This is a genomic window from Sphingomonas chungangi (genome assembly GCF_013778325.1).
Lineage (GTDB): Bacteria > Pseudomonadota > Alphaproteobacteria > Sphingomonadales > Sphingomonadaceae > Solisphingomonas > Solisphingomonas chungangi.
On the sequence record NZ_JACEIB010000006.1, the window covers coordinates 166,384 to 278,026 of the forward strand.

Below are 111,643 nucleotides of genomic sequence, written 5' to 3' on the forward strand. Positions count from 1 at the left end.
AGATCGAAGCGATCGAGCAGGCGCATCACGCCGGTGGGCGTCGCCGCCGACATGGTCGGCACAAGGGTGCAGTAGATCAGCGCGAGCGGCAGGTGCGTGCCGTCGATGCCGAAATCGCCCGCCAGGAAAGGAAGGGCGATCATCGCCGCGACCATGCCGACCAGCCCGCTCGCGATGTCCAGCCCGAAGGCAAAGCGGATCGCGTCGCGCGCCGTCGACTCGTCGCCGCGCGCCAGCGCCGGCGCCCCGTAGCGCAGGATCAGCTGCCAGCTCTGGAACTTGGTGATCGCGCCCGCGCCGAGCGCATAGGTGTGCACCAGGGTCAGCATACCGAAGGTGACGGGATCCAGACCGTGGCCCGCCGCGATCAGCGCGATCAGCCCGAGGAGGGCGCCCACCAGCTTGGTGGAGCCCAGATAGCCGGCATTGCGCAGCACGGCGCGGAACACGCCATCCCTGAACCAGTGCCTCATGATTCGCTGTCGGTCTCGTTCAAGCGCCGGGCCATCTGCCGATCCTGTCGGCGTATTTTAACCCGCTGGCAAGCTTCCGCTGCGGCTCGTCGTGCGACGAGCCGAGCCGTCAACGGTTCGCCGCAGTGCCGCATCGGCCTGCCGAAGACTCGACGAAGGTAAACTTCCTTAACGGGAGATGGCGGGTACACACGAATCGGCAAGAGGGATTCGGGGCAAAACCGGTATGCTTAAACGATCGAAGATCGCGTTGTGTTCCATCGCGCTTGCGATGTCCGCGATCGTCTCGTCGCCGGCCGATGCGCAGGGCACGTTCTGGCAGTGCGCGACCTTCGCGCGCATGTTCTCGGGCATCCAGCTTTTCGGCGCGGCCGCCGGCTGGTGGAACCAGGCGGTCGGCAAGTATGGCCGCGGCGATGCGCCCAAGGAAGGCGCGGTGCTGGTGTTCAAGTCGATCGGCTCGATGCGATCGGGCCATGTCGCTACGGTGAGCCAGATCGTCTCCGATCGCATCATCAAGGTCACCCACGCCAACTGGTCGACCCCCGGCAAGGTCGAGAACGACGTCGAGGTGATGGACGTCTCGGCCAACAACGATTGGAGCCGGGTTCGTGTCTGGTTCAAGAGCCTCGGTGGCCTCGGCACCAGCAGCTATCCGGTCTATGGGTTCATCTACAACGGCAAGGGCAAGGCAGCGGCCACCACGACCGCCGAAGCTTCCGCCCCCTCGGCCGATGCGATCCTGAAGGCCGCTGCGGACACCAAGGCGGCCCGCGCCAAGTCCCCGCTCGCCGCGCTGATCGGCTGATTCTTCGATACGCCGGATTGCGTGCCCCCTCCCTTGGAAGGAAGGGGGCGTACCGTCACTTCGACAGGGCCGGGATCAGCGACAGGTAATAGGTGATCGCCGGCGGGATGTTGGAGATCGGCGTGCGCTCGTTCAGCCCGTGGCTGAAATCCTCCGATTCCTTGATGAACACCGGGCTCGCGCCGTAGCTCGGCACGCCGACATGGCGGAACCACATGCTGTCGCTGGCGCCCGACGACTGGCTCGGGAACACCGGGACTCCCGGATAGACCGTGTGGATCGAGGTCTCGATCGCCTGCACGAGATCGGGCCGCAGCGGCGAGGGCGGGGTAGGCACCGATCCCTCGGTGACGTCTTTGAACTGGATCGCCGGTTCGGCGGCGACGCGCTGGAGCTCGGCCATCACCTGCGGGAAGGGGTGGCCGGGGAAGATGCGGCAGTTGATGTTGGCGGTAGCGCGCTGGGGCAGCGCGTTCAGCGCATGGCCGCCGTTGATCATCGTCGCGACGCAGGTGGTGCCGATCCGGCCGACCGTCGCCGGATTGGCGGTGAGCGTCGCGATCGCCTGTTTGTCCTCCGGATTGGCGACGAAGGCGCGCATCGCGGCGCCGATCTCCGGGGCCTCGTATTTCGATTCCTGCGCTAGCTCCTGCCTGGTCAGGTCGTTCAGCTCGGGCTTGAAATGATATTCCCCGATACGGACGAGGCCGGCGGCGAGCTGGTCGATCGCGTTGTCGGCGCGCGGTTCGGACGAGTGGCCGCCGGGATTGGTGACGGTCAGCTCGAAATCGGCATAGGCCTTCTCGGCGCCCGACCAGGTGAAATAGAGCGGCTTGCCGGTCTTCTCGTCGAGCGCGCCGCCGCCACCGTCGATGTTCAGCACCAGTTCGGCGTTGGAGAGCTTGCTGGCGATGAGGCCGCTGGTCTTCATCGTCGTCTCCTCGTCACCGGAGAATTCGATGACGATGGTGCGTTTGGGCTTGTACCCCTCGCGCTTCAGCTCGATCAGCGAGGCGATGGCGAGCGTGCCGTCCAGCTTCATGTCGGTGGCGCCGCGGCCGAAGAGATAGCCGTTCTCGACGATCGGGGTGAAGGGATCTCGCGTCCAGTCCTTGGGATTGGCCTCGACCACGTCCATGTGGCCGGAGATGACGATCGGCTTGAGCGACGGATCGCTGCCGGGCCAGGTGGCGATCAGATAGGCGGTGTCGTCGACCGGGGTGATGGTGACGTCGCTGTCCTTGAAGCCGCCGGCGACCAGTGCGGACTTGTAGAGCGCCGCGACCTCGGGCGTCTTGTTGCCGGGGCCGCGCACGGAGCGCAGGGCGATCGCCTGCTTGGCGAGATCGAGCGCCTGCTTCTCGGCCTGGGGATGGGCGGGAAGGGCGGCGGCGGTGCCCGCCAGCAATGTCGCGATAAGGCTTCCGATCATGGCGTTGCGCATCATGCCCCTGGTCTCCGTGCTGCTACTCCCGAGGCGGCGATGATGGCGGAGGCTGCACGGTCGTGCAACAGTTTCGCCGATGTCCGGAAACAGGACGCCGCCGCCCATTTTGCGCGGCGATTCCAGCGCTCTCCGGGCTAGTCTGATTGGAGGAGGGCAGGGGCCATGACCATCGACAGTCTCGCACGCTCGCTGGCGCGCGCGGTACCCGCGACCAAGCCAGCTCTGCGGGCGGGCTATGCCGCGAGCGAGCGGATGAAGAGCAGCCTCGCGAGCCAATGGCCCTCGCTGATCGGCGCGCGCACCGAGAAGATCACCATCGCCATCACCGCGCACTGCAACCTGCGCTGCCAGGGGTGCAAATATGGCCGCGACTTCATGCCCGGCGCACAGCTGCCGCTGGAGACGGTCCGCGCGCTGCTGGAGGATGCGGCGGCGGCGAAGGTGCCGGCGGTGCGCCTCTATGGCGGCGAGCCGCTGCTGCATCCGGACGTGGTGGAGATGGTGCGGCTGTCCCGCGAACTCGGCGTCGGCTGCTATATGACCACCAATGCGCTGATCCTCGACCGCAAGATCGCAGCGCTGCACGCGGCGGGCCTGCGCAAGGTGACGATCGGCTATTATGGGCAGGAAGGGGCGTTCGACGACTACGTCCAGCGCCCCGGCCGTTTCGATCGTCTGGTCGAAAGCCTGACCAACACGCGCGCGCTGTTCGGGCCGGACCAGCTCGACATCCAGTTCAACTTCCTGCTCAGCCGCCGCTCGGCGACGATCGCGGCGGTCGACGAGATGATCGCCTTCGCCGATCGTTTCCGGGCGAGCGTGCACATCGACGTCGTCCACTACTCGCTGCCCTATTTCCAGGAGGGACCGGAGCGCGAATTGCAGTTCCGCCCCGAGGACAGGCCGGCGGTGGACCGCGTGATCGATCATCTGCTGCGCATCAAGGCGGAGCGGCCCGACCTGCTGACCGAAAGCGCGCCCGCCATCGCCTCCTTCGCCGACTGGGCGCTCAAGCAGGAGGCGATGCGCATCCCGTGCGACGCGCGCAAGCTTCTGTGGGTGGGCGCCGATGGGTCGGTCATGCTCTGCTACGTAACCTTCCCGCTCGGCAACCTGCACGAGAAGAGGCTCAGCGAGATCCTCTACAAGAAACCGCATCACGAGGCGGCGCGGGCGGCGTTCCGGCTCGATTGCCCGAACTGCCATTGCGAGGCGGCCTCGCGGGTGGAGAAGCACGCGCCATCGCTGCGCCTCTATGCGAAGGACGCGGCCGGGCGGCTGGCACGCTGAGCAGGAAATGATCCGCGTCGCGCACCTGCTGCCCAACATGGTGACGGGCGGGCGCGAGCGGATCGTCGCCGATCTCTGCCGGCATGCGGGCATGATCGGCGTGGAGCCGAGCCTGATCCTGTACGATCCGGACGCCGAGGGACGACGGATCGATCCGGGCGACGTGCCGCAGCATGCGCTCGACCGGCATCGGCCGGACTTCGCGGCGGCACTGCGCGACCTGCTGGCGCGCGAGCGGATCGACGTGCTCCACGCGCAGGGCCATATCGCCGCGGCGCTGGCCGCACCGGTGGCGCATGCGGTGCCGATGGTGACGAGCCTGCATGTTGCGCTGGGGAGCGGCTGGCGCTGGGCGCCGGCGATCGCGCGGGGGCTGCGAGCATCGCGGGCGGTGACGGCGGTCTCGGCGGACCTCGCGCGGCGCTTCCGCTGGCTGGCGGGGCTGGATATCGAGGTGGTGTCGCCGGGGATCGACCTTCCCGCTTTCCGCCCAGCCGAGCGGCCCGCGAATCACCTCTTCACGATCGGCATCGCTGCGCGCCTGCATCCGGTCAAGCGCCACCGCGATGCGATTGAGGCGATACGGCTGCTCAAGGCACAAGGCGTGGCGGCGCGCCTGTCGATCGCAGGGCAGGGGCCTCTGGAGACCGATCTGCGCGTGCGGGCGGCGGGATTCGACGTGGAGTTCGTCGGGGACATGGCGGACATGCCGGGCTGGTTCGCCGGGCTCGATGCCTTCCTGCTCTGTTCGGACCATGAAGGCGTGCCGCTGGCCCTGATCGAGGCCTGCGCGAGCGGTTTGCCGTGCATCGCGGCCGCGGTGGGCGGCATCCAGGAAGCCTTCGGCGACGCGATACTGGCGGTGCCCAGGCGGCGGCCAGACGCCGTTGCTGCGGCGGTGCGGCGGCTGGCGACGGATCGAGAATTGCGCGTCGTGCTGGCGCGTAAAGCTATGGAACGGGCCGGCCGCTTCTCGTTGGACGCCATCAATGGGGTTTGGCACAGCATTTACGAGGCTGCGACCCCGGGTGCATTTCTTAAGTCGTGATCTGAACCCCGATGGTCTGCCAGCCATAATAGAGGATCACGAAACTCAGGACGAGAATATTGAACCAACGGGCGCGGATAAAAATAAGAGAGATGTAAAGTATTGGATACAGAACCATCCGGGCGAAGATCGCGATCGTCATCGCATTCGGAAGCCCGTAAGTGACCATCTGGTCCGCTATAAATAGCAGCAGGGATGCGATGAGAGCTCCAAACGACAGCAATCTCGTCCGGTCGTAATATTTAAAGAGATCGACGTGATCGCCGTCGAAATCCGGCAGGACGGATGCGGATGCAAAATACAGCGTCAGGAGCTTTGTGATCTGCAACAGCACATGGCCGACCGTAATCACGGTTTCGCCGCGCATATCCCATGCGCCAAGCCAGACCGTCACGATGACCAGCAAAACGATGAATGCAAGCAGGACCGGTTCTGCCGCCCATTTCGCCCGCCTGCCCGCAAGCAGCAGTTTATGGGCTGCAGCGGCGATTTGTGTCAGCGCAAGGCCGAGAACGACCGAATTCAAAGCGAACGTAAACTCGAACACCCCCACCGCTGCCCTCCCCCGGCGATCGCGTGCGCCAGCCCTGACTCCAGACAATGCCATTTTGCGGCGGAGGGCAAGCTTCGGCGATTATCCGACCGGCCCGAGGTGGAAGACCAGATGAACCCGCGTCATCCCTTACTCCCGTAAAACAAAACCCCTCCCGCGATCGTTCGCGGAAGGGGCTCTGTCGGTTCAGCGTTTCGCCGAACGGCTGAGCGATCAGCTGTTCAGGTAGTCGCCCGCATCCGCGTCGGTGCCGTGGCCGGACATGGCCACATCACCCAGGGGATCGTCGCCGGTGCCGGCGCTCTCGCGGGCCGAGCGCTTGAGCTCCGCATCATGCTCCTCGGCGGCCGAAGACGGCGCCGCGATCGAGACCTCGAAGGCCTTCTGCTGGGCACGGAGCGCCGCATCGCGCGACGAGGCCGCCACGCGCAGGCGGTTCATGCCCGCGCCGGTGCCCGCCGGGATGAGGCGGCCGACGATGACATTCTCCTTGAGCCCGTTCAGGTTGTCGATCTTGCCCTGCACCGAAGCCTCGGTGAGCACGCGGGTCGTCTCCTGGAACGAGGCGGCCGAGATGAAGCTGCGGGTCTGCAGCGACGCCTTGGTGATGCCGAGCAGGATCGGCTTGCCCTCGGCGGGCTGCCGGCCTTCCTCGACCATCTTGCGGTTGACCGCTTCCATGTCCTCCTTCTCGACCTGCTCGCCGGCCAGGAAGGTGGTGTCGCCCGCATTGGTGATCTCGACCTTGAGCAGCATCTGACGAACGATCGTCTCGATGTGCTTGTCGTTGATCTTCACGCCCTGCAGTCGATACACTTCCTGGATTTCCGACACGAGATAGGCCGCGAGCGGCTCGATGCCGAGCACCTCGAGGATGTCGTGCGGATCGGGCGAGCCGCCGATCAGGTTGTCGCCGCGGCGGACGTGGTCGCCCTCCTGCACGTCGATCACCTTCGACTTCGGCACGAGATACTCGACCGGCTCGGAGCCATCATCCGGGCGGATGATGATCTTGCGCTTGGCCTTGTAATCCTTGCCGAATTCGACGCGGCCGGAGATCTTCGCGATGATCGCGTTTTCCTTCGGCTTGCGCGCCTCGAACAGCTCGGCGACGCGCGGCAGACCGCCGGTGATGTCGCGGGTCTTGGCGGCTTCGCGCGACACACGGGCGAGAACCTCGCCCGCCTGCACCTGCTGGCCGTCCTCGACCGAGAGCATCGCGCCCGGCGCCAGCATGTAGCGCGCGGCCTCGCCCGAGCTGTCGTCCAGCAGGGTGAGGCGCGGACGGAGATCCTCCTTCCGCGAGGTGGCGCGATATTCGATCACCACCTTCTGCGCGATGCCTGTCGCTTCGTCGGTCTGCTCGGTGAGCGTCTGGTTCTCGACGAGATCCTGATACTTCACGGTGCCGGCCTTCTCGGTGATCACCGGCATCATGAACGGATCCCACTCCGCCAGACGATCGCCCTTCGAGACGATGTGGCCACCGTCGTAGAGGAGGTGGGCGCCGTAGGGGATACGGTGCGTCGAGAGCTCGCGGCCGTCCATGTCGACGATCGCCAGCTCGGCCGAGCGCGACATCGCGACGCGGCGACCACGCGGATCGACGATCGTCGGCATGTCGCGATACTCGATCTTGCCGTCGGTCGGCGCCTCGAGGTTCGACGTCTCGTTGAGCTGGGCGGCGCCGCCGATGTGGAAGGTCCGCATCGTCAGCTGGGTGCCCGGCTCGCCGATCGACTGGGCGGCGATGACGCCGACCGCCTCGCCGATGTTCACCGGCGTACCGCGCGCGAGGTCACGCCCGTAGCAGGTGGCGCAGACGCCGCCGATCGACTCGCAGACCAGCGGCGAGCGGATCTGCACCGCCTGCGGGGCGACTGCCTCGACCTTGGCGATCATCGGCTCGTCGAGCAGCGTGCCCTCCGGGATGACGACCTCGTTGGTCTTCGGATCGACGATGTCCTCGGCCGTGGTGCGGCCCAGGATACGCTCGCCGAGCGAGGCGATGGTGGCGCCGCCCTGGACGATCGCCTTCATTTCCAGCGACCGCTCGGTGCCGCAATCGATCTCGACGATCACGCAATCCTGCGACACGTCGACGAGGCGGCGGGTCAGGTAGCCCGAGTTCGCCGTCTTGAGCGCCGTGTCGGCAAGACCCTTGCGGGCGCCGTGGGTCGAGTTGAAGTACTCAAGGACGGTCAGGCCTTCCTTGAAGTTCGAGATGATCGGCGTCTCGATGATCTCGCCCGACGGCTTGGCCATGAGGCCGCGCATGCCGGCGAGCTGCTTGATCTGGGCGGCCGAGCCACGGGCACCCGAGTGGGCCATCATGTAGATGGCGTTCATCGGCTTCTCGCGACCCTCGTCGGTCTTCTTGACCGCTTGGATCTCCTTCATCATCTCGGCCGCCACGCGGTCACCGCAGCGCGACCAGGCGTCGATCACCTTGTTGTACTTCTCCTGCTGGGTGATCAGGCCGTCCTGATACTGCTGCTCGTAATCCTTCACGAGCAGCTTGGTTTCCTCGACCAGCGGATCCTTGGCGGCGGGGATGACCATGTCGTCCTTGCCGAAGGAGATGCCGGCCTGGAAGGCGTGGCGGAAGCCCAGCGACATGATCGCGTCGGCGAACAGCACCGTGTCCTTCTGGCCGGTGTGGCGATAGACCTCGTCGATGACGTCGCCGATGTCCTTCTTGGTCAGCACGCGGTTGACCACGTCGAAGGGCACCTTGAACGACTTGGGCAGGCACTCGCCGATCAGCATGCGGCCCGGCGTCGTCTCGTAACGCTTGAGGTAGGTGTTGCCGTCCTCGTCGGTCTGCGGAACGCGGGTCGTGATCTTGGTGTGCAGGGTCACGGCCTTGTTGAACAAAGCCTGGTGGACCTCGGTCATGTTGCCGAGGATCGAGCCCTCGCCCGGCTCGTTCTCCTTGGAGAGCGAGAGGTAATAGAGGCCCAGCACCATGTCCTGCGACGGCACGATGATCGGCTTGCCGTTGGCGGGCGACAGGATGTTGTTGGTCGACATCATCAGCACGCGCGCTTCCAGCTGCGCTTCGAGCGACAGCGGGACGTGCACGGCCATCTGGTCGCCGTCGAAGTCGGCGTTGAAGGCCGAGCAGACCAGCGGGTGCAGCTGGATCGCCTTGCCCTCGATCAGCACGGGCTCGAACGCCTGGATGCCGAGGCGGTGGAGCGTCGGCGCGCGGTTCAGCAGCACCGGATGCTCGCGGATCACCTCGTCGAGGATGTCCCAGACTTCCTTGCGCTCCTTCTCGACCCACTTCTTGGCCTGCTTCAGGGTCATCGAGAGACCCTTGGCATCGAGGCGGGCGTAGATGAACGGCTTGAACAGCTCGAGCGCCATCTTCTTGGGCAGGCCGCACTGGTGCAGCTTGAGCTCCGGACCGGTCACGATCACCGAACGGCCCGAATAGTCGACGCGCTTGCCGAGCAGGTTCTGGCGGAAGCGGCCCTGCTTGCCCTTGAGCATGTCGGACAGCGACTTCAGCGGACGCTTGTTGGCGCCCGTGATCGTGCGGCCGCGACGGCCGTTGTCGAACAGCGCGTCGACCGCCTCCTGCAGCATGCGCTTCTCGTTGCGGACGATGATGTCCGGCGCGCGCAGCTCCATCAGGCGCTTGAGGCGGTTGTTGCGGTTGATCACGCGGCGATACAGATCGTTGAGATCGGACGTCGCGAAGCGGCCGCCGTCGAGCGGCACGAGCGGGCGCAGTTCCGGCGGGATGACCGGAACGACGTCGAGGATCATCCACTCCGGACGGTTGCCGGATTCGAGGAAGCTCTCGACGACCTTGAGGCGCTTGATGATCTTCTTGGGCTTGAGCTCGGACTTGGTGGTGGCCAGCTCCTCGATCAGGGCTTCCTTCTCGCCCTCCAGATCGAGATCCATCAGCATGATCTTGACGGCCTCGGCGCCGATGCCGGCCGAGAAGGCGTCCTCGCCATACTCGTCCTGCGCGGTCAGCAGCTCGTCCTCGGTCAGCAGCTGGTACTTCTCCAGCGGCGTCAGGCCGGGCTCGGTGACAACGTATGCCTCGAAATAGAGGATGCGCTCCAGCTGCTTGAGCTGCATGTCGAGCAGCAGGCCGATGCGCGAGGGCAGGCTCTTCAGGAACCAGATGTGCGCGACCGGGGCGGCCAGCTCGATATGGCCCATCCGCTCGCGGCGGACCTTCGAGACGGTGACCTCGACGCCGCACTTCTCGCAGACGATGCCCTTGTACTTCATCCGCTTGTACTTGCCGCACAGGCACTCGTAATCCTTGATCGGACCGAAGATGCGCGCGCAGAACAGGCCGTCACGCTCGGGCTTGAACGTGCGGTAGTTGATCGTCTCCGGCTTCTTGATCTCGCCGAACGACCAGGAGCGGATGCGCTCGGGCGAGGCGATGCCGATCTTGATCTGATCGAACGTCTCCGGCTTCGCGAGCGGATTGGCGAAATTGGTCATCTCGTTCATGTCATCGTCCTCACGTGGGAGGGTAAATCAAAGTCCGTTCGCCCTGAGGAGGGACTGAGCGAAGGCGAAGGCCCGTCTCGAAGGGCAGCCCCGCGCCTCCGTCCTTCGAGACACCGCTTGGACAAGCTCAGCGGTTCCTCAGGACGAACGGTGTTCTGTGCGTCTTACTCCGCCGCCTCGGCCAGATCGTCGTCCTTGCTCTCGTCGTTGAGCAGTTCGACGTTGAGGCCCAGCGAGCGCATTTCCTTGACGAGCACGTTGAAGCTCTCGGGGATGCCGGCCTCGAACGTGTCGTCGCCCTTGACGATCGCCTCATAGACCTTGGTGCGGCCGACCACGTCGTCGGACTTCACCGTCAGCATCTCCTGCAGCGTGTAGGCGGCGCCATAGGCCTGGAGCGCCCACACCTCCATCTCGCCGAAGCGCTGGCCGCCGAACTGCGCCTTGCCGCCCAGCGGCTGCTGGGTGACGAGCGAGTAAGGCCCGATCGAACGCGCGTGGATCTTGTCGTCGACCAGGTGGTGCAGCTTCAGCATGTAGATGTAGCCCACCGTCACCTTGCGATCGAAGGCGTCGCCGGTGCGGCCGTCATACAGCGTCGACTGGCCCGACGTGTCGACGCCCGCCTTGGTGAGCATCGCCGACACGTCCGCCTCGCGGGCGCCGTCGAACACCGGGGTGGCCATCGGCACGCCGTTCTTCAGCAGCGCCGCCATCTCGACGATCTCTTCGCCCGAGCGGGCATCGATCTCGGCGTGATACTGCTCGCCATAGACGTCCTTCAGCCGATCCACGACCGCCGCGGGCGGGGTGGAGGGCAGGGCGTCCGGGTTCGCCTCGCGCCATGCTTCCAGAGCCTCGTTGATCTGCTTGCCCAGGTTGCGCGAAGCCCAGCCCAGGTGCGTCTCGAAGATCTGGCCGACGTTCATGCGCGACGGCACGCCCAGCGGGTTCAGCACGATGTCGACGTGGGTGCCGTCCTCCAGGAACGGCATGTCCTCGTTCGGCAGGATGCGCGAGATGACGCCCTTGTTGCCGTGACGGCCGGCCATCTTGTCGCCCGGCTGCAGCTTGCGCTTCACCGCGACGAAGACCTTGACCATCTTGAGCACGCCCGGCGGCAGCTCGTCGCCGCGCTGCAGCTTCTCGACGCGATCCTCGTAGCGCTTCTGGAGCACGCCGACGGCATCGTCATACTGCGCCTTCACGGCCTCGAGATCGGCCTGCACCTTGTCGTCGGCGACGGCGAACTTCCACCATTCGCGCTTCTCGACCTCGTGCAGCGTCTCGGTCGTGATCTCGCCGCCCTTCTTGATGCCCTTCGGCGCCGACACGATGGTCTGGCCGGTGAGCATCGGCTGGAGGCGGCTGAACGTCGCGCGGTTGAGGATGGCGCGCTCGTCCTCGCGATCCTTGGCGAGACGGTCGATCTCCTCGCGTTCGATCGCCAGCGCGCGCTCGTCCTTGTCGACGCCGTGGCGGTTGAACACGCGCACGTCGACGACGGTGCCCGAGACGCCCGGCGGCAGGCGGAGCGAGGTGTCGCGCACGTCGCTGGCCTTCTCGCCGAAGATGGCGCGGAGGAGCTTTTCCTCCGGCGTCATCGGCGATTCACCCTTGGGCGTGATCTTGCCGGCGAGGATGTCGCCCGGCTCGATCTCGGCACCGATATAGACGATGCCCGCCTCGTCGAGGTTGCGGAGCGCCTCCTCGCCGACGTTCGGGATGTCGCGGGTGATGTCCTCCGGCCCGAGCTTGGTGTCGCGGGCCATGACCTCGAACTCCTCGATGTGGATCGAGGTGAAGACGTCGTCCTTCACGATCCGCTCGGAGATCAGGATCGAATCCTCGTAGTTGTAGCCGTTCCACGGCATGAACGCGACGAGGACGTTGCGGCCGAGCGCGAGCTCGCCGAACTCGGTGGAGGGGCCGTCGGCGATGATGTCGCCCTTGCGCACCTGATCGCCCACCTTCACCAGCGGGCGCTGGTTGATGCAGGTCGACTGGTTGGAGCGCTGGAACTTCATCAGCGTGTAGATGTCGACGCCCGACTTGCCCGGCTCCACCTCGTCGGTAGCGCGGATCACGATGCGGCCGGCGTCGACCTGGTCGACGATGCCGGTGCGCTTCGCGCCGATCGCGGCGCCCGAGTCACGCGCGACGGTCTCTTCCATGCCGGTGCCGACGAACGGCGCCTCGGCCCGGACGAGCGGCACCGCCTGGCGCTGCATGTTCGAGCCCATCAGTGCGCGGTTGGCGTCGTCATTCTCCAGGAACGGAATGAGCGAGGCGGCGACCGAGACGAGCTGCTTCGGCGACACATCCATCAGCGTGATCTGGTCGCGCTGCGCCATCAGGAACTCGCCGGCCTCGCGGGCCGAGATGAGATCCTCGGCGAAGGTGCCGTCGGCGTTCACTTCGGCGTTGGCCTGCGCGATCGTGTGCTTGGCCTCTTCCATGGCGGAGAGATAGACCACGTCGCTGGTCACCTTGTGATCGATCACCTTGCGGTACGGCGTCTCGATGAAGCCGTACTTGTTGACGCGGCTGAACGACGCGAGCGAGTTGATCAGGCCGATGTTCGGGCCTTCCGGCGTCTCGATCGGGCAGATGCGGCCATAGTGGGTCGGGTGGACGTCGCGGACCTCGAAGCCCGCGCGCTCGCGGGTGAGGCCGCCCGGCCCGAGCGCCGAGACGCGACGCTTGTGCGTCACTTCGGAGAGCGGGTTGGTCTGGTCCATGAACTGCGACAGCTGCGACGAGCCGAAGAACTCGCGCACGGCGGCAACCGCCGGCTTCGCGTTGATCAGGTCGTTCGGCATGACCGTCGACACGTCGACCGACGACATGCGCTCCTTCACGGCGCGCTCCATGCGGAGCAGGCCGACGCGATACTGGTTCTCCAGCAGCTCGCCCACCGAACGCACGCGGCGGTTGCCGAGATTGTCGATGTCGTCGATCTCGCCCTTGCCGTCCTTGAGGTTCACGAGCGTCTTGACGACCTCGAGAATGTCCTCGGTGCGCAGCGTGGTCACCGTGTCCTCGACGTCGAGATCGAGGCGCATGTTGAGCTTCACGCGGCCCACGGCCGAGAGGTCGTAGCGCTCCGGATCGAAGAACAGGCCGGCGAACAGCGCCTCGGCGGTCTCCTTGGTCGGCGGCTCGCCGGGGCGCATGACGCGATAGATCTCGCTGAGCGCATGGTCGCGCTCCTCGACCTTGTCGGCCTTCAGAGTGTTGCGGATCCACGCGCCGGTCGACACGTGATCGATGTCGAGCAGCACGAGATCCTCGATGCCGGTGGCGTCGAGCTTCGCGAGATTCTCCTCGGTGACCTCGTCGCCGGCCTCGATGTAGATCTCGCCGGTCGCCTCGTTGATGAGATCATAGGCCGAATAGCGGCCGAAGATCTCGTCGGTCGGGATGAGCAAAGTCTCGAGGCCGTCCTTGCCGGCCTTGTTGGCGGCGCGGGGCGAAATCTTGGTGCCGGCCGGGAACACGACCTCGCCGGTCTTGGCGTCGATCACGTCGTACATCGGCTTCTGGCCGCGCCAGTTCTCCGGCAGGAAGGGCACCTTCCAGCCGCCTTCGCCGCGCACATAGGTTGCGGTCTTGTAGAAGGTGTTGAGGATCTGCTCGCCGTTAAGGCCCAGCGCATAGAGCAGCGTGGTGACCGGCAGCTTGCGCTTGCGGTCGATGCGGACGTTGACGATGTCCTTGGCGTCGAACTCGAAATCCAGCCACGAGCCGCGATACGGGATCACGCGGGCGGCGAAGAGATACTTGCCCGACGCATGGGTCTTGCCGCGATCGTGATCGAACAGCACGCCCGGCGAACGGTGCATCTGCGAGACGATGACGCGCTCGGTGCCGTTGATGAAGAAGGTGCCGTTCCACGTCATGAGCGGCATGTCGCCCATGTAAACGTCCTGCTCCTTGATATCGAGGACCGAGCGGGTCTCCGTGTCGGGATCGACCTCGAACACGATCAGGCGCAGGGTAACGCGCATCGGCGCGGCGTAGGTGATGCCGCGCTGGCGGCACTCTTCCACGTCATACTTCGGCTCTTCGAGCTCGTAGTTGACGAAATCCAGCTCGGCGGTGCCGGCGAAATCGCGGATCGGGAACACGCTGCGCAGCGTCTTCTCCAGGCCCGAGACATAGCCGATCGAGGGATCGGAGCGCAGGAACTGCTCGTAGCTCTCGCGCTGAACCTCGATCAGGTTCGGCATCTGGATGACTTCGTGGATGTCGCCGAACACCTTGCGGATCCGCTTCTTCGCGGTGCCGATCATCGCCGGGGGGATGGGCTGGGTCGCCATGCCTGGTCTCGTCCTCGCTGTTAATCTCGTCGCGGAGGCGCCTCGCAGCACCCCCTGCAGCCGGGCGCGACTCGGGGAAGTCACGCAAAAAAGTGCGGTCCCGGGCTGTCGGGGCCGCACTGCTGCACTCTTATCCCGCCCGGGTCTTCCATTCGTCGCGGCCCGTTGCGCAAGGCGGGCCGTGTCCCGAAGGCTCTGGCGGACGACCGGACACGCGCAAACAGCGAGCGTACGGTCAGTGATTTTGGATGAGGGAGGTATATAACGCCTGAAATCGAGAAGGGAAGGGGGTGGGCAAAACTTGTCAGTAAGCCCCAAATGGACTAAGCCTGTGGACTAAGTCTGGTGGGATATTGCGGATGAAGACGGTCAACATGCACGACGCGAAGACGCATCTCTCGCGCCTCGTCGATCTGGCGTCGAAGGGAGAGGCCTTTGTTATCGCCAAGGCGGGCAAGCCTATGGTCAAGGTCGTTCCGATCTGCGCGGGAGCGGCGCGGATCGGTTTCCTGGCCGGCAAGATCAAGGTGCCTGACGATTTCGATCACATGGAGAACAAGGAGATCGACGGGCTGTTCGGAGGGATGGGGTGAAGCTCCTGCTTGATACGCATCTGTTGCTCTGGGCGGCGCAGGGTTCGGATCGGCTGGGCGCAGAGGTTCGCGGGTTGATCGAGGACGAGCATAACGATTTGCTGTTCAGCGTCGCGAGCATCTGGGAAATCGTAATCAAGTCCGGCCTTGGTCGTGCGGATTTCGAAGTCGATCCGGTTGCCTTGCGGAGCGGGCTCATCGCGGCGGGATATGGGGAATTGGACGTGCGTGCGACGCATGTTCTGGCAGTGGCCGATCTGCCGTCATTGCACCGCGATCCGTTCGATCGGCTGCTGGTTGCCCAGGCGCTTGGTGAGAATGCCACGCTGGTGACGGCCGATGGAGCGGTCTCCGGCTACCCCGGCAAGATTAAGCTGGTCTGATACGAAAAGGGGCGACCCGTCGCCGGGCCGCCCCTCTCGCTTGGCTCTGAAGCCCGGTGCGCCCGAAGGCGCGCCGGATTACTTCAGCTCGACAGTGGCACCAGCCTCTTCGAGCTGCTTCTTGACCTTCTCGGCCTCGTCCTTGTTCACGCCTTCCTTGACGGCCTTCGGCGCGCCCTCGACCAGGGCCTTCGCCTCGGTCAGGCCCAGGCCGGTGATGGCGCGGACTTCCTTGATGACGTTGATCTTCTTGCCACCGTCGCCGGTGAGGATCACGTCGAACTCGGTCTTCTCTTCGGCGGCCGGGGCGGCGGCGCCACCACCACCCGGGGCGGCAACCGCCACGGCAGCGGCGGCCGAAACGCCCCACTTCTCTTCGAGCAGCTTCGAGAGCTCGGCGGCCTCGAGAACGGTCAGGGCGGACAGGTCGTCAACGAGCTTCTGCAGGTCAGCCATTGTAGGTCTCCAAATGTGGGGCGGCGCCCCAATATGTCTTCGAAATAAGGTCTAGAACGTCTCGGGCCCGAGGGATCAGGCCGCGTCCTTCTCCGCATAGGCCGAGAACACGCGCGCGAGCTGCGCGGCGGGGGCCTGCGTGATCGAGGCGAGCTTCTGCGCGGGGGCCTGGATGAGGCCCACGAGCTTGGCACGCAGCTCGTCGAGCGACGGCAGTTCGGCCAGAGCCTTCACGCCATTCAAGTCGAGGACGGTGCTTCCCATCGCACCACCGACAATTTCGATCTTGTCGTTGGTCTTCGCGAACTCGACGACGGCCTTGGCGGCCGCCACCGGATCCTTGGACGACGAAAGCGCGGTCGGCCCCGTCAGCAGATCGCTGAGCGAGGTGTAGGACGTGCCTTCGGCGGCGATGCGGGCGAGGCGGTTCTTGGCAACCTTGTAGCTGGCGCCAGCATCACGCATCTTCACCCGGAGCGCAGTCGCCTGCGTGACCGAGAGGCCGAGATTGCGGGTGACAACCACCACGCCGCTCTCGGAGAAAGTGCGGTTCAGCTCGGCAACAGCCGCGGACTTCTGATCGCGATCCATGCCAATCTCCACTTCGTACATTCCGGCGGCCCAACGCGGGCAACCGGGGTTCGACCGGGAAGCCTTGCGGGCCTTCCGGCAAACGTCCGTGGGAAATCGTCGACTGGTCGCGCTGGTGCGGGTTCGAAGACCCTTCGCGCGGCAGACCCGGAAGCGCGCCATCGCACGGCATCGTCCGGTAAAACTCTTCCCCGCCTATGCAGCACGATTAAGGGGAAACCCCAGCTGCAGTCTCGGACGGCATCGGGAGGTCTCACGACCTTCCGAAGGGCGCGCTCATAGCGGGGTTGCGCAGAAAGTCAATCGGTGGCGCTAATCGGACATATGCGACAGACTGCGCGCAAGAGGAGCATTTTCATGCTGGCCGATCTCGATCCGAAGATCCGGATTCCCGACGTTCTTGCGGAGTATCTGGAATGGGAGCCGCAGACCACCGAAGAGAAGGCTGCGGGCTTGGTTCTCGCTCTGCATCGCCGATGGTTGAATGGTGCCTTCGAGACCACGATCTCCAACCTGCGCGCGGTCGATATATCCGTCGATGCGTGCGTCGAAGCTTATGTCAGATTGGGCTTGTCCGAAGCTGCCGGATTGGTCGACCGGGCATCTCAGCGGGTAAGCGCGGATTGGGATGATCTGGATGAGCAGTACGAGCAACTAACTCATGGCGGAGGAGAGGCAGATGCGGTCGAAGCTGCCGTCATCCGCTACGCCAAATCCCATTTGCCCGCTTTCTCGGGCGCGGATGCCATTCTGAGACGATGAAGGGCCGGGATCGCACCCGGCCCCTCGATAGGCATCAGATCACGGGCACTTGGTCAGTTGGCCCTTCTTCGGCCCGGAGGCGACGTGGCAGCGGCCCTTGGCGTCCTTGTTGACGGCGGATGCGGCCGGCGCGGCGGCGGCCGGCTTGGCGGCGCACTTGATGAACTTGCCCTTGGCGTCGCGGCAGGGCGCGGCGATCAGGCTGGTGGCCATAAGAGCGGTGATCGACAGAGCGGCGAAGGTGCGGATCATTGTCTTTCTCCCCCACGAAAGCGTGGTGGCCCGATCCGACTCCGATTTGGGGGAAAGGTCAATCCGGGGCGGGGAAGGGTGACCGGAAATTAATGTTCGGGCGCGTGGGACAGTGCGCAAACAAAAAGGGCCGGGATCGCTCCCGGCCCTTCCTGTTTCAGCTGATCGAAGAGATCAGGCCGCGACCTCGGCGGTGTCGACCTTGATGCCGGCGCCCATGGTGGACGAGACGGCGATCTTCTTCACATACTTGCCCTTGGCGCCCAACGGCTTGGCCTTGACCAGCGCGTCGATCAGCGCGTCGAAATTCTCGCGCAGGTCGGCTTCGGAGAACGAAGCCTTACCGAGACCGGCATGGATGATGCCCGCCTTCTCGACACGATATTCGATCTGGCCGCCCTTGGCCGCTTCCACGGCCTTGGCGACGTCCATCGTCACGGTGCCGAGCTTCGGGTTCGGCATCAGGCCCTTGGGGCCCAGCACCTTGCCGAGACGGCCGACGAGGCCCATCATGTCGGGCGTCGCGATGCAGCGCTCGAACTCGATGGTGCCGCCCTGGACGATCTCCAGCAGGTCCTCCGCACCGACGACGTCCGCACCGGCGGCCTTGGCCTCCTCGGCCTTGGCGCCACGGGCGAACACGCCGACGCGCACGGTCTTGCCGGTGCCCTTCGGCAGCGTCACGACGCCGCGGACCATCTGGTCGGCGTGGCGCGGATCGACGCCCAGGTTCACCGCGACCTCGATGGTCTCGTCGAACTTGGAAGTGGCGTTCGCCTTGGCGAGCGCGATGGCTTCGGAGACGCCGTACAGCTTCTCGCGATCGACGGCGGTGGCGAGGCCCTGGGCCTTCTTGGTCAGCTTCTTAGCCTTGAGCATCGGATCAGCCCTCCACCACTTCGAGGCCCATCGCGCGGGCGGAGCCTTCAATCGTCTTCGTGGCCGCTTCGATCGAGGCGGCGTTCAGGTCCTTCATCTTGACCTGGGCGATCTCTTCGAGCTGCGAGCGCTTGATCTTGCCGGCGGACGCCTTGCCCGGGGTCTTGGAACCCGACTTCAGGCCGATCGCCTTCTTGATCAGGAAGGTCGCCGGCGGCGTCTTCGTGATGAAGGAGAAGGAGCGGTCGGCATAGACGGTGATGATCGTCGGGATGGGCATACCCTTCTCGAGGTCGCCCGTCGCGGCGTTGAACGCCTTGCAGAATTCCATGATGTTGACGCCGCGCTGGCCCAGCGCCGGGCCGATCGGCGGCGACGGGTTGGCAGCGCCGGCGGCGACCTGCAGCTTGATGTAACCGGTAATCTTCTTCGCCATTGAAACCTCCTATGGCTTAGCGGTGCTGACGGCCCCGAAGAGCCTCCCGCGGACTTTCCCGGCTTGCGGCCGGAAACCTTGAATTACTTGACCCGCTCGACCTGCTCGAACTCGAGCTCGACCGGCGTGGCGCGGCCGAAGATCGACACGGCGACCTTCACGCGGCTGCGATCGAAATCCAGCTCCTCGACCAGGCCGTTGAACGAGGCGAAGGGGCCTTCGAGCACCTTGACGTTGTCGCCGATGTCGAAATCGACCTTGATCTTCGTCTTGGGCTGGGCGACCGCCTGCTCCTCCTTGGTGTTGAGGATGCGGGCCGCCTCGGCCTCGCTGATCGGCTGCGGCTTGCCGTTGGAGCCGAGGAAGCCCGTCACCTTCGGCGTGTTGCGGACGAGGTGATAGACGTCGTCGTTCATGTGCAGCTTGGCCAGCACATAGCCGGGAAAGAACTTGCGGTCGGACGTGATCTTCTTGCCGCGACGGACCTCGGTGACCTTCTCGGTCGGCACCTCGACGGCCTCGACCAGCTGATCGAGCCCCATGCGGGTGGCGTCGGCGAGGATCTGCTCCCTCACCTTGTTCTCGAAGCCCGAGTAAGCGTGGATGATGTACCAGCGCGACATGTAAATTCCTTAGCCGACGAGCTTGAGCAGTTCTTGCGCGAGGAAGTTGAACGCATTGTCCACCCCCATGAAGAACAAGGCGAGGATCGTCGTCATGACCAGCACCATCACGGCGGTCATGGTCGTCTCCCGGCGGGTCGGCCACGTGACCTTGCTGGTCTCGGTCCGCACCTGCTGGATGAATTCGAGGGCATTGTGGATCATGCCACCGCCCGTCTCGCCCGTCCTCGCCACTTGGCTCACACCTTCTCTCGATGACCTTGGCCATCAACGACACAAGAGGCCGCAGGCACCTATCCTCCGGAGAGGCGGCGCCCTGGCCTCGCTCAATTCCGCTTCCGACCCCCTCGAACTCCGCTCGCCGTCAGGCGATGGCAGGAGTGGAGGGACTCGAACCCCCGGCATTCGGTTTTGGAGACCGACGCTCTACCAGCTGAGCTACACTCCTACGGGTCGGGAGCGGAAGCGGCTCATAGCGGGAGAGGTGATGGCGTGCAAGCGCCTCAATAGACGCGGAGCAGGCGATCCTCGGTCTGGCCGCGCGTGTGAGCGATCTCGGCGGCTTCCTGGGGGCCGACCGGCTGGCCGACCAGCCAGCCCTGGATCTGGCGGCAGCCGAGGCCGCGCATCTTGTCGAACTCGTTGCGCGTCTCGGCACCCTCGGCGATCGTCGCCATGCCGAGCGACTCCGCCATCGCCACGATCGCCTTGACGATCGCCACGCTCTCCGGCCCGTTGCCGGCGGCACCGCGCACGAAGCTGCGATCGATCTTGATCGAGGAGAAACGCGCCTTGCGCAGATAGGCGAGGCTGGACTTGCCGGTGCCGAAATCGTCGAGCGTGATGCGCACGCCTAGCGCCAGGATCTTGTCGACCACGCCGGTCAGGCTGCCGTCGCGGACGAAGACTTCCTCGGCGACCTCCAGCTCCAGCCGCTCTGGCGCGAGGCCGGAGTGGGAGAGGGCGGCGATGATCGTCGCGGGAAGCTGCGGGTCCTTGAGCTGGGCGGCGGCCATGTTGACCGAGACGCGGATATGGTCGGGCCACGTTACCGCATCGCGGCAGGCGGAGTGCATCACCCAGTCGCCGATGCGGCCGATCAGGCGGGCTTCCTCCGCCACCGGGATGAAGACCTCCGGCGAGACGTTGCCGAGCTCGGGGTGGGTCCAGCGCAGGAAGGCCTCGAAGCCGGTGAGGCCGCCCTTCTGCGCCTCGACGATCGGCTGATAGACCAGGCTGAGCTCGCGCCGCTCCAGCGCGTCGCGCAGCGCGATCTCGATGCGGCGCTTGTGCTCGGCCTGGGCGTGGAGCGAAGGCTCGTAGCGGCGATGCACGCCGCGCCCGTCATCCTTGGCGCGGTAGAGCGCGAGGTCTGCGTTGCGCAGCAGCGTCTCGACCACGCGGCCGTCGAGCGGTGCCGTCGCCGATCCCACCGAGCCGCCGATATGCAGCTCGTTGCCCTCGATCTCGAACGGCCGGGAGAGAGTGAGGACGATGCGCTCGGCCAGCACATCGACGCGATCGCGGTCGTTGGCGTCGGGCAGTACGACGGCGAACTCGTCGCCGCCCAGCCGTCCGCAGACGTCGCCGGGCGCCAGCAAGGCAGAGATGCGATTCGCCACCTCGATGAGCAGCTTGTCGCCGATCGGGTGGCCGAGCGTGTCGTTGACCTGCTTGAAGCGATCGAGATCGATCAGCATCAGCGTCGAGCGATTGCCGTTGCGGTGGCTGGCGGCCAGCGCCTCGCCCAGCCGCTCGATAACATGAGCGCGGTTGGCGAGACCGGTGAGCGCGTCGAAGCGGGCCATGCGATCGATCCGCTCGGCCGAGCGATGGCGCTCGGTCGCGTCGGTGCCGACACCCCAGAAGCCGATCAGCGCGCCGCGCTCGTCGCGCCGGGGCGCGGCGGACAGCGACCACCAGCGGCGCTCGCCGCCGACCATCACCGGCACGACCAGATCGCGGAAGCTTTCACGCAGGCGCAGCTTGTCGGCGAGCATGCGGATGCCGGGCGCGACGTCGCCATGATCCCAGCCTTCGCCGGCCAGCACGGCGAGCAGCGACTTGCCCTCCAGCTGGTCGCGGCGCGCGCCGAACAGGCGGGCGAAGCGCGGCGAGACGTCGACCAGGCACTTGGCGGCATCGGTGCGCCACAGCCAGTCGGCGCTGGTATCCTCGAACTCGCGGAGCAGGAGGGAGATCACCTCCTCCTTGCCGGCCAGCGCCTGTTCGGCGGAGATGCGGTGGATCAGCAACCGGGCGTTGGCGATGAAGGTGCCGATCACGGCGAGGGTGAACAACGCCGCCATGCCGGCGAAGACGAAGCGTCCGTCCATCGCCACGTCGGCGACGGCGGCGGTGCCGACGATGGTGATGAAGGCAAGGCCGCCGATCGGCGCCGCAACCAACAGAGCCGTGGCGCAAGCCGCCAAGGCGCCGCCGACGGCGACCAGCGAAAGCGTATAGGGTATCCCGCCCGATGCGGTGAACAGCGCCATGGCGACGGCCCAGCACAGGCCGAGAAAGAAGCCGCCGAGCACGTCCGCATCGCGCCATGGCGCCTGCGGCGGCGGTGCGCGCCAGACACCGAGCAACACCAGCGCTTCGATACCAAGGATCGCCGATCCCCAGGGCAGCAGCGTGTGCCAGCCCAACATCGGATAGCGCAGCGCGCAGACCACCAGCATCGCCAGCAGATTGGCGCCAAGCCACAGCAGACGGCGCCCGCGCATCGCCTCGGCGCGCAGCTCCGCGATCACCGGATAGGCATTTCCCCGGCCCCGGGCGAGCCCGAGCGTATAGGACCAGGACGGGGTGACCCGTTCTGCGGAAGAGGGGGACAAGCTCGACACCCGGAAGGGAATAATGTCGATATCTTACCGTGGGGTAAGCGCCGGTCCGGATTGTCTGTGGGTAAGTCCGAAGTGGAGGAAGTTTCCGTCCTCGCCGAGCAGGTCGGGGAGGGCCGGATCAGGCCGCGATATCGTAGGGCTGGATCTCGCCGGAAAGGTAGAGCGTGCGCGCCTTGGCGCGGCTGAGCTTGCCGGAGGAGGTGCGCGGCAGGGTGCGCGGTGGCACCAGTTCGACCACGCAGTTCATGCCGGTGATCGAGCGGACCTTCTCGCGGATCAGGTCGCGCAGACGGGCGCGCTCGGCCTGGTCCGACGTGCGGCACTGGACGAGGACGGCAGGCGTCTCCTCGCCGCCGGGCGTGGTGATCGCGAAGGCGGCGATGTCGCCGGCCTTGAAGCCGGGCAGCTGCTCGACCGCCCATTCGATGTCCTGCGGCCAGTGGTTGCGGCCGTTGACGATGATCATGTCCTTGGCGCGGCCGACGATGTAGATGTAGCCGTCCGACATGTAGCCCATGTCCCCGGTGTCCAGCCAACCGTCCTTCATGCAGGCTTCTGTGGCTTCGTCGTCGCGGAAATAGCCGACCATGACGGAGCCGCCGGCGCACCACACCTTGCCGATCGCCTTTTCGGGAAGCGGCGTGCCGTCCTCCTCGCGGATCTCGATCTTCATGCCGCGCACCGGCTTGCCGCAATTGACGATCGCGCGGTAGCGCTGCGGCCGGTGGGCGTGGACGTCGCCGCCTGAAAGCTGCGTCTCCTCGACGAGTTCGACGACGATGCCTTCGCCCGGCGGCATCAGCGAGACGGCGAGCGTCGCCTCGGCCAGGCCGTAGCTCGGCGTGAAGGCGTGCGCGTCGAAGCCGGCGGGCGCAAAGGCGTCGACGAAGGCCTGCATCACGTCCGGACGGATCATGTCGGCGCCGTTGCCGGCCAGCCGCCAGCGCGACAGGTCGAAGCGACCCGCGACGTCGGACTGCGAGCCGATGCGGCGCGCGCAGATGTCGTAGCCGAAAGTGGGGGAATAGCTGAGCGTGTTGCCCGTGTTGCGCGTGATCAGGTCCAGCCAGGCGAGCGGGCGGCGCGCGAAGTCCTCGGTCTTGAGGTAATCGGTCGAGACCTGGTTGGCGATCGGCGAGAGCATGCAGCCGACCAGGCCCATGTCGTGATACCAGGGCAGCCACGACACGCAGCGATCACCGTCGGTGATGCTCATGCCATGGCCGTGCGCCGCGAGATTCTCGAGCAGCTGGCGATGGGTGATGACGACACCGTGGGGGAAGCGGGTGGATCCGCTCGAATATTGCAGATAGGCGATGTCGTCGCTGCCCGCCTGGGGCAATGGACCGGCGGGCGCCTTGCGGGCCGTGAAATCCTCGTAGGTGATGCCTTCGACATTGCCGGCTTCGGCCGCGGCGCCTGCCATCGAGGCGAGCTCGGCCGGGTAGATCAGCATCTTCGGATCCGAGCTGGAGAGCTGGACCGAGAGCTGGTCGATATAGGATTCGCGGCCGCCGAAGCTGGTCGGCAGCGGCAGCGGTACCGGCCAGGCGCCGGCATAGACCGCGCCGAAGAACATCGCGGCGAAGTCCGCGCCCGTCTCGGCCACCAGCGCGATGCGATCGCCCGGCCGGATCCCGGCGGCGATGAGGCGATGCGCATTGGCGAGCGCGTCCTCGCGCAGCTCGGCATAGGGATAGGGGCGGATCAGCGTGCCGCGCGCATCATGGAAGTTGAAGCCACGCGCACTGCTGGCGGCATAGTCCAGCGCCTCGCCCATGGTGGCGAAATCGGCCATGCGGCGCGGCAGCGCGTCGTCGGTCGGTGTAGGGACCAAAGCCTGACCCTTGCTCGCCTTGTCGTACGCAGTGCTGACAGTGCTCTCAACCTGATGCACCGACGGCATCTCCCTAACTACAAACCGCGCCTGATAGCGGCACCGGCGCAATGAATCCATCCTTGTCATCTGATGGTCATCGGCGTTCTAAATCCGGCCCGACTGTGGCACAAACATGGCGCGTGACCTTCCGACGTCGAAACGATGCCCGTCCGCCGCTGGATTCCGCCGCTCTGGAGCGGCTCGCGCTCGCTTATGTGAGCCGATACGCGACCAGTAAGGCCAAGCTGCGCGACTATCTGAAACGCAAGATCGCCGAGCGCGGATGGGGCGGGGAGGAGCCGGCGCCGGTCGAAACCACCGTCTCGCGCTTCGCGGAACTCGGCTATGTCGATGATCGGATGCTGGCCGAGGCGCGGGGGCGATCGCTCGCCGCGCGGGGCTATGGCGCGCATCGGCTGACGCAGACGCTCGGAGCGTTGGGGATTTCCGAAGCCGATGCGCGGGATGCACGCCAGCAGGCTCGCGAAAACGCCTGGCAAACCGCATTGCGCTTCGCCGAGCGGCGGCGGTTCGGCCCCTATGCGCGGGAGGTGCCGGACGAGGCCCAGCGCAGGCGCGCCTTCGGTGCGATGATTCGTGCTGGTCACGCGCCAGAACATGTTCGTCGCATTCTGGATGCGCGCCCGGGCGTTGTTCCAGATGAAGACTGGCAAGGATGAAATCTGGAGAATCCCTAAAGATTCGAGGTCGATTCGCATAATATTCGTGCTAAAGTGGCGTGTCGGGGGGACGATTAACCATGCAAGAAGGTGCTTTCGCGTACGACGACGAGGGAGGGGGCGAGTCCGGACACGGCAAAGCAGCCGGCCATGATGGTTCCCGTCATGGGGCTTCGCACGGTTCTTCATTTGGGCAGGACGCCGGAGACGGCCTTTCGGAGTGCGAAGTCTCCGGCGCGATCAAATGGTTCGACGCGACGCGCGGGTTCGGTTTCCTGGTCGGCGACGATGGCGAGGGCGACGTTCTCGTTCATTTTTCGGTCCTGCGCCCGTTCGGCCGCCGCAGCCTGCCGGAAGGCGCCCGTTGCGTGTGCATCGCCTCGCGGCGCGATCGCGGGCTGCAGGCGCGCACGATCGTCAGCTTCGATCTCTCCACGGCCACCGGCCCCGACCTGGAAACGGCCGCACGCCGTGCCGCGACTCATGTCGATCCGATTCCGTTGCTCGATACGGCCGGCCCTCCCGAGGCGGTGCGGGTGAAATGGTTCAATCGGCTGAAGGGCTACGGTTTCCTGATGCGCGAGGACGATCCGGCCGACATCTTCATCCACATGGAGACGGTGCGCCGTGCCGGCCTCGCCGATCTGGTGCCCGAGCAGTCTCTGACCGCGCGGATCGCCGCCGGAGCCAAGGGGCCGCTCGCCGTTCTGCTGGTCATGCCCGAGGAATAGGCATGCGTGCCGCTTGCCGCCGTCGGGGTGGCAGGCTAAGCGCTGCTTTATGGGTATCCTGACCAGCATCTTCACCTGGTGGAACGGCGCCACCATCGGCACCCGCCTCTTCTCGGCCCGCAACGGCACGCGGATGGGGACGGACGAACATGGCAACGTCTACTTCGAGGGCGGCACGGACGTTCACGGCAACCCCCGCCGCTGGGTGATCTACGACGGCGCGAACGATGCGAGCCGGGTATCGCCCGAATGGCATGGCTGGCTGCACGGCACCCATGCGGAGACGCCCGACAAGGCGCTGCCGCCGCCGCGCGCCTGGCAGGCGCCCGCCAAGCCCAACATGACCGGCACGCGCGAGGCCTACAAGCCGGCCGGTGCGCTGGAAGCGGGCGGCAAGCGCGCCGCCGCGACCGGCGACTACGAGGCGTGGAGCCCGAACTGAGCGATGCGTAATATCGTCAAGGAGCACGGCGCCGAGGCGCTGATCGGCCTGCTCGTCGTGCTGATCGCGATATGGTTCGGCTGGTACGCCTTCCAGCGCACCGGCGGCGGCCGCGTGCCGAATGCGATCCGTGTCGACGCGCTCTTCCCCAACGCCAGCGGCATCAGCCCAGGCACCGACGTGCGCGTCGCCGGCATCAAGGTCGGCCAGGTTGCCTCGGTGAAGCTCGATCCCAAGAGCTTCCAGGCGGAAGTGGCGCTGGCGATCGACCCGAACTCCAAGCTGCCCGACGACAGCAGCGCGGCGATCACGTCCGAGGGCATTCTCGGCGGCACTTACATGAATATCATTCCCGGTGGCTCCTCGACTCCGTTCAAGGATGGCGACACGATCGTCGACACGCAGGGCTCGGTCGACCTGATGAGCATGGTCGGCCAGTTCATCAACAAATCGGGCGGCAGCCCGGCCAAGGCGGCGCCGGCCGCCGCCGATCCGGGCGCGGCGCCCGCGACCCCGTGAGCCGCAAGCTCGCAGCCGGTGCGGCGATCCTGTTGATCGGCGGCTTCGCCGCATGGCAGGGCGTCGAAGCGATCCAGGCCAATGACGAGCAGCCCTCCCTGCCGCTCGGCAACGGCGCGGGCCCGGATGCGCCGGACGATAGCGCGCCCGCGAAGAAATCTTCCGTCAAGCCGGCTGCGCCCTCCGCCGACGATCTCAGCAAGGTCGAGACGCCGATGGCCGAGCGCGTCGCGGTGCTGGGCCTGCTCAACAAGCGCAACGGCGAGGAGCGCGACCTGACGCTGAAGCCCGGCCAGGCGATGCGCTGGGGCGACGTCGTGGTCCGCCTGCGCGCCTGCGAGACGAGCGCGCCGTGGGAGGCCGAGCCGCTGACCGGTGCCTTCGTGCAGGTCGACGTGCAGGGCCGCGACACGCGCTGGCGGCGGGTCTTCTCGGGCTGGCTCTACAAGGAATCGCCGTCGCTCAACGTCGTCGAGCACCCGATCTACGACGTCTGGCCCAAGAGCTGCGCGATGACGCATCCCGATATCGGGCCGGACACCGTCATGGCCTCTTCGGTCGCGGGCGGGAACGCACGCTCGATCGCGAAGAAGTCGGCCGACGACGATGACGATGCGGGCGCTCCTCCCGCCGCCGCCGCGACGCCTGCGCCCAGCGCGGTGTCCAACAGCGCGCGGTAATCGCTCCGTCCGATCTCGATCGCGCCCAGCGATGCCAAGTGATCGGTGATGAACTGGCAGTCGAGCAATTTGTAACCGCCCACGCGCAACCGCGCGACGAGATGGGCCAGCGCCACCTTGGACGCGTCGCTCATCCGGCTGAACATGCTCTCGCCGAAATAGGCGCCGCCCAGCGACACGCCGTAGAGACCGCCGACCAGCTCGCCGTCGATATCGCCCGCGCGCCATACCTCGATCGAGTGGGCGTGGCCGTTGCGGTGGAGAACGGTGTAGGCTGCCTCGATCTGGCCGTTGATCCAGGTTTCGGGCCGATCGTCGGTGGCCTCGGCGCAAGCCTGCATCACGCGGGTGAAGGCGCGGTCGGCCGTCACCGCGAACTGATCGGAGCGCAGCGTCTTCCTGAGCGAATGCGAGAGGTGGAAGCCGTCGAGCGGCAGCACGCCGCGCTTCTTGGGTTCGACCCAGAAGATGTCGGTGGCATCCCGGCTGTCCGCCATCGGGAAGACACCCACCGAGTAGGCGCGCAGAAGGAGGTCGGGGTCGATCGGCTCGGCGGCCGCGCGGCGACCCCGGCCTAGCATGAAGCGTTCTTGGGCATCAGCCGGCCAGCCTTTTCTCGATGCCGCGCCACAGGCGCTGGATCGCGGGGCCGGCGGTCGAGGAGGCCGGGAAGGGGCCGGAGAGGGGGGCGTTGGCGGTCATCGTCTCGAGTGCGCTCGCCATCGGGATGACAGGCCAGTCGGGCAGTTCCGCGAGCGCCGCGCGGTGCAGCGAGCGCCGCCGGTCGACCATGTTGAGCACGGGCAGGATCGGTGCGACCTTGCCGTGCTCGGCCTTGAGGTGCGCCACGACGTCGTCGAACGCGCGCCGCGCGAGGGGCGACGGGATGACGGGCACGATGATCAGGGTCGCCGCCCTGAGCGCCTGATCGGCGGTGTCGGTGAGGCCGGGCGGGCAATCGAGCAGGATGCGATCCCACTCCTTGTTCAGCCGGTCGGTGAGCTTGGCGAGGCGCTTGCGCTTGTCGAGATCGTGGAACAGGCGATCGAGCCCGCGCAGCGATTTGTCGGCGGGAAGCACCGAAAGATTGTCGATGTCGGTGGTGCGGACGAGATCCGAGGGCGCGGCATCCTTGGTGAAGACGGCCTGCGCCTCCTCCTTGCCGGGCTTGGTGGCGCCGAGCAGCCACGAGGAGGCCGCCTGCGGATCGAGATCCCACAGCAGGGTCCGCCGGGCCGATGCTCCCGCCGCGCACCAGGCGAGGCTCACGGTCAGCGTCGTCTTACCGACGCCACCCTTGAGACTGTAGACCGCGATCGTTGCCATGACGGAGACGATTAAGCCGCAAGCGTGTGACGGGGGCAAGACGATTGCGGGGTTGGCCCGCATTTTTGTGTCGTCCCCTCCCTTTCAAGCAGAGGAATGTCAGAGAATCTCCCTCACAACCTCCTGCGGGCGGCAGAGGCGCACGCCTTTCTCGGTTTCCACCAGCGGCCGTTCGATCAGGATCGGCTCGCGGACCATCGCATCGAGGATCGTGTCGTCGTCCGCACCGCGATAGGGCGCGGCGGCATCCTCCTTGGCGCGCAGACCCTGGCGCGGCGTGATCCCGGCCTTGGTGTACAACTCGGCGAGCCGTTCGCGGCTGGGCGGATCGCGCAGATATTCCACGATCTCCACCTCGACGCCCGGCGTTTCCTCGAGGATCGCGAGCGTCTTGCGCGAGGTGGAGCAGCGCGGGTTGTGGTAGATGGTGGCCTTCATGCGGCGGTCTCCGAAAGGGCGGCGAGGGCGGCCATCGCATCCTGCCGGCGCGGCCAGGGCACGAAGAGATGGTCGTGGTAACAGCCGGCGACGATGTTGCAGGAAATGTTACGGTCCGCGAGTGCCTTGGCCATCGCTGCCGACAGCCCTACGGCGGACAGGCTCGAATGGACCGAGAGGCTGATCCGCGCCCATTCGCCGGCATTGCGGGGCGCGATGACGGTCAGCCCCTCATCCTCGCAGACGATCGCGAAGGCATCCGGCGGCGCGTTTTCGCAGACCGTGAAGTCATAGCGATCCGGGTGCAGCTGCGGCCGCATGTCCCTGAGAAGCAGGGCCAGATCGCGGGCGCCGTCAGTCACCTAAGGCTCACGGATTGGCCGGCTTGCCCGTGCGCCATTCGGCCAGCGCGTCACGGTAGGTGGAGGAGCCCTTGAGCCGCGCCATGTACGCAATCGGTCGCTTGCTTTTCCACGGCAGCGTCTGGTCGCCCAGCGAACCGCGCGCGCCGCAATAGGATTTGCAGCTGTTGTCGCCATCGTCGAGCAGTAGCGAAGCGCCCTTGCGGCGGACGGTCAGCACGCAGTGATCGTCCGGATCGGGGGTCACCGGCGCGCGGTAGACCAGCGTGTCACCCTGCGCCTTCGCGACGCCGGCGATGCTGCACGAATGGCCATTATAGAACTGCAGTTCGGCGCGGAAATAGGCCGCATCGGCCGAGACCGGCACGATCTCGACGACATCGTCGCTCCAATAGGTCGAGCCGTCGACCAACCCGTTCTGGAAATGCGAGCTGTAGCGCCCCGCCAGCGTCTGCACCGGCGAGGAGGCGCCCGTCGCCGCGCAGCAGCCGAGTGCCGCGACGACGAGCGCGATCCGCTTCAGGCGTCCTGCTTCGCCAGCCACTCTTCCAGCCATTTGATCGTGTAGTCGCCTTCCTGGAACTCGGGATCGTCGAGCAAAGCTTGGTGGAGCGGGATCGTCGTCGTCACGCCGTCGATCACGAACTCTTCCAGCGCCCGGCGCAGGCGGCGGAGCGCGCCTTCGCGGGTGTGGCCCCAGACGATCAGCTTGGCGATCATCGAGTCATAGTAAGGCGGCACGCGATAGCCCGCATAGAGCCCGCTATCGACGCGCACGTTCATGCCGCCCGGGGCGTGATAGCCCTTCACCAGCCCCGGCGAGGGCGCGAAGGTGCGCGGATGCTCGGCGTTGATGCGACATTCGATGGCGTGGCCGCGAAACTCGACATCCTCCTGACGGAGCGTCAGCAGGTGGCCGTCGGCGATGCGGATCTGCTCGCGGACGAGATCGAGGCCGGTGATCGCCTCGGTCACCGGATGCTCGACCTGCAGGCGGGTGTTCATCTCGATGAAGTAGAACTGCCCATCCTCGTAGAGGAACTCGATCGTGCCGGCGCCGCGATAGCCCATGTCGGCCATCGCCTTGGCGACGACCGCGCCCATATCCTCGCGCTGGTCCATCGAGATGACTGGGGAGGGGGCCTCCTCCAGCACCTTCTGGTGGCGGCGCTGCAGCGAGCAGTCGCGCTCGCCGAGGTGGATGGCGTTGCCGTTGCCGTCGCCGAACACCTGGAACTCGATGTGGCGCGGATCCGCGAGATATTTTTCCATGTAGACGGTGGCGTCGCCGAACGCCGCCTTCGCCTCGGTGCCGGCCTGCTGCATCAGCGTCTCGAGCTGGCTCTCGTCGGCGACCACCTTCATGCCGCGACCGCCGCCGCCGGACGCCGCCTTGATGATCACCGGATAGCCGATTTCGTCGGCGACGCGGCGCGCTTCGGCGATGTCGGTCAGCGGGCCGTCGGAGCCGGGGACGAGCGGCAGGCCGAGCTTGGCGGCCGTCAGCTTGGCCTCGATCTTGTCGCCCATCGTGCGGATATGCTCGGGCTTCGGCCCGATGAAGATCAGGTCGTGGGCTTCCACGATCTCGGCGAACTTGGCGTTCTCGGAGAGGAAGCCATAGCCCGGATGGATCGCATCCGCGCCGCTGATCTCGGCGGCCGCGATGATGTTCGGGATGTTGAGATAGCTCTCGGCAGCGGCGGGCGGGCCGATGCACACCGCCTGATCGGCGAGGCGGACGTGCATCGCCTCGGCATCGGCGGTGGAGTGCACCGCGACCGTCTGGATGCCCATCTCGTGGCAGGCGCGGTGGATGCGGAGCGCGATCTCGCCGCGATTGGCGATCAGGACCTTGCTGATGGTCATGACCGCTTACTCGACGATGACGAGCGGCTGATCGAACTCGACGGGCTGGCCGTTCTCGACGAGCACCTGCGTCACCTTGCCGGCTTTGGGGGCGACGATCGGGTTCATCACTTTCATGGCTTCCACGATCAGCAGCGTCTCGCCGGCGGCGACCGACTTGCCAGCGGAGATGAAGGGCGCGGCGCCCGGCTCGGCGGCAAGATAGGCGGTGCCCACCATCGGAGATTTCACGAGGCCGGGATGATCCGTGGGTGCAGCGAGCGCGGGGGCCGCGGCCGGAGCGGCGGCAACGGGAGCAGGCGCTGCGGCCTGCGCCGGGGCGGCCGCCATCATCTGCGCGGGCGCCGCCGCCATCGTTACGGTGCGCGCGACGCGGATGCGGCGATCGCCGTCCTGCACCTCGATCTCGGTCAGGCGGGTGGCGTCGAGCAGTTCGGCGAGCTGGCCCACCAGCCCGACATCGACCTGCATGGCACCGTTGGAAACTTCCGGGGTATCGGTCATTACGCGACCCTCTTGTCGTTATTCATTGAAGGCGGCTCTGTCAGAGCTTGGCCGCCGCGTCCAGCGCCAGCGCATAGGACATTGCGCCGAATCCCGCCACCGTGCCCTTCGCAGCCATGCCGATATAGCTGCGATGACGAAATTCCTCGCGCTTGTGCGGGTTGGAGAGGTGGACCTCGATCACCGGAACCGACACCGCCTTGATCGCATCGTGAATGGCGACCGAGGTATGGGTGAAGCCGCCCGCGTTGAGCAGCACCGCTTTGGCGCCGGCCGCATTGGCCTCCTGGATCCAGTCGACCAAATGGCCCTCGTGATTGGACTGGCGCATCTCGATTTCCAGCCCGAGCTCCCTCGCGCGGTCGTCGAGCATGTTGGCGATGTCGTCGAGGGTGTCCGATCCGTAGATTTCCGGCTCGCGCAGGCCCAGCATGTTGAGGTTCGGGCCGTTCAGCACGAAGACAATGTTATTTTCGGCCATGATCCGCCCCAATTGCCTTGGCTGCCTCGGTCGCGGCACCTGTAGCGTTCGTCGCGGCCCGTTGGCAAATTGGGCCGACGTCGGCTGCATGTCGCTCTGCGGATCTCGGTGGGGTAGGCATGGCGACGGTGGCGTGGGCCCGGACGCGGGCGGACCGGCTCTTCTATTCGGGCGTGGCGATCGTGGTCGCCTGCTTCGTGCTGGTCGGTTTCGGGCCGAGCTGGTTCGCGCGGCCGATGCTCGGCGCGCCGGCGGGAATCGGGCCGCTTTCATGGGTGCTGATCCTGCACGGCACGCTGATGACGGCATGGCTGGCACTGACGGTGGGGCAGCCGCTGCTGGTCGCCGCGAACAACCGCGCGCTGCATCGCTCGCTCGGCATGGCGGGCGCGACAGTGGCGGCGCTCATCCTGCTGGTGGTGCCGCTCGCCACCATCCACTCGATGCGCAACGGCGGCGTTCCGGCCTTCCCGACCATCTACGTCTTCTTCGCGGTCAACATCGTCGGCCTGATAGCCTTCGCGGCAGCCGTCGGCCTGGGGATCGCCAGGCGGCGCGACGCAGAGGCGCACAAGCGGCTGATGACGCTGTCGCTCGTGGTGCTGATGCCGCCGGCTATCGGGCGCTGGCCCGTCCTGTACGTGCTGATGCCGATCTCGGGCTTCCTGCTCGCCGACGCGATCATACTCGCCGGCTGTCTCTACGACTGGCAGACGCGGGGGCGGGTGCATCGGGTGTGGAAAGTCGGCGGGCCGCTGATGATCGCCTCTCAGCTGATATGCGGGCCGCTCGGCTTCTCCGCGCCATGGATCGCGTTCGGCCGGTGGGCGATGCGATTGCCGGTCTGAGATTGCGGGCTTAAGCCTGCTGCTCTTCCGGGAGCGACTCGATGCACTCAGACGGCACGATATCGATCAGCGTCAATGGCGAGCATCGTCGCGTGCGCGATGGCCTGACCATTGCGGAATTGGCCTCCGAACTGGGGCTGGCACCCACCGGTATAGCCGTGGAGCGCAATCTCGATGTCGTGCCACGCGCGAGGTTCGGACAGGTGAAGGTGGAAGACGGCGACGAGCTCGAAATCAGTCCGTCCGTCAGTGGCGTCGATCAGGAACCGTAGCGGTGCCGATTTGTTGTGCATTGCGAAGCGGTTGGAACGATCCGCACACCACTTCGCAGGAGACATGACATGGGTGAGTTCACCGACAAGGTCAAAGGCGCCGTGAACGAGACGGTCGGCAAGGCCAAGCAAGCGATCGGTCGCGAGAGCAACGATCCGGATCTGGCCGCCGAAGGCGCAGGCCAGGAAGCCAAGGGCAACGTGCAGACCACGGTCGGCAAGGCCAAGGGCGCTGTGAAGAACGCGGTCGACAAGCTCTGATCGGCGTCGTCCCGGTATGAAAAGGGCCGCTCCGATACGGAGCGGCCCTTTTTGTTTGAGCATGGGCGGCGACCCTAAGGCCGCCGCGCGCTGACTCAGTAGCCGTAATAGTCGTCGCCGTAATAACCCGGCTGCGCATAGTAGCCGCCATAATAAGCGGGCGGCGGGGGCGGCGGGGCATAATATCCGCTGCCGTAATAGGCCGGACGGTCCGACGAGGCGATCGCCGCGCCCACGCCGAGGCCGAGGATGCCGGCCGCGACCGCGGTGCCGGTGCTGACGCCGCCATGGTGCCAGCCGCCATGATAGCCGTAGCCACCGTGGTAACCGCCATGATAACCGCCGCCCCAGCCACCGCCATGCCAGCGGGCTTCGGCCGGCGCGGCGCCGGCCAGCGTGGTGCCGGCGAGGATGCCGGCGGCGACGAGGCCTGTGATCAGCTTACGCATGTTCAGTCTCCCAAATCCGTTTCGGCGGCCTGGACCGCCACAAGAGCCCTTCTAGGTGATTCGTCCTGAATGGCCTCGGAATGGGCCCGTTATCGCTTGTTCAGACTGCTCAAACGCAAAGCGGGCGTGATCTGTTCAATGTCGGTTCTGCAATGGAGCAGCGCGAGACCCGGCTGTTCGAGTGCGCGGGCCAGCGCAAGCGCGAAATCGGCGGTTTTCTCCACCACCTCGGCCCAGCCGCCATAAGCGCGGGCAAGCGCCGCGAAATCGGGATTGGCGAGCGCGGTGCCGGAGACGCGATGCGGATATTCGCGTTCCTGGTGCATCCGGATCGTGCCGTAAGTTCCGTTGTCGACCAGTATCACCAGCAGCCGGAGCCCGTGCGCGACGGCGGTGGCCAATTCCTGGCCGTTCATCAGAAAACAGCCGTCTCCGGCGAGCGCCACGACGCGCTGATCCGGACAGCGCAACGCAGCGGCGACCGAGGCGGGGATGCCGTAGCCCATCGACCCATTGGTCGGCGCGAGCTGGGTGCCGCGCTTGCCGTAACGCCAGTAGCGGTGCCACCAGCCGGAATAATTGCCGGCGCCGTTGCAGATGATCGTGTCCGCCGGCATCGCCTCGCGCATCGCCGCGACGCACGGGCCGAGATCGAATGTGACGCCATCACGGGGCTGCGGCGTGTTCCAGGCTTCCCATTCAGCATGGGCCTGTGCGCCGTCCTCGAAGGCGAGAATGTCGTGCTCCCACTGCGCCATCGTCTCGGCGAATTCGGGCATGTCGGCGCAGATGGCGAGATCGGTGCGATAGACCGACTGGAGCTCGTTCGGATCCGGATGGACGTGGACGAGGATCTGGCCGGGATGGTCGGGCGTGATCAGCGTATAGCCATCGGTGGTCGCCTCGCCGATGCGCGGTCCGACGACGAGCAACAGGTCGGCGGCGCGCATTCGCTCCAGCAGCTTGGGGTTCGGCCCGTAGCCGAGATTGCCGGCATAGACGGGCGAGGAGGACGGGATCGCGTCCTGCCGCCGGAAGGCGCACGCGACGGGGAGGCCGATCCCCTCGGCGAATTCGGCGAAGCAATGGGCGGCGCGGTCATCCCAGTCCGCCCCGCCGACGATCGCGATCGGGTTGGTCGCGTCCTTGAGCATCTGCACCAAGGTGCCGGTTGCCCCGATGCAGGGCGGCTGCGCGGGCCGCACGACCTTGGGACGATCCGCCGTCTCGACCTCGTCGAGCAGCATGTCTTCGGGCAGCGCCAGCACGACCGGGCCGGGGCGGCCGGACATCGCCACCGCATAAGCTCGCGCGACATATTCGGGAATGCGCCGCGCGTCGTCGATCTTCGCCGCCCATTTGGCGAGCGGCGCGAACATCGCCGGGAAATCGACCTCCTGGAAGCCCTCGCGATCCTTCGCATCCCGCGCGACGTCGCCGATGAACAGGATCATCGGCGTGGAATCCTGGAAGGCGGTGTGGACGCCGATGCTTGCATTGGTGGCGCCGGGGCCGCGCGTCACGAAGCAAACCCCTGGTCGCCCGGTCAGCTTGCCGTCGGCCTCGGCCATATAGGCCGCGCCGCCTTCCTGCCGGCAGACCACCAGATCGATTTCGGATGAATCGTGCAGCGCGTCGAGCACCGCCAGATAGGATTCGCCGGGAACGCAGAAGATGCGGTCGCACCCCTGCGCGAGAAGCTGGTCGACCAGGATACGGCCGCCGGTTCGTTTCGTCGTCATGGCCGTCGATTAGGGCTTCGGCATTCGAGATGCCAGTATCCGCCGTTGTAAGCTTTTCCGACACGCTCCCTTCGTGTTGCGCGGAAACCCCGATTTCCCTATCTGCCTGAACCGGACCAGACAGGGAAAGACGCCACGCCATGACCACCTTCGACGATCGCGAGCAGGCGTTCGAGAACAAGTTCGCCCACGATCAGGAGATGGCCTTCCGCGTCACCGCGCGACGCAACCGTCTGCTCGGGGCATGGGCGGCGGGCCTGATGAAGCTGACCGCCGAAGAGGCCGATGCCTATGCCAAGGCGGTGGTGCAGGCCGAGTTCGAGGAAGCCGGCGACGAGGACGTGATCCGCAAGATTTACGGCGATCTCGTCTCCGCCAATGTCGAGACCGACGAGAGTGCGATCCGCGCCCAGCTCGATGCCTGCGAGGTCGAGGCACGTCGCCAGCTGCTGGGATCGATCTGACATGCCGATGGCGGCCGACGAGATTGCGGGCCTGATCAAGGCCGGCATCCCCGATGCGGAGGTAGAGATCACCGATCTCGCCGGCGATGGCGATCACTATGCCGCGAAGGTGGTGAGCGAGAGTTTTCGCGGCGTTCCCCGCGTGCGCCAGCACCAGAAGGTGTACGAGGCGTTGGGCGGGCGGATGGGCGGCGTGCTCCACGCCCTCCAGCTGACGACGGCAGCGCCCTGAAGCCTTGTTTTTGACGGGCGCGACCCGATTTATCGCGCAACGAACCGTCCTTTGGAGTGATTGCAATGACCGAAGACACGCAGGCCCGCATCGCCGAGGCCGTGAACGGCAACGAAGTGCTGCTGTTCATGAAGGGCTCGCCGCTGTTTCCCCAGTGCGGATTCTCCAGCCGCGCGATCGCCATCCTCGATCATCTCGGCGTCGAATACGGCTCGGTCGACGTGCTGCAGGACCAGGCGATCCGCCAGGGCATCAAGCAGTTTTCCGACTGGCCGACCATCCCGCAGCTCTATGTGAAGGGCGAATTCGTCGGCGGATCGGACATCATGATGGAGATGTACGAGACGGGCGAGCTGGCCGAGCTGCTGCAGAAGGCCGGCGTCGCGCAGAAGGCGGCCTGATCTTCGTTTCTCTGGAGAGCGTTTCCGGGAGGCCCGCGGGGTGGCGGGCCGTCGCGTGGGATCGCGCCGGCCCGCCGGTGTTCGCGGGAACGTGGAACGCTCATAGCTTTGCAGGCGGCGTGCCAGTTTTCGCGAATGGCGGATTCCCGCAGGGTCCGAAAGTTAACGCGGTTTCCGACTGTTTCCGGATTGTCAGAAATTCCGACAGGGGGGCGCCATGACCGATCAACCGCTGGTCGAAACGGTCCACCCGCTGGTGCGGCGCGTGCTGGCGCACAATCCGTCACCCTTTACCTCCACGGGTACGCAGACCCATATCGTCGGCCAAGGCGAGGTCGCGGTGATCGATCCCGGCCCCGATATTCCCGAGCATGTCGCGAACATCCTCAAGGCCGTCGAGGGCGAACGGATCGTCGCGATCGTCTGCACCCACACCCACCGCGACCACACGCCCGCCGCCGGGCCGCTGGCGCAAGCCACCGGCGCTCCGGTCATGGGCTGCGCGCCGATCATGGCGGACGACGGCAGCGGGCTGGAGGCGGGCTTCGACCACAGCTATTCGCCGGACCGGATCATGGTAGAGGGGGACAGCGTCTCCGGCCCCGGCTGGACGCTGGAAGCGGTCTTCACGCCCGGCCATACCTCCAACCACCTCTGCTTCGCGTTGCCGGAGGCGCAGGCCCTGTTCACCGGCGATCATGTCATGGGCTGGTCGACCAGCGTGGTGATCCCGCCCGACGGCGATATGGGCGCCTATATGGCGAGCCTCGAGAAGCTGATGCCGCGCGACGATGCGATCTACTTCCCCGCGCACGGCGATCCCGTCACCAAGCCCAAGCAGCTGCTGCGCGGAATGCTCGGCCATCGCAGGCAGCGCGAGAACCAGATCCTCCGCACGCTGGGCAAGGGCGCTGCCTCGATCCCCGATATGGTGGCGCAGATGTATGTCGGCCTCGATCCCCGGCTGGAGAAAGCAGCAGGCCTCAACGTGCTGGCGCACCTGATCGATCTCGACCAGCGCGGGCGAGTACGTGCCGAGGGCGAGCTGTGGAGCCTCGCGGCTTAGCATGAAGACCGTCCTGAAAGTCCTGCTCGGCATCGTGCTGGGCTTCGCGCTGGTCGCCGGCGGGGTGCTGGTGGCCGGCAAGCGCATGTTCGACCATTTCTGGTCGCCCGACCCCGAGAGCATCGCCACCGCCAGCCTGCAGGGCCTGCAGGCGCAGAGCCGGCTGACCGCCCTCGTCGCCTCCTATGTCGCGGTTGTCACCTCCAGCCAGCATCGCTTCGGGCTTTCGGCGCAGCGGACTTTGATCATGCCGGGCCGCGTGCGCTACGAGGTCGATCTCGGCCAGATGAAGCCCGGCGACGTGACGTGGGACAAGGACAGCCATCGGCTCGACGTGACGCTGCCGCCGCTGATGATCGAGGGACCGGAGGTCGATCCGCAGCGGATCAAGGCCTATGACGGCGGCGGCCTGCTGCTCAGGTTCACCGACAGCGGCGAAGCGCTCGATGCAAAAAATCAGCAGGCCGCGCGAACCGAGTTGATCGAGCAGGCGCGCGAGCCGTCGCCGGTCGCCATCGCCAAGCAGGCGGCGCGACAAGCCGTCGCGCAGAGCTTCGCATTGCCCTTGAAGGCTGCCGGGATGGAGCCGAAGGTCCGCGTCCGCTTCCGGGGCGAGGCCTTTGCGGACGACCAGCCCTTCACCCCGATGGATTTCGCGCGGCCGTGGCAGGATGTGATCGCCAATAGCCGCTGACATTTGCCGCCGACGCTCCTATCTGGGCGGCGACCGAGGGTAACGGGACATACGCACATGAACGCGCCTGCCATGAGCCTCAAAGGGCTCGATCTGAAGGCCGAGATCGACAAATTGCGCAAGGAGCGCAATGCCGTCATCCTCGCGCATTATTACCAGACGCCCGATATCCAGGACCTCGCCGATTTCGTCGGCGACAGCCTCGATCTCTCGGCCAAGGCGGCGGCGACCGACGCCGACGTGATCGCCTTCTGCGGCGTGCGCTTCATGGCGGAGGTCGCCAAGATCCTCTCGCCCGACAAGACCGTGATCCTGCCCGACATGAACGCCGGCTGCTCGCTGGAGGATTCGTGCCCGCCGGAGCAGTTCGCCGCCTTCCGCGCCGCGCACCCTGATCATATCGCGCTCACCTACATCAACTGCTCGGCGGCGGTGAAGGCGCACAGCGACATCATCGTCACCTCGTCCTCGGCCGAGCGCATCCTCGCCCAGCTGCCGATGGACCAGAAGATCATCTTCGCGCCCGACAAGAATCTCGGCGCCTGGTTCAACCGCAAGACCGGCCGTGACATGCTGCTGTGGCCCGGCGCCTGCATCGTCCACGAGGCGTTCAGCGAGACCGAGCTGCTCAAGCTCAAGGCGCAATATCCGGACGCGCCGATCGCCGCGCACCCGGAATGCCCGGCCTTCATCCTCGATCATGCCGACGAGGTGGGCTCCACCCGCGCGATCCTCGACTTCGCGCTATCGACCGATGCCGACACGATCATCGTCGCCACCGAACCGCACATCATCCACCAGATGGAGAAGGCGGCGCCGCACAAGCTGTTCATCGGCGCGCCCGGCGCGGACGGCAACTGCAACTGCAACATGTGCCCGTACATGGCGATGAACACGATGGAGAAGCTCTACGTGGCGCTGCGCGACATGGAGCCGCGCATCGAGCTCGACGAGGCCACCCGGCTGGCCGCCAAGAAGCCGCTCGACCGGATGCTGGAAATGGCCGGCAGGACGGTGGGCATGGGCGATCTCGGGTCGCGCTGATCACGGGAACGGTTTCGCTGCCGGAACGCTGTGCGCGTGAACCCGGCTAGGAGATTTTCCCCATGAACAACGTACTCGGCATGCTGATCGGCGCTGCGATCGATCGCGAGGACGGCGACAGCGGCGTCGAGGGCGCGATCGGCGGCTATCTGGCGGAAGGCGCGCTCAAGCTGGTCGCGCCGTTGGTGGTGACCTTCGCGATCGGCTGGGGCGTGCAGTTCCTGCTCCGTCGCGGGATCGAGGCGATCACCGGCGAGGATGCCGCCGCGACGGATTGATCCGGCGGCGAGGCTTCCCTACGAGAAAACCCCACCGTTCGCCCCGAGCATAATCGAGGGACGTGCGGCAGACGCAGCGTGTGGGGCACGTGCCTCGACTTCGCTCGGCACGAACGGAGTTGTGACGTGACCTTCGAACTTCCCGGCTTCGACCTCGATGCCTTCGTCCGTTCCACGCTCGCCGAAGACCTCGGCGATGCCGGCGACATCACCTCCGCCGCCGTCATCCCTGAGGCGGCGCGCTTCACCGGCGCACTGGTCAGCCGCGATGCGATCGTGGTGGCCGGGTTGCCGATCGCCGCGGCCTTCTTCCGCCACCTCGATCCCGACGTCGTGATCGAGACGCTGGCGCAGGACGGCGACCGCATCCTCAAGGGCACCACGCTGATGCGGATGGAGGGCAGCGCGCGCGCCATGCTCACCGCCGAGCGCTCGGCGCTCAACACGCTCCAGCATCTCTCGGGTGTCGCGACACTGGCGCGCACCTATGCCGATGCGATCGCCGGCACCGGCGCGACCCTGCTCGACACCCGCAAGACCATTCCGGGCCTGCGTGTTCTGGAGAAGTACGCCACCCGCATGGGCGGCGCCACCAACCACCGCATGGGTCTGTGGGACGCGGCGATGATCAAGGACAACCATATCGCGGTGGCCGGCTCCATCGGGCAGTCGGTGGGGGCCGCGAAGGCGGCGGGCATCGCCAGCATCATCGTCGAGGTGGATCGCGTCGACCAGATCGAGCCGGCACTGGCGGCCGGCGCCACCCACCTGCTGCTCGACAACATGCCGCCGCCGATCCTGCGCGGCGCGGTGACGCTGGTCGGCGGGCGCGTGCCGACCGAGGCCTCGGGCGGGGTGACGCTGGAGACGATCCGCGAGATCGCCGAAACCGGCGTGACCTACGTGTCGGCCGGCCGGTTGACCCAATCGGCCCCGGCGGCGGATATCGGGCTGGACCTCGCGCTGGCTTGAGATCGGCTGAGCGGGCGCTAGACTTCGCTTCCGGGGCAGGGGGAGTGAAGTTATGCGTCCAGAATCCATTCGATGGTTCGAGCGGGTCTATATTGGCCGGATCGTCGTCGGCTTGGCGGTCACGGTTTACAGCGCCTATTGGGCCAGCCGTACCTTTGGCGACTATCCTCCCGCCGGCTATCTCACCGGCTGGATCGGCATCGGCACAGTTATGCTCGGCCTGATGTGCAATGGTCTGCTGCTCTATTTCATTGGGCGCCGGGCGAGCCGCGTCGCCAAATGGATTTTTATAGCGGGAGCCGTGCTCGGGATGATATCGGTCTTCCGGGTCGTCATCGCGCCCAATTTCTTTCCCGCCATCTTCAAGATCGGGTCGCTCTTCCTCGTCGGGCTCGATTTCACGATGATCATGTTGATGTTCCAGCCTGATTCGCGCGACTGGTTCGAACGGCGAGGGCTGGTGGAGCAGGATTATGCCGAAACCTTTTCCTGATCGGTTTGCTGGTTTAGGCTGACGGCCAACAGGGGAGTGAGACGATGCGGCCCAGGTCGATCATGCTGTTCGAACGGATTTACGGCTTCAACATCCTGCTGGGGATCGCGTCCGGCGCATGGGCGTGGATGCACTGGACCGCGATGCTGCCGCCCGGCATGCCGCCGCAGGTCGCGACGATGATGCCGATCATCATGGCCAGCAGCCTGATCGGCGGGACGATCATCAACCTGCTGCTGCTCTTCTTCATCGCGCGCAAGGGCGCGGAGATCGCGAAATGGATCTTCATCGTCCTGTTCGTCGTCGGCGTCGTCGGCGTGCTGCGCGGCTTCGCGGGATCGGCGGTGCAGTTGCCGGCGGTGACGCGCGTTTTCGCGATCGTGCAGATCGTCATCCAGGCCGCATGCGCGTGGCTGCTGTTCCGCCCGGACACCGTGCCGTGGTTCAGGGGCGAGCCGGTGCCGCCGAACCTGCGCGACACGTTCTCCTGAACGCTTGCGCAATAGGAATTGGCGAGCTAATCGTTCTCTAAATGTTCTTTTATGGGAGATTCGCGCGTGCGTTTCCTGCTGACGATCCTCGCTTTGCTGGCGCCATCGATGGCTGCGGCTCAGCCGCTGCCGCGTCCCCATGCCGAGCTGGCGAGCGCCGATCAGCCGGCGCGGCGCGTGCCGACCACCGGCTACACGCTCTCGTTGATCTGGACGCCGGAGCATTGCTTCGCGCAGAACAGGCGCGGCGGGGGGCAGGACGACATGGAATGCTCGGGTGTCTCCGCGCACGGCTTCATCCTGCACGGGCTATGGCCGGACGGGGACGGGCCGAACCGCTGGCCGCAATATTGCCACCCGGTTGCGATCCTCACCGACGACCAGCTGCGCGCCGGCATCGCGGCCACGCCCTCGACCCAGCTGCTACAGCACGAATGGGCCAAGCACGGCAGTTGCATGACCAACGATCCGGTCGCCTATTTCCGGACCGAGGACGGCATATATAACGGCATCCACGCCCCCGACATGGCGAGCCTCGCGCACCGCCGGGGGCTGACCGCCGGTCAGGTCCAGTCCGCCTTCGCCGCCGCCAATCCGGGAATGCGTGCCGACATGATGCGGCTCAACCTCAACAAGCGCGGCTGGCTGGAGGAAGTGTGGATCTGCATCGGTCTCGACAAGCGCCCGCGCACCTGTCCGGCGGAATCGGGCGGGGCGGATATGAGCGAGTCGGTGAAGGTGGCGGCTCCGTGAGTTGAACCCCCTCTCCCGCCCGGCGTGAGAGGGTGGTCAACGCTTCACGATCTCGCCCTCGACCACCGCGCTTTCAGGAAAATGCCGGTCGAGGTGGCGCTTGATTATCTTCAGGTTCATCGTGTTGGACCGGAAGAAGAAGTCCGGTATCGCCCCCACCCACGGGATCAACCCGAGCGCGAAGTCGAAGCCGACATTGCCGGCCATCCGCGCCATCTGCCATTTCGACATGCCGAGGTTGCGCGCCTCCCAGATGATCCAGCCGCCGAGCGCCGCGGCCACCGCATCGCCGGCGACGGGCAGCGCATCGAGGATCACATCGAGGCCGATGCGCCGGTTGATCACCGGCACGACGAACAGCCCTTCCAGCAGATGCTCCATATGCTCGATCCGCCGGCGCACCGAGGCGGGATCACGGCCTAGCTGCGCCTTCTCGGCGAGGCGGTCGAAATGGTCGGTCATGGGCATATGCGGCGGCTCCTTCGCGCGTATCAGCGCTTGAGGGGCGTCCTCAGTTCATTCAGCGGGTGAATCGCGCGCGGCGAGTCGCGATAGAGATCGAGGCCGGGCGCCACCAGCGACCAGCGGACCGGCTGGCCGAGCGCGATGAAGGGCGTATCGTCTGCCATCAGCGCATCGGCCTGCATCAGCAGCACGCCGCGCTCGGCGAGAGAATCCGCGTCGCGCGCCTCGACCAGCAGGCGATCGGTGACGTCGGTGCAGATCACCCGCCGGTCGCAGGCGAAGCTGCGCAGGTAGAAGCTGGCGATATCGGCGGGCGCGACCGCGTCGATCAGGCGCAGCTCCGCCATGTCGTTCGGCCCGACCGCGACGGCCTGCACGCCAACCGCCCGCCAGTCGCGTGCGATGCTCGCGAACAGCAGCGTCGCGCCGGGGCCGGGCGGCATGGCGACGCGCAACACCGGAACGGAGCCATGCGCGGCCCGCCACTTGCCGATCAGCCCTTGCGCCTGCGCCTGCCGATCGGCGAGCGGCAAGGCGGACCAGGACGGCGTCGCGGGCTGTTCGATCTCCGGCGTGCCCGGCGCGACGATCGTTGTGATTGGCGACCAGCCCGGCACGCCGAGCAGCGGCCCGATCCGGTCGCGATCGACCGCCATGGCGAGCGCCCGGCGATTGCCGGCATCGGCGGTGAAGCCGGCATCGGCCTGCACGAAGGCGAGGCCGAACAGGCCCTCCACCGGATCGAAGCGGAGCGCCCCGCGCGGCAGCCCGGCAAGATGCGCCACGGGCAGATCGGTGAAGCGACCACCGAGCACGAGATCGGACCGGCCGGCGACGAACCGGGCGATCGCGCGACCGGCGGCCTGCCCGCGCAGCCTCACCATCGGCGGCGGGCGCGAGGGATCGTCGGGATCGGCGTCGCGATCGGGGAGGGGACGCAGCAGTGCCGCTCCTTCCCCTGATGCCACGATCGCGAACGGCCCATGACTGGCGGCGCCCATCGTCAGATCCGGTTGCGCGAACAGCTCGAGCAGATTGGGGCGCGGGGCCTTCAGTTCGACGTCGATCACCTGCGGGGTGACAGCATCCACCTCCTCGATCGCGCCGAGCAGCGGCTTGAGCGGGTTGCTGCTGTTCGCCGCGATGGCGGCATGGATGCGGCGGGCCACGGCCTCCGCATCGATCGGGCGGGCGCCAGGATCGGGCAGGTCCGGCAGACGGAAGATCAGGCTGCGGCCGCCGTCGCTCACGATCCAGCGCGCGGCGATGCCGGGAACGATCTGCCCTCCGGCATCGAAGCGTACCAGTCCCTGGCGGGTCGCCCCGATCAGCGCGGCGGACGGCGCATCGAGCGGGGCGCGATCGGCGCCAGCGCGGCTTGCGGCGGTCGCGGAGCCGATCACGCTTACCTCGATCGGTCCGCCATCGTCGTGCCGCCGGCATCCGGCGAGCAGCGTGAGCGCGACGAGCGCGGGGAGGGCGATCCGGACCATGGCGCTATCGCCACCCTAAGCGGCACGCGCCCGAGCGCCAGCCTGAACATGCTCTTCACCATTGTTTTACGAGGCCCGCGCTATCCGGGTCCGTCGATCCGGGGGAAAGGTGATCCGATGAAGGCAGTCATCCAGATGCGTCGGGAAGATCCGCGCCGCGAATCGCGACACTTCGCGCATCGCGACGGCGAGATCGAGCCGGTCGGCTCGGACAGCGTGCCGGGCGTCGTCACCGATCTGTCCCGCTCTGGCTTCCGCATCGTCGTCGACGAGCCGCTCGCGCCCGAAGCCGTCGTGTGGCTGAAGGTCGGTGGGCAGGGGCCGTTCATGGCCCGCGTCGTTTGGTATGACGGCACCGCCGCCGGCTGCGAATTTGCCGGCCGCCTCCACCCGAACATCGTTGCCGGTCTCCTCGAAGGCTGATCCTCAAGCTGCGATCGCTTGACGATTACAGATGTGGTCATTACGATCACAACTGTAATCGAAGAGGTGAGTCGTGGCCGAGCGGATCAGCGAAGCGGAACTGGCTGTCATGGAGGCGCTGTGGGCGTCGCCCGTGCCGCTCACCGCGCAGGAGGTGCACGATCGCATCGGCGACGCGCGCGACTGGAGCGACCGCACCGTCAAGACCATGCTCGGACGCCTCCTCGCCAAGGGCGTGCTGGCGCATGAGGAGGATGGCCGGCGCTATCTCTATCGCCCGGCCGTGAAGCGCGACGCCTATGTCGCGGGTGAGTCCCGCCGGCTTGTCGATCGCCTGTTCGGCGGGCGCGCCGCGCCGCTGGTCGCGCATCTTGCCGAGGGCGAGGGGCTTTCCCCGCAAGATATCGCCGAACTCGAGGCCCTGCTGAAGGAGCTCAAGGCATGACCGGCTATTTCCAGGCGCCGTGGGTGGTGCAGACGCTGATCGCCTCCGCCCTGCTGATGGCGATCGTGCTGATGCTGCGCGCGTCCGTCACCCGTGCTTTCGGCGCGCGCGCGGCCTATGCCTTGTGGCTGTTGCCGGTGCTGCGGATGATCCTGCCGCCGCTGCCGGGCTGGCGGATGCTGGCAGTGCCGGTGATCTATTGGGCGCCGCAGCACAGGACGGTCGGCCTGGTCGATCCGGCGACGGCGGTGCAGTTGGCGCATGATGTGGTGCGGTCCGAACATGCGCGCATCGCGGAGCACTTCGCGCCGGGCATGCCCGTCCAGATGATCGTCTCGCCGCACCCAGCGCCGTTGCTGCCGGGCGTCGACTGGCCGGTGCTGCTGCTGGGCGTCTGGCTGGGCGGCGCGACGCTGTGGTTCGGCTGGCAGATGGTCCGCTATCGTGCCTTCCTGGCCCGGGCCATGCGTGGCGCGCGTCCGTTGACTCGCGAGTGCGGTATCGACGTACTGCTCAGCGATCATGTCGACGGGCCGGTGGCGGCCGGCGTGTTCCGGCGCCGCATCTTGCTGCCTTCCGACTTCATGGCGCGCTACTCGCCCGCCGAACGCCGGCTGGCGCTGGTTCACGAGGCGGCGCACCACGATCGCCGCGACGTCCAGGCCAATCTGCTCGGCCTCGGCGTGCTGGCGCTGCACTGGTGGAACCCGCTCGCCCACCGCGCCTATCGCGCCTTCCGCGCGGATCAGGAACTCGCCTGCGATGCGACGGTGCTGGCCGATGCGTCGACGGTGGATCGCATCGCTTACGGAACGGCGGTGCTCAAATCGGCCTCGGCGCGGATGCCTGGTGTGGCCTGCGCGCTCAGTCACAAGGCTCAGCTCAAGCAGAGGATCGTCATGATGACCAGGAAGCCGATCGGCGCGACGCGCCTTTTGATGGGAGGCGTGGTTGCGCTCGCCGCGATCGGCGGCGGGCTGCTGCTCACCGCGTCGGGCAGCGCGCTGGCGCAGGATATGCATCCGGTCGAGTTCACCGGCCCGGCGCCCGCGCCGGTCGAGGCGGCCCGCGCCGGGTCCGACCGCGCGGCGCGCCGGGCGGAAGCCGCCGGCCGCCGGGCCGAGGCGGCCGGCCGCCGCGCCGGCGCCATCGGTGAGCAGGCGGGGCGCACCGCCGGGATCGCGGCCGAGCGTATGTCGGCCGAGGCCGAGCGCCGCGCCGCCACCGCGTCCGCCGAAGCCGAGAAGGCCGGGCGCGAGGCGGCGGCCGCTGGCGCGAATGCCGAAGAAATCCAGCGCACGGCGCTCGCCGCCGCGCGCGCCGATCTAGCGCGGCAATGCGCCGCCGCCGGCACACCGATGGACGCCAATGCCGATTGGGGCACGCTCGCCACCTGCGGCCGCATGCACGAGATGGTCCGCACCGCGATGGAGCAGGCGCGCCTGGCGATCCGCACGGCGCCCGGACTGAGCGATGCCGATCGTGCCCGTGCCATGGCCAACATTGATCGTGCCGCAGCGGACGGGGATCACGAGATCGACGCAGCGAAGGATGCGCCGACGTCCTGATAATCCATACGATCGACACGGGCCGTCGGTGCGGATCGTACCGGCGGCCTTTTCGCGAGATCAGCCCGGGACGGTCAGGGCGGTGAAGACCATCCGCTCCCAGACATTGGCGGCATCGCGGGCGAGGTCCCGGCGATCTCCCTCATGCAGCATCTCGTCGGTGGGGATCCGCATGGCGCCGATCGCCCGGTGCGCGGCGAGCCGGTAGCCGGCACGGGCATCCTCACCGAGATCGTCCCAGTCGGGCGGCCCGTTTCCGCCCGACGCGCCGGGCAAGGCGGTGTGAATGGCGCGGGCGATACGATCCGTCATGTTCGTGGCCGTCATGCTCATGGCATAAATCTCCCCCGAGACGTTCCTGTTATCCTCTCGCGGGCTCTGCGGCCTTTCATCCGATTGAAACACGACGGAGCGGTTCGAGGCAATATCGATTGCGCGAGAATGGGATTGCACGACACGATCGATAATTGCTGACTGTCGGGATAAATTCCCACTGAACAGCAAGGTACTCGGCAATCCATTTCGTGCCGCGGAATGAAATGCCGGAAAACGGCCATTTCCGATTTGGCACGCATGATGCTGGGGAACAGGGGCAAGCCAGAACGGCTCGCAGGGCTCCGGCCCTCCGGGAAGGAGATACTGCCATGCACACCGTTTCACGCCTCATCCCCGCGGTCGCCGCTCTCGCGATGGCCGCCGCCCCCGCCTTCGCGCAGGGCGCTCCCGCCACCCGTCACATGCTGGTGAAGTATCAGCCGGTGTCGGGCGAATATTGCTTCGACACCGCGCCGTTGGACAATGGCGCGACCTCCGTGTCCCGCCTGCCCAGCGTCGAGTGCAAGACCCGGGCCGGCTGGGCGCTGGATGGCCTCACCATCGCGCGCCGCTGATCGATGCATCGGGGTAAGGATGAACCTGTGGCTCCAGGAGCCGCAGGCTTTCCTTTTGCGGGATATTGTGGTGCGGGCGGCGGGACTCGAACCCGCACTCCAGGGGAAGACGATTTTAAGTCGTCTGCGTCTACCGGTTTCGCCACGCCCGCATGCGCGCCCACAAAGGCGGGAAGGGGCGGCGGGTCAAGGGGGCTTTGAAACACGCCGTTCGTGCTGAGGAGCCGCTGAGCTCGTCGAAGCGGCGTCTCGAAGCATATGCCCCACACATGCCCTTCGAGACGGGCCTTCGACTTCGCTCAGTCCCTCCTCAGGGCGAACGGAATCCTCCGACGCCCGTCAAGCGACGTTCAGGCGCTCGCGCATTTCCTTGCCCGGCTTGAAATAGGGCACGCGCTTGGCGGATACTTCCACCGGCTCGCCGGTACGCGGGTTGCGGCCGGTGCGCGCATCGCGCGCGCGCGTGGAGAAGGCGCCGAAACCGCGCAGCTCGACGCGCCCACCCGCGACGAGATGCGCGCTGATCGCCTCGAAGATCGAGCCCACCAGCCGTTCGATATCCTTCAACGGCAGCTCCGGATTGGCATCGGCCACCCGCTGCACAAGTTCGGACCGGATCATCGTCGCCTAACCCTTGTCTTATGCCCTGCCGGACGAGTCTCCCTAGGGCCTGATCATTTCCATAAAACTGGATCAATGTCACGCATCTCTAGGGTTAACGCGTTACGGGTATGAAACGAAAAAGCCCCCGCCCGCCGTGTGGCGGACGAGGGCCTTCGCTCGACCGGCGTAACCGGTTGAGACTGTTAGTTGTTATCCTGACGGGCCTTGAGGGCCTCACCGAGGATGTCACCCAGCGACGCGCCCGAGTCGGACGAGCCGTACTGCGCGACGGCCTGCTTCTCCTCGGCGAGCTGCAGCGCCTTGATCGAGAAGGTCGGCTTCTTCGAACGATCGAAGCCGGTCACCATCGCATCGAACTTCTGGCCGACCTGGAAGCGCTCGGCGCGCTGCTCGTCGCGGTCGCGGCCGAGATCGCCGCGACGGATGAAGCCGGTCGCGCCATCGTCGCCGATCTGCACGTCGAGGCCGGCGTCACCCACCGACAGAACGGTGACGGTGACGGTCTGGCCCTTGTTGACGCCCGCCGACGACGAACCGCCGGCCGACGCGCCCGCACCGGCGACGCCGCCACGCTCGAGCTGCTTGATGCCGAGCGAGATGCGCTCCTTCTCGGCGTCCACGTCGAGCACGACCGCCTGCACGGTCTCGCCCTTGTGGTGCAGCGCCAGGGCTTCCTCGCCGGTCACGCCCCAGGCGATGTCCGACATGTGGACCATGCCGTCCACGTCGCCGTCGAGGCCGATGAACAGGCCGAACTCGGTGGCGTTCTTGACTTCGCCCTCGACGGTCGAGCCGATCGGGTGCTTCTCGGTGAAGGCCTCCCACGGATTCTGCTGGGCCTGCTTGAGGCCGAGCGAGATGCGGCGCTTGTCCTCGTCCACCTCGAGAATTACGACGTCGACTTCCTGCGAGGTCGAGACGATCTTGCCCGGGTGCACGTTCTTCTTGGTCCAGCTCATCTCGGAGACGTGGACCAGGCCCTCGATGCCGGCTTCCAGCTCGACGAACGCACCATATTCGGTGATGTTCGTGACGCGGCCGGAGAACTTGCCGCCGATCGGGTACTTGGCCTGCGCGCCCTCCCACGGATCGCTCTCGAGCTGCTTCATGCCGAGCGAGATGCGCTGGGTGTCGCGGTTGATGCGGATGATCTGCACCTTGACGGTGTCACCGATGTTGATGACCTCGCTCGGGTGGTTGACGCGCTTGTAGCTCATGTCGGTGACATGGAGCAGGCCGTCGATGCCGCCGAGATCGACGAAGGCGCCGTAATCGGTGATGTTCTTGACGATGCCGTCGATCACCTGGCCTTCGGCGAGCGACTGGATCAGGCCGGTGCGCTGCTCGGCGCGGGTCTCTTCCAGCACGGCGCGGCGCGACACGACGATGTTGCCGCGGCGGCGATCCATCTTGAGGATCTGGAAGGGCTGCTCGATGTCCATCAGCGGGGTCACGTCGCGGACCGGGCGGATGTCGACCTGCGAGCCGGGCAGGAAGGCCACGGCGCCGTTCAGGTCGACCGTGAAGCCGCCCTTGACGCGGCCGAAGATCACGCCGGTGACGCGCGCGGTCTTGCCGAACTCTTCCTCCAGCTTGTCCCACGCGGCCTCGCGGCGGGCGCGATCGCGCGAGAGCATCGCCTCGCCCATGCTGTTCTCGACGCGGTCGACGAACACCTCGACCTCGTCGCCGACCTTGAGATCGGCCTTCTGGCCCGGCGCGGGCGCGAATTCGCGCAGCGGCACGCGGCCTTCGGACTTGAGGCCGACGTCGATGACCACGAGGTCGTTCTCGATGCCGGTGACGGTGCCCTTCACCACACGGCCTTCGAAGCCGTCGGCGGCACCCATGGTCTCGTCGAGGAGGGCCGCGAAATCGTCGCGGGTCGGGTTGGCAGTGGTCGCCATAAAAAGTGTCTGTCCTATCAATCGTTTCCGGCCACCCGGTTGGATCCGGGGGTCTTTGGCCGAACTGCCGCGGGGACCCCATGTCCGTCGCGGCGTCCAATGAGCATCACGTGCGGCGGCAGCGTCCAAACGCGAAAAGGGCGCGTGACGGAGAGCCGAAGCTCACCCCATCCGCGCCATGCCACCGCGAGCTTTGCCCGCTGGATGGCGCGCCTATAACGACAAGGTCGCAATCGGGCAAGCCAAACGGGCGATCTGCGCCCGGCGGAGGCTGGGCTGCGACGATCATGCGAGTCGGGGCCGTGCAATCGGTCCGGGACGCAGGCCTACTCGGCGCTTCCGCTGCGGGAGACTCGCGATGACGGACTGGCCACTCTGTCTCATGGTTCCGGGGATCGGCAATTCGGGACGAGGCCATTGGCAGACGGCGTGGGAGCGCGACCGCCCGGATTGTGTGCACGTCGATCTTGGTTGCTGGGAAGCGCCGATCCGCAACGTCTGGCTCAGCCGGATCGACCAGGCGGTGGCCGCCGCCGGGCGACCGGTTGTGCTGGCGGCGCATGGCCTCGGCTGCCATGCGGTGGCGTGGTGGGCCGCTCTGCTCGGCAAGGCGGCTTCACGGCGGGTCTGCGGCGCGCTGCTGGTGGCGCCGCCCGATCCGGCAGTGGATTTCCGTCTCGGCGATTTCGCGCCGGTGCCGACCGCGATGCTGCCTTTCCCCTCGATCGTGGTGGCAAGCCGCGACGACCCCGCCGCCGGCCTCGGCTGGTCGCGCGAACTGGCCGGCGAGTGGATGTCGGATTTCGCCGAGGTCGGCGAGGCGGGGCACCTCAATGCGCGCTCCCGGCTCGGCGACTGGGCGCAGGGACAGCGATTGCTCGATATGCTGATCGATGGCGGCCCGGGCCTGTCGCGCTATCCATACCGACGCGAGCAGCCGTCCCGCCCGGCGCGCCCGGTGCGGCCTTCGCTGCGAGTCGTCACCCCGGCGCGGTAGCCCGGTCGTTTCGGAAGCGGTCGCTCGTCGACGGCGGATGCGCGTTCGTCGACGGTTCGACACCCCGGTAGAGGGAAACGCGCCCTCCGTCGAACCTGCCGCGCATGCCATTCCCGGTTCTCCTAGCAAGGCTCCAGCGACGACGAAGACGCCGCCGCGAACCGCCGGGACACCCCGCTCCGGCCCCCTTTGAGGAGCACTGACCATGGCTTTCCGTTTCACCGCGCTTGCGCTTGCCGCCGCGCTTGTCTCCGCCCCCGCTTTCGCCGCTCCGGCGGCCGACGGGATGAGCACCACCGTCCGCTTCGGCGATCTCGATCTCGCCAGCGGCGCGGGTGCCGCCACCCTGCACACGCGCATCGTGAGTGCCGCCCGCGCCGTCTGCGGTGGCGAGGTCGACCAGCGCGACCTGACTGCGGTGACCAGCGCAGCTTCCTGCCGCCAGGTGGCGATGGCGAGCGCCGAGCCGCAGATTCAGCTGGCGCTCAACGCCGCGCACACCGGCCGCCAGCTCGCCGCCAACGACGTGAAGGTTTCCGCGCGCGGCTTCTGAGCTGCCCGGCACGATGTCCCCTTGGCCCCCGGATCCAGGTGATCCGGGGGTTCTTTTTGTTTGATGCCTTAGGACAAAAAGCGGACACCGGGGCCATGATACCGGCACTTCTCGCCTCGGCTCTTCTGACCAGCCCGCCGGTCATCCCGTCAGAATTGACGCGCGCCGTGGCGGGCTTGCAGGTTTCGGACTTCGAAAGCGCTAAGACCGATCTCAATGGAGATGGGCGACCCGAGTGGCTGATCTACGCGCAGGGTGAGGATTGGTGTGGTAGTGGCGGTTGCACGCTGTTTGTGCTGACGAAGCGAGGTCGAGCTTTTCGGGTCGTTTCGCGCACGACCATCTCGCGACCACCGATCTGGCGCCTCACCTCCAAATCGCACGGATGGCACGACCTTGCGGTGTGGGCCAGCGGTGGGGGTATCGCGCGCGCCCATCTGTCACGGCTGCGATTCGACGGGCGACGTTATCCGGGCAATCCGTCCGTGCCGCCTGCCATGCCGGTATCGCATCCGATCGGCAAATTGCTGATCGCGCATTGATCGCGATGCAGATTCAGCCCCGCCCGATCAGCGCCTTCGCGGCCGGCAGGTAGCTCCGGCCGATCCGCGTCTCGCCGCCGTCGGCCTGCACGGCGTACCAGGTGCCGAGGCCGTCGTGACGCAGCTTGGCGATGAAATCGCGCCGCACGATCGCCGAGCGGTGCAGGCGGATGAAGCGCTCCGGATCGAGGCGCCGTTCCAGCTCGGTGATCGTCTGATGGAGCAGGAAGCTGCGCGCGCCGATGTGAAGGCGCATGTAGTCGCGCTCGGCCTCGATCCGGTCGACGTCGTAGGCCGAGACGCGGATCACCTCGGACCGGTGCGGCACCCAGAATTCCTCCAGCCATTCGGGCGCTGGCACGGCCGCATCGCCGGTGGCGCGCAGCTTCTCGGTGACGCGGCCGATCGCCTTGGCCAGCCGCTCGGGCACAACGGGCTTGAGCAGGTAATCCACCGCCGCGACGTCGAAGGCGGCGACCGCGAACTGGTCGAAGGCGGTGCAGAAGATGATCGCGGGCCGTGCCGTCTTCGCCTCCAGCGCCTTCGCCACGCCGAGCCCGTCCAGCCCGGGCATCGAGATGTCGAGCAGCACGACTTCGGGCGCCAACGCCTCGATCATGCGCAATGCCGCCTCGCCGTCGGTCGCGGTGCCGACCAGCGCGATGCCCGGCGTCTGCGCGCAGAGGATCTGCAGGCGCTCGACCGCGAGCGGCTCGTCATCGACGATCAGCGTGCGCAGCGGTTCAGCAGCCATGGCGCACCAGCGGCATGGTCAGGCGCACGACGAAGCCGCCGCCGGCGCGCGGCCCCCAGTGGCAATGCGCAGTGTCCCCGAAGCGGGCGGCAAGACGGTCGCGCACGTTGCGCAGGCCCACGCCAGTGCCGCCCGCAGCATCGCCTGCGGGATCGCCGTCATCTTCGACGGAAAGCAGCAGGTTTTCCGCCTCGGCGCTGGCGCGGATGCGGATCGTCACCGGGCGGCGGGCGCGCGAGACGCCGTATTTCACCGCATTCTCGACGATCGGCTGCAGGATCAGGCCGGGCACGCAGGCCTTCTCCAGCAACTCCGGCACCTCGATCTTCGTCACCAGCCGCTCGGGGAAGCGCACCGTCTCGATGTCGAGATAGAGCCGCTGGAGCAGGATTTCCTCGGACAGCGGCACGTCCTCGGTCGGATCGCCGGTCAGGCTGGTGCGGAAGAAGGTGGAGAGGTTGATGATCATCCGCTCGGCCTCCTCCTTCTTGCCGGTCATCACCAGCGAGGAGAGCGAGTTCAGCGTGTTGAACAGGAAATGCGGATTCACCTGATAGCGCAGCGCGCGCAGCTCGGCCGATTGCGCGGCGGCGCGCAACTCGGCGGTGCGCCGCTCCAGCGCGCCCATCCGCGCCGCGTAGCAGAGCGAGAGGTAGATGGCGGCCCAGGCGATGAAGAAGAAATAGCCGTTGCCCGCCTGGTCGACGATGTCGGTGAGCGGCGTGCTGTCCTCGGCGTCGGTCATCTGCCCGACACTGACCGGAGGCGGCGGGGCGGGGGGAGCGGGCGGCGCGATCATCACCGTTTCGCCCTTGTCGTCCTCGATGATCACGGTCGAATGGTGGGAGACCGGCGCCGGAGAAGCCGGCTGCGCCATCTGCTTCTCGTGCGTCCGCTCCATGAAGAACCAGTTGATCGTGGCGTAGGCGAGCGCGGCCGGGACCGAGAGCAGCGCCGCGATGATCATGCTGCGGCCGAGCTTCGTGGTGCCCCAGCGGCGCATCGCCAGATAGAACAGCACCGTGACGCCCGCGCTGCCGGCCGAGACGAGGGCGCGGGCGAGCAGCATGGTGTGGCCGCTGTGGTAGACCACGGTGGCGCGCAGCGACCATATGGTGAAATAGAGCGCCCAGAAGACCGCGATCGACAGCAGCACGATGCGCGGCGACGGCTCGGGGGCGGGATGATCCTCGTTCGACATGGCCAGAGACATAATGCGCGAGCCTTAACACGGCATCGGCCGTTTGCGCGCCGGTCGAACTGGAACAGTCGTTCGTCGAAGCGATGAGCTTAAACCCGTTCGCCCTGAGCTTGTCGAAGGGCTGTCCTTCTTCTTTTCAGCGCCGGAAAAGAAAGGGCAGGGCTTCGACAAGCTCAGTCCGAACGGGGAGGGCGCGCAGCTACTCCATCACCTTCAGCAGGGCATCCACGCCACAGCTCGCGAAGCTCGCGAAATTGTCGGCCACGCCGTAGGGCAGCATCAGGGTGCGATCGTGCACCATCGCGCCGCAACTATAGACCACGTTGGGAACGTAGCCGTCGCGCTCCTTGGCGCTGGGCTTGAGGATCGGCTCGGGTGTGCGCGCCAGCACCTTGGAGGGATCGTCCTTGTCGAGCAGGGCCGCGCCGAGGCAGTAGTTGCGCGCCATCCCGACGCCGTGGGTGATGACAAGCCAGCCCTCGTCGATCTCCATCGGCGATCCGCAATTGCCCATCTGCGCGAATTCCCACGGGTAACGCGGCGAGATCAGCTTTGCGCCGCCGTCCCAGTGGAAGAGATCCTCCGAATCGAGCAGCCAGATGCTTTCGTTGTCCTGCCGGCCCAGCATTACGTAGCGGCCGTCCACCTTGCGCGGGAACAGCGCCATGCCCTTGGCCTCCGCCGCCGATCCGGTGAGCGGGCGCACCTCGAAGGTCTTGAAGCCGGTGCCGCGCAGCAGCTCGGACCGGGCGTTACGGCCGTCGAAGGCGGTGTAGGTGCCGTAGAACTCCACCTCGCCGTCCTCCTCGACGAAGCGGCACAGGCGCAGATCCTCGACGCCCATGCGCTGGCTGTCGGTGACGGGGAAGATCACCGTCTCGGAGACATCCTCGCTCTCCTCGCATTCGATGCAGGTGGAGCCGTCGCCGTTGGTCTTGGTGATGGTGGGCGAGACGGCGAGCGGGCTCGGCTCGTCGACGACGAAGCCCGCCTCTTCGGACCAGCTGCCGGTGCGGAACGTGACCGAGGAGATATGCCCCTCGCCGATCCCGCGCAGCGACATCAGGAAGCGGATCGCGCCCGAACCGTCCTCCTCTTGTTGCGGATGCAATACCATCGAGGGGTTGAACAAGGCGGCAGCCTCGAAACTGTATTCCTCGCTGAAATAGGCGCCGATGACGAGCTTGCCCTGATCGGAGGCCTTGGTGCAGGCGGGCACGCGCTTCGCCACCTCCTCGTAGCGGCGCATCAGCGTGCCTTCGAGGTTGCGGTGGCGCTCGGCCAGCGCCTCCTCCATCAGGTCGTATTTCTCTTTCAGCGTCTTTTCGTCGAGCGCCAGGATGTGCTCGACGATGTTGCGCACGCGGGGATGCTCGTCGTCGCGGAAAGGATCGGGATATTCGGGCGCGAAGGGCCGGATCACGGTGCGCGCGGGATCGGGGCGAAGATGCACCCGGCTGTGCTTGAAGAGATGCCTGCTCATGTCCTTGCCCCGCGCTGATGGCCGCTGCCTGCTGAGACTCGGCGGCACGCCCAAGGTTCCATCAACGATGCGTGCCGCGCGGCATAGCCGTCGCGATTGTTCCTCCGGCCGAGCGCCTTATCGCAGGCGACATGGGGCAGGAGGATGCGAATATGGGCGAGGCGCTGGCGACGGTGGCCGAGGGAAGGCTGCGGGGCGTGGGCGAAGGTGGGGTGAACCGCTTCCTCGGCGTGCCCTATGCGGCGGCCCCGCTGGGCGCGCTGCGCTTCAAGGCACCGGCGCCGCATCCCGGCTGGAGCGAGGTGCGCGACTGCACGCAGCCCGGCCCGACCGCCCCGCAGGCGCAGACGCCGGATTTCCCCGGCCTCGATCTGGTGCCGCTGGTCGGCGCGGGCTGGCGACAGGGAAGCGAGTTCCTGCAGGCGAACATCTGGGCGCCGGAGGGCGCGAAGGATGCGCCGGTGATGGTGTTCATCCACGGCGGCGCCTTCGTCGGCGGCAGCAACGACGCGCCGGTGCAGGACGGGACGCGGTTCGCGCGATCGGGGGTGCTGCTGGTCTCGATCAACTACCGCCTCGGCGTCGAGGGCTGGCTGGCGCTGCCCGGCGCGCCGACCAATCTCGGCCTGCGCGACCAGATCGCCGCGCTCGCCTGGGTGAAGGCGAATGTCGCGGCATTCGGCGGCGATCCGGCGAACGTCACCGTGTTCGGGGAGTCGGCCGGTGCCATGTCGATTGGCTGCCTGATCGCCTCGCCGCTGGCGCAGGGCCTGTTCCGCCGCGCGATCATCGAGAGCGGGCACGGATCGATGGTGCGCCCGATCGCGGTTGCGGAGCGGGTGACGAAGCGGCTGGCGAAGATGGCGGGCGTGACGGCCGATGCGGTGGGCTTCGCGACGCTCACCCCGGCGGAGTGGATCCCGATCCAGCAGACAATGCAGCTTCCCACCACCCGCATCGACCTGCGCGACGAGACGGGGATCGAGCCCGCCTTCGGCCTCTCGCGATTCCTGCCCGTCTATGGCGACGACGTGCTGCCCGAGCCGCCGCTCGATGCGCTGGCCAAGGGGGTGGGGGCGGACATCGATCTGCTGATCGGCACCAATGCCGAGGAGATGAACCTCTATTTCGTGCCCACCGCCGCGCGCGACGAGATCGGGCGGCTGCTGGCGTGGGTTATCGCCCGCAGCAAGGTGAGGCGCGCCTGGTCGATCCTGAAGGCTTACGGCATGGGACGGCGCAAGCCGGGCCATGTCTTCACCGAGGCGATGACCGATCTCGTCTTTCGTCTGCCGGCGCGCGTGTTCGCTGCCGCGCATCGGGGGCGCACGCACTTTTACGAGTTCGGCTGGCGCTCCCCGGCCTTCGGTGGCGAGCTCGGTGCCTGCCATGCGCTGGAGCTGCCCTTCGTGTTCGACACCACAGCCTGCTGCGCTGGGAAGCAGGGCTTCGTTGGCCCAACCCGCCGCAGGATCTCGCCAATCGCGTCCATGCTACCTGGGTGGGCTTCGCGCGCGACGGCGGGCTGGACTGGCCGACCTATGCGGCCGATCGGCCATGGGTGAAGCGGCTCGATCGCGACGAGGCGATCATCGAAGCGCCGCTCCCGGCCGCCGTTTATTGGCCCTGACATCTCATCCTATCAGAGAGGTTGAAATGCCTGTCAGATAGCTATACGACTCGCCGCAACGATACAGCGCGGAGAGGCGTGCGATGGAATGGAAGCAGGGTGAGGACGCAGGTTCGCGCAGCCGCGTCGTGGTGGTGTCCGCCGACATGACGGTATTGGTTCGTCCGTTCGCGATCGAGGGCGTGCAGGCGCCCGGTCAATTGGTCGCTCTGGCTTGCGATGCGGGTGATGCCTGCATGCGCTTCGTCGAAGGGCGCGAGGTCGCGGCGCTGGCGGATGGTGATCCCGCCTCGCGTGTCGTGCTGCTGCTCAACGAAACAGTCTTCGCGCGGGTCGGCGGCGGATTCCCGCGCGGGATCGATGCACGCTTCCAGCTGCCGGTCGAGCTCCGCCCGATTGTCCGCGCCATGCTCGATTGCACGGTGCCCGGCGAGGCGGGCGACCTCTACTCAGCCGCCAAGGGCATCGAGCTCATCTGCGAGGCGGTGCGGCTGCTGGAGGCGGGCGCGCTGGTGCCGCTCGCCGCCGACATGGTGCTGAACCACGCCGACACACGGCGCATCCTCGATGCGCGCCGGCTGATCGAGGAGCGCTGGCAGGAGCGCCTCACGCTGGAGGGCATCGCCGGCCAGTGCGGCGTCAACCGCGAGAAGCTGCGCCGGGGCTTCCGCGCACTCTTCTCCTGTACCGTCGCCGAGGCGATTTCCGAGCGGCGGCTGGGCGAGGCGAGCCACATGCTGCGATCGACCGACCTGCCGGTCTCCTCGATCGGCTATCGCAGCGGCTATCTCAACAATGCCAGTTTCAGCCGCGCCTTCGTGCGGCGGTTCGGCGTGACGCCGAGCGACTATCGGGCCGGCCGCCTGGCCGCGTGAGGGGGACGGACATGGACATGGCGATGGACGGCGCCGCACGGCGCGCCGACGGCGGCTCGCTGGTGCAGCGCGCGATGGATGCGGTGAAGGATCATATCCGCGACCAGCGCCTGCGGGTCGGCGACACGTTGCCCGGCGAGGCGCATTTCGCGGGCGAGCTGGGGGTCAGCCGCGCGGTGATGCGCGAGGCGTTCGGGGCACTCGGTGCGCTCAAGCTGATCGACGTCGGCAATGGGCGGAAGGCACGGGTGGGGGCGCTCGACGGATCGGTGATGGCCGCCGCATTGGGCCACGGCATCACCACCGCGCAGATCAGCGTGGCGGACGTGTGGGACGTGCGCCGCACGATCGAGATGCGCACCGTCGTGCTCGCCGCGAAGAACCGTACCGGCGACGAGGCGGCGCGGATCGTCGCACTGGCCGAAGCGATGGCGGCGGACGCCGACGACCTCGTCGCCAAGACTCGCCACGACATCGCTTTCCACGAGGCGATCGCGATCGCGTCCCGCAACACCCTGTTCGTGCAGATCGTCGCCTCGTTCGGGCCACTGATGGAAGTCGCGGTGCCGGCCGCCTGGGGCACGCGCACCACCGAGGAGCAGCGCGTCTCGACCATCGCGCGGCACCGCGCGGTCGCCCGTGCCATCGCCGATGGCGACGCGGTGGCGGCGGTGGCGGCGATGTCCGACCATTTCGACGCCTCGATCGACGACATCCTGAAGGCCAGCCGATGACGGCCTACGCGCCGCTCGGCGAGGTCTCCGGCGACATCGCTCCGGCGCGGCGATCGACGATGATCGTGGCGATCGCGGTGCTGACGCTCAACCTGCTGATCGGCGCGGCGCTGCGCCTCGTCTTCGCGCCGGTGGTGGAGCTGGCCAAGGCGGATCTGCACTTGAGCGATACGCAGCTCGGGCTGATCCAGGGCATTGCCGGGGCGTTGCCGATCGCTTTCCTGTCGCTGCCGCTAGGGCGACTGACCGATCGCGCCAACCGCGTGCGGTTGCTCGCTGGTATCACGATCGTGTCGATCGCCGGCACCGCACTGGCGGGCATGGCATCGAGCTTCGCGATGCTGTTCGCGGGACGGATGCTCGGCGTGCTCGCGGGCTTCTGCGCGCTGCCCGTGGCGATCTCGATCGCGGCCGACCTCGTCGCTCCGCAGCTGCGCGGGCGGGCGATGTTGTTCCTCCAGCTCGGCTTGATGATCGGATCGGCGATCGCTTTCGCGGTGGCGGGCAAGCTGGCGGGTCTCGCGGCTTCGGCACTGCCTGTCGCCGGACTGGCACCGTGGCGACAGGCGCAATTGCTGTTGGCCGGCGCCGGCCTGCTGTCGATGGCGAGCTTCCTGCTGCTCCGCGATCCGCCGCGCCGAGAGATTGCCGGGAACCTCGACATCCCGCTCAGCGAAGCCTTCGCCGAGATCGGCCGGCGCGCCGGCTTCATCGTGCCGCTCTATATCGGGCAGGTGACCGTGGTGATGGCCGACATGGCCGCCAGCGTCTGGGCGGCGCCGGTGCTGACCCGCGATTATCATCTCACGCCCGACCGGTTCGGCGGCTGGATGGGGCTGGTGATCCTGCTCTCCGGCATCCTCGGTGCGGTGCTCGGTGGGCTGGCAGCCGATTTCGGGCAGAAGGGAAAGTTGCCCGGCGGGATGCTGGCGGCGGCGATCGCGGCGGCGGCGGTGTCGATCCCGGCCGCCTTCTTCGCGGTGATGCCCAGCGCGACCGACTTCGCCTGGGCGCTCGGCCTGCTGCTGACCTGCGGCGGCGTCACCGGCCTCGTCACGGCGACGGCGCTGTCGGTCTATATGCCGAACGAGGTGCGCGGCTTCTGCCTCGGCCTGTTCATCGTCGTCGGCGCAGTCGGGGGCCTCGGCATCGCGCCGAGCCTGGTGCCGTGGGTGAGCGCACTGCTGGGCGGGGAGGGGCATGTCGGCCTTGCGCTCGCCATCGTCGGTGCCGTGACGAGCGTGGTGGCGCTCGTCGGCTTCGTCTTCGCGATCCGTCATCAGCCGTTGCCGCCCGCCGCCTAGACAAGCGCGCATTCCGCCCGCATTCTCAATGTCCTGATAGGGGCTAAGGGGAATCGACATGCGGGTGAATGCCATCGTCGTCGCGCTGCTGTGCGCCGCGTCCACCGTTCACGCCGAGGTGCCGACGCCGGCCCGGCCGGTCACCGATCCGAAGGCGATCGCATCGCCCGCCAACCCCGCCGCCCGGCCGGTGCCGATCGACGATCTCGGCTATTCGCGCGGGCTGCTCTCGACGGTGTGGAGCGCGGACGGCAGGCAGCTGTTCCTCTCCACCAATTTCACCGGCCGCTACAACATCTGGCGCACCGAGGCGTCCGGAAGCTGGCCGGTGCAGCTGACCCAGGCGGACGATCGCCAGTCCGGCCTGCTCGTCTCGCCCGACGGCAGGACCGTCTATTTCAACCAGGACAATGCCGGCGACGAGGAATATGACATCTACGCCGTTCCCGCCGCCGGCGGGCCGGTGACCGACCTCACCAATACGCCCGATATCCGCGAGGGCGCCACCGTGATGGCGCCCGACGGCCGCAGCATCGCGATCACCTACAAGCCCAAGGCGCGCGGTCAGACCGACATGGGCCTGCTCGATCTCGCCACCGGCAAGGTCCGCCTGCTGACCCACGAGGCCGACCCGCAATGGGACTGGACGCCGATCGCCTTCGTCGAGGGCGGCAAGGCGCTGATCGCCGAGCGCAGCTTCACCGACCAGACCGCCGGCGAGGTGTGGAAGGTCGACGTCGCCACCGGCAAGGCGACGAAGCTGCTCGGCAAGCCCAAGACCATCTACTACGCCGCCGACGCGACGAAGGACGGCAATACGCTGGCGATCAGCAGCAATGACGGCACCGGCCAGATGCACGCGGGCGTCTATTCGGTGGCGACCGGCAGCTTCCGCTGGCTCAAGCCGACGCCGTGGGAGCAGACTGCCTCCGCCATCTCGCCGGACGGCAAGTCCATGGTGGTCGGCACCGGGATCGACGGGCGGACCGAGCTCAGCCTCGTCACCATCGCCACGATGGCCGAACGCACGCTGCCGCTGCCGCCGGGCTCGAACGATGTCGCGGGCACCAAGCCCTTCTCGCCGGATTCGAAGAAGCTGCTTGTCATCCAGACCGGCGCCACCTCGCCCGGCGCGCCGGTGATCATCGATCTCGCCACAGGCAAGGTCGCCGCGCCGATACAATTGGCGATGGCGAGCCTCGATCCGGCGACGCTGCCGCGCTCCGCGATCGTCACCTACAAGAGCTTCGACGGCACGCTGGTCAGCGCCGTGCTGACGATCCCGTTCAATCTCAAGCGGGACGGATCGAATCCGGCGGTCGTGATGCCGCACGGCGGCCCGACCGGCCAGACGACCGATTATTTCAACAAGACCGCCACGGCGCTCGCCAGCCGTGGTTACTTCGTGATCCAGCCCAATCCGCGCGGATCGACCGGTTATGGCCAGGCCTTCCAGAAGGCCAACTACCAGGATCTCGGCGGCGGCGACCTGAAGGACGAGCTGGCGGCCAAGGATTTCCTCGTCGCCAGCGGCTATGTCGATCCGAAGCGGGTGGGGATCACCGGCGGCTCCTATGGCGGCTTCATGACGCTGATGGCGATCGGCCGCGCGCCGGATGCCTTCGCCGCCGCCGTGCAGGAATATGGCATCATCGACTGGCGGACGATGTGGTCGCACGAGGATGCCGGGCTGCAGGCCTATCAGAAGTCGCTGCTCGGCGATCCGGCGACCTACCCCAAGGTCTATGACGCCTCCTCGCCGCTCACGTACATCAAGGATGCCAAGGCACCGCTGCTGTCGCTGCAGGGCGAGAACGACATCCGCGTGCCGCGCGGGCAGGCGCAGCAGGTGACCGACGCGATCAAGGCGAAGGGCGGCGTGGCCGAAGTGGTCTATTACCCGGCCGAGGGCCATGGCTTCGCCAAGCGCGAGAATCAGGTGGATTCGCTCAAGCGCACGATCGACTGGTTCGACAAGTATCTGAAGAAGTGAGGGCCTAGCCCTTCCGGCGCTGCTCGACGAGGCCGATCGCGGTTGCCACCGCCGCCGCTACGTCCAGCGTGCTGGTGTCGAGCAGCAGGGCGTCGTCCGCCTGCCTGAGCGGCGCGATCCCGCGCCCGGAATCGCGTTCGTCGCGCGCGCGGATGTCGCCCAACACGTGATCGTAGGTGACCGCAAGGCCCATCCGCTCCAGTTCCTCGAAGCGGCGCCGCGCACGCACTTCGGGGGATGCGGTGACGAACAGCTTGGCTTGCGCTTCCGGCGCGATCACCGTGCCGATGTCGCGCCCGTCGAGCACCGCGCCGCCTTTCTGGTGCGCGAAGTCGCGCTGACGTTCCAATAGCGCGGCACGCACCGATGGATGCGCCGAGACGATCGAGGCGGCACGGCCGGCGGCCTCGCTCTTGAGGCCGGGGTCGGTCAGCAGTGCCTCGTCGAACGCGCAGGCGTGGAAGGCCTCGCCCTCGTCGGACGGATCGCCGCCACCGCGCAGCACCGCGATGCCGACCGCGCGGTAGAGCAGTCCGGTATCGAGATGCGGCAGGCCGTAATGCGCGGCCAGCGCCTTGGCGATCGTGCCCTTGCCCGATGCGGCGGGCCCATCGACGGCGATGATCATAGCTGCGGCCCCCGGCTGCCGCGCATCGCCGCGATCAGGCCGATCAGCGCGATGATACCCCACACGCTTTCCAGCACCACCGAAGGCAGGTTGAAGTCGACGCTGAGCGAGATCAGCAGCAGGACCGCGCCGACCAGATTCATCGCGTTGAACAGGCGCTTGTCCATCGCGGGCGAGATGTTGGCGTAGGCGAAGGCGGCGATGAAGGTCGCGCTGCCGATCAGGCCGATGATGGTGGCGACGATGTGGCTCATGCCGCCACCGCTTCGTGGCTTTCGGCGCCGAGCGATTCCATCATCGGTACGAAGATCGGGAAGCTGGTGGCGATCGGTGCGCGATCGTCCACCGTCACCGGCTTCCGGCAAGCCAGCGAAGCGATAGCGAAGCTCATCGCGATGCGGTGATCGAGGTGGGTGGCGACGGTCGCGCCGCCGGCGAGCAGTTCGCCGCCGGTACCCTCGATGATCAGACCGTCCTCCAGCTCCTCTACGCGAGCGCCGATCGCGCGCAGTCCTTCGGCCATCACGGCGATGCGATCCGATTCCTTGACGCGCAGTTCCTCCAGACCCCGGAGGGTCGATCGGCCGTGCGCCAGCGCGCAGGCGACGAAGAGGATCGGGAATTCGTCCACCATCGAGGGAACGATCGCCGGATCGGGTTCGATCCCCTTGAGGGACGAAGCCTTCACCCGTAAGTCCGCCACCGGCTCGCCGCCGACCGTGCGCTCGTTCTCGAACGCGACGTCGCCGCCCATCGCGCGCAGCACCTTGTAGAGGCCGGCGCGCGTGGGGTTGAGGCCGACATTCTCGACAACGATCTCGGAGCCCGGCACGATCAAGGCCGCCACCACCGGGAAGGCGGCCGAGGAGGGATCGCCCGGCACGACGATGTGCTGGGGCTTCAGCTCCGCCTCGCCGGTGATCGATATGATCCGCTCGCCGCCGACTTCCTCGACGGTCAACTCGGCGCCGAAGCCGCGCAGCATGCGCTCGCTGTGATCGCGGGTCGGCACCGGCTCGATCACGCGGGTGATGCCCGGCGCGTTGAGCCCGGCCAGCAGCACCGCGGACTTCACCTGCGCGGAGGCGACCGGCAGGCGGTATTCGATCGGCACGGCCGGCACGATCCCGCGCACCATCAAGGGCAGGCGGCCGCCTGGAGAGGGCGTGAACTCGGCGCCCATCTTCGACAGCGGCTCAATCACGCGGCCCATCGGCCGCTTGGAGAGCGAGGCATCGCCCGTGAAGGTGGCGGTGACGGCGTGGCTCGCCACCAGCCCCATCAGCAGCCGCGTCGAGGTGCCCGAATTGCCCATCTCCAGCGCCGTCTCAGGCTGAAGCAATCCGCCGACGCCGACGCCGTGGATCGTCCACAACCCATCCTCGCCCCGCACGATCTCAGCCCCCATCGCGCGCATTGCGGCGGCAGTGGCCAGCACGTCCTCGCCCTCCAGAAGCCCCTCGACGCGGCTCTCGCCCACCGCCAGGGCGGAAAGCATCAGCGAACGGTGCGAGATCGACTTGTCACCCGGCACGCGCACCTTGCCCGAGAGCGGCCCGGGGGCGGAGAGGCGGAGCGGGGATGCGGGGGGATGGCTCATGCGCGCGGGCTTTTGACAGCGGCGTCCCGCTATGGCAAGGCGCCGCGCCTGATGCTTCCTTGCGGGATTCCCCGAAGGGAGCCCTTTCTCAAGCGATTGGACCTGGACGAGACATGCTGAAGCCTGAATGGGGCACCAAGCGGACCTGCCCGAAATGCGGCACCCGCTTCTACGATCTGGGCAAGGAAGACCCGGTGACCTGCATCGCCTGCGGGATCCAGTGGGAGCCCGAGCCGGTGCTCAAGTCGAAGCAGCCGCTGCCCTTCGACGCGCCCAAGCCCGTCAAGGAGAAGAAGGAAGAGGAAGATTCGGATCTCGCCGAGGATCTGGACATCGGTGAGGACGAGGAGCCGGCCGACGACGACACCGATATCGGTGGCGACGACGATCTCGGCGTCGCCGCGCGCGACGACGACGACGACCAGTAAGCCTTCGTTCGGGCGCTTTCCGGAGGCCCCGCGGAAAAATGCGGGAGGCTCCGGAAAGGCGCTTGCAAGGGTCTGCCGCCTGCCCTAAAGGCGGCGCTCCCGAGGCCGGAACCCAGCCGGCCGGGCGGAAAAGGCGTGGGGCCGTAGCTCAGCTGGGAGAGCGTCGCAATGGCATTGCGAAGGTCAGGGGTTCGATCCCCCTCGGCTCCACCATTTCAAGAGGCCCCCGATATCGGGGGCTTTTTTGTTTCTTGCGGTGAGGGCTGATCAGCCGTCCACTGCCCCCGTCACGCCGTAGCATCGCAGGAACTGGCCGACGATCCGGGCCGCTTCACGGCGGATCGTATCGTCCTCGCGCTTCTCGATGCCCCACAGCAACCGCTGGGGATACCCGCCCGCGCACAGGCCGAGCAGCAGGCCGGCCGCCTCGTCCGGATCATCCTTCCGGAGCGCGCCGATCTCCATCTGGCCGGCCAGATAATGGGCCAGAAGCTCCCGGCTGCGGCCCGGCGCGCGATCGTAGAAGATCCGCCCGATCTCAGGAAAGCGTTCGACCTCGCTGATGATCAGCCGCTGGAGCGCGATCGCATCCGGCATCGTGATGCGGGTGAGGAACTTGCCCGCGAAGCTGGTCAGCACGCGATCGATGGGCAGGCGCGGATCGAGCACCGCGCTCATCACCGATCGGAAGGCGGCGGTCGCGGAATCGAGCACCGCCGCGAACAAGTCCTCTTTCGAGCCGAAATAGCTCCACAGCGTACCCTTGGAGCCGCCCAGACCGGCCGCGATGCCGGACATGGTCGTCCGGTCGTAGCCGTTTTCGAGGAACGTGCGGGTTGCCAGCTCGATGATCGCCGCACGCCGTTCCGCCTTGCGCGTCTCGCGACGGCCCATCGGGGCGGTTTCGGTCTCCGTCATCATTGCCGTACTATACGGTACGATTTCCTGTTGACAAGGACTTTGGGCGAGCGCAGATAAAAACCGTACTTTTTGGTACGGAGATTCGATCATGCATCTCGCGAAACCTCGCGGGCTGCCGCTGCGGGCGGCTGCCCTGTCCTTGCTGCTGTCCGGCTGCGTGGCCGTGCCGAAACTGGGGCCACGCCCCGAAATGCGGCAGGCGCAGAGCTTCGCCGCCGAACGAAGCCTCGCGCCGTCTCCCACCTCCGATGCCACCTGGCCGGGCGGTGACTGGTGGCGCGGCTATAACGATCCGCAGCTGACGTCGCTGATCGAGGAAGGGCTTGCCGGTGCGCCCGATCTCGCTGCCGCAGTGGCACGCCTCCGCCAGGCAGAGGGCTATCGCCAGCAGGCCGGTGCGGCGTTGCTTCCGCGGATTGACGGTTCCGCCTCGGTCGGCGGCACGAAACAGAGCGGGCAGATGGGTTCGCCGTTGCCGGTTTCGATGAGGGGCTGGAAGGACACCGCCAGCGCCTCGCTCGATGCCAGCTTCGACCTCGATCTCTGGGGCAAGAACCGCGCGAACCTGCGCGCGGCGACGTCCGATGCCGATGCCGCATCGGTGGACGTCGCGGAAGCGCGGCTGCTATTGTCGACCAACATCGCCAGCGCCTATGCCGATCTCGCGCGCTATTATGCCGAGCGCGACGTCGAGGCGAATGCGGTGCAACTGCGGCTCGATACGCAGAAGCTGGTCGCGAACCGCGTCGCGATCGGGCTCGATACCAAGGCCGAACTCAAGCAGGCCGATTCCGCCGTCCCCGCCGAGCGGGCGCAGCTCGCCGCCGTTGAGGAATCGATCGCGCTCACGAAGAACAGCATTGCCGCCTTGCTGGGCGAGGGGCCGGATCGTGGGCTGAGCGTCGAGCGGCCGACGCTCAGCTTTACCGCGCGTACCGTGCCTGCGGACGTCACCACCGATCTGATCGGCCGTCGGCCCGACGTTGTCTCGGCGCGTGCGCGGGTGGAATCGAGTGCCGAACGGATCAAGGCGGCGCGGGCGGATTTCTATCCGTCGGTCAGCCTCACGGCGCTGATCGGCGTCCAGTCGCTCGGCATCTCCAACCTGTTCCTTTCGGGATCGAGCTTCGGCAATGCCGGCGCGGCTGTCAGCCTGCCGATCTTCCATGGCGGCGAGATCAAGGGCAAGTATCGCGTCGCGCGCGGCACCTATGACGAGGCCGTCGCCACGTATGACGGCACCGTCGCGGGCGCCTTCCATGACGTTGCCGATGCGGTGACCAGCCAATCCATGCTTGCCGAGCAGCTGAGCCAGTCGCGCCAGTCGCTCTCCGATGCGCGGGAGGCATACGATGTCGCCCGCCAGCGTTACGAAGGCGGCCTTTCCGATTACCTGACCGTGCTGACCGCGCAGAACAGCGTGCTGACCGAGCAGCGTATCGTCGTCGACCTCGAGGCGCGCGCCTTCACGCTCGACGTCGCGCTGGTGAAGGCGCTCGGCGGCGGCGCCGTCGCGCCCGTTTCAACCCTCACGACCAGCGCCGATGCCGGCGCCGCATCCCGGGAGACCATCCATGGCTGAGGCTGATCCCATGATCGAAACCCACGCGCCCGAGACCAAGCCGGGCAATCCGAAGCGCCGCAGGGCCCTGCTGGGCATCGGCGGCGCGGTGCTGCTGGCCGGCGTCGGCTATGGCGGCTGGTACGCCCTTGTCGGCAGCCACCATGTCAGCACCGACAACGCCTATGTCGGCGCCGACACCGCGCAGGTGACGCCGATGGTGGCGGGGCAGGTGGCGCAGGTGCTGGTGTCCGACGCGCAGACGGTGAAGCGCGGCGACGTGCTCGTCCGCATCGACGACAGCGACGCCCGCATCGCGCTCGCCGACGCCGAGGCCGCGCTCGCCAAGGCCAAGCGGCAGTTCGGGCAGACCAGCGCGACAGGCAGCTCGCTCGCCTCGACGCTCGCCGCCAAGGATCAGGCGATCGCGGGCGCGCAGGCGCAGCTCTCCTCCGCGCAGGCCGCGCTGCAGAAGGCCGCGATCGATCTCGATCGCCGCAGGAAGCTGGCGCCCAGCGGCGCCGTTTCGGCCGACGAGCTGACCTCGGCGATCAATTCCTACGCCGCCGCCAAGGGCAGCGCGGACAATGCCCGCGCCGCGCTCCAGCAGGCGATCTCGGCCAAGGATGCCGCGAAGGGCGATCTCGCCGCCAACCAGGCGCTGATCGACGGCACCACCGTCGTCACCAATCCGGACGTGCTGGCCGCGCAGGCGAAGGTCGATCAGGCGCGGCTCGATCTGTCGCGCACCGTGATCCGCGCGCCGGTCGACGGCGTCGTCACCAACCGCAACGTGCAGGTCGGGCAGCGGCTGGCGCAGGGGGCGGCGATCATGAAGGTCGTGCCGATCCGCCAGCTCTACGTCGATGCCAATTTCAAGGAAGGGCAACTCGCCCATGTCGCACCGGGGCAGAAGGTGGAGATCACTTCGGATCTCTATGGGGCGGGCGTGGTGTATCACGGCACGGTGGTCGGCTTCTCGGGCGGCACCGGATCGGCCTTCGCGCTGATCCCGGCGCAGAACGCCACCGGCAACTGGATCAAGATCGTCCAGCGCCTGCCGGTCCGCATCCGCCTCGATCCGCGCGAGCTCGATGCGCATCCGCTGCGCGTCGGCCTGTCGATGGACGCCGATATCCATATCTGAACTGGCAAATCTGAACCGGGGAGGCCGCCGCAATGGACAGCCCGCACGAGAAACCCGTCACGCTGAGCGGTGCGCCGCTGCTGTTCGCCGCGCTTGCGCTGGCGCTCAGCAACTTCATGGTGGTGCTGGACACCACCATCGCCAACGTCTCGGTGCCGCACATATCGGGTGGCATCGGCGTGTCGCCCGATCAGGGCACCTGGGTGATCACATCCTATTCGGTGGCGGAGGCGGTGTGCGTGCCGCTGACCGGCTTCCTGACGGCGCGCTTCGGCAGCGTGAAGCTGTTCATCGGCGCGCTGATCGGCTTCGCCTGCTTCTCGATGCTGTGCGGCATGTCGACCTCGCTTGGCGAGATCGTGCTGTTCCGGCTGGGGCAGGGCTTCTGCGGCGGCCCGCTGATGCCGCTGACCCAGACATTGCTGATGCGGGTGTTCCCGAAGGAGAAGCATGGGCAGGCGCTGGGGCTGTGGTCGATGACCACGGTGACCGCGCCGATCCTCGGGCCGATCCTTGGCGGCGTGCTGAGCGACGATGCCTCGTGGCACTGGATCTTCTTCATCAACCTGCCGGTGGCCGCGGCCTGCATCGCCGGTGCGTGGATGCTGCTCCGCCCGATCGAGACGGCGCTGAAGCCGGCGCGGATCGATGCCATGGGCCTCGCGCTGATGGTACTGTGGATCGCCGCGCTGCAGGTGATGCTCGATCTTGGCCATGATCGGGACTGGTTCCACAACAGCTTCATCGCCATCCTCGCGGTCATCGCCGTCATCGGCTTCGCGCTGTTCTGCGCGTGGGAACTGACCGAGGCGCATCCGGCGGTCGATCTGCGCGTGTTCCGCCATCGCGGTTTCTCGGCAAGCGTGGTGGCGCTGGCCTTCGCCTTCGGGACGTTCTTCACGTCCGCGGTAATCATCCCGCAATGGCTGCAGGGCTATCTCGGCTACACGGCGACGTGGGCGGGCTATGCGACCGCCTTCACCGGCGTATCCGCCGTGATCGCCTCGCCGATCGTCGGCAAGCTCTCGGCGAAAGTCGATCCCCGCAGGCTGGTCAGCTTCGGCATCCTCTGGCTGGGCGCGACGACGCTGTTGCGCGCGCACTGGAACAGCAGCGCGGACTTCTGGTCGCTGGCGGTCCCGCAATTGCTGCAGGGCGTGGGGCTGCCCTTCTTCTTCATCCCGATCACCAGCATCGGGCTGGCCGCCGTGGACGAGGAGGAACTGGCCTCGGCGGCGGGCCTGATGAGCTTCCTGCGTACCATGGCGGCGGCGATCGGTACCTCGATCTCCACCACCGCCTGGGACAACGACACGCGCGTCGCGCGTAGCGAGCTGGTGTCGAAGCTCAACAGCAACGACGTGTCGGCCATGCTGCAGAACCAGGGCTTCGGCGTCGATCAGGTGCGCGGCACGATCGAGCAGCTTGTCAACGGCGAGGCGACCGCGCTGGCGACCAACCACATCTTCCTCGTGTCGGCGCTCGTCTTCCTGTTCGCGGCCCTCCTGATCTGGGTCGCGCCGAAGCCGGACCGGCAGGTGGCGCCGGGCGCCGCGCACTGATCATCCGCCGGGCGGCTTCGGCGCGGGCCGTACCACCAGCTTGTAGGGCGCTTTGCTGGCGAGATATTGCGCCGCCAATCGCTGGATCGCCGCCGGCGTGACGCCCGCGAGGTCGGCCGGGCGGGATCGGATGGTGTCCAGATAGCGCGGATCGGAATCGGCGCAGGGCAGGGCGGACAGCCAATAGGTGCCCGTCGAAAGCAGAGTCTTGCTTTCCTCGAGAAGCGGCGTGCGGGACCGGCTCAATTCCTCGATGCTGACCGGCCTTGCGGCGAGGTCCTGCACGATCGCATTGAGCTCGGCGAAGAAGGTGTCCACCTTGGTCGGCTCGATCTCGACCGTCGCGGCGATCATTCCGTAGCCGGGAAACAGCTCGGACTGGTCGATATAGGTGGTCGGCGCGTAGGTGAGCCCTTCCTTCTCGCGAAGGCCATCGATCAGGCGCACCTGGATGATCTGCGACATCACCTGGATGGCGCGTGCGTCGGCCGTGCTGGCGAAGAAGCCGGGCGTTGGCCAGGCGGCCAGCGCGATCCCCTGATCCTGGCGTCCCGTGCTGATCTCGGTGACCGGGGACGGTGTCGCCGCCGGGAAATGCGCGTCGCGGATCGCGGGCCGAGCGGTTCGGTCGGGGAGGGATCCGATCGTGTTCCGGGCGACCTCGATCGCGCGATCGATATCGAGGTCTCCCACCATGACGATGTTGATCGGCCCGGCCAGAGCCGGTCGGAGGATGGCGGCGAGATCGGACGGGCGCGATCGATCGAGGTCCGCGGGCGAGGCCGGTCCCCAGCGCGGATCGCGGGCATGGAGCAAGAAGCCCTCGTCCCTCTGCAGCATCAGCGTCGGCGAGGCCGAAAGCTCCGGCAGAGCCGTCACCAGCCGGGCCTTGGCCTGCTCTGCCGCGCGCGGGCGGAAGGCGGGATCGGAGAGATAGGCCGTCAGCAATTGCAGCTCGGTCTCGAAATCGCGCGCATTGGTGCCGCCGGTGAGGTGGAAGCGCTCTTCCGAGACATAGAAATTCGCGCCGACATTCTTGCCGTTCAGCATTTCCGCAATGTCGGTCGCATCGGCCTTGCCCAGCCCGCCCAGGATGAAGGTCTGCGGTTGCTGTGTGAGCATCCAGTAGGATTGCTCCAGCCCCGGCGGCAGGCCGGCGAAGCCGGCGCCGAAATTGGCGTCGAGCATCACCGAATCCTTGAGCGAGGGCGCGCGCTTCAGCGTGATCGATGTGCCGTTGGCGAAGCGGACGATCGTGAGCCCCAGGTCCGCGACATCCTTGCGCTCAGCGATGCGGCCCGGCGCGCCGAAATGGGTGTAGGGCCAGGCTCCGGCCATGTCCTGCTGCTGGGCGGCGAGCGGCGCACGCTCCGCCTCGCCGAGCGCGACACGCAGCGCCGCTTCCCCGCCGGCGGGTGCCTTGCCTGTGGAGATGAAGAGGAGCGGTCCCGATCCGGATACGAGCCGTTTGGCGGCGGCCTGGATGTCGACAGGGGTAAGCGTCGCGATCAGGCGCTCGTAGTCGATGGCGCGCTGCGACGGCGTCGCGAACGTATCTCCCGAAACCATGCTCGCCAGCAGCGTGTTCGCGAGATCGGCGGAGTTCCGGTTGTTCTCGGCCGTTGCTGCCTGGTCGAGCTGGTTGGTGAGACGTAACCGTTCACGATCGATCTCGGCCTGCGTGACGCCGAGCGTCGTGAGCCGCCGCTGCTCGATCAGTGCCGCTTGCACGGCCTTGTCGATCGCGTCGCCGATGGGAATCAGGGACAGCGTGGTGACCTGGGCCGAGTGATAGAGCGTCGATCGGTCGATCGCCGCCGCGCTGAACGGAGCACCCGGTTGGTCGGCGGCGCGATCCAGCCGCGCATTGAGGATCGATGCGGCGATCCATTCCGCGAGCTGCTGGCGTTCCCGGTCGAAGCTGTCCGGCCGGTCGTCATAGCGGGAGACCCAGTCGATCTCGATGCGCTGGGGCGCGCCTGGCTCCGTGAAGATACGGACGTCGCTGCCGCGCCGCTTCACGCCGCCTTGATCGAAGACGGGTGGCGGCGAGCCGTCGGAGGCCCAGTTCCCGAAGGTCGCCTTGATCATCGCTTCCATGTCATTGGGCACGACATTGCCCGTGATCACCAGAATGCTCCGGTCGGGGCGGTAATGCGTCTTGTAGAAGCGGCGCAGTCCGTCTGCGGAGGCCGCTGCGATGGATTCCGGCGTACCGAACGTCCAGCGCTGCGGAATGCGCTGCCCGGCGAGCAGATAGGTCTGGCGGGCCTGCTCGGCATGCAGGGACGGATCGTCGCGCCAGCGGCCTTCGGCCAGCACCACCGCGCGCTCGGCCTGCAGGGCCGTGGGCGATATCGTCGCCCGTCCGGTCGCCTCGCGCAGCATGAACAGCCCTTCGGCGGCGGCCGACAGGCGGGAAGGCGGGAAATCCAGCCCGAAGATGGTGTCTTCTGGCGTGGTGTTGGCGACGGTGTCCTTGCCGAAGCTCAGCCCCATCTGCTCCATCGATTTTTCGAAGTCGCCGTCCGGCACATGCTCGCTGCCGCGAAAGGTCATGTGCTCCAGCAGGTGCGCGTATCCGAGTTCCTTGTCGCCTTCGTCGACCGAGCCGACGCCGACGCGCAGGCGGAAGGATACGCCGCCCCTCGGCGTGCCGTTGCGCAGGATCGCATAGCGCAGGCCGTTGGGGAGCTTGCCGAACAGCGCGCGCGAGTCAGCGACCGGCGTAGGGGAATCGGCCACGGGCGGGGGCGCGGGATCGAAGCTGGGCGGCGGGGGCGGCGGCGCGAGGCGCGGCCTCGCGGGCATGCGGACGGGCGGTGCGGCCTCATAGGCGCGGATCGACGTCATCGACGGAGCGAGTGGCCAACGCGGCACGGCCACGACCGGCGATGGCCGCATTGTGACGACCACGGGCGGCGGCGGCGCCAGCAGGGGAAGCGCCCAGCGAATACGGTTCGAGTAGGAGGAGGCGATGGTTCGCCCCACGGCATCGTGCGCGGGCGTGAAGTGCGCGCGGCTGCGCAGCAGCGGGCAGGTCGCCTGATCGAGCAACGGCTGGCCGCTCGACTCCTTGATCCGGCAATCGGTCACAAGCCCCGAAGCATCGACGTCGAGCTCGAACGAAACCACGCCTGCCTGGCTGGCGCGCCGAGCCGCCGCCGGATAGTCTTTCGGGGTGATCCATGTTCCGGCGTCGATCGGCACCGGCGGGTCGGGTCGAGCAACGGCCGCAGGAACGGCGGCCGCGAGAAACGCGATCAACAGCATTGTTCCCCCAGGTTGGAGGCAACCTAGCGAAAACGAGTCGTTATTCCAGACGCGATATTTGATCTGTTTACCGGTTTGACTGTTTGCCGTGCCACTTCGTTGCGGAAGCTGGACCGATCATCACCAGTTCGGGATCGCGAGCCTCGCCGTTGGCGACGCGATAGCGAGCCAGCGCAGGCCAGTCCTCCGCGCGCTGCGGCACCTCGCGCCCGCGCCGCTCGGCCATGGCATCGGGGTCCGCCATCCGCGCTCGCAGGTCAGCGGGAACGGGTTGCTTGTCGAGAAGCGCTTCGATGAGCCGGATCGTCGCCGCGTCCGGCGGCGGCGGCAGCGTAGCGGCGGCAGCCGAAAAGGGGGCATTCGGAAAGGGCAGGCTGCTCGGGTTGGCGGTTGCCGGGGCCGAGCCTTCGTCGCGCCAGCTCAGCGGATTGGCGCAGATCGGCGGCGCGGCCCCGCGGGTGACGAGCTGGCCCTGCCACCAGTACCCGGCCGACTGAGCAGCAGCTTGCGCGGGATGTTCCAGCCCGCCTTGCTGTTGTTCCACGAGACGACGCAGCCGGTTTGCCCTGGTGAATCGCAGGTCGGCGGGCCGATCGTGGTGAATGCCTGCGGCACATATCCGCCGACGAGATAGGCGGCTATCATCCCGCCCTGCAGCGGCGTGCCGAGGATTTCGCGGTGGACCAGTTCGATGGCGAGCGCCGTCCCCTGGCTGTGCGAAGCGAGAATGAAGGGACGGCCTGATCAGGTCTGTAACGATGACGGCGAATGACGCTCGACGTTTCGCTCGCAAGGGAGACGTTGCGGATCAATGGCGACGCGAACCTGCTGGGCCAAGTGCTGCTCAACCTCCCGAAGAATGCGTGGCAGGCCTGCCGGGGCGCATCGTCTCCGGCAATGGCGGTGCGGGTGGACACCAACGAGGCCGACCGGGTGGTGATCAGCGTGAGCGACAACGGCCCGGGCGTGCCATCGCGTCTCGCGCAGGAAATCTTTCTGCCTTCTTCACGACCAAGGCGGGCGGTACGGGCGTCCGACTGAGCTTCGCCAAGCAGGTCGTCCTGTGAGGCGTAACCAGGGGCCAACGGCATCGAATGAGGTTGAGTATGCGTATCATATTGCTTCCGGCACTTCTTCTCGCGACCGCCGCTTCGGCTGCGCCATCATCGACGGTCAGTTCCAGGTCCGTGCGCGCGCATGAGGATTTCCTGGCGGGAGATGCCCTGCGCGGGCGGGGCAGCGCCACCCACGACGAGGAAGTCGCGGCCGCCTACGTGGCATCACAATTCGAGGGATACGGTTTGCAGCCAGCGCCGGGAATGCCGGGCTATGTCCAGACGGCCGGCGTGATCGGCATGCGCGTCGCGTCGACTCCGACGCTGGAGGTCGCCGGCAGGCCGGTCGAGGGCATGCGGCTGATCGTCGGCTCCAGCGCCGAAGTGCAGGGGCCGATAGTCCTGGCCGACAGCCTGGCCTCGCTGCCCGAGACGGCGGCGGTGGTTGTGTTCACGGCAGGCAACGTGCCGGCCTTCGACATATGGCGCGCGGTGCGCTCGAAGCATATCGGGCTGCTGATCGCGAAGGACAGCGGCAGCGCGACCGAATGGTTCGCCCAGATCGGCGGCCGTACCAGCATGCCGCGCTATCTCGCCGAAGATCCTCCCGCCACGCGCCCGTCCTTCGCGACGCTGCCGGCTGCGACGATCGATGCGATCAAGGCCGGCGAGGAGGCGCGGCTTGCGGTCCCCATCGCGCGGGACGAGACGACCACCAGCAACGCGATCGGCTATCTGCCCGGAACCGATCCCAAAGCCGGCGTGATCCTGCTGTCCGCGCACCTCGATCATCTCGGTCAGAAGGATGGCGGGCCGATCATGCACGGCGCCAACGACGATGCTTCTGGCACCACGGCGGTACTCGAGCTCGCGCAGGCGCTAGCGGCCGGCAAACCGCACCGGCGCGGCATCCTGTTCATCTGCTACGGCAGCGAGGAAATCGGCCAGTTCGGCTCGCGTTATTACGGCGCACATCCAGCGGTGCCGCTCTCGGATATCGTCGCCAATATCGAGTTCGAGATGATCGGCGCGCAAGATCCCAAGCTGCCGAAGGGCACGCTGATGATGACCGGCTTCGATCGATCCGATCTCGGTTCGGCGCTGCAGGCCCATGGGGGCCATGTTGCGGCCGATCCCTATCCGAAGGAAAATTTCTTCCAGCGATCGGACAACTACCAGCTCGCGCTCAAGGGGGTGGTCGCGCACACGGTCACCGGCTGGGCGGAGGTGCCGACCTATCACCAGCCGACCGACACCATCGCCAATCTGGATATCGGCTACATGACGAGCACGATCCAGTCGCTGATCGCGCCGGTGCGCTGGCTGGCTGATGGAAACTTCACGCCACGCTGGACGGGGGCGGGCAGGCCGACGGAATGACAAGAACTCCATAAGCGAGCATTCAGAGCCTTTTCGCATTGTATCGGATGACGGGTTCCGCTCGCCGAGCGGCCCCGCTAATCCCTGCGCCGAGCGCGACAGGAGACATTATGAGCAGAACCGTTTTCATCACCGGCGCCACTTCGGGCTTCGGCGAGGCCGCCGTTCACGCCTTCGTGGGTGCCGGCTGGAAGGTGGTTGCGACAGGCCGCCGTACCGATCGGCTGGACGCGCTCGTCGCCACGCTCGGCGCCGACAGGGTGCATCCGGCCGGGTTCGACGTGCGTGATGAAGCGGCCCGCGACGCCGCGATCGACGCGTTGCCCCAAGCCTTCGCCGGGATCGACCTGCTGATCAACAACGCCGGTCTCGCGCTTGGTACGAAGCCCGCGCAGCATGCCGATCTCGCCCAGTGGAAGACGATGATCGACACCAACGTGACGGCGCTCGTATCGCTGACCCACAAGCTTCTGCCTGCGCTGATCGCACGCAAGGGCGCGGTGATCAACCTGTCCTCGGTGGCGGCGACCTATCCCTATACGGGCGGCAACGTCTATGGCGGCAGCAAGGCGTTCGTATCGCAATTCTCGCTCGGTTTGCGTTCCGACCTGCACGGCACCGGGGTGCGCGTCACCTCAATCGAACCGGGTATGGCGGAGACCGAGTTCACCCTGATCCGCACCGGCGGCGATCAGGGCGCGTCCGACGAGCTGTATCAGGGCGCGCAGCCGATGACGGGCGAGGATATCGCCCAAATGCTCCTCTGGGTAGCGGAACTGCCGCCGCACCTCAACGTCAACCGGCTGGAGATCATGCCGGTGCGCCAGTCCTTCGCCGGCTTCCAGGTGGCGCGCGAGAATTGAGCCATCTCGCTGTCCCCACCCACGCTAGGCGCTCGCCCCGCCGGGCCATTCGGAGAAGCTGACCTCGATGCGGAGACCCGGCCCAGCGTCGTCGATCGCCAGGCGCGCGCCATGCAAGGTCACGATCGCGCTGGCGATGGACAGCCCCAGGCCCGAGCCGCCGCTGCTTCGGCTAGGGTCGACCTGATAGAAGCGGCGGGTGATCCGCTCGCGCTCGGCTGCGGCAACGCCGGGGCCGTCGTCCTGCACGATCACACGGATCTGTCCGGCGGCGCGCTCCGCGACGAGCGAGACGCGTGTTCCGGTCGGCGTGTGGATGATCGCATTCTCGATCAGGTTGGCGAAGAGCTGGGCGAGCAACTCCGCGTCTCCGTTGACCATGGCGTCCGCAGCCATATCGGCAGCAAGCGTGTGCTGCGCGTCGATCGCGACGGGCTCATATGTTTCGATCAGGGTCGCGAGCAGGCCATCGAGATCGACCGGGGCGAAGGGCGCCCGGCGCCCGCCGCCTTCGATCTGGGCCAGCCGCAGGATCGCCCGGAAGGTGGCGAGCAACTGGTCCGCCTGCGCGAGCGCGACATCGATGCCTGCGTCGGTATCTTCGCGGCCGGTCGCTTCCCGTGCGGCCTCCAGCATCTGGCGCAGGCGGGTGAGCGGCGTGCGCAGATCGTGAGCGACGTCGGTCGAGACTTGCCTCAAGCCTTCCATCAGCCCGTCGATCCGATCGAGCATCCGGTTGATATTGCGCGCGAGGTTGTCGAGCTCGGGAGCCAGGCCGATCATCGGCAGGCGCTGTTCGGTGCGGCCCGCCACGATCCGCTCGATCGCCGCGTTCGCGGCACCGATCCGTTTCAGGAAGATCAGTCCTGCCATCCATCCGCTGGCGAGCGCGATCAGCGTGATCGCGATCGCCCACAGGATCGTGAAGCGGACCATATGGCCGCCGAGCTTGTCGACATCGTATCCGTCGGTCGCGACGACCAGAAGGGAGCCATCCGCAAGGCGGGTGCCGAGCGTCACGAGCCGTTCGGGACCTTCGGGGTTGTCCATCGTCGCCGGATGCTCGCGCATCATGACGGAGCCCCAGCCCTCGTGCGCAGCATCCTGTGGAATGCCGCCGACGATGGCTTTCCCCTGGCGGTCGATCAGGAGATATTGGAAAGAGGTCCCTTTGGTGGCCTCCACGCGCTGTCGGATTTCATCCGGGAGATCCGCCGGCTTCTCGGCGACTAGCGTCGCGGTTTCGCTGGTCAGCGATCCCTGCATGGCCTTGTGGGCATAGTGGCCGACCTGATGGCGGACCATGCCGAGGATCAGGAAGGCGGCGATCGCGAAGACGGCCGCGAACATTAGCGCAAAGCGGAAGGCCCCGCTTCGGAAAGGGCTCTGGCTTGTGGATCGGTCGTCAGCCATCGATACGATAGCCCGCGCCGCGCACCGTCTGGATGAGATCACGCCCGAAGCCGCGATCCACCTTGGCGCGCAGCCGGCTCATGTGGCTTTCGATGACATTGGTCTGAGGATCGAAATGGAACGACCAGACATTTTCGAGCAGCATCGTGCGCGTGACCACCTCGCCGGAATGCTGGATCAGATAATCGAGGAGCTTGAATTCCTGCGCCTGGAGATCGATCCGCTGGCCCGCGCGCGTAACGGTGCGTTTGACCCGATCGATCGTCAGGTCGCCGACGGTTGCGGTGACGGTCGTGTCCGACATAGGCGGCCGGCGGGACAGCGCGTTCACGCGAGCGATGAGCTCGGCTGCGGCAAAGGGCTTCACCAGATAGTCGTCGGCGCCGGCTTCGAGCCCTTCCACCCGGTCGTCGATGCCGTCCATCGCCGTCAACAGCAGCGCGGGTGTGCGCACGCCGGCCGCCCTCAGGGCCTTCAGCACGGAAAGGCCGTCGAGCCCGGGCACCATGCGATCGAGGATGAGCACGCCATAATCGCCCTGCGTCGCCATGAAGATGGCGTCCGGCCCGGTGGCGCACGCCTCCACGACATGCCCCGCCGCGGCAAGCTGGCGCATGGCCTGCGTGCGTGTCGCGTCGTCATCTTCGAGGAGCAGCAGTTTCATGGTCATTCGTGAGGGTGGCGATCAGCCGGTGATCATGGTCAGGTTCCCATCGTCGTCGCAAGTTGAGGATTCCCAATGTTGGGACAATGCTGAGCCAATGTAGCCTCATGCATAGCGGACTTCGAAAGGGAGGGCTCCATGCCGCCACAGCGGAACCGTCGGCGATGAGCAGCGGGCTGATACGAACCGGATTCCTCTTTGGGATGGCGTCTCTGCTCGCCGGGTGCGCGAGCTACAAGCCGGCACCGCTGGCGGATTCGGCGGCCACGCTCGCGCCGCCCGACATGGCGATCGTTTCGGCCGATGCCGCGCGGATCGATCGTCCCTATCTCCAGCCGCAGCCGGTCGACTGGAACCAGCCGCTCACGCCCAATGCGCTCGCGGTGATCGCGGTGCTCGAGAATCCGGATCTCAAGGCGCAACGTGCCAAGGTCGGCGTCACCGACGCGCAGGCCTTTGCCGCGCGCCTGCTTCCCGATCCGCAGATCCAGGCGAATTACGACAAATTGCTCTCCGGGCCTGACATGTTCGACGCTTTCGGCGGTCAGCTGGCCATGGATCTCAATCAATTGCGAACCGCGAAGGTGGAGCGGCAGAGCAACGAGGCGGCCAAGAAGCAGGTGCGGCTCGATCTCGCCTGGGCCGAATGGCAGACGGCGGGGCAGGCCCGGCTCCAGGGCGTTCGCATCCTCGCGCTGACCCGGCAGCTCGGCATCGCAAGGGAGGGCTCGGCGTCGGCCGAGCAGCTTTTCGCCGAAAGCGAGCGCGCGGGCGCGCGGGGCGATATTTCGGGGGCGGATGTCGATACCAGGCGCCAGGCGGCGCTCGATGCCGCGGCCAAGGCGCGAACCGCCGAGAACGATCTCGCGGCCGCGCGGGGCGATCTCAACAAGCTGCTCGGCCTTCCACCGGAGACGATGCTGGTGCTGGCGACACCGGCGGACCCGGTTACCCCGCCCGATGCTTCCGTGCTGGTGAACCGGTCGCTCGATCGCCGGCTCGACCTGCAGGCGCTGCGTGCCGGCTACGACGCCGCCGAGGCGGATGTCCACAAGGCCGTCCTCGAGCAGTTCCCGAACCTTTCGCTCACGCTCGCCGGCGCGCGAGACACCAGCGACAACCACACGATCGGGCCTGCGATCGGCTTCACCCTGCCGCTGTGGAACCGCAACCGTGGCGGGATCGCGACGGCGACCGCGACCCGCGCGCAACTCAAGGCCGAGTACGAGGCGCGTCTGTTCCAGACCCGCGCGGAGATCGTCGCCGCCGTCCAGGGGCTGGAAACGGTACGCAGGCAGCGCGCGGACCTGATCGCGCAGATGCCGGCGATCCGCCGTGTCGCGGACAGTTCGGCGGCGGCAGCCCGGCGCGGCGACCTTTCGGCCGCGGCGGCCGCCACCGCCGAGCAGGCGGCGCGCGACAGGGAGCTGACGCTCTCGCAGCTCGACCAGCAGATTGCCGAACAGACCATCGCGCTCGAACTTCTCTCGGGCGAGCCCAGCGAGGGATGGACCCGATGAACAGGATGATTGCCTTTCTGCCCCTCATGTTCCTAGCGGGCTGCGGGTCCGGCGGCGGCGATGCGGGGGACAAGGCCGATCCGGTCGCGCGGGTGCGGATCGCGCCGGCGACGATGGGCGCAACGGCCGAACAGACCATCGTCTACGGTGCGACGGAGGCGGGGCCAGGCGGTGAGCGTAGCCTGATTGCGCCGGCCGAAGCGATCGTCGACAGGATCCTCGCGCCCAACGGCACGGCCGTCCGCGCGGGCGCGGTCGTGGCGACCTTGAAGCCCAGCCGCACCACCGCGACCGATCTTGCCAAGGCATCCGCAGATGCCGCGTCATCCAACGCCGCCTATGCCCGCGCCAGGAGGCTGCGTGCCGACGGTCTGGCTTCGGACGCGGACGTCGAGACGGCGCGCGCCGCCGCCGAAACCGCGCGTGCGACGCTCGCCAATCTCGGCGCTGGACGCACCGGCATGATGCTGCGCGCGCCCATCGCCGGCATCGTGCAAGGCCTGACCGCGAAGACGGGCGATCAAGTGGCCGCCGGCACCACCGTCGCGAGCATTGCCGTAAAGGGAAATCTGCGCGCCCATTTCGGGATCGATCCCGCGATTGCCCAGCGGGTGAAGCTCGGTCAGCCGCTGGAGCTCAGCAGCGTCTCCGGTGTCTCGCATGCGACGGTCGCGGTCGATGGCGTCGATACGCAGGTCGATCCGACGACGCGGCTGGCTTCCGTATACGGCGACGTGCCGGCCGGCTTCGACGTCGGTCCGGGCGAAGCTCTTCGTGGATCGCTTTCGCTCGCGGCGCAGGCCAATGGCCTCACCATCCCCTATTCGGCGCTGCTCGACGACGGCGGCCGCAGCTACGTGTTCGTGATCAAGGACGGTGTCGCGCACGAGCAGGATGTCTCGCCCGGCAGCTCGACCGGTGATCGTATCCAGATCCTCAAGGGGCTTGCGGCCGGCGACAAGGTGGTCACCGAAGGCGGCACCGCGCTCGAGGACGGCATGAAGGTCGCCGAGCAGGGGGCCGCCCGATGACGGAGCTGATGCAGCGGCATAGCCGCTCGATCTGGCTGTGCGTGCTCCTTGTCACACTGGCCGGGCTGGTGGCGGCCGTCCGGCTGCCGGTCACGCTGTTCCCGCACATCGACTATCCGCGCGTCGTCGTCTCGATCGACGCGGGCGAGCGCGATGCAACCCAGATGGCGGCCGACATCACCCGCCCGGCCGAGATCGCGCTGCGCGAGATACCCGGTGTCACCCAGATCCGCTCGACGACCAGTCGCGGATCGGCGGAGATCGATCTGTCCTTCGACTGGGGTGACGACATGGTCGCCTCCACCCTCGCCACGCAGGGTGCGCTGGCCACGATCCTGCCGGATCTGCCCGCTGGCACGCGCTTCAGCGTGCGCCGTTCGGACCCGACGATCTTCCCCGTGCTCGGCATTTCCCTGACTTCAGACAAGCTCGACGGTGTCGCGCTCCAGCAGCTCGCGCAGCTGCGGCTGCGGCCCTTGCTGTCGACCGTGCCCGGCGTTGCGGGCGTCGACGTGCTGGGTGGCGCCACGCCGGAGATGGAGGTCGAGGTCGATCCGGCCCGGCTTCAGGCGCTGGGCCTGACGATCGCCGACGTCTCGACGGCGCTCGGTTCTGCCAACAGCGTCGCGGCGGTCGGGCGGATCGAGGATCGTCACCGCCTCTATCTCGCGCTGGTCGACGACAGGTTGGCGACCGAGGCCGACATCGCCGCGATCCCCGTAAAAGCAGGCACGGCAGCGGGCGCGGGCGTTGCCACCTTGGGCCAGATCGCGACGATCCGCCGCGCGCCGGCGCCGGCTTGGACGCGCGTCACCTCGAACGGCACGCAGGCGGTGCTCGTCAACATCCGCCAGACACCAACAGCCGACGCCGTAAAGCTTGCGAAAGAGGTACAGGCCCGGCTCGACGGCGCGCATCTGCCGCAAACGGTGAAGGTCAGCTTCTTCTACGACCAGTCCGAGCTGGTGACGGGCGCGGCCGGCGCGGTGCGCGACGCGATCCTGCTGGGCGCGCTGCTCGCCGGCGTGGTGCTGTTCGTCTTCCTGCGCTCATGGCGCCTGATGGTGATCACGGCGACGCTGCTCCCCGCCACGCTGGCCGCGACCTGCCTCGCGCTGGCCGCGACGCACATGAGCTTCAACATGATGACGCTCGGCGGCATGGCGGCCGCCGTCGGCCTCGTCGTGGATGACGCGGTGGTGATGCTGGAGCATCTCATGCGCCGGCTGCAGGAAGCGGAAGGCGAAGAGACGCGCCCGTCGATGCTCGCCGCCGCGCGCGAGATGGCGCGCCCGCTGTTCGGATCGACCATGGCGACGATCGTGGTGTTCCTGCCGCTCGCCTTCATATCCGGCGTGACCGGCGGCTTCTTCAAGGCGCTGGCGGTGACGATGGTGGCGGCGCTGGGCGTATCGCTGCTTTATGCGCGCTACGTCCTGCCGCTGGTGGCGGATCGCTGGCTGACGCTCAAGGATGCCGAGGCCGCCGACAAGGCCGAGCGCATGACCGGCGCCATCGCCAACCGCTACGAACGTGTCGGCGTCCGTGCATTGGCCCGGCCGGCGTTGGCGGCGGGCATCGTCGCGGCGATTCTGATCGCGGTCGGCGGCTTCGCCTGGACGCGGCTGGAATCGGGCTTCATGCCGGCGATGGACGAGGGGGGCTTCATCCTCGACTACAAGGCGAAATCCGGCGCGGCGCTGTCCGATACCGATCGCCTGCTCCGCCAGGTCGAGACGATCATCCGCCAGACGCCGGAGGTCGCCAGCTATTCGCGCCGCACCGGCGTCCAGCTCGGCGGCGGCCTGACCGAGGCCGACGAGGGCGATTTCTTCATTCGCCTCAAGGGCGGCAGCCGTCGCCCGATCGAGGAGGTGATGAGCGAGATACGTGGCAAGGTAGAAAACCAGGTGCCGGGCCTCGAGATCGAGACCGCGCAGCTGATGGAGGATCTGATCGGCGATCTCACGGCGGTGCCGCAGCCGATCGAGGTCAAGCTGTTCGGTGACGACGATGCGCAGCTCGTGGATGCAGCGAAGAAGGTGGCAGGTGCGATCGGCAAGATCGACGGCGTCGTCGAGGTGGTCGATGGCCTGCGCGTGGCGGGCGACGCGATCGACATCCACGTCGATCGATCGGCCGCGGCCATGGCTGGCCTCGATCCCGATGCCGTCGCGAAGCAGGTCGAAGCGCAGGTCGGCGGCACCGTCGCCACCTCGATCCTCTCCGGCGAGCAGGTGATCGACGTCCGCGTGCGCCTGCCGCAGGATCTGCGCAGCCGTGCCGATGCGCTCGGCGCGCTGCTGCTGCGCGCGCCGGACGGCCGCACCGCGACCCTGGGCTCGATCGCCAAGATCAGCATCGCGGCGGGCCAGCGCCAGATCACCCGCGAGGATCTCGCGCCCTTCATTCCCGTCACCGCGCGGCTCGAAGGCAAGGATCTCGGCACCGGCATGAAGGAGGTGCAGGCAGCGGTCGACGGCCTTCATCTGCCCGCCACGATCCGCGTCGATTATGGCGGCCTCTACGCGCAGCAGAAGCAGAGCTTCTCGGACCTGACCACGGTGTTCGTCGCGGCGCTGCTGCTCTCCGCGCTGCTGCTGACCCTGCTGTTCGAGCGCTGGACCTTCACCATCGCAGTGATCGCCACCGTGCTGCTGTCGACCACGGCGGTCTTCTTCGGCCTCTGGCTGACCGGCACCGAACTCGACATCTCGGCGATGATGGGTCTCACCATGGTGGTCGGTATGCTGACCGAGCTTGCCATCTTCTTCCTGGCCGAGCTTCCACCGGGCGAGCCGGTGTCGGCCGCGGCCCTGCTGGAAGCCGGGAGGGCGCGCCTCCGCCCGATCCTGATGTCGGCCCTCATCGCGATCCTCACCTTGCTGCCGCTGGCGCTGGGGATCAGCCGGGGCGCGGGCCTCCAGACCCCGCTCGCCACCGCGATCATCGCGGGCCTCGTGATCGGCGCCCCGCTCGTGCTCTGCTTCCTGCCGATGCTGCTGCTCGCCATGGCGGGGCGCGAAGGCCGCACGGACAAACCGGCGCTTCAGCCTGCCTGACCATCTTCTCGCTCACAGGACACAGACATGCAGATCCGTCACATGCCCAAGGTCGACGGCCGTTATTGGTCGGCCATCGCCATGGCCAGCCTGTTCGGCACCAATCTGGGCGATCTCTATGCCCATGACAGCGGGCTCGGGCTGATCGGCGGAGTGCCCGTTCTCGTCGCGCTGGCTGCGGTGGTGTTCGCCGTCGAGCGGCTCGACCGGGCGCCCCGCCAGGGCTGGTACTGGCTGATGATCGTGATCATCCGGACGGGCGCGACCAACATCGCCGACTACGGTAAGCACCAGATGCCCTATGCCGTCTTCGGCGCGATCCTGACCGTGCTGCTCGTCGGCTTCGCCACCCTCTCGCTACGCCCCCGCGATCGTGCCGAGAGCGTGGCGGAGGAGAGCAGGGGAATGCCGAAGACCGGGGCCGCCTATTGGGCGGCGATGCTGAGCGCCGGCATATTCGGCACGTTCTTCGGAGACGTCGCACAACACGTGATCGGCCAGGGAATGGCATCGCTGGTCCTGCTCGCGGCCTTGCTGGTGATGCTCGCGATCTGGCGGGCGCAGGGCGCGAACCGCCTTTGGCTCTACTGGCTGACGGTTGCGATGGCACGGACGGCAGGCACCGCGATGGGCGACTTCCTGGCCGAGAATGAAACGCTCGCCATCGGTCTTCCCGTGGCGACGCTCATCACCGGCACGGCTTTCACGCTGATCGTGCTGCTATGGCCGCGCCGCAACCGGGATGTGCCTGCGACGGCCACCTGATGAATCGCGCCGGAAGGCGGAGGGCGGAGCTCCCTAGGCCGAAGCTGCTGCGGATGAGGGGGCCGGAGCGACGCAGTCTTCGTGCAACTGCCGGGCGCACTCGATCATCTCGCTCAATTGCGATGCGAAATGGAACCGCACGACGGCGAAGCCTTCCGTCGTGAAGGAGTGGCGTCCCTGCCCGTGATAGACGAGGAAGGACTCGTCCCCGGCCTTGTCGATCAGCCGCCGCACGTGAAGATCGGTCACTCCGAACTGCTGGGCCAGGTGTCGGAGCGGGACGGCGAACGTTCCGACGGGCTCGAAGGCGTCGTCCGTCCCGGCGAGGGCGAGCGCCCATAATATCTGGCTTCCGGCGTTGGGATGCAGGAAGGCGCTGCGCAGTCCGGGGAATGGATCGGGCATGCGACTGAGCGCGTGCAGGCGAGATGCCTGGATCGTCAGGAACGTGGCGAAAATCTCGGGATCGGTGAGGCGTTCGCACAGGATCGCGAGATCGGGAATGAGCGATGAGGCTGCATCGAGAGCCGCTTGCAGGTGTATGCACCAAGCTCGAAGGAAGCGGTCGGTCGGTCGGTAGGCGCCCGTCACCGGATCGTCCGACGGCGGCTCGAGATAGCCGATGTGCAGGAGGAAATCGACGATGGCGCGCGCCCGATTCGGGCTCATGAAGCCCGAGCCCGCGCAAATCTGCTTGAGTAGCGGGATGGTCAATCCGCCCGATGCGTGAAGATAAGCGGCCGACATCGCCGCTACGTAGTGACCGGCATCCTTGAACACCGCGTCGAGGCGCACGTCCTCCCGGGAGATACGAAGCATGTTCGAGGCGAACCGGCGCGCGGCCGGACCGAAATTATCGTGTGCCGCGACCGCGAGCCAGGCTTGCGGCAGGACATCGGTATCGAAAGATCGCGCCAGATTCATCGCACGGCCCCCCGGCATCTGCGAAGTCGATCACGCAGGCTAGCACGCCTCGGCATCCGATCAAATTTGTTAGATTGCCGCAACGATCGGATCGGAGGACGATGGCGCCCGGCGTATCTCCGGCTGGGCCAGGTCACCCAGCTGCGTTCCGATTCCAGCGAAAGCAAAACGGTGCGCTCACCCTGTCGGGCATCATTCCCTTTTTCGAGGCCGCGGCGCGACCGCGATCTCTATGGGCGAGCCTCCGACCACCCGGAGCTCGCGATGTCGTGCAGCATGTGAAGAGATCCGCCGCCAAGGCCATGGGCATCTTGCGGACACCGCCCGGCAAGGCCTTTGCGCCCGCGCGCGATCGCGGCATCTATGTCGTCTGGATCGCGCTGGTGTGGGCCGGGATGCTCGCGGGCTTTCTGCCTGATCTGGCACGGTTCGAGGCTGAAACACCTGCCCCGCCGCTGGTGCTTCACGTGCATGCGGCGCTTTATTTCGTCTGGCTGGTTTGCGTAACCTTGCAGATCGCCTTCGTCGAGCTGCGCCGGCCGGCGCTGCATCGCCGGCTGGGCTGGTGGCTGGTGGGCCTGTCGGTGGCGCTCGTTCCGCTCGGGCTGGTGTCGACGATGGTCGACATGGCCCGATCGTCGGCGGGAACACCCTATGAACCGCAATTTTTGGGGCTCGAATTCCAGTCCCTCATCGTCTTCTCCATCCTTCTGGGACTGGCCACGCAGATGCGCCGGGATATTGCCGCGCACAGGCGGCTGATGATCCTCCTGGCGATCTGCTTCCTCGATCCCGGGACCTCGCGCGCCTGGGGCTTCTTCAGCCCGATCCACCCGGATGGCATGTTCGGTTGGTGGCTGCGTTTCTTCTGGGGCAACGCCGCGATGCTGCTGGCGATGATGGGTTGGGATATCCGGCGCCATGGTCGCGTCCATCCGGCGTTGCTGGCCGGGGGCGCGCTGATAACCGCGGGTGAAGTGGCAGCGGTCTTTCTAGAATTTTCGCCATGGTGGCATCGGGTCGCGGGGGGTCTCGTGATGGCATGGGGCTGGACAGGGTGACGTGCGGTCTGCCGTATCCGGATGGACGGTTCAGGCGAGGGGAACCGGCATGAACCGGGGTATAGCCGCGCTCCTGGCGCTGGGCGGCGGCGTAATGGCGGGCATCGCCGTCCGTGCGAGCCATGACGGTCATCTCGCCATGGCCGCGCGGCTGGTGCTACCGCTGGGCACCCTGTGGCTCAACGCGCTCCGGATGACGCTCGTGCCCCTGGTCTTCGCGATGGTGGCGCAGGGGATGATCACGCTCGACCGGAGCGGCGGCGGCGGCGGACGACTCCTCGGCATCACGCTGCCGCTGGTGCTCGGGCTCCTGTTTCTCGCGGTCGCGATCGGGATCGGACTGGCTGTCGTTTTCGACGCGATCTGGCCGGTGACGCGCGGCGTGCTCGCCGGAATGGTCGCTGTCCCCGGCGGCCCTGGTGCAGTCGCGATCCCATCGGTGCCGCCAATCAGCGAGCTCGTTCTCGGTCTGGTTCCCACCAATCCCGTCGCGGCGGCGAGCAACGGGACAATGGCGTCGATCGTCGTGTTCGCGATCATCTTCGGCTTTGCGGTGTCGCGAACCAGTCCACGGGGCGACGAGCCGCTGATCCGGATGATCACGGGCCTCGCCGATGCTATGGTCTGGATCGTTCACGGCGTCCTGCGGTTCACACCGATCGGCATCTTTGCGCTTTCGCTGGGGCTCGCGCTCGACACCGGGCTCTCGATCGCCGGCCTCTGGGCCCAGCTGCAGATCGCCTCCGCCCTGGGAGGTGTGGCGGCGATCGCGCTCGGCTACGGCATCGCCTGGATCGGTGGCGGCGTGCCGCCGCTCCGTTTCGGCCGGGCCATCCTCGACGCGCAGGCCATGGCGGCCGGAACCTGCTCCTCGACGGCGACGCTGCCCGTCATGATCGAGGCGAGCACGCAGAGGCTGCACGTCCCCCCGGCGGTGGGCGGAGCCGTCCTGCCGCTCGCGGTCAGCATCTTCCGCCTCGGCGTGCCGCTCTATGCGGGGATGGTCCTCGTCCTGCTGATGCGGGGGATGAACCTTCCCCTGGATCCGGCGAAGATGGCGCTCGCCGCGGCGCTTCTCGTCCTGACCAACATCGGCTCGGCCGGCCTGCCGGGCGCGGCCGTCATATACGCCAACTGGATCGCCTCGCTGCAGGTGCTGGACCTTCCGATCGAGGTCGTACCTCTGATGATCGCGGGCTTCAGCCTGCCCGACATCTTCGTGACCACCGGGAATGTGACGGCGGACCTCGCGCTCACGACGATCGTGGCCCGGCTGCTGGGCCGCGAGCGGACACCCGCGGCGGACGTGGCATCGCCTGCGGCAACATTCGCCGAGTAGGAAGCGCGTCAAACCGGCCGCCATGCCGCACGATCGAGAGATTGTTGCCGCGCGAGTGCTTCGCGGCACGCCGGTTGACGGGAATGCGGATTTTTGCGGCCGTCCTTCGTCGCCACGTAACCTTGCGAACTTGTATAGAAGCAACCGATGCGGCGGTAAGGTTCGGCTGCTAGGCCGAGGACGGTAAGGAACCGGCGATGAACGTCTTGCTGCTCGAAGATGACAGGGGTGCGGCCGCCCATATCCAGCATGGCCTGTCCGGGCTGGGGCATCTCGTCCATCTTGCGACCGACGGGCGTGCGGCTTACGCCGATCTGTGCGATCGCGATTTCGATGTCGCCGTAATCGATCGGATGGTGCCGGGCATGGATGGACTGTCGATGGTCCGCCGGCTGCGCGCCGACGGAAACAGCACCCCCGTCCTGATCCTGACCGCCCTCAGCATGGTGGAGGATCGGATCGAGGGGCTCGAAGGCGGTGCCGATGACTATCTCGCCAAGCCCTTCGCCTTCACCGAGCTGGTCGCCCGGATCAACGCGCTGGCCCGGCGACCCCAGAAGACGACCGACATAGCGCATTTGCGTGCGCAGGACATCGAGATGAACCTGCTCCGCCGCGAGGTGACGCGCGCCGGCCGCATGATCGATCTCCAGCCGCGCGAATTCAGGCTTCTGGAGCAATTGCTCCGCCACGGCGACCGCATCGTCACCAAGACGATGCTGCTGGAGACGGTGTGGGATTTCGACTTCGATCCGCGCACCAACGTGGTCGAGACCCAGGTGAGCCGGCTGCGGACGAAGCTCAACGAAGGCTTCGCGAATGATGCGATCCAGACCGTGCGCGGATCGGGCTACATGATCAGGACCGTCGGCTGACATGATGCCGCGCACGATACGTGGGCTCATCCTGCTGACGGGAGGCCTGGTCAGCATCCTGACCGCGCTCCTTGGCGCTGCGACCTATTATTTCGCCAACAAGTCGATGGTCGACCAGCTCAATGCGCGCATCACCCTCGAATCGCGGGCGTTGATCGCGGTCGGCAGAAACGACGGCATCGCCGGGCTGGCGGCAGCGATCCGCGCTCGCGAGGCCCAGCCGTCTGTCGGCAATCTGGGCTATATCGTCGTCGATGCGTGCGGGCGGCGCCTTGCCGGATCGCTTCGCGCGGCCGTGCCACCGGCCCGATACCGGGGCAGCATGACCTATCTTCGCGCGGATGGCGACACGGCGGAGGCGCAATCCCTCAATAGCCCGATCCCCGGCGGCGGCCGGCTGGTGGTCGCGGCCGATCGCTCCATCGTCGACGATGCGGACGGCACCGTCCTGATCCTGTTCGGCACCGCCTTCGGCCTGATCCTCCTCTTCGGCGGCGGGAGCGCGCTGATCGTCGGCCGGATCGTCAAGAGCCGGCTGGCCGGCATCGCGGCCACGGCCGAGGCGATCATGGCGGGAGACCTCAGCCGCCGCATGCCCGTCGCCACTCGCAGCGGGGAATTCGATCAGGTCGCGGCGGTCATCAACCGGATGCTCGATCGGATCGAGCGTTCCGCCCGAGGAGCGGGACAACATCTTCGCCCGCTTCGTCCGGCTGGATGTCAGCCGGTCGACGCCCGGCCACGGGCTCGGCCTCAATCTGGTCGCGGCGGTGGCGGCCGCCCATCGCGGAACCGTGAAAACGGTACCGACGTCCGTTGGGCTGACCGTAGAGATCACCATGCCGCCGGCGGCGAAAGACACGTCGAAGCTGGAGGTTGCGGCCGAATGACCGCCTTGACGCGTTATGGCCTTCTGCGCCGGCAACGCTGCGTGCCGCGGGTGACATGCCGCAACATCGAAAATGAAAGGACAAGGCCGACATGCATCCGACACGAGAGGCGATCATCGCCATCATCGCCGAGGAGGCCCGGATCGATGAGGAGAAACTGAATCCGGAGGCGACGCTGGCGTCGCTCGGCATCGCCTCACTCGACGTGGTGAGCGTGCTGTTCGCGATTGAGGACAAGTTCGGCGTCGACATCCCGCAGGAGGAGATCGCCTCCACTGAGACGCTCGGCCAGTTCATCGACGTCATCCTCGCCCGGGTCTCGGCGGCTTGAGCCGGCGCGTCGCCGTGACCGGCATGGGCTGCGTCAGCGGTCTCGGCCGGAACGTGGCGGAGACCTGGCGCCGCATCGTGGCGGGCGATGGCGCCATCCGCGATTTCGCCCTGCCGCGCGGTGACGGGACCAGCGCAGTGACGACGCGCGGACCCGCCGCGCCGGTCGATCATATCGACACGACGCGAATCGATGCGCGCTTCGATCCCCGCACGCTCGGCAAGCTCGATCCTCTGGTGAATTTTGCCGTCGTGGCGGCAACGGAAGCGGTGGAGCAGGCCAGCCTGTTCGGGCATCCGGTGCTCGATAATCGCACCGCTGTCCTGCTCGGTTGCGGGAGCGGCGGCAATGCCACGTTCGAGGTCGGTTATCGCCGGCTGTTCGAGCACGGCCTCGATAAGGCGCATCCGCAGACGATCCCCACCGGCATGATCTCGGCGCCAGCCAGCCGGATCGCGATGCTGTTCGGCATCCACGGGCCGGCGATGGTGCTGGCCAGCGCCTGCGCCTCCTCCGCCCACGCCATCGGCGAGGCGATGCACATGATCCGCGCCGGCCGGGTCGACGCGGCGATCGCCGGCGGGTCAGAGGCGTGCCTGACGCTGGGATCGTGGATCGCGTGGAGCTCGCTGGGCGCGATGGCGGCCGATACCTGCCGCCCTTTCTCGATCGACCGGCAGGGGCTCGTGCTCGGCGAAGGCGCCGCAGTCTTCGTGCTGGAGGAATGGGAGTATGCCGTCGCGAGGGGTGCGACGATCCTCGGTGAACTGGCCGGTTATGGCGCGAGCAGCGACGCGGCGCACATCACCGCGCCCGATCGCGCCGGCATCGAGCGCGCGATCCGCGCCGCCCATGGCGATGCCGGGCTACCGTTCGACACGCCGGCCCTCATTTCCAGCCACGGTACCGGCACCCGCCTGAACGACGCCACCGAGGCGGAGGCGCTGCGCGCGGTCTATGGCGAGGCGCTGGCCGCCGACACCGTGATCGCCACCAAATCGGCGCACGGCCACCTGATCGGCGCGTCGGGTGCACTGGAATTTCTCCTCGGGTTGGTCGCGCTCCGCGAGAGGCAGGCGCCGCCGGTGCTCAATCATCTCGGCCCCGATCCGGCCTGCGACGTGCCGCTGGCGCTTGCGCCTCGCGCGATCGATCATGACTGGCTGGTTTCGAACAGCTTCGCGTTCGGCGGACTCAACGCCGTGCTGATCGGCCGCCGGGTATGACCGCCGTCGCGCATATCAACCGCATCGGCACGGCCCTCCCGCCGCATCAGGTGCATGACGCGTTCGTCGGGTACGTCGCCGGCACCATCGCCGACGAAAAGCACCGGAAGGTGTTCGAGCGGATGGTCGCGCGGGCCGGTATCGAGCGGCGATTTTCCTACCTGCGGCCGGATGGCCGCGTGTCCGACGGGGAGCCGTTCTACGCGGTCGACGGGTGGCCCGGCACCGCCGAGCGCATGTCCCGGTATGAGGCCTGGGCACCAGAGTTGGCGATGGAGGCGATCGGGGCCCTCGGGCTGGATATCGGGGAGCGCGTGGCAATCACGCATCTCGTCGTGGCCTCCTGCACCGGCTTCATGGCACCGGGGCTCGATCAGATCATCATGGCGCGCGCGGGGTTGAATCCCGGTGTCGAGCGCACGCTGGTGGGCTTCATGGGCTGCTACGCGGCGGTCAACGCGCTGCGCGTGGCGCATCATATCGTCCGCTCGACGCCGGAAGCGCGCGTGCTGGTCGTCAACCTCGAACTGTGCACGCTGCATTTCCAGCAGACCGACGATCTCGAGCGCCTGCTGTCCATGCTGCTGTTCGGCGACGGATGCACCGCCGCGCTCGTTACCGCCGAGCCGGAAGGCATCGCCCTGAACGATTTTCGCGCGGCGACGATCGCCGAGACGGCGGGATCGATCACTTGGCGGATCGGCGGGCAGGGCTTCGACATGCATCTCGGCGGCGAGGTGCCCGGCCATATCGGCCGCGCGCTGGCCGACGAACTGGCGCGGGGCGCGGCCGACGGGTTGCTGCGTGCCGCGAAGCCGGGGGATTACGACCTCTGGGCGGTGCACGCCGGCGGCCGTTCGATCCTCGATGCCGTGGAGCAGGGTTTCGGCCTCGCTCCGGACGCGCTGGACTGGTCGCGCGGCGTGCTGCGCGATTTCGGCAACATGTCGTCGGCGACCCTGATGTTCGTGCTGGCGCGGATGCTGGCCGGACGGGGCGATGCCGACCGTTCCGGCTTCGCCATTGCCTTCGGGCCGGGGCTGGCGGCCGAGAGCTTCCGCTTCACCCTGCTGGCCCGGCCATGAGCAGCCTCGCATCCCGCTCGACCGAGGCCGAATGGATGGACGGCGAGGACGTCAGTCCGGAGGTATTCGCCGCCGTCGTGGCCGATCTCGCCACCGTCAACACGGTGACGCTGGCGCGCCCGCCGACGTTGGAATTCGTCGCGCTGGCGCTGCGCACGGTGCCGCCGGCGGCGCCCGTCACCATCCTCGACGTCGGCTTCGGCGATGGCGACATGCTGCGCGCGATCGCCCGGCGCTTCCGTGGCCGGTCCGGATTGCGCCTGATCGGCTACGACATCAATCCGCGCAGCCAGCCTGCGGCCAGCGCCCGCACGCCGGAGGACATGCCGATCGAATACCGGACCGGTGACGCTTTCGCGATCGATCCCGGCGAGCCGGTCGATCTGATCATCAGCTCGCTCGTCACGCATCATATGCGCGATCCGGAGATAGTCCGCTTCCTCGGCTGGATGGAGATGCGTGCCGCGCGGGGCTGGTTCGTCAACGATCTCCATCGGCACTGGATCGCCTATCATGGCTTCCGGCTGCTCGGCGCGGTCGCGCGCTGGCATCCCTTCGTCCGTCACGATGGCGCGGTGTCGGTGGCGCGGAGCTTCCGGCGCGACGACTGGGAGGCGATCATCGTCCGCGCCGGGCTCGACCGCGCGACGATCGCGCTGCGCTGGCACATGCCGTTCCGCTGGTGTCTCGGCCGGCTGCGATGAGCGAGATCGCGATTGTTGGTGGCGGGCTGGCAGGCGGTGCGGCCGCGACATTGCTCGCCCGTGAGAGCCGGCGGGTGATCCTGCTGGAGCGCGATGCCGAGCCTGCCCACCGCATCTGCGGCGAGTTCATCTCGGGCGACGCGGCGGCGATGCTGGACCGGCTGGGCCTGGATCTTGAGCGGCTCGGCGCGACGCGGATGGATCGGATGCGGATCGTGTCGGAGACGCGGACGATCACCGCTCCGTTACCCTTCGCCGCCTTCGGCCTGACCCGCAAGCGGCTGGATTCCGCGCTGCTCGATCTCGCTGCGGCGGCGGGAGCGCGTATCGAGCGTGGGGTCGCAGCCCGCAAGATCGAAGGGCGGCGCGTCGAGAGCCGTCTTGGCACGATCGATCCGGGCGCCTTGCTGCTTGCCAGCGGCAAGCATGACGTGCGCGGCGCCCCACGTCCGACGGAGGGATGCGATCAGGACTTTGTCGGCTTCAAGACCTACTGGCGATTGGGTGCTGCGGCCACAGCGGGATTGCGTGGCCATATCGAGATCCTCCTCTTCCCCGATGGCTACGCAGGACTCCAGCTGGTCGAGGGGGGGCTGGCGAACCTCTGCCTGCTCGTCCGCAAATCCCGCTTTACCGAAATGGGGGGAGGCTGGTCGGCGTTGTTGAACGCCCTGCTCAAACTGCCGCGGTTTGCTCTTCGCCTCGCCGACGGAGAGCAAATCCTCGAAAAGCCGCTGGCGATCGCAGGCGTGCCCTATGGCTTTGTCCACCGCGCGAGCCCCGGTTCGAACGAACTCGCCTTTCGCCTCGGCGATCAGGCGGCGGTGATCCCGTCCTTCTGCGGCGATGGCATGGCGATCGCCCTGCACAGCGCACGGCGCGCTGCCGAGACTCTCATGGCCGGAGGCGGCCCGGACGATCATCACCATGCGCTGCACGCCGATCTGGCGGGTCAGGTGCGCTTGGCGATGCGAATTCAGCGGATCGGTGGACGTGAGCGGCTACAGAGCATGTTGCTCGGCGCGATCTCGCTCGCGCCGGCTCTGTTGCCCTGGCTTGCTCAAGCGACCCGCGTCCGGACGTAACGACGAGACGATATTCAGATTTTCACGGTGGCGGGCGATTTTGAGAACGCCCCTTGTTCAGCGCACGAGCGATCGAGCAGGCCATGCCGGAAAAGCTCTTCCTCTTCATCGGAGTGTTCGCCGTGATTGGCAATGTTTGCCAAGCAGTCCGCAGCGCAACGCCCAATCCGCTCGCCTTTTGTAACAGTCTGTTTCATCGGAAAAATGGTGGACGCACTTGGGCTCGAACCAAGGACCCGCTGATTAAGAGGGCTTTTCGGGGCACGGAAAACGGCGATTTTTAAGTAGACCACCTGACGAAAAATCAGGTGCTCCAAGTCCGAAAACATCGCAAAATCAGATATAAAGCGGTTGTTAAGAGCCGGAATGTAGTCCTGTGCCCCAGATGTGCACTGCAAGGGCACGAGGGCGGCGAGATGATTAGGGCCACGGACCGAACGGTCCCTATGTCATTGCAACTCCGAAACGAGTTTGGCCGGTGAGCAGGTCCGCGCTAGATGTCATGACGCTCAACGACCTCCGTGTCGAAGGGCTGCAGTCGGGTGTCCGACGACGCACGATAGCCGATCGCGAATGCGACCACCTGTTCTTAATCGTGCATCCATCGGATCGGAAAACGTGGCTGTGGCGTGGTCGTATCGATGGACGGCCAGAGAAGATGACGCTCGGCATTTTTCCATACTGCGACACGAAGACTGCCCGTGCCAAAGCACGCAACATAACAGCGGAACGGGCGGCGGGGCGGAACGAGGTTGCGGAACAGCGAAGAGCGAAACAGCGGGAGCGCCAATCGCGCACCATGACATGCGATCGTGCATTCGAACTCTACATCGAAAACTATTGCCGCGCTTGGAACAAGACATGGCCGGAGAAGAAACGCATCTACGATCGGGAGGTTTCACCACGCATCGGGTCGATGCCTATATCGGAGGTCGAGTTCGAGCATCTGATTCCGATTCTGAGTCAGAAGGCAGTGACCGCGCCGATTCAATCCAATCGCATTCGGTGTCATCTTATCCACTGGTTTCAATGGTGCACGAGACATGGTCGACATTTAATCCATCTCGAAGCGAACGTCGCTCGTGATCTTCCGCGATTTGGTCGTGCGCGTTCGCGAAAGCGAGTCCTGAATGATTATGAGTTGTCGTTACTGATGAAAGTTTTGAACGATTCTACGTCATTATACGCGGAGCCGGTAAAGTTCATTCTCCATACTGGATGCCGAAGAGCGGAAGCCTTCGAAATGAGATGGGATGAGTTGAGAGAATTGGAGCCAGAAGGGAATTGGATACTCCCCGCCGAGAGGTCAAAAAATCAGCGCGAACTCGTCCTTCCTCTCCCAGCAATCATGGTGGAGATGTTGAAGGACCGGCGCGTGGCCCGAGGGGACAGTCAATTAGTTTGGCCGACTATGGGCAGGAGCGGGAAGGGGATGAGCGGTTTTTCAAAGGCCGTTAGGAGCTTTCAATCAGCCATGCGCGAATTGGCAGCGGAAGATGGCAGCGAGATCGATCATTGGGTGCTTCATGATCTAAGGCGCACATTTATCACAAGGATGCACGGCATCCGCGATCAGTATAAGCGGCGTTTTCCCCGCGATACTATTTTCTCGGTGACTAATCACAAACTGTCTGGGATGCCGGGTATATACAATCGGTACGATTATTATGAGGATAAGAGGGAGGCGCTTGAAGCGTGGGCAAAATTCCTAGAAAATCTCAAAGTTAGAGAATGCAGGCAGCTTTCTTTGTTCACTTAATTCGGATTTTTGAAAGTTAATCGTTAACGATCTTCGAGATTACGGCTACCATCCCCTCAGGCTTAACGCCTAGCTCAGCCATGCGGCTGACGATTAGGTTCCGTAGAACCTCGTATCCAATGGATAGCGAAGAAGCCTTGGCGAACTCCCGCAAAATCTCCCTGCCCGGTAGATTTTTTATCCATGTGCCATCAGAAAATGACTGCTCGATCTCTACACGGATTGCTTGCTCCTCCGCGAGCAGCGCAGATTCAGATAGCCCGGATGCGATTTCGTTCTGCATTCTTGTCATTGAGCGGCCAATTGCTCCGGAGAGGTCGTGTGCGACGGTTAGAGTATCCGGCGAAAATCCAAGATCAATGGATCGCACGAGGCGTGCGTTGGCTAACGACCGAATACGATGAACTAGCAGGGCCGGTACAGTCAGCCGAGCGGCACTCTCTAGGTCTTTTCGGATAGAATCGGCATCCTTTGTCGTGCGCGGATCAATCGCGTTAACGACGTGGGCTATTACTTCCGGATCAAGAAGATAGTTCTCTATATGATACACGTCCCACGAGAATCTGTTTACCGCATCGGTGGCTGCCATCGGGCCGTCTGTATCTCGATCAACAATGGCATAGAACTTAGTGGGAACATCACCTTTCTGGTATGCGCGCTCCAAAACTTCATGAAGTAATTTCACTCGGGCTTTATTTGTCCCCGATATTAGATTGATACCTCTCAGTTCCTCGGAGAAGAGTGTACCAGCAAGCGTCTTGTCGAAATCCGAATCTCCTCCTCCTTCGAAGATTAGCCCTTTCCCACCGGGGCGGTATGCAGCAAGGTCGCCGACCAAGTCCGCGAGGACCGAGTCTAGATCGCCCGAAACTACGAGCGGTCGAAGTTGCGAGTCTTGGGCGCCGTCTGCGCCGCAAGGAAGCATATGGAAGACGTTAAATCCAGGTTTTCCAACCGCTTCGCGAATGAGCGCGTCAGAGTGTGTTACCAGCCAAAGTTGATTTTGAAGCGCTTCCCCAAGGTGCTTCCTGTAAAATTCCGGAAGCCCTCGAATTAGCCGAGGATTCAAATGGAGTTCAGGTTCATCGAGTAGAATAATCGAGTCACGCGGTGCTGAACTCCGGATTCGGAGATAGCCATATAGGATTTCCTTTTCGCCTGAACTTAGTTCATCAAGATCATGCTCTGTTCCAGACTGCGTTAGGACGGGGAATGCTAAGCTGCCTTCGATTGTAGGGCGTGGCCCGAGAAACTTTTTGTCTGGAAAAAACGCTTCGAAAAGCTCTTTGAGTGTTGCCGTCAATGATTGTGGAGAGCCTTCGTCAACAGGGCCAGCTTTTTCTGCCAATAGCTCCTTGACGTAATTCCCGGCCATTTCGCTCTTCACGTTATTATATTTATTATTGTAATTATAGATACTGCTTTGGCTATAAGTCTGATTGGCTGTTTCCAGATTAAGATTTATGCCTTGGACGTTTTCCCGACCATAATGCCGTTGGGCACCGTGAAAATCCATGACGCCTATCTGTCTTGGGCGATAGTTGCTGAACACGACGGCGAGGAGCCGAGATTCGGCTATCGTAACCCGGCCATCCGGCTGAATCTCGATCGCCCCAATCAGTGATGGAGCGGCCAGTTCTTCGAGGAGGCCCGGCAACTCGTTGACCACGCGCTGAGTGACCTCGGGCTGGCGCTCGCGAAATTGCGCTGCGAATAGCGCTTTGTGAAAGCCGCCGTATTGAAAAGCCTCCGGCAGCACACTTTGCCATATGGTAGCCTCAAGCAATTCGGCGGCGTGGCCGTTGATGTACGCCTTCTCATTATCGCGAAGACGGAAATGACATTCGATGTGGCAGGGTTTGGTTTCGTCGTTGAACAAACCTTTTAGGTTGGTTGCCCCGCCCGTTAGCTGGATCTGAAACTCACCGAAAAAGTGTTGCCACTCATTCTGCTGATAGCCACCGTAGGTCGATTTGAGGAGCCGGATCGCATCGAAGATGCAGGATTTTCCAGAGCCGTTTTGGCCGGCGATAATGATCGTGTCACCGAGGTTCTCAGCCTCGACGCTGACGATACCGCGAAAATTGTGGATGACGATTTTTTCGATCTTCATTGGCTCGATCCATCGCGTTGGCGTCTGTGAAGCGTATCACCAATGAGCATCAGGATTGAAAGCGCTGATTGTCGTCCGTCGTTCACCATCTGATCGCTAAAATCGACCAAAAGCCGACTGCGGATTTTTCAGGGCGAGCCTTGTGCTTCAGGGCGAGCCTTGTGCTGATGTCGAGTCGCGTATCGCGCCCGACAAGGGCGTGTGTTTAGTTTTGTGTGTTTGTCGCCCCCTAACGATGACCGCCGTGTGTTCAAACGTGTGTTCGGCCCTCTTTTGGGGCGCTCAAATCGACAAAAACCGCGAATTGAGCAAGCGGTTCTTCCGCTAACCCTTTGATTTCCTAGGAAAGTTTTGGTGGACGCACTTGGGCTCGAACCAAGGACCCGCTGATTAAGAGTCAGCGCCAGAGGGGTTTCAGGGGGTCTCAAGCCGTCCAGCCCGAATCGGAACGAAAGCTTAATATACTGAAAATACGAGATTTATTGTCCAAGGGTGTCTCGGGCGATCTCGCCCTAGCACCTCGAAAATGTTGCCCAGATGTTGCCCAGCAGCTATGCTTAGGCCCATGACGAGCAAGGCCACCGAACTAACCAAACTCGCACTCGACAATCTCGCGCCCGCATCGCCAGGGCAACGCTATGAAGTTGCAGACAGTCTCGTGAAGGGTCTTCGGGTCCGTGTTACCGACGTCAGCGTCAGCGAGGGGCGCTTTCGAGGTAAGGCCGCCCATATCACGTTCGTCATGGTCGGACGCTTTCCGCCCAGCCCTCATCCGGTGCGACGCACGATCGGGCGCTATGAGCGCGATGGCGGTGGCATGGCGCTCTCCGATGCTCGCGAGGCCGCTAGAGCCTTGAAGCGGAAGTTTGCCGAAGGGATCGATCCTCTCGTCGAACTACGGCAGCAGCAGGAAGCGGAGGAGGCTGAGCGCGCGGAAGCCGAGCGTGTTCGGTTGGCGGAGGAGGAAGCGGCGCGCAACCGTAAGACCCTCAAGGATTTGCTCGACACATATGAGGAGGAGGTTCTCGCTCATCACAAGCGTGGGGCTGCAACGCGGCGGGCGCTCGATGGTGTCGAAGGGCTCCTCAAGGACCTCAGCACGCGCGATCCTGCCTCGATCACGCGAGCCGAGGTGGTCCAGATTCTGAAAAAGCGCGCAAAGATCGCTCCGACCTCGGCTAACCGCCAGCTTGCTTACGCGAGTGCATTCTTCAACTGGTGCGTCGATGAGGAGTGGCTGGCGTCGAGCCCGGTGGCGAAGGTCAAGAAGCCTTCCAAGGAGAATACGCGCGATCGCTATCACTCCATCGCGGAACTCCAGGAGATATGGGCCGCTACAGGGAAGCTCGATTATCCGTTCCAGCAACTCTATCGCCTTTGCATGGCCCTCCCGATGAGACGGGAGGAAAACGCAGCCATTCCGCTCGATGAGCTGGACCTGGCCTCGGACAGGACACCGGGGGAAGGGATCTGGACCCTCCCGGCTGATCGTACAAAGAAAACGAATGCCTTGCGGGTGCCTCTGTCCGCGCTTGCGCGCTCCATCATCAAGGAAGCGATTGAGCATCCTGACCGGCCGAAAGACTCGAAATTCGTTTTCAGCACGACCGGCGAGACCTCAGTTTCTGGGTTTTCAAAGGCCAAGCGTCGACTTGATGCGGAGATCCTTGCTGCCCGGACCAAGTGCGCCGCCGAGCGCGGCGTAGATCCCGTAGAGATGCCGCACTGGACGCTTCATGATCTGCGAACCAGTTTTAACACACTCGCATGCGATGTTTTGGGTGTGGATGCCCATGTCGCCGACCGGATTCTCAACCATGTGGCAACCGCGACGACATCGAAGGTGATGCGAATCTATAATCGATCCGAGCTCTTCGAACCGCGAAAACGAGCGCTGGCGGCCTGGGGAGCGTTGCTCGAAAAGCAGGTGATCCCGCCGACCTCCGGATAGCAGCTGGTTCACGAGTCGATCCCGATAAGACATCGGTCCCAGGTGTCGAGCACTCGCAGCAGCGGTGTGCGAGGAAACAGCTGGATGCAATCGACGCCCGATCCCTTCGCCTCGTGAGTGCCGCCCGGACGTGCCTTGATCGAGCACAGATCGGCGGTGCCGTCGGCAAGTATGACGCTCTTCGTGGCCTGCATTACGCTCGGAAAGTGATCAGGCTAAGCCTTTCGATGACGTTGCTGCTGCTCAACAGTCGGCGGTGGGCGAGGAGTTCGCGTCAGGGGCGCCGATGCGATGGCGCAAAGTTTGCTCATCCACGATCTCGATCGGTGAGCCGCTCCGCCGTCGCTCCTCGGCCCGCCGGTAAACCGGGCTTGCATGCGCAAAGCGGCCGAAGGGTTGATCCCTTGCAACGACGAGCATCGTCGTCGTCGTTCCAACCGAGGCGACCACTCGCGCGCCGGCCTGCGCCAGCGTGTGGGCCAGAGCCCCGTCTCGCGCGGCGCCGAGCATCGCGATCTTGTGGCCTTTCAGCGGCCCTTCCGCCGCGGGTGTGGGGGCGGGGCCCGAGCGGCTCGCAGCCGGCGCAAGCCAGCCGGCGAGGTCGATCCCGGTCTCCTCCATCGCGCGGACGACGACGATGCCCGCCGCCCGCGCGTCGCTCAGCGCATCGTGATGCTTGTGGCTGATCCCGAGATAATGGGAGAGGACATTCAGCCGGTGGCTGGACAGTTGCGGCCATGCGCGCTTGGCGACGCGCACACTGTCGAGCCAGGTGGTCTCGATGGCCGAGCGCGCATGGACCCGGCAGGCGGCGCTAAGCGCGCCCTTGTCGAAGAAGGAGTGGGCGACAGTGATACGACCCGCCATATGCGCGTCGAGAACGGCGTGGATGTCTGCGAAGGTCGGCTGGCCCCCGACATGCTCGCGCCTGATCCCGTGGATACGGGTGTTGAAGGGCGAGAAGTCGTCGCACGGATCGACCAGCGTTTCGTAGGCGAAGATCTCCTGGCCTGCGCGAAAGCCGACGACGCCGATCTGGCAGATGCTGCTCACCCGCGAGCAGGCCGTCTCGACATCGACGACCACGAAATCGGGGACAACGGGCGCCGGCGCGCACGGGGCGGCTCCGGGACCTTCCTGTAACGGGATCATGACACTCATCGCGACGGAACATATCAGGTCCGCAATCCTGCGAAAGCCTGCTGCCCGAATGAAGGATCAGGAATGCTGCCGCCGATCAGCACTGAACCGCGCGGGTATCAATCACGATCGGCTTTTGCCGTCTGACCCGATCGCCAAGCGGGCGCTGCCACCATTGGGCAAAGGACTCGTCATGCTATCCAGATCGCGAAGAAAGGCCGTTCCGGCCTCGGTTGGCCTGATGTAGAGACTGCGACGATCAGCGGTATCGATCTCGCGGCGTGCAAGGCCCAGCTTGCAGAGCGTCGTAAGCGCACGGGTCACGACGGGCTTGGTCACCGCCAGGACCTTGGCCATGCCGCGAACGGTGTGCGGTCCGTCGGTCCGATAGATCAGCAGCACCATCGCCATCTGGCGATTGGTCAGGTCGGGCAGTCCCGACCGGACGTAACGGACGAGCTTGTCCGTCCACTGGTCGAGCCGGTCGCCGTTCATGGCTCAGTCCTTTTCACCACGATCCTCGGGTCGCGACCAATCCGCGCGTCAGGCGAAGTTGCCGTCGAACGGCTCGCCTTTCTCCTCGATCTCCTCTCCGGGATCGCTGTCGGTATCGGGCTCCTCGACACCGGCGGGTCCTTTCTCGCGATTAGAGTCGGTATCGCGATCCTTGGGGTCTTCATGCACGTCCATCTCCCTCGACGTCTGAACGCATCGAGACGGAAAATGGCTTGTGCGGACCCGCGCTTTCATGAGCGCGCAATGGCGGAAATGGACCGGCACTGGTTCCCAACTTGCCGGGCCGATAAGCCGCCATCCGGGACAAACGGTTCGGGATCGGCCAAAGCTATCGCGAAGGATCATGCGGGAGCGTCTGGTGAGTGACGATTATGCCCAGGGCCGGCGAGACGGCCTGCGTCTCGCTTTGGCGGCACTTGCCGCCGAGGAAGACAAATGGGCGGGCTTGCTCGGCGGCAGCCGGTCCTGGCGGACGAACCTCACGCGCCAGGTGCGCCATAAGACGCTGCAGGTCGCGCAGAGCCGGGTCCAGACGATCCTCTCTAGGCTCACGCCCAAGTCCGGCGATTCGATGGACGCCGAACTTGCCGCCGCGATCGAGAAAGCCGGGCTCTGAGACGCCGTCGCGAATAAGCGTGCAACGCGTAACCGTCGGCCGCGCGGTCGGCGCGTCGGCGATCCACATCGAGTTGTCCCCGTCGCGCGGGAGAGGACTATTTCATCAAGCCCGCCGCCCTTAGGGCGTCCTCGATGACCTTGCCGACGCCTGCCGGTGCGCGCGCACCATCCGGGGCGACCCGTTGCCCATGAAGCCGGCGGGGCTCGACGCGGGCAGGGACGTGCTCGCCCCTGGCGGGCGCGGCGGCCGGCGCGCCGCGTTCGGCAGCGGCCTCGGCCAAACCCCAGAATGCCGCGATATGCAGAGTCGAGGAAATGCCCACATCGAGCATGAACGGTGCGCTCGATCCGTAAGCGTCGGTCCCCGACGTCTTGAGCGGCGTGCCATGGGCCATGCCGGGCACTATATATTCCTCGACGAGGACACGGCCGTCTGGACCCTGCCACATGCGCCGGGGGACCTGGCCGACCAGATCGACCGCGGTGGGCTTGTCGGTCAGGCCGTGCACGCTTCGCCATTGAGCGACGATTGCGGTCGCATTGTCGGCGCTGACCGTCCTGTCGGCGCTGCCGTGCCAGACCGCGATCCGCGGCCAAGGCCCGCGATGGTCCGACGCTGCTAGCAGCAATTCCTGGAGCCTCGCCGGTGTCGGTAGGCCATGGCCGCGCATCCGGTCGAACGCCTGGACCATGCCGTTTGCCGCGCCATGAGGCAGGCCGGCGATGATCGCGCCCCCGGCGAAGATCTCGGGATAGGCCGCCAGCATCGTTGCCGCCATGGCGCCGCCCGCCGACAGGCCGGTGATGAAGATGCGCGTCGGATCGAGCGACAGCCGTTCGACTGCGCTTGTGATCATCTGCCGGATCGACAGGGCTTCTCCACGGTTTCGCGCGGCATCGGCGGGCTCGAACCAGTTGAAGCAGCCATTGGCATTGTTGGCGCGGCTCTGCTCGGGATAGAGCAGGGCGAAGCCCTGCTGGTCGGCCAGGTCCGACCAGCCCGAGGCCTGGTCGTAACCTGCCGCCGTTTGCGTGCAGCCATGCAGGACGACGACGAGCGACGCGCCCGGCTGAAGCTGAGCGGGGACATGGACATGCGCCCTGAGGGCGCCGGGATTTGTGCCGAAGTCGGTGAAGTCCTCCAGCCTCGAGGGTCCGTTGGCAGGCCCCCACGGGCTGGATGACGCAGCCGCAGCCAGGCGGGCGATCGTATCGGACATGCGGCGCATCTTCGTCTCCGGCAACAGCGGCCCCACGCCACCGGAGCAGCCTAGACCCTTCCGGATCATGTTGCACTGCACAATTTTCGGATTTTCGATCCTTGCCCGATTATCGGGACCAACCGATCAAAGAGCATCCTCTCCGTCGAGCTCGCACCATGCAAGCGGCGTGGCACTGAGCAAGGTTCCGGCGCTTTGGACGAGGGCGCTGCCGGAATACCAGACGCCGTCGGCTGCGAGGAATGCAATCACCGGCTCGTCACTCTCCGCGATCCGCACCCGCAACGGCCGGCCAACCGGCGGTGTCGCATCGGCAAGCGTCTGCCATCCCATCACGCATTCCCCCATCTCGATGCCCGGGCGGTCTCGCGGCCTTCGCCTTGATAGAATGCGCGTCGCGGCGCGCGAGGGATTTTGTGGATCAACGGTTGAGGAGCAGCATGACCGCGAAGATCAGGATGATCGCGACGAGCGAAAGGCCGAGCACGTAGCGCATCGTGCCGAGCTTCTTGCCACCGCTCGCTTCCGTTTCGGTCAGGTGCGGCTCGTCCTCTTCCACGCGCGCATCGCTGACCCGCTGGCGAGCGATCCTGGCCTCGGATTTCTCGTCATAGCCTGACGATATTGCTGGCTCGCTTTGGTTCGGGGCGGTGTGCGACGGTGGATCGGACGCCGGAAAACTCTCGTCATTGGCGATGTCGGTGATCGCCTCGGCATTTGTCGGATCCTTGTCGAGCGCGGCGTGGTCGTCCGCATCCTGGGCGTCGCGGACGTGCGGCATGGCGTGGGGTCCATCATCTGCGGGGCCGCGGCCTGGATTGTCGGTCATCACGATCTCTCCTGTTTTCGGATATCCTTGCGTCAACGTCCCAACACATCGCGCGGGCCCGCTTGCCCCGCTGGCAAGGGGTTTCGGACCTGGGGGCGAGATCGCGTCCGAGCGGTGGCCTGGGCCGGCGCAGGGCGATTACTGTGTGGCGAGGAGCCGTCCTTCCTCAGGCTGGACCCGCACGATCACGTCCATCGATGCGAAATCCGCGGCGGCGCCCAGATAGCCGCCGGACACCGGCATGATCTGGCGGTTGGTCCGTGCGAATGCGACGGGGATCAGGTGCGCGCTGCCGACACGATTATGCGTCGGGTCGAAGGCGATCCAGCCGGCACCCGGCAGATAGATTTCCGCCCAGGCGTGAGTCGCGCCGCCATCGTCCTGCGATTGGCCGTCCTCGATCAAATAGCCCGAGACCGCGCGCGCGCCGAAATTCAGGTGGCGTGCTGCCTCGATGAAGAGGGCGGCGATGTCGCGACACGAGCCGCTCTTCTGCGTCAACGTCTCGGCGGGAGACTGCGTGCCTTCCTCGTCGCGGACCCGGTAGGTGATGGCTTGGAGCAGGCCCGCGTTGAGATCCTTGAGCAGCGTTAGGGTGTCGGTGCCCGCCACCATGACGAAGCTCCTGGCCCAGGTTCCGACCTGATCGCCGCCCGGCGTCAGCCAGTCGGGCTGCGCGAGTGCTGCAAGGTCGATGATCTCGTCGAGCGAATAGGCGAAGGGATAAAAGTGGGCCGAAGGCTCGATCGCAAATATCGGCCATTCCGGAGCGCGGTGCTCGATGGTGGCCTCGGCGATGATCGAAAGTTCGGACGTCGGCTCCGCGAAAGTCGCGGTCGCGATCAGATTGCCGACGACGTCGAGGCTCCAGGCGACGTCTGCGTGGGGCTCGCACCGCAGTGACCTGCTGATCGTGGTGAGGTCGCCACCGTCGCGCGGCGTGATGATCAGGACGTGCGGCTGGAGCGTGACCGGCCGCGCATATCGGTAGCGGGTTTCGTGATGGATCGTCAGGTGCATGGTGCCGCCTCTGCTGGAAGGGTGGCGACGGCGATCGGCCAAGGCGGCACCTTTTTGGTGCCGTCCTGGCCGGATGCTCATGCCATGCTGTGCTTGATGGCGCTCATCTGGTCGTGGCCGGCGCGCACCGAAGTGAATGCCTCGCGGATCACGGCGGTGGTTTGAGGCTCGAGGTCGCCATCCTCCAGAGCGGATTCGAACTTCGCCTTGATATGGTCTTCGCCGCGCTCGACCTCGGCGATGATCGCCTTGTCGCTCTTGGCGGTGAAGGCCTGCTTCAGGTCGAGGAACGTCCGGTGGGCGGCGGCCAGGAAGCTGCTGCCGGTCTCGGGCGTACCGCCCAGGCGGGTTACTTCGGCCTGCAGTGCGCGGGCAGCTTCGCCACGGTCGCGGGCGAAGTCGGCGAACATCGAGGCAAAGCGGGTGCTTTCGGCATCTTTGGCCGCATCCTCATAGCCCTTCATGCTGTCGAGGGTCGTCGTCGTCAGTCCGTTCAGGACGGAGATGTCGTGGTCGCGGCTCATGATGATATCCTTGTTGCGAGCTGCCTGAACGAAGCGCGCGCCGTCATGGGCCCATGTCCATCAGGCCGGGTGAAGTCTCATCCCGGAAAAAATCGACGATCCTTCAGCTCATCGCCTTCGACCAGACGGGCCATTGACGGCACAAGAGAGTCGATGGAACATAAAGCGAACATCTGAGTCGAATCAACCATGCTGACCGCCACGCCCCCTCAAGAGCAGATCGCCTGTCTGCACGTCCAGCTCGCCGCCACGCAGGTGAGCGGGGGGCCGTCGCTGGCGTTCGGGATCGACCGGATCGACGACCGGCTCGCCGATCACGGCCTGGACGGCCACGCGCTTCACGAGGTCGCCGCAGCAAGCCCGGCGCTGAGCGACGACGCAGCCGCGACCTTATTTCTGGCGGGGCTTGCGGCGCGTTTCGCCGCGGCGGCGGGAACCGTCCTGTGGGCGGTGACCCGCTTCGATCTCTACGCGCCGGGGCTCGACCAGGCTGGCCTCTCGCCCGACCACCTCCTGTTCAGCGAAGCACGTGAGGACAATGAGGTTCTGGCGCTGGCCGAGGATGGACTGCGCAGCGGCACGCTCGGCGCCGTCGTCGCCGAGGTGGGCAGGATCAGCATGACGGCGACCCGCCGGCTGCAGCTGGCGGCGGCCGAAGGGCGGACACCGATGCTGCTGTTCCGGCGCTGGCGCCGTCGCGCACTTTGTCCCTTGAGCGAGCCGTCCTCGGCGACCACGCGCTGGCGCATCCGCAGCGTCGCATCCCAACCGCTCGGCCATGCCGGTATCGGTCGTCCGCGCTGGGAGGTGGAACTCGTCCGCCAGCGCAACGGCAATCCTTTCTCTCTTACCCTCGAGGCTTGCGATGACACGGGTCGCCTCGCTCTACCTGCCCCAGCTCGCCATCGAGCGGCTGGCGCGGATCGAGCGGCCGCACGCGCTGCCTGAGGCGCCCGTCTCATCTCTCCTGCCGGTCGATGACGATCCCGGTGCCTGCTCGGTGCCGCGGGGCGGTGGCTGGCGGCCGGGCGCGCGCTGGGCGGGTGAAGATCACGCCAAGGCGAGGGGGGGCGCCATGCAGGCGTCGTCGCTGCCGCGCCATCAGCAGCCCAGCATGCGCGAGCTCGGCCGACGATTCGAGGCCGCGCCGCCGCCTTTCCGAGGGACGCGGAGCGCGGAGGCCGGAGAGGGGCCTGCGCACGCCGTGACGGCGGCGTGGACGTGGGCGCGCCCGAGGATCCTGGTCGAGACGGTGGGCCAGCGCGAGATCGTGACGGCGGCCTGCCCGTCAGCGCGCGAGCTTGGGCTTGGCCCCGGCATGGTGGCAGCGCAGGCCCGCGCGCTGGTGCCCGGGCTTGACGTGCATCCTGCACAGCCCGAGCTCGATCGCGCTTTGCTCGACCGGCTGGCGCTCCACGCGGTGCGCGCATGGACGCCGACCGCTCAGGTGTCCGACTCTCAGGCCTTGTGGCTCGATCTCACCGGGACGACGCATCTGTTCGGTGGAGAGGAGGACTTCTGCCGGCGCCTGATCGGCTTTTGCAGACGGCTCGGCCTTACCGCGCGCGTCGCGATCGCGGGCACGGCGGGGGCGGCCCATGCGCTGGCACGCTTTGCGACACGGCCGGTCGTGATCGTGCCGCCGGGCGGCGAAGTCGCCGCGATCGCCCCGTTGCCGCTGGCCGCCTTGCGCCTCTCGCCCGAAGCGCTGCGGGCCGCTGCGCGCTTCGGCCTCGACAGTGTCGGCGACCTTCTCCCGATGCCGCGCGGCCCGCTTGCGCGCCGCCTCGGTATGGCGACGATCACGCGCCTCGACCAGGCGATCGGGCGGGCGGCGGAGCCGATCACCGGCGTCGTGCCGTTCGAGGCGCCGGTTGCCGAGCGGCGCCTGCTCGAACCGATCGGGACGGCGGACAGCATCGCGCTCGTGATCGGCGATCTGGTCGGTGATCTCATCGAGGCGCTGCGCGCCCGTGGTCTCGGCGCGCGCGCACTCGACCTGATGCTCCAGCGGGTCGACGGCACCGAGCAGCACGTGATCTTCGGCACGGCGCGCGCGACGCGCGATGCGCGCCATCTGATCCGGCTGCTTGGGCTTCGGGTCGATACGGTCGATCCGGGGCTCGGCATCGAGGTCATGCGGCTTACGGCGACGCGCGCCGATGCGCTCGACGCGGTCCCGCTCGCGGCGACCTTCGGCGGCGACGGGAAGCCGGATGACCTGGCGCCTCTGATCGACCAGCTCTCCGCCCGCATCGGCTCGGCCGCCCTGTTCAAGGTGGCGCCCGTCGAGAGCGATGTGCCCGAGCGCGCGGTCGCGCGTGTCGGGCCGCTGGAGAGCCCGACGGGATGGAGCCGATGGCGCCGTCCGGCCCGCCTGCTGCGCCGGCCAGAATTGCTCCACAACGTCGTCGCTCTGCTGCCCGACGCGGCACCCCGCCGCTTCTCGTGGCGCGGCAAGGCCCATGTCATCGTCGCCGGCGACGGGCCGGAACGGGTCTTCGGCGAATGGTGGCGACGCGACGGCGAGGTCTGGGCGGTCCGCGATTACTACCAGATCGAGGACGCGGACGGCGGGCGCTACTGGATTTTCCGGCGGGGCGACGGCGTCGACGGCACGACCGGCGATCTGAGCTGGCACCTTCACGGGGTGTTCGGCTGATGGCCTATGTCGAGCTCGCCGTGACCAGCCATTTCAGCTTCCTGCGAGGCGCATCGTCGCCCGAGGAATTGTTCGCGGCAGCCGCGCTGCAGGGACACGGTGCACTGGCGGTCACTGACCTCGGCACGGTCGGCGGCATGGTGCGGGCCTGGGAAGCGCAGAAGGCGACCGGTGTCCGGTTGATCCCCGGCGCGCGCGTCGTCCTCGACGATAGCCGCAACCTGCTTCTCTATCCACAGGACCGCGCCGCCTGGTCGCGGCTGACGCGCTTGCTGTCGATCGGCAAGAAACGCGCGGGCAAGGGCGGCTGCTGTCTCTCCTGGACGGATGTAGCCGACCATGCCGAGGGGCTGGTCGCGATCCTCGTGCCCGACGAGCTTTCTGATCTGTCCGGGCCGTTGCGCGACCTCGATGCGGTCTTTCACGATCGGGCCTATTGCGCGCTCGCCTTCCGCCGGCGTCCGGGCGACATCGACCGCCTGCACGCAATCGGATGGATCGCGGCCGAGGCGGGCGTCGCGACCGTCGCGATCGGCGACATCCTTTATCATAGCCCCGAAGCGCGCCTTCTCCAGGACGTCGTCACCGCCATCCGCGAGAAGACCACGATCGACGGGCTGGGTTTCCGCCGCGAACGCTTTGCCGATCGGCATCTGAAGCCACCCTCGGAGATGGAACGGCGCTTCGCGGCCTTTCCGCAGGCGATCGCCGCGAGCGCTGCGATTGCCGCGCGATGCCGGTTCGACCTTGGCGAGCTGAGCTACCAATATCCACATGAAGAGGTGATCGAGGGCCTGACCGCGCAGGAAGCGCTGGCGAAGCTCGCCGGCGAGGCGGTCGAGCACATGTTCCCGGACGGTGTGCCGGACGCCTATCGCAACCAGATCGCGCACGAACTGCGCCTCATCGGCGAGCTTGGCTACGCGCCGTATTTCCTGACCGTTCATGCGATCGTCGCGGAGAGCCGCAGGCGGGGCATCCTCTGCCAGGGTCGCGGCTCGGCGGCGAACAGCTGCGTGTGCTTCGTGCTCGGCGTGACCTCGATCGACCCGATCAGGCACGAGCTCCTGTTCGAGCGGTTCGTCTCGGGCGAGCGGCGCGAGCCGCCCGACATCGACGTCGATTTCGAGCATGAGCGCCGCGAGGAGATCATCCAGTGGATTTACGACCATTATGGCCGTGACCGCTCCGCGCTGACCGCCGTCATCACCCGTTATCGCGCGCGCGGCGCGGTCGCCGATGTCGGCAAGGCGCTCGGCCTGCCGCGCGATCTCACCAAGGCGCTCGCCGGGCTCGTCTGGGGCTGGTCGGAAGATGGCGTCGGGCAGAAGGAGGTCGAGCAGCTCAATCTCAACCTGTCGGACCGCCGGTTGCGCCTGACGCTTGAGCTCGCGCGCAAGCTCATCGGCGTGCCGCGTCACGCATCGCAGCATCCCGGCGGCTTCGTGCTGACCCAGGCCCGGCTCGACGATCTCGTGCCGATCGAGCCCGCGCGCATGGCCGATCGTCAGATCATAGAGTGGGACAAGGACGATATCGACGCGCTCAAGTTCATGAAGGTCGACGTGCTGGGCCTCGGCATCCTCGGCTGCATGAACCGCGCCTTCAACATGCTCGACGAGGTGAAGGGCGTACGGATCGGCATGGCCGATCTCCAGGACGACGATCCTCAGGTCTATGCGATGATCCAGAAGGCCGACACGCTCGGTACCTTCCAGATCGAGAGCCGCGCGCAGATGTCGATGCTGCCGCGCATGAAGCCAAGGCGCTTCTACGATCTGGTCATCCAGGTCGCGATCGTGCGACCAGGCCCCATACAAGGCGACATGGTCCACCCCTATCTGCGGCGGCGCGAGGGGCTGGAGGCACCGGAATATCCCAAGCCCGAACTGCGCGCCGTGCTCGAAAAGACCCTGGGCGTGCCCCTCTTCCAGGAACAGGCGATGAAGGTCGCGATCGTCGGCGCAGGCTTCACGCCGGCCGAGGCCGACCAGCTCCGCCGCGCCATGGCGACATTCAAGATGACCGGCGGGGTCAGCCACTTCTACGACAAGCTGGTCGAGGGCATGGTGTCACGCGGCTATCCCCGCGATTTCGCGGAACGGACGTTCAAGCAGATCGAGGGTTTCGGGTCCTATGGCTTTCCCGAAAGCCATGCGGCGAGCTTCGCCAAGATCGCCTACGCCAGCTCCTGGATGAAGCACCATCATCCCGACATCTATTGCGCGTCGCTGTTGAACGCGCAGCCGATGGGTTTCTATGCACCCGACCAGATCGTTCGCGATGCGCGCAACCACGGCGTCGAGGTCCGCCCGGTCTGCATCAACGCCAGTCGCTGGGATTGCACGCTCGAGCCTGCAAATGGTCGCTTTCATGCCGTACGGCTCGGC

The 111,643-nt window shown here is 66.5% G+C and carries 113 protein-coding genes, 3 tRNA genes and 3 pseudogenes (2 of these 119 running past the window's edge); 64 read left to right on the plus strand and 55 right to left on the minus strand.

The features are described from left to right. Positions 1-473, minus strand: partial view of a lipopolysaccharide biosynthesis protein gene (locus HZF05_RS08985; protein ID WP_160365740.1) — the beginning only. The gene continues 847 nt to the left of window position 1, outside the view; 473 of the gene's 1,320 nt are visible here — the first part of the coding sequence; it begins with the start codon at positions 471-473; its stop codon lies beyond the left edge, outside the window. Positions 474-744: 271 nt separating this feature from the next. Here HZF05_RS08985 and HZF05_RS08990 point away from each other — a divergent pair, with 271 nt between their 5' ends. Beyond that, positions 745-1,281: a CHAP domain-containing protein gene (locus tag HZF05_RS08990; protein WP_246331835.1), complete on the plus strand. Its 537-nt coding sequence runs from the start codon at positions 745-747 to the stop codon at positions 1,279-1,281. A 55-nt stretch (positions 1,282-1,336) separates the two neighbouring features. Here the strand turns inward: HZF05_RS08990 and HZF05_RS08995 are convergent, their stop codons facing one another. Next, positions 1,337-2,728 carry a M20/M25/M40 family metallo-hydrolase gene (locus HZF05_RS08995; RefSeq protein ID WP_343046860.1) on the minus strand — a complete coding sequence of 464 codons (1,392 nt, stop codon included), beginning with the start codon at positions 2,726-2,728 and terminating at the stop codon, positions 1,337-1,339. Positions 2,729-2,890: 162 nt separating this feature from the next. Between HZF05_RS08995 and HZF05_RS09000 the strand changes: the two genes are divergently transcribed. Next, positions 2,891-4,018 carry a radical SAM protein gene (locus tag HZF05_RS09000; RefSeq protein WP_160365742.1) on the plus strand — a complete coding sequence of 376 codons (1,128 nt, stop codon included), beginning with the start codon at positions 2,891-2,893 and terminating at the stop codon, positions 4,016-4,018. 7 nt (positions 4,019-4,025) lie between these two features. Continuing rightward, the gene (locus HZF05_RS09005) at positions 4,026-5,066 is read left to right on the plus strand and encodes a glycosyltransferase (RefSeq protein ID WP_160365743.1); all 1,041 of its coding nucleotides are present in this window, start codon (positions 4,026-4,028) and stop codon (positions 5,064-5,066) included. Here the strand turns inward: HZF05_RS09005 and HZF05_RS09010 are convergent. The 3 genes from HZF05_RS09010 to rpoB form a co-directional block, all read right to left on the minus strand. Further along, complete coding sequence (locus HZF05_RS09010; RefSeq protein ID WP_160365744.1) at positions 5,056-5,619, minus strand: hypothetical protein; 564 nt, start codon at positions 5,617-5,619, stop codon at positions 5,056-5,058. The genes HZF05_RS09005 and HZF05_RS09010 overlap by 11 nt on opposite strands. A gap of 213 nt (positions 5,620-5,832) precedes the next feature. Beyond that, entirely contained in the window at positions 5,833-10,107 is a 4,275-nt protein-coding gene (rpoC, locus tag HZF05_RS09015) for a DNA-directed RNA polymerase subunit beta' (RefSeq protein ID WP_160365745.1), read from the minus strand. A 164-nt stretch (positions 10,108-10,271) separates the two neighbouring features. Continuing rightward, positions 10,272-14,429 carry a DNA-directed RNA polymerase subunit beta gene (rpoB, locus tag HZF05_RS09020; RefSeq protein ID WP_160365746.1) on the minus strand — a complete coding sequence of 1,386 codons (4,158 nt, stop codon included), beginning with the start codon at positions 14,427-14,429 and terminating at the stop codon, positions 10,272-10,274. A gap of 359 nt (positions 14,430-14,788) precedes the next feature. Between rpoB and HZF05_RS09025 the strand changes: the two genes are divergently transcribed. Both HZF05_RS09025 and HZF05_RS09030 read left to right on the plus strand, forming a co-directional pair. Further along, entirely contained in the window at positions 14,789-15,022 is a 234-nt protein-coding gene (locus tag HZF05_RS09025; RefSeq protein ID WP_160365747.1) for a type II toxin-antitoxin system Phd/YefM family antitoxin, read from the plus strand. After that, positions 15,019-15,405, plus strand: coding sequence for a PIN domain-containing protein (locus tag HZF05_RS09030; protein WP_160365748.1), 387 nt, complete (start codon positions 15,019-15,021; stop codon positions 15,403-15,405). Before HZF05_RS09025 ends, HZF05_RS09030 begins: the two co-directional genes overlap by 4 nt. Before the next feature lie 78 nt (positions 15,406-15,483). Here HZF05_RS09030 and rplL read toward each other — a convergent pair whose 3' ends face one another. Together rplL and rplJ are read right to left on the minus strand one after the other, a co-directional pair. Beyond that, positions 15,484-15,861 (minus strand): 50S ribosomal protein L7/L12, encoded by a 378-nt coding sequence (rplL, locus tag HZF05_RS09035; protein ID WP_160365749.1) that lies wholly within the window; start codon positions 15,859-15,861, stop codon positions 15,484-15,486. Between the two features lie 75 nt (positions 15,862-15,936). Continuing rightward, complete coding sequence (gene rplJ, locus HZF05_RS09040) at positions 15,937-16,452, minus strand: 50S ribosomal protein L10 (RefSeq protein ID WP_160365750.1); 516 nt, start codon at positions 16,450-16,452, stop codon at positions 15,937-15,939. A 357-nt stretch (positions 16,453-16,809) separates the two neighbouring features. Between rplJ and HZF05_RS09045 the strand changes: the two genes are divergently transcribed. Continuing rightward, a complete protein-coding gene (locus HZF05_RS09045; protein ID WP_160365751.1) occupies positions 16,810-17,214 on the plus strand; it encodes a hypothetical protein in 405 nt (134 codons plus the stop codon). A 39-nt stretch (positions 17,215-17,253) separates the two neighbouring features. On the opposite strand, the gene HZF05_RS09050 is transcribed toward HZF05_RS09045, so the two are convergent. The 8 genes from HZF05_RS09050 to HZF05_RS09085 form a co-directional block, all read right to left on the minus strand. Then, positions 17,254-17,466, minus strand: coding sequence for a hypothetical protein (locus tag HZF05_RS09050; protein WP_160365752.1), 213 nt, complete (start codon positions 17,464-17,466; stop codon positions 17,254-17,256). Between the two features lie 174 nt (positions 17,467-17,640). Continuing rightward, the gene (gene rplA, locus HZF05_RS09055) at positions 17,641-18,345 is read right to left on the minus strand and encodes a 50S ribosomal protein L1 (RefSeq protein WP_160365753.1); all 705 of its coding nucleotides are present in this window, start codon (positions 18,343-18,345) and stop codon (positions 17,641-17,643) included. A gap of 4 nt (positions 18,346-18,349) precedes the next feature. Next, positions 18,350-18,781, minus strand: a complete 432-nt coding sequence (gene rplK, locus HZF05_RS09060) for a 50S ribosomal protein L11 (RefSeq protein WP_022688808.1) — start codon at positions 18,779-18,781, stop codon at positions 18,350-18,352. A gap of 83 nt (positions 18,782-18,864) precedes the next feature. Continuing rightward, a complete protein-coding gene (nusG, locus tag HZF05_RS09065) occupies positions 18,865-19,404 on the minus strand; it encodes a transcription termination/antitermination protein NusG (protein ID WP_160365754.1) in 540 nt (179 codons plus the stop codon). Between the two features lie 9 nt (positions 19,405-19,413). After that, on the minus strand, positions 19,414-19,638 hold the full coding sequence (gene secE, locus HZF05_RS09070; RefSeq protein ID WP_425505619.1) for a preprotein translocase subunit SecE: 225 nt from the start codon (positions 19,636-19,638) through the stop codon (positions 19,414-19,416). A 138-nt stretch (positions 19,639-19,776) separates the two neighbouring features. Further along, a tRNA-Trp gene (locus HZF05_RS09075) sits at positions 19,777-19,852 on the minus strand. A gap of 55 nt (positions 19,853-19,907) precedes the next feature. Next, the gene (locus HZF05_RS09080) at positions 19,908-22,247 is read right to left on the minus strand and encodes a putative bifunctional diguanylate cyclase/phosphodiesterase (protein ID WP_160365755.1); all 2,340 of its coding nucleotides are present in this window, start codon (positions 22,245-22,247) and stop codon (positions 19,908-19,910) included. A gap of 127 nt (positions 22,248-22,374) precedes the next feature. After that, positions 22,375-24,054, minus strand: a complete 1,680-nt coding sequence (locus tag HZF05_RS09085; protein ID WP_246331907.1) for a fatty acyl-AMP ligase — start codon at positions 24,052-24,054, stop codon at positions 22,375-22,377. 221 nt (positions 24,055-24,275) lie between these two features. On the opposite strand from HZF05_RS09085, the gene HZF05_RS09090 reads away from it, so the two are divergent. The 5 genes and pseudogenes from HZF05_RS09090 to HZF05_RS09110 form a co-directional block, all read left to right on the plus strand. Further along, positions 24,276-24,815 carry a regulatory protein RecX gene (locus tag HZF05_RS09090; RefSeq protein WP_343046861.1) on the plus strand — a complete coding sequence of 180 codons (540 nt, stop codon included), beginning with the start codon at positions 24,276-24,278 and terminating at the stop codon, positions 24,813-24,815. Positions 24,816-24,895: 80 nt separating this feature from the next. Further along, positions 24,896-25,546, plus strand: coding sequence for a cold-shock protein (locus HZF05_RS09095; RefSeq protein WP_160365757.1), 651 nt, complete (start codon positions 24,896-24,898; stop codon positions 25,544-25,546). A 49-nt stretch (positions 25,547-25,595) separates the two neighbouring features. After that, entirely contained in the window at positions 25,596-25,988 is a 393-nt protein-coding gene (locus HZF05_RS09100) for an NADH:ubiquinone oxidoreductase subunit NDUFA12 (RefSeq protein ID WP_160365758.1), read from the plus strand. 3 nt (positions 25,989-25,991) lie between these two features. Continuing rightward, the gene (gene mlaD / locus HZF05_RS09105; RefSeq protein ID WP_160365759.1) at positions 25,992-26,507 is read left to right on the plus strand and encodes an outer membrane lipid asymmetry maintenance protein MlaD; all 516 of its coding nucleotides are present in this window, start codon (positions 25,992-25,994) and stop codon (positions 26,505-26,507) included. 215 nt (positions 26,508-26,722) lie between these two features. Further along, positions 26,723-26,956: pseudogene (locus tag HZF05_RS09110) on the plus strand (DUF2155 domain-containing protein); the annotation flags it as partial. A 35-nt stretch (positions 26,957-26,991) separates the two neighbouring features. Here the strand turns inward: HZF05_RS09110 and aat are convergent. The 8 genes from aat to aroQ form a co-directional block, all read right to left on the minus strand. Continuing rightward, on the minus strand, positions 26,992-27,768 hold the full coding sequence (gene aat, locus HZF05_RS09115) for a leucyl/phenylalanyl-tRNA--protein transferase (RefSeq protein WP_160365760.1): 777 nt from the start codon (positions 27,766-27,768) through the stop codon (positions 26,992-26,994). A gap of 16 nt (positions 27,769-27,784) precedes the next feature. Beyond that, a complete protein-coding gene (locus tag HZF05_RS09120; RefSeq protein WP_160365761.1) occupies positions 27,785-28,513 on the minus strand; it encodes a ParA family protein in 729 nt (242 codons plus the stop codon). 99 nt (positions 28,514-28,612) lie between these two features. Next, positions 28,613-28,951, minus strand: coding sequence for an arsenate reductase (glutaredoxin) (gene arsC / locus HZF05_RS09125; protein ID WP_160365762.1), 339 nt, complete (start codon positions 28,949-28,951; stop codon positions 28,613-28,615). Further along, the gene (locus HZF05_RS09130; RefSeq protein WP_220129777.1) at positions 28,948-29,313 is read right to left on the minus strand and encodes an ACT domain-containing protein; all 366 of its coding nucleotides are present in this window, start codon (positions 29,311-29,313) and stop codon (positions 28,948-28,950) included. The genes arsC and HZF05_RS09130 overlap by 4 nt, the downstream gene beginning before the upstream one ends. A gap of 7 nt (positions 29,314-29,320) precedes the next feature. Further along, positions 29,321-29,857 carry a hypothetical protein gene (locus tag HZF05_RS09135; protein WP_160365763.1) on the minus strand — a complete coding sequence of 179 codons (537 nt, stop codon included), beginning with the start codon at positions 29,855-29,857 and terminating at the stop codon, positions 29,321-29,323. Then, positions 29,833-31,182, minus strand: a complete 1,350-nt coding sequence (gene accC, locus HZF05_RS09140) for an acetyl-CoA carboxylase biotin carboxylase subunit (RefSeq protein WP_160365764.1) — start codon at positions 31,180-31,182, stop codon at positions 29,833-29,835. The genes HZF05_RS09135 and accC overlap by 25 nt, the downstream gene beginning before the upstream one ends. Positions 31,183-31,188: 6 nt before the next feature. Further along, positions 31,189-31,686, minus strand: coding sequence for an acetyl-CoA carboxylase biotin carboxyl carrier protein (gene accB, locus HZF05_RS09145; protein WP_160365765.1), 498 nt, complete (start codon positions 31,684-31,686; stop codon positions 31,189-31,191). A gap of 40 nt (positions 31,687-31,726) precedes the next feature. Further along, positions 31,727-32,167 (minus strand): type II 3-dehydroquinate dehydratase, encoded by a 441-nt coding sequence (gene aroQ, locus HZF05_RS09150; protein WP_160365766.1) that lies wholly within the window; start codon positions 32,165-32,167, stop codon positions 31,727-31,729. A 119-nt stretch (positions 32,168-32,286) separates the two neighbouring features. Here aroQ and HZF05_RS09155 point away from each other — a divergent pair, with 119 nt between their 5' ends. From HZF05_RS09155 to HZF05_RS09165, 3 genes and pseudogenes are all read left to right on the plus strand, one after another. Further along, positions 32,287-33,015, plus strand: a complete 729-nt coding sequence (locus tag HZF05_RS09155; RefSeq protein WP_160365767.1) for a hypothetical protein — start codon at positions 32,287-32,289, stop codon at positions 33,013-33,015. A 41-nt stretch (positions 33,016-33,056) separates the two neighbouring features. Then, positions 33,057-33,275: pseudogene (gene thiS / locus HZF05_RS09160) on the plus strand (sulfur carrier protein ThiS); the annotation flags it as partial. Positions 33,276-33,356: 81 nt separating this feature from the next. Further along, a complete protein-coding gene (locus tag HZF05_RS09165) occupies positions 33,357-33,548 on the plus strand; it encodes a CsbD family protein (protein ID WP_160365769.1) in 192 nt (63 codons plus the stop codon). Positions 33,549-33,643: 95 nt separating this feature from the next. Here HZF05_RS09165 and HZF05_RS09170 read toward each other — a convergent pair whose 3' ends face one another. Next, a complete protein-coding gene (locus HZF05_RS09170) occupies positions 33,644-33,997 on the minus strand; it encodes a hypothetical protein (RefSeq protein WP_160365770.1) in 354 nt (117 codons plus the stop codon). 89 nt (positions 33,998-34,086) lie between these two features. Beyond that, a complete protein-coding gene (locus tag HZF05_RS09175) occupies positions 34,087-35,739 on the minus strand; it encodes a thiamine pyrophosphate-binding protein (protein WP_160365771.1) in 1,653 nt (550 codons plus the stop codon). A gap of 140 nt (positions 35,740-35,879) precedes the next feature. On the opposite strand from HZF05_RS09175, the gene HZF05_RS09180 reads away from it, so the two are divergent. From HZF05_RS09180 to HZF05_RS09230, 11 genes are all read left to right on the plus strand, one after another. Next, positions 35,880-36,203, plus strand: a complete 324-nt coding sequence (locus HZF05_RS09180) for a DUF1476 domain-containing protein (RefSeq protein WP_160365772.1) — start codon at positions 35,880-35,882, stop codon at positions 36,201-36,203. A 1-nt stretch (position 36,204) separates the two neighbouring features. Then, the gene (locus HZF05_RS09185; RefSeq protein ID WP_160365773.1) at positions 36,205-36,435 is read left to right on the plus strand and encodes a BolA/IbaG family iron-sulfur metabolism protein; all 231 of its coding nucleotides are present in this window, start codon (positions 36,205-36,207) and stop codon (positions 36,433-36,435) included. A gap of 65 nt (positions 36,436-36,500) precedes the next feature. Further along, complete coding sequence (grxD, locus tag HZF05_RS09190) at positions 36,501-36,836, plus strand: Grx4 family monothiol glutaredoxin (protein WP_160365774.1); 336 nt, start codon at positions 36,501-36,503, stop codon at positions 36,834-36,836. Positions 36,837-37,053: 217 nt separating this feature from the next. Next, positions 37,054-37,902 (plus strand): MBL fold metallo-hydrolase, encoded by an 849-nt coding sequence (locus tag HZF05_RS09195; RefSeq protein WP_160365775.1) that lies wholly within the window; start codon positions 37,054-37,056, stop codon positions 37,900-37,902. Position 37,903: 1 nt separating this feature from the next. Further along, a complete protein-coding gene (locus HZF05_RS09200) occupies positions 37,904-38,596 on the plus strand; it encodes a DUF4230 domain-containing protein (protein ID WP_160365776.1) in 693 nt (230 codons plus the stop codon). A 57-nt stretch (positions 38,597-38,653) separates the two neighbouring features. Beyond that, the gene (gene nadA, locus HZF05_RS09205; RefSeq protein ID WP_160365777.1) at positions 38,654-39,640 is read left to right on the plus strand and encodes a quinolinate synthase NadA; all 987 of its coding nucleotides are present in this window, start codon (positions 38,654-38,656) and stop codon (positions 39,638-39,640) included. Positions 39,641-39,702: 62 nt separating this feature from the next. Continuing rightward, positions 39,703-39,918, plus strand: coding sequence for a hypothetical protein (locus tag HZF05_RS09210; RefSeq protein ID WP_160365778.1), 216 nt, complete (start codon positions 39,703-39,705; stop codon positions 39,916-39,918). A gap of 126 nt (positions 39,919-40,044) precedes the next feature. Continuing rightward, complete coding sequence (nadC, locus tag HZF05_RS09215; protein ID WP_160365779.1) at positions 40,045-40,890, plus strand: carboxylating nicotinate-nucleotide diphosphorylase; 846 nt, start codon at positions 40,045-40,047, stop codon at positions 40,888-40,890. A 52-nt stretch (positions 40,891-40,942) separates the two neighbouring features. Beyond that, positions 40,943-41,383, plus strand: coding sequence for a hypothetical protein (locus tag HZF05_RS09220; RefSeq protein ID WP_160365780.1), 441 nt, complete (start codon positions 40,943-40,945; stop codon positions 41,381-41,383). A 44-nt stretch (positions 41,384-41,427) separates the two neighbouring features. Then, positions 41,428-41,874, plus strand: coding sequence for a hypothetical protein (locus HZF05_RS09225; RefSeq protein ID WP_160365781.1), 447 nt, complete (start codon positions 41,428-41,430; stop codon positions 41,872-41,874). A gap of 66 nt (positions 41,875-41,940) precedes the next feature. Then, positions 41,941-42,627 carry a ribonuclease T2 family protein gene (locus HZF05_RS09230; RefSeq protein ID WP_160365782.1) on the plus strand — a complete coding sequence of 229 codons (687 nt, stop codon included), beginning with the start codon at positions 41,941-41,943 and terminating at the stop codon, positions 42,625-42,627. Between the two features lie 36 nt (positions 42,628-42,663). Here the strand turns inward: HZF05_RS09230 and HZF05_RS09235 are convergent, their stop codons facing one another. Both HZF05_RS09235 and HZF05_RS09240 read right to left on the minus strand, forming a co-directional pair. Beyond that, positions 42,664-43,095: a DUF4112 domain-containing protein gene (locus HZF05_RS09235; RefSeq protein ID WP_160365783.1), complete on the minus strand. Its 432-nt coding sequence runs from the start codon at positions 43,093-43,095 to the stop codon at positions 42,664-42,666. 23 nt (positions 43,096-43,118) lie between these two features. Then, positions 43,119-44,585 (minus strand): ABC transporter substrate-binding protein, encoded by a 1,467-nt coding sequence (locus HZF05_RS09240; protein ID WP_160365784.1) that lies wholly within the window; start codon positions 44,583-44,585, stop codon positions 43,119-43,121. Between the two features lie 117 nt (positions 44,586-44,702). On the opposite strand from HZF05_RS09240, the gene HZF05_RS09245 reads away from it, so the two are divergent. The 3 genes from HZF05_RS09245 (at position 44,703) to HZF05_RS09255 (ending at position 47,021) form a co-directional block, all read left to right on the plus strand. Further along, positions 44,703-45,008, plus strand: a complete 306-nt coding sequence (locus HZF05_RS09245) for a PilZ domain-containing protein (RefSeq protein WP_160365785.1) — start codon at positions 44,703-44,705, stop codon at positions 45,006-45,008. Between the two features lie 73 nt (positions 45,009-45,081). Continuing rightward, positions 45,082-45,453, plus strand: a complete 372-nt coding sequence (locus tag HZF05_RS09250) for a BlaI/MecI/CopY family transcriptional regulator (RefSeq protein WP_160365786.1) — start codon at positions 45,082-45,084, stop codon at positions 45,451-45,453. Continuing rightward, positions 45,450-47,021: a M56 family metallopeptidase gene (locus HZF05_RS09255; RefSeq protein WP_160365787.1), complete on the plus strand. Its 1,572-nt coding sequence runs from the start codon at positions 45,450-45,452 to the stop codon at positions 47,019-47,021. Before HZF05_RS09250 ends, HZF05_RS09255 begins: the two co-directional genes overlap by 4 nt. A gap of 60 nt (positions 47,022-47,081) precedes the next feature. On the opposite strand, the gene HZF05_RS09260 is transcribed toward HZF05_RS09255, so the two are convergent. Next, complete coding sequence (locus HZF05_RS09260) at positions 47,082-47,354, minus strand: hypothetical protein (RefSeq protein ID WP_160365788.1); 273 nt, start codon at positions 47,352-47,354, stop codon at positions 47,082-47,084. A gap of 311 nt (positions 47,355-47,665) precedes the next feature. Here HZF05_RS09260 and HZF05_RS09265 point away from each other — a divergent pair, with 311 nt between their 5' ends. Next, complete coding sequence (locus tag HZF05_RS09265; RefSeq protein WP_160365789.1) at positions 47,666-47,911, plus strand: hypothetical protein; 246 nt, start codon at positions 47,666-47,668, stop codon at positions 47,909-47,911. 68 nt (positions 47,912-47,979) lie between these two features. On the opposite strand, the gene HZF05_RS09270 is transcribed toward HZF05_RS09265, so the two are convergent. From HZF05_RS09270 to rpsA, 3 genes are all read right to left on the minus strand, one after another. After that, positions 47,980-48,063 (minus strand) — tRNA-Leu (locus HZF05_RS09270). Positions 48,064-48,250: 187 nt separating this feature from the next. Beyond that, positions 48,251-48,532, minus strand: a complete 282-nt coding sequence (locus tag HZF05_RS09275) for an integration host factor subunit beta (protein WP_160365790.1) — start codon at positions 48,530-48,532, stop codon at positions 48,251-48,253. Positions 48,533-48,717: 185 nt separating this feature from the next. Further along, complete coding sequence (gene rpsA, locus HZF05_RS09280) at positions 48,718-50,442, minus strand: 30S ribosomal protein S1 (RefSeq protein ID WP_160365791.1); 1,725 nt, start codon at positions 50,440-50,442, stop codon at positions 48,718-48,720. A 358-nt stretch (positions 50,443-50,800) separates the two neighbouring features. On the opposite strand from rpsA, the gene HZF05_RS09285 reads away from it, so the two are divergent. The 3 genes from HZF05_RS09285 (at position 50,801) to HZF05_RS09295 (ending at position 52,534) form a co-directional block, all read left to right on the plus strand. After that, positions 50,801-51,439, plus strand: coding sequence for an RBBP9/YdeN family alpha/beta hydrolase (locus tag HZF05_RS09285; protein WP_160365792.1), 639 nt, complete (start codon positions 50,801-50,803; stop codon positions 51,437-51,439). A gap of 205 nt (positions 51,440-51,644) precedes the next feature. After that, the gene (locus HZF05_RS09290) at positions 51,645-51,992 is read left to right on the plus strand and encodes a UrcA family protein (RefSeq protein ID WP_160365793.1); all 348 of its coding nucleotides are present in this window, start codon (positions 51,645-51,647) and stop codon (positions 51,990-51,992) included. A gap of 38 nt (positions 51,993-52,030) precedes the next feature. Beyond that, positions 52,031-52,534, plus strand: a complete 504-nt coding sequence (locus HZF05_RS09295; RefSeq protein WP_160365794.1) for a hypothetical protein — start codon at positions 52,031-52,033, stop codon at positions 52,532-52,534. Between the two features lie 13 nt (positions 52,535-52,547). On the opposite strand, the gene HZF05_RS09300 is transcribed toward HZF05_RS09295, so the two are convergent. From HZF05_RS09300 to HZF05_RS09310, 3 genes are all read right to left on the minus strand, one after another. Continuing rightward, positions 52,548-53,288, minus strand: a complete 741-nt coding sequence (locus HZF05_RS09300; protein WP_160365795.1) for a LytR/AlgR family response regulator transcription factor — start codon at positions 53,286-53,288, stop codon at positions 52,548-52,550. After that, on the minus strand, positions 53,278-54,501 hold the full coding sequence (locus HZF05_RS09305) for a sensor histidine kinase (RefSeq protein WP_246331838.1): 1,224 nt from the start codon (positions 54,499-54,501) through the stop codon (positions 53,278-53,280). Before HZF05_RS09305 ends, HZF05_RS09300 begins: the two co-directional genes overlap by 11 nt. 187 nt (positions 54,502-54,688) lie before the next feature. Then, positions 54,689-55,972 carry a glycoside hydrolase family 130 protein gene (locus HZF05_RS09310; RefSeq protein ID WP_160365796.1) on the minus strand — a complete coding sequence of 428 codons (1,284 nt, stop codon included), beginning with the start codon at positions 55,970-55,972 and terminating at the stop codon, positions 54,689-54,691. Positions 55,973-56,124: 152 nt separating this feature from the next. Here HZF05_RS09310 and HZF05_RS09315 point away from each other — a divergent pair, with 152 nt between their 5' ends. The 5 genes from HZF05_RS09315 to HZF05_RS09335 all read left to right on the plus strand — a co-directional run bounded on the left by HZF05_RS09315 (position 56,125) and on the right by HZF05_RS09335 (position 62,508). After that, positions 56,125-57,537, plus strand: a complete 1,413-nt coding sequence (locus HZF05_RS09315; protein WP_220129779.1) for a carboxylesterase/lipase family protein — start codon at positions 56,125-56,127, stop codon at positions 57,535-57,537. Positions 57,538-57,685: 148 nt separating this feature from the next. Continuing rightward, a complete protein-coding gene (locus HZF05_RS09320; protein ID WP_160365797.1) occupies positions 57,686-58,477 on the plus strand; it encodes a helix-turn-helix domain-containing protein in 792 nt (263 codons plus the stop codon). 11 nt (positions 58,478-58,488) lie between these two features. Beyond that, positions 58,489-59,211: a FadR/GntR family transcriptional regulator gene (locus HZF05_RS09325; RefSeq protein ID WP_246331840.1), complete on the plus strand. Its 723-nt coding sequence runs from the start codon at positions 58,489-58,491 to the stop codon at positions 59,209-59,211. Next, a complete protein-coding gene (locus HZF05_RS09330; protein WP_160365798.1) occupies positions 59,208-60,515 on the plus strand; it encodes an MFS transporter in 1,308 nt (435 codons plus the stop codon). The genes HZF05_RS09325 and HZF05_RS09330 overlap by 4 nt, the downstream gene beginning before the upstream one ends. Positions 60,516-60,573: 58 nt before the next feature. After that, positions 60,574-62,508 carry a S9 family peptidase gene (locus HZF05_RS09335; RefSeq protein WP_160365799.1) on the plus strand — a complete coding sequence of 645 codons (1,935 nt, stop codon included), beginning with the start codon at positions 60,574-60,576 and terminating at the stop codon, positions 62,506-62,508. Between the two features lie 4 nt (positions 62,509-62,512). On the opposite strand, the gene HZF05_RS09340 is transcribed toward HZF05_RS09335, so the two are convergent. The 3 genes from HZF05_RS09340 to aroA are packed head-to-tail and all read right to left on the minus strand — an operon-like array spanning position 62,513 to position 64,736. Next, positions 62,513-63,136 (minus strand): (d)CMP kinase, encoded by a 624-nt coding sequence (locus tag HZF05_RS09340; protein WP_160365800.1) that lies wholly within the window; start codon positions 63,134-63,136, stop codon positions 62,513-62,515. Continuing rightward, positions 63,133-63,390 (minus strand): CBU_0592 family membrane protein, encoded by a 258-nt coding sequence (locus HZF05_RS09345; RefSeq protein ID WP_160365801.1) that lies wholly within the window; start codon positions 63,388-63,390, stop codon positions 63,133-63,135. Before HZF05_RS09345 ends, HZF05_RS09340 begins: the two co-directional genes overlap by 4 nt. After that, a complete protein-coding gene (aroA, locus tag HZF05_RS09350) occupies positions 63,387-64,736 on the minus strand; it encodes a 3-phosphoshikimate 1-carboxyvinyltransferase (protein ID WP_160365802.1) in 1,350 nt (449 codons plus the stop codon). The genes HZF05_RS09345 and aroA overlap by 4 nt, the downstream gene beginning before the upstream one ends. A 113-nt stretch (positions 64,737-64,849) precedes the next feature. Between aroA and HZF05_RS09355 the strand changes: the two genes are divergently transcribed. After that, positions 64,850-65,164 carry a TIGR02300 family protein gene (locus HZF05_RS09355; protein ID WP_160365803.1) on the plus strand — a complete coding sequence of 105 codons (315 nt, stop codon included), beginning with the start codon at positions 64,850-64,852 and terminating at the stop codon, positions 65,162-65,164. Positions 65,165-65,301: 137 nt separating this feature from the next. Continuing rightward, positions 65,302-65,377 (plus strand) — tRNA-Ala (locus tag HZF05_RS09360). Positions 65,378-65,431: 54 nt separating this feature from the next. Here HZF05_RS09360 and HZF05_RS09365 read toward each other — a convergent pair. Beyond that, entirely contained in the window at positions 65,432-66,082 is a 651-nt protein-coding gene (locus HZF05_RS09365; RefSeq protein WP_181638832.1) for a TetR/AcrR family transcriptional regulator, read from the minus strand. A 91-nt stretch (positions 66,083-66,173) separates the two neighbouring features. On the opposite strand from HZF05_RS09365, the gene HZF05_RS09370 reads away from it, so the two are divergent. From HZF05_RS09370 to HZF05_RS09380, 3 genes are read left to right on the plus strand one after another with little or no spacing between them, the layout of a single operon-like run. Beyond that, positions 66,174-67,667, plus strand: a complete 1,494-nt coding sequence (locus HZF05_RS09370) for an efflux transporter outer membrane subunit (protein ID WP_160365804.1) — start codon at positions 66,174-66,176, stop codon at positions 67,665-67,667. Continuing rightward, positions 67,660-68,793 carry an HlyD family secretion protein gene (locus HZF05_RS09375; RefSeq protein WP_160365805.1) on the plus strand — a complete coding sequence of 378 codons (1,134 nt, stop codon included), beginning with the start codon at positions 67,660-67,662 and terminating at the stop codon, positions 68,791-68,793. Before HZF05_RS09370 ends, HZF05_RS09375 begins: the two co-directional genes overlap by 8 nt. A 32-nt stretch (positions 68,794-68,825) precedes the next feature. Then, complete coding sequence (locus tag HZF05_RS09380) at positions 68,826-70,355, plus strand: DHA2 family efflux MFS transporter permease subunit (protein ID WP_160365806.1); 1,530 nt, start codon at positions 68,826-68,828, stop codon at positions 70,353-70,355. Here HZF05_RS09380 and HZF05_RS09385 read toward each other — a convergent pair whose 3' ends face one another. The 3 genes and pseudogenes from HZF05_RS09385 to HZF05_RS22405 all read right to left on the minus strand — a co-directional run. Then, positions 70,356-73,622 carry a TonB family protein gene (locus HZF05_RS09385; RefSeq protein ID WP_160365807.1) on the minus strand — a complete coding sequence of 1,089 codons (3,267 nt, stop codon included), beginning with the start codon at positions 73,620-73,622 and terminating at the stop codon, positions 70,356-70,358. 73 nt (positions 73,623-73,695) lie between these two features. Further along, positions 73,696-74,172, minus strand: coding sequence for a hypothetical protein (locus HZF05_RS21850; protein WP_246331842.1), 477 nt, complete (start codon positions 74,170-74,172; stop codon positions 73,696-73,698). Positions 74,173-74,216: 44 nt separating this feature from the next. Continuing rightward, positions 74,217-74,357 (minus strand): annotated as a pseudogene (locus tag HZF05_RS22405) (DUF3089 domain-containing protein); the annotation flags it as partial. Between the two features lie 39 nt (positions 74,358-74,396). On the opposite strand from HZF05_RS22405, the gene HZF05_RS09395 reads away from it, so the two are divergent. The 3 genes from HZF05_RS09395 (at position 74,397) to HZF05_RS09405 (ending at position 76,926) form a co-directional block, all read left to right on the plus strand. After that, a complete protein-coding gene (locus HZF05_RS09395; protein WP_160365808.1) occupies positions 74,397-74,669 on the plus strand; it encodes an ATP-binding protein in 273 nt (90 codons plus the stop codon). A 65-nt stretch (positions 74,670-74,734) separates the two neighbouring features. Continuing rightward, positions 74,735-76,063, plus strand: a complete 1,329-nt coding sequence (locus HZF05_RS09400) for a M28 family metallopeptidase (RefSeq protein WP_160365809.1) — start codon at positions 74,735-74,737, stop codon at positions 76,061-76,063. Positions 76,064-76,173: 110 nt separating this feature from the next. Beyond that, entirely contained in the window at positions 76,174-76,926 is a 753-nt protein-coding gene (locus tag HZF05_RS09405; protein WP_160365810.1) for an SDR family NAD(P)-dependent oxidoreductase, read from the plus strand. A gap of 24 nt (positions 76,927-76,950) precedes the next feature. Here HZF05_RS09405 and HZF05_RS09410 read toward each other — a convergent pair whose 3' ends face one another. Beyond that, positions 76,951-78,276, minus strand: coding sequence for a sensor histidine kinase (locus tag HZF05_RS09410; protein WP_160365811.1), 1,326 nt, complete (start codon positions 78,274-78,276; stop codon positions 76,951-76,953). A gap of 55 nt (positions 78,277-78,331) precedes the next feature. Beyond that, a complete protein-coding gene (locus HZF05_RS09415; RefSeq protein WP_160365812.1) occupies positions 78,332-79,003 on the minus strand; it encodes a winged helix-turn-helix domain-containing protein in 672 nt (223 codons plus the stop codon). A 203-nt stretch (positions 79,004-79,206) separates the two neighbouring features. Between HZF05_RS09415 and HZF05_RS09420 the strand changes: the two genes are divergently transcribed. From HZF05_RS09420 to HZF05_RS09435, 4 genes are read left to right on the plus strand one after another with little or no spacing between them, the layout of a single operon-like run. Beyond that, the gene (locus HZF05_RS09420) at positions 79,207-80,523 is read left to right on the plus strand and encodes a TolC family protein (protein WP_246331844.1); all 1,317 of its coding nucleotides are present in this window, start codon (positions 79,207-79,209) and stop codon (positions 80,521-80,523) included. Continuing rightward, positions 80,520-81,554 (plus strand): efflux RND transporter periplasmic adaptor subunit, encoded by a 1,035-nt coding sequence (locus HZF05_RS09425; RefSeq protein ID WP_160365814.1) that lies wholly within the window; start codon positions 80,520-80,522, stop codon positions 81,552-81,554. Before HZF05_RS09420 ends, HZF05_RS09425 begins: the two co-directional genes overlap by 4 nt. Next, positions 81,551-84,616: an efflux RND transporter permease subunit gene (locus HZF05_RS09430; protein ID WP_160365815.1), complete on the plus strand. Its 3,066-nt coding sequence runs from the start codon at positions 81,551-81,553 to the stop codon at positions 84,614-84,616. Before HZF05_RS09425 ends, HZF05_RS09430 begins: the two co-directional genes overlap by 4 nt. A gap of 27 nt (positions 84,617-84,643) precedes the next feature. Continuing rightward, positions 84,644-85,381, plus strand: a complete 738-nt coding sequence (locus HZF05_RS09435) for a COG4705 family protein (RefSeq protein ID WP_160365816.1) — start codon at positions 84,644-84,646, stop codon at positions 85,379-85,381. Between the two features lie 33 nt (positions 85,382-85,414). Here the strand turns inward: HZF05_RS09435 and HZF05_RS09440 are convergent, their stop codons facing one another. Further along, positions 85,415-86,176, minus strand: coding sequence for a hypothetical protein (locus HZF05_RS09440; protein WP_160365817.1), 762 nt, complete (start codon positions 86,174-86,176; stop codon positions 85,415-85,417). Positions 86,177-86,574: 398 nt separating this feature from the next. Here HZF05_RS09440 and HZF05_RS09445 point away from each other — a divergent pair, with 398 nt between their 5' ends. The 9 genes from HZF05_RS09445 (at position 86,575) to HZF05_RS09485 (ending at position 94,901) form a co-directional block, all read left to right on the plus strand. Beyond that, positions 86,575-87,366, plus strand: coding sequence for a hypothetical protein (locus HZF05_RS09445; RefSeq protein ID WP_160365818.1), 792 nt, complete (start codon positions 86,575-86,577; stop codon positions 87,364-87,366). Between the two features lie 49 nt (positions 87,367-87,415). Further along, positions 87,416-88,705: a dicarboxylate/amino acid:cation symporter gene (locus HZF05_RS09450; RefSeq protein ID WP_160365819.1), complete on the plus strand. Its 1,290-nt coding sequence runs from the start codon at positions 87,416-87,418 to the stop codon at positions 88,703-88,705. 197 nt (positions 88,706-88,902) lie between these two features. Beyond that, positions 88,903-89,580, plus strand: coding sequence for a response regulator transcription factor (locus tag HZF05_RS09455; protein WP_160365820.1), 678 nt, complete (start codon positions 88,903-88,905; stop codon positions 89,578-89,580). A 713-nt stretch (positions 89,581-90,293) separates the two neighbouring features. Next, entirely contained in the window at positions 90,294-90,470 is a 177-nt protein-coding gene (locus tag HZF05_RS22410) for a hypothetical protein (RefSeq protein ID WP_425505620.1), read from the plus strand. 91 nt (positions 90,471-90,561) lie between these two features. Further along, entirely contained in the window at positions 90,562-90,801 is a 240-nt protein-coding gene (locus tag HZF05_RS09465) for a phosphopantetheine-binding protein (protein WP_160365821.1), read from the plus strand. Beyond that, positions 90,798-92,027, plus strand: a complete 1,230-nt coding sequence (locus HZF05_RS09470) for a beta-ketoacyl-[acyl-carrier-protein] synthase family protein (protein WP_160365822.1) — start codon at positions 90,798-90,800, stop codon at positions 92,025-92,027. The genes HZF05_RS09465 and HZF05_RS09470 overlap by 4 nt, the downstream gene beginning before the upstream one ends. Further along, on the plus strand, positions 92,024-93,112 hold the full coding sequence (locus tag HZF05_RS09475; RefSeq protein WP_160365823.1) for a type III polyketide synthase: 1,089 nt from the start codon (positions 92,024-92,026) through the stop codon (positions 93,110-93,112). Before HZF05_RS09470 ends, HZF05_RS09475 begins: the two co-directional genes overlap by 4 nt. After that, positions 93,109-93,816, plus strand: a complete 708-nt coding sequence (locus tag HZF05_RS09480) for a methyltransferase domain-containing protein (RefSeq protein WP_160365824.1) — start codon at positions 93,109-93,111, stop codon at positions 93,814-93,816. Before HZF05_RS09475 ends, HZF05_RS09480 begins: the two co-directional genes overlap by 4 nt. Next, a complete protein-coding gene (locus HZF05_RS09485; protein WP_160365825.1) occupies positions 93,813-94,901 on the plus strand; it encodes an NAD(P)/FAD-dependent oxidoreductase in 1,089 nt (362 codons plus the stop codon). The genes HZF05_RS09480 and HZF05_RS09485 overlap by 4 nt, the downstream gene beginning before the upstream one ends. 14 nt (positions 94,902-94,915) lie before the next feature. On the opposite strand, the gene HZF05_RS09490 is transcribed toward HZF05_RS09485, so the two are convergent. Further along, positions 94,916-95,230 (minus strand): hypothetical protein, encoded by a 315-nt coding sequence (locus tag HZF05_RS09490; RefSeq protein WP_160365826.1) that lies wholly within the window; start codon positions 95,228-95,230, stop codon positions 94,916-94,918. Positions 95,231-95,403: 173 nt separating this feature from the next. Here HZF05_RS09490 and HZF05_RS09495 point away from each other — a divergent pair, with 173 nt between their 5' ends. After that, positions 95,404-96,660: a tyrosine-type recombinase/integrase gene (locus tag HZF05_RS09495; RefSeq protein WP_160365827.1), complete on the plus strand. Its 1,257-nt coding sequence runs from the start codon at positions 95,404-95,406 to the stop codon at positions 96,658-96,660. Positions 96,661-96,676: 16 nt separating this feature from the next. Here HZF05_RS09495 and HZF05_RS09500 read toward each other — a convergent pair whose 3' ends face one another. Next, the gene (locus tag HZF05_RS09500) at positions 96,677-98,773 is read right to left on the minus strand and encodes an AAA family ATPase (protein WP_160365828.1); all 2,097 of its coding nucleotides are present in this window, start codon (positions 98,771-98,773) and stop codon (positions 96,677-96,679) included. 565 nt (positions 98,774-99,338) lie between these two features. Here HZF05_RS09500 and HZF05_RS09505 point away from each other — a divergent pair. Next, a complete protein-coding gene (locus HZF05_RS09505) occupies positions 99,339-100,724 on the plus strand; it encodes a site-specific integrase (RefSeq protein ID WP_160365829.1) in 1,386 nt (461 codons plus the stop codon). Between the two features lie 8 nt (positions 100,725-100,732). Here HZF05_RS09505 and HZF05_RS09510 read toward each other — a convergent pair whose 3' ends face one another. The 4 genes from HZF05_RS09510 to HZF05_RS09525 form a co-directional block, all read right to left on the minus strand. Next, positions 100,733-100,918, minus strand: coding sequence for a hypothetical protein (locus HZF05_RS09510; RefSeq protein ID WP_181638833.1), 186 nt, complete (start codon positions 100,916-100,918; stop codon positions 100,733-100,735). A gap of 49 nt (positions 100,919-100,967) precedes the next feature. Continuing rightward, positions 100,968-101,876, minus strand: coding sequence for an exonuclease domain-containing protein (locus HZF05_RS09515; protein ID WP_160365830.1), 909 nt, complete (start codon positions 101,874-101,876; stop codon positions 100,968-100,970). 111 nt (positions 101,877-101,987) lie between these two features. Beyond that, positions 101,988-102,359, minus strand: coding sequence for a MarR family transcriptional regulator (locus HZF05_RS09520; protein WP_160365831.1), 372 nt, complete (start codon positions 102,357-102,359; stop codon positions 101,988-101,990). 48 nt (positions 102,360-102,407) lie between these two features. Further along, positions 102,408-102,548 (minus strand): hypothetical protein, encoded by a 141-nt coding sequence (locus HZF05_RS09525; RefSeq protein WP_160365832.1) that lies wholly within the window; start codon positions 102,546-102,548, stop codon positions 102,408-102,410. A gap of 190 nt (positions 102,549-102,738) precedes the next feature. On the opposite strand from HZF05_RS09525, the gene HZF05_RS09530 reads away from it, so the two are divergent. After that, positions 102,739-102,996, plus strand: a complete 258-nt coding sequence (locus tag HZF05_RS09530) for a hypothetical protein (protein WP_160365833.1) — start codon at positions 102,739-102,741, stop codon at positions 102,994-102,996. Positions 102,997-103,093: 97 nt separating this feature from the next. On the opposite strand, the gene HZF05_RS09535 is transcribed toward HZF05_RS09530, so the two are convergent. The 5 genes from HZF05_RS09535 to HZF05_RS09555 form a co-directional block, all read right to left on the minus strand. Beyond that, entirely contained in the window at positions 103,094-104,218 is a 1,125-nt protein-coding gene (locus HZF05_RS09535; protein ID WP_343046862.1) for an extracellular catalytic domain type 1 short-chain-length polyhydroxyalkanoate depolymerase, read from the minus strand. A gap of 126 nt (positions 104,219-104,344) precedes the next feature. After that, positions 104,345-104,551: a hypothetical protein gene (locus HZF05_RS09540; protein ID WP_160365835.1), complete on the minus strand. Its 207-nt coding sequence runs from the start codon at positions 104,549-104,551 to the stop codon at positions 104,345-104,347. Between the two features lie 88 nt (positions 104,552-104,639). Beyond that, positions 104,640-105,047 carry a hypothetical protein gene (locus tag HZF05_RS09545; RefSeq protein WP_181638834.1) on the minus strand — a complete coding sequence of 136 codons (408 nt, stop codon included), beginning with the start codon at positions 105,045-105,047 and terminating at the stop codon, positions 104,640-104,642. Between the two features lie 138 nt (positions 105,048-105,185). Continuing rightward, positions 105,186-106,067: a transglutaminase family protein gene (locus HZF05_RS09550; protein ID WP_160365836.1), complete on the minus strand. Its 882-nt coding sequence runs from the start codon at positions 106,065-106,067 to the stop codon at positions 105,186-105,188. 77 nt (positions 106,068-106,144) lie between these two features. Then, entirely contained in the window at positions 106,145-106,591 is a 447-nt protein-coding gene (locus HZF05_RS09555; RefSeq protein WP_160365837.1) for a ferritin-like domain-containing protein, read from the minus strand. A gap of 189 nt (positions 106,592-106,780) precedes the next feature. On the opposite strand from HZF05_RS09555, the gene HZF05_RS09560 reads away from it, so the two are divergent. The 3 genes in view from HZF05_RS09560 to HZF05_RS09570 are tightly spaced (each overlapping or abutting the next) and all read left to right on the plus strand, a layout consistent with a single transcriptional unit that may run on beyond the window. Beyond that, a complete protein-coding gene (locus tag HZF05_RS09560) occupies positions 106,781-107,539 on the plus strand; it encodes an ImuA family protein (protein ID WP_246331849.1) in 759 nt (252 codons plus the stop codon). Then, entirely contained in the window at positions 107,457-109,253 is a 1,797-nt protein-coding gene (locus HZF05_RS09565; RefSeq protein ID WP_160365838.1) for a Y-family DNA polymerase, read from the plus strand. The genes HZF05_RS09560 and HZF05_RS09565 overlap by 83 nt, the downstream gene beginning before the upstream one ends. Further along, positions 109,250-111,643, plus strand: partial view of an error-prone DNA polymerase gene (locus HZF05_RS09570; RefSeq protein WP_160366151.1) — the 5' portion only. 867 nt of this gene lie beyond the right edge of the window; 2,394 of the gene's 3,261 nt are visible here — the first part of the coding sequence; it begins with the start codon at positions 109,250-109,252; the stop codon falls past the right edge of the window. Before HZF05_RS09565 ends, HZF05_RS09570 begins: the two co-directional genes overlap by 4 nt.

Coding starts and splice junctions, on each gene's coding strand:
- HZF05_RS08990 (WP_246331835.1), top strand. CDS start 745: ATGTCCGCGATCGTCTCGTCGCCGGCCGATGCGCAGGGCACGTTCTGG.
- HZF05_RS08995 (WP_343046860.1), bottom strand. CDS start 2,728: ATGATGCGCAACGCCATGATCGGAAGCCTTATCGCGACATTGCTGGCG.
- HZF05_RS09000 (WP_160365742.1), top strand. CDS start 2,891: ATGACCATCGACAGTCTCGCACGCTCGCTGGCGCGCGCGGTACCCGCG.
- HZF05_RS09005 (WP_160365743.1), top strand. CDS start 4,026: ATGATCCGCGTCGCGCACCTGCTGCCCAACATGGTGACGGGCGGGCGC.
- rpoC (WP_160365745.1), bottom strand. CDS start 10,107: ATGAACGAGATGACCAATTTCGCCAATCCGCTCGCGAAGCCGGAGACG.
- rpoB (WP_160365746.1), bottom strand. CDS start 14,429: ATGGCGACCCAGCCCATCCCCCCGGCGATGATCGGCACCGCGAAGAAG.
- HZF05_RS09025 (WP_160365747.1), top strand. CDS start 14,789: ATGAAGACGGTCAACATGCACGACGCGAAGACGCATCTCTCGCGCCTC.
- rplL (WP_160365749.1), bottom strand. CDS start 15,861: ATGGCTGACCTGCAGAAGCTCGTTGACGACCTGTCCGCCCTGACCGTT.
- rplJ (WP_160365750.1), bottom strand. CDS start 16,452: ATGGATCGCGATCAGAAGTCCGCGGCTGTTGCCGAGCTGAACCGCACT.
- HZF05_RS09045 (WP_160365751.1), top strand. CDS start 16,810: ATGCTGGCCGATCTCGATCCGAAGATCCGGATTCCCGACGTTCTTGCG.
- HZF05_RS09050 (WP_160365752.1), bottom strand. CDS start 17,466: ATGATCCGCACCTTCGCCGCTCTGTCGATCACCGCTCTTATGGCCACC.
- rplA (WP_160365753.1), bottom strand. CDS start 18,345: ATGCTCAAGGCTAAGAAGCTGACCAAGAAGGCCCAGGGCCTCGCCACC.
- rplK (WP_022688808.1), bottom strand. CDS start 18,781: ATGGCGAAGAAGATTACCGGTTACATCAAGCTGCAGGTCGCCGCCGGC.
- nusG (WP_160365754.1), bottom strand. CDS start 19,404: ATGTCGCGCTGGTACATCATCCACGCTTACTCGGGCTTCGAGAACAAG.
- HZF05_RS09085 (WP_246331907.1), bottom strand. CDS start 24,054: ATGGCCGATTTCGCCACCATGGGCGAGGCGCTGGACTATGCCGCCAGC.
- HZF05_RS09095 (WP_160365757.1), top strand. CDS start 24,896: ATGCAAGAAGGTGCTTTCGCGTACGACGACGAGGGAGGGGGCGAGTCC.
- HZF05_RS09100 (WP_160365758.1), top strand. CDS start 25,596: ATGGGTATCCTGACCAGCATCTTCACCTGGTGGAACGGCGCCACCATC.
- mlaD (WP_160365759.1), top strand. CDS start 25,992: ATGCGTAATATCGTCAAGGAGCACGGCGCCGAGGCGCTGATCGGCCTG.
- aat (WP_160365760.1), bottom strand. CDS start 27,768: ATGCTAGGCCGGGGTCGCCGCGCGGCCGCCGAGCCGATCGACCCCGAC.
- HZF05_RS09120 (WP_160365761.1), bottom strand. CDS start 28,513: ATGGCAACGATCGCGGTCTACAGTCTCAAGGGTGGCGTCGGTAAGACG.
- arsC (WP_160365762.1), bottom strand. CDS start 28,951: ATGAAGGCCACCATCTACCACAACCCGCGCTGCTCCACCTCGCGCAAG.
- accC (WP_160365764.1), bottom strand. CDS start 31,182: ATGACCATCAGCAAGGTCCTGATCGCCAATCGCGGCGAGATCGCGCTC.
- accB (WP_160365765.1), bottom strand. CDS start 31,686: ATGACCGATACCCCGGAAGTTTCCAACGGTGCCATGCAGGTCGATGTC.
- aroQ (WP_160365766.1), bottom strand. CDS start 32,167: ATGGCCGAAAATAACATTGTCTTCGTGCTGAACGGCCCGAACCTCAAC.
- HZF05_RS09155 (WP_160365767.1), top strand. CDS start 32,287: ATGGCGACGGTGGCGTGGGCCCGGACGCGGGCGGACCGGCTCTTCTAT.
- HZF05_RS09165 (WP_160365769.1), top strand. CDS start 33,357: ATGGGTGAGTTCACCGACAAGGTCAAAGGCGCCGTGAACGAGACGGTC.
- HZF05_RS09170 (WP_160365770.1), bottom strand. CDS start 33,997: ATGCGTAAGCTGATCACAGGCCTCGTCGCCGCCGGCATCCTCGCCGGC.
- HZF05_RS09175 (WP_160365771.1), bottom strand. CDS start 35,739: ATGACGACGAAACGAACCGGCGGCCGTATCCTGGTCGACCAGCTTCTC.
- HZF05_RS09180 (WP_160365772.1), top strand. CDS start 35,880: ATGACCACCTTCGACGATCGCGAGCAGGCGTTCGAGAACAAGTTCGCC.
- HZF05_RS09185 (WP_160365773.1), top strand. CDS start 36,205: ATGCCGATGGCGGCCGACGAGATTGCGGGCCTGATCAAGGCCGGCATC.
- grxD (WP_160365774.1), top strand. CDS start 36,501: ATGACCGAAGACACGCAGGCCCGCATCGCCGAGGCCGTGAACGGCAAC.
- HZF05_RS09195 (WP_160365775.1), top strand. CDS start 37,054: ATGACCGATCAACCGCTGGTCGAAACGGTCCACCCGCTGGTGCGGCGC.
- HZF05_RS09200 (WP_160365776.1), top strand. CDS start 37,904: ATGAAGACCGTCCTGAAAGTCCTGCTCGGCATCGTGCTGGGCTTCGCG.
- nadA (WP_160365777.1), top strand. CDS start 38,654: ATGAACGCGCCTGCCATGAGCCTCAAAGGGCTCGATCTGAAGGCCGAG.
- HZF05_RS09210 (WP_160365778.1), top strand. CDS start 39,703: ATGAACAACGTACTCGGCATGCTGATCGGCGCTGCGATCGATCGCGAG.
- HZF05_RS09220 (WP_160365780.1), top strand. CDS start 40,943: ATGCGTCCAGAATCCATTCGATGGTTCGAGCGGGTCTATATTGGCCGG.
- HZF05_RS09225 (WP_160365781.1), top strand. CDS start 41,428: ATGCGGCCCAGGTCGATCATGCTGTTCGAACGGATTTACGGCTTCAAC.
- HZF05_RS09235 (WP_160365783.1), bottom strand. CDS start 43,095: ATGCCCATGACCGACCATTTCGACCGCCTCGCCGAGAAGGCGCAGCTA.
- HZF05_RS09240 (WP_160365784.1), bottom strand. CDS start 44,585: ATGGTCCGGATCGCCCTCCCCGCGCTCGTCGCGCTCACGCTGCTCGCC.
- HZF05_RS09245 (WP_160365785.1), top strand. CDS start 44,703: ATGAAGGCAGTCATCCAGATGCGTCGGGAAGATCCGCGCCGCGAATCG.
- HZF05_RS09255 (WP_160365787.1), top strand. CDS start 45,450: ATGACCGGCTATTTCCAGGCGCCGTGGGTGGTGCAGACGCTGATCGCC.
- HZF05_RS09260 (WP_160365788.1), bottom strand. CDS start 47,354: ATGAGCATGACGGCCACGAACATGACGGATCGTATCGCCCGCGCCATT.
- HZF05_RS09265 (WP_160365789.1), top strand. CDS start 47,666: ATGCACACCGTTTCACGCCTCATCCCCGCGGTCGCCGCTCTCGCGATG.
- HZF05_RS09275 (WP_160365790.1), bottom strand. CDS start 48,532: ATGATCCGGTCCGAACTTGTGCAGCGGGTGGCCGATGCCAATCCGGAG.
- rpsA (WP_160365791.1), bottom strand. CDS start 50,442: ATGGCGACCACTGCCAACCCGACCCGCGACGATTTCGCGGCCCTCCTC.
- HZF05_RS09285 (WP_160365792.1), top strand. CDS start 50,801: ATGACGGACTGGCCACTCTGTCTCATGGTTCCGGGGATCGGCAATTCG.
- HZF05_RS09290 (WP_160365793.1), top strand. CDS start 51,645: ATGGCTTTCCGTTTCACCGCGCTTGCGCTTGCCGCCGCGCTTGTCTCC.
- HZF05_RS09300 (WP_160365795.1), bottom strand. CDS start 53,288: ATGGCTGCTGAACCGCTGCGCACGCTGATCGTCGATGACGAGCCGCTC.
- HZF05_RS09305 (WP_246331838.1), bottom strand. CDS start 54,501: ATGTCTCTGGCCATGTCGAACGAGGATCATCCCGCCCCCGAGCCGTCG.
- HZF05_RS09310 (WP_160365796.1), bottom strand. CDS start 55,972: ATGAGCAGGCATCTCTTCAAGCACAGCCGGGTGCATCTTCGCCCCGAT.
- HZF05_RS09315 (WP_220129779.1), top strand. CDS start 56,125: ATGGGCGAGGCGCTGGCGACGGTGGCCGAGGGAAGGCTGCGGGGCGTG.
- HZF05_RS09320 (WP_160365797.1), top strand. CDS start 57,686: ATGGAATGGAAGCAGGGTGAGGACGCAGGTTCGCGCAGCCGCGTCGTG.
- HZF05_RS09325 (WP_246331840.1), top strand. CDS start 58,489: ATGGACATGGCGATGGACGGCGCCGCACGGCGCGCCGACGGCGGCTCG.
- HZF05_RS09330 (WP_160365798.1), top strand. CDS start 59,208: ATGACGGCCTACGCGCCGCTCGGCGAGGTCTCCGGCGACATCGCTCCG.
- HZF05_RS09335 (WP_160365799.1), top strand. CDS start 60,574: ATGCGGGTGAATGCCATCGTCGTCGCGCTGCTGTGCGCCGCGTCCACC.
- HZF05_RS09340 (WP_160365800.1), bottom strand. CDS start 63,136: ATGATCATCGCCGTCGATGGGCCCGCCGCATCGGGCAAGGGCACGATC.
- HZF05_RS09345 (WP_160365801.1), bottom strand. CDS start 63,390: ATGAGCCACATCGTCGCCACCATCATCGGCCTGATCGGCAGCGCGACC.
- aroA (WP_160365802.1), bottom strand. CDS start 64,736: ATGAGCCATCCCCCCGCATCCCCGCTCCGCCTCTCCGCCCCCGGGCCG.
- HZF05_RS09355 (WP_160365803.1), top strand. CDS start 64,850: ATGCTGAAGCCTGAATGGGGCACCAAGCGGACCTGCCCGAAATGCGGC.
- HZF05_RS09365 (WP_181638832.1), bottom strand. CDS start 66,082: ATGACGGAGACCGAAACCGCCCCGATGGGCCGTCGCGAGACGCGCAAG.
- HZF05_RS09370 (WP_160365804.1), top strand. CDS start 66,174: ATGCATCTCGCGAAACCTCGCGGGCTGCCGCTGCGGGCGGCTGCCCTG.
- HZF05_RS09375 (WP_160365805.1), top strand. CDS start 67,660: ATGGCTGAGGCTGATCCCATGATCGAAACCCACGCGCCCGAGACCAAG.
- HZF05_RS09380 (WP_160365806.1), top strand. CDS start 68,826: ATGGACAGCCCGCACGAGAAACCCGTCACGCTGAGCGGTGCGCCGCTG.
- HZF05_RS09395 (WP_160365808.1), top strand. CDS start 74,397: ATGACGCTCGACGTTTCGCTCGCAAGGGAGACGTTGCGGATCAATGGC.
- HZF05_RS09400 (WP_160365809.1), top strand. CDS start 74,735: ATGCGTATCATATTGCTTCCGGCACTTCTTCTCGCGACCGCCGCTTCG.
- HZF05_RS09405 (WP_160365810.1), top strand. CDS start 76,174: ATGAGCAGAACCGTTTTCATCACCGGCGCCACTTCGGGCTTCGGCGAG.
- HZF05_RS09410 (WP_160365811.1), bottom strand. CDS start 78,276: ATGTTCGCGGCCGTCTTCGCGATCGCCGCCTTCCTGATCCTCGGCATG.
- HZF05_RS09415 (WP_160365812.1), bottom strand. CDS start 79,003: ATGAAACTGCTGCTCCTCGAAGATGACGACGCGACACGCACGCAGGCC.
- HZF05_RS09420 (WP_246331844.1), top strand. CDS start 79,207: ATGGCGTCTCTGCTCGCCGGGTGCGCGAGCTACAAGCCGGCACCGCTG.
- HZF05_RS09425 (WP_160365814.1), top strand. CDS start 80,520: ATGAACAGGATGATTGCCTTTCTGCCCCTCATGTTCCTAGCGGGCTGC.
- HZF05_RS09430 (WP_160365815.1), top strand. CDS start 81,551: ATGACGGAGCTGATGCAGCGGCATAGCCGCTCGATCTGGCTGTGCGTG.
- HZF05_RS09435 (WP_160365816.1), top strand. CDS start 84,644: ATGCAGATCCGTCACATGCCCAAGGTCGACGGCCGTTATTGGTCGGCC.
- HZF05_RS09450 (WP_160365819.1), top strand. CDS start 87,416: ATGAACCGGGGTATAGCCGCGCTCCTGGCGCTGGGCGGCGGCGTAATG.
- HZF05_RS09455 (WP_160365820.1), top strand. CDS start 88,903: ATGAACGTCTTGCTGCTCGAAGATGACAGGGGTGCGGCCGCCCATATC.
- HZF05_RS09465 (WP_160365821.1), top strand. CDS start 90,562: ATGCATCCGACACGAGAGGCGATCATCGCCATCATCGCCGAGGAGGCC.
- HZF05_RS09475 (WP_160365823.1), top strand. CDS start 92,024: ATGACCGCCGTCGCGCATATCAACCGCATCGGCACGGCCCTCCCGCCG.
- HZF05_RS09480 (WP_160365824.1), top strand. CDS start 93,109: ATGAGCAGCCTCGCATCCCGCTCGACCGAGGCCGAATGGATGGACGGC.
- HZF05_RS09485 (WP_160365825.1), top strand. CDS start 93,813: ATGAGCGAGATCGCGATTGTTGGTGGCGGGCTGGCAGGCGGTGCGGCC.
- HZF05_RS09490 (WP_160365826.1), bottom strand. CDS start 95,230: ATGTTTTCGGACTTGGAGCACCTGATTTTTCGTCAGGTGGTCTACTTA.
- HZF05_RS09495 (WP_160365827.1), top strand. CDS start 95,404: ATGACGCTCAACGACCTCCGTGTCGAAGGGCTGCAGTCGGGTGTCCGA.
- HZF05_RS09500 (WP_160365828.1), bottom strand. CDS start 98,773: ATGAAGATCGAAAAAATCGTCATCCACAATTTTCGCGGTATCGTCAGC.
- HZF05_RS09505 (WP_160365829.1), top strand. CDS start 99,339: ATGACGAGCAAGGCCACCGAACTAACCAAACTCGCACTCGACAATCTC.
- HZF05_RS09510 (WP_181638833.1), bottom strand. CDS start 100,918: ATGCAGGCCACGAAGAGCGTCATACTTGCCGACGGCACCGCCGATCTG.
- HZF05_RS09515 (WP_160365830.1), bottom strand. CDS start 101,876: ATGATCCCGTTACAGGAAGGTCCCGGAGCCGCCCCGTGCGCGCCGGCG.
- HZF05_RS09520 (WP_160365831.1), bottom strand. CDS start 102,359: ATGAACGGCGACCGGCTCGACCAGTGGACGGACAAGCTCGTCCGTTAC.
- HZF05_RS09535 (WP_343046862.1), bottom strand. CDS start 104,218: ATGTCCGATACGATCGCCCGCCTGGCTGCGGCTGCGTCATCCAGCCCG.
- HZF05_RS09540 (WP_160365835.1), bottom strand. CDS start 104,551: ATGGGATGGCAGACGCTTGCCGATGCGACACCGCCGGTTGGCCGGCCG.
- HZF05_RS09545 (WP_181638834.1), bottom strand. CDS start 105,047: ATGACCGACAATCCAGGCCGCGGCCCCGCAGATGATGGACCCCACGCC.
- HZF05_RS09550 (WP_160365836.1), bottom strand. CDS start 106,067: ATGCACCTGACGATCCATCACGAAACCCGCTACCGATATGCGCGGCCG.
- HZF05_RS09555 (WP_160365837.1), bottom strand. CDS start 106,591: ATGAGCCGCGACCACGACATCTCCGTCCTGAACGGACTGACGACGACG.
- HZF05_RS09560 (WP_246331849.1), top strand. CDS start 106,781: ATGCTGACCGCCACGCCCCCTCAAGAGCAGATCGCCTGTCTGCACGTC.
- HZF05_RS09565 (WP_160365838.1), top strand. CDS start 107,457: ATGACACGGGTCGCCTCGCTCTACCTGCCCCAGCTCGCCATCGAGCGG.